This window comes from Microbulbifer sp. MKSA007 (assembly GCA_032615215.1).
Lineage (GTDB): Bacteria > Pseudomonadota > Gammaproteobacteria > Pseudomonadales > Cellvibrionaceae > Microbulbifer.
In genome coordinates, this window is sequence record CP128433.1 from 2,499,973 (window position 1) to 2,615,315 (window position 115,343).

Genomic DNA, 115,343 nt, shown 5'->3' on the forward strand with positions numbered 1-115,343 from the left:
GATTGGTGTCCCTTGCCGATGTTTTGCGCAGTGTGCCTTCCGTGTCTGTTACCAATACAGGGGGTATGGGCAAGACAACCTCCTTAAGGGTACGTGGAGAGTCCGGTTTCAGAACCTTGGTCCAGATAGACGGTATCGACATTTCTGACCCAACCGGTACCCAGGCAGGGGCTCATATTGAACATATTATGAGCAGCAACTTGCAGCGCGTGGAATTATTACGCGGTCCACAAGGTATGCTCTACGGAGCCGATGCCGGTGGTGTACTGGATATCTCGACTCGTCGCGAGGGAGAAGGGCAGCGCTTTGAGGTGTCAGCTGAGGGCGGTAGCTTCGATACTGAACGCTACAATGCCAGCGCTAGCGGAGCCAATGAAGCACTGGATTATTTTGTTTCTGCAGCGGCGGCAGAAACCGATGGTTTTAATACCAGTAGTTATGACACGGAATTGAGAGATGACGACGGTTACGATAATGAAACCTTGCATGGCCGTGTAGGTTGGAATATTTCTGAGCAGTGGCGACTTGAGGCTGTGGCGCGGGATACCGATGCTTCAGGTGAGTATGATCGCTGCGGCTGGCCCTCTCAGGATGATTGTAACTTTGATTTCAGCCAGGAAAGTGTTCGTGTCAGCTTAGCTCATAAAGGCGAAGATGGTCAGCAGGAGTTGGCTTATACACGTTCTGATTTGCAGCGTACCTATATCAGTGAAGGCGTGCCCTTTTATGAAGCGGAAGGTGATATCGAAAAGTTGAACTTCACCGGTTCCTACGGGTTTAGTCGCGAACATGGAATGGTCTACGGGGTAGAGCACCGTGAAGATACTTCGGGAGACCTGGATCGGGATCAGTGGGCAGTTTATTCCGAATATCAGGGAAGCTATGCCGATCAGGCTTATATCACCCTTGGCCTTCGCCATGACAATAACTCTGATTTTGGCAGCTACAACAGCTTCCGCGCCAGCTCAGCCTATTTATTTGAGGATGTTGCCAACGGTACGGTAAAAATAAAAAGTAGTTACGGCACTGGCTTCCGTGCCCCGAGCTTATATGAAGTTGACTACAACGCTACCGCATTCGACTGGTTAACTTTTACTCCATTAGAGTTGCCGTCTCTTAAGCCGGAAGAGAGCCGAGGCCTGGATCTTGGTGTTGAATACTTTGGTGAAAACTCTCTCTACCTGGAGTTCGTACTGTTTAAACAGGTCATTGAGAATGAAATCGGATTCGATATGGTCGACTACACAGGTTACCTGCAAAGCAGTGGAGAAAGCGTGTCCCAAGGCGCTGAGTTTGTTGTCGAAGCGCAATTGACTGACAGTCTATTGCTCTCTGCCAATTACACCTACACCGATGCTGAAGAAGCCGATGATTCTCCCCGAGCCCGCAGTCCCAAGCACTTGGCGAATCTCGGCTTCACTTATAAGCCTACTAGTGACTTGAGCCTTGTTATGAACCTGCGTTCCAGTGCGGATGTGGTAGATAGCGATGGCTCTTCGCTGGATGATTATCAAGTGCTGGATGCCAGTGTCCGTTATCAGCTGAACAACGCCACGACGGTATTTGTTCGCGGTGAAAACCTTACCGACGAAGATTATGTGGAAGTCACTGGCTATAACACTGCGGGCCTCGCCGGTTATGCTGGTGTGGAATTCAGCTTCTAAAGCACTTTCTTTTATAGGTTCTTGAACTGAGGTGGCCATGTCGGAAGACGAGCAGAAACGAAATTCCAAGCACAAGCAGGCAATGCAAAAACACAAGGAGAAGGTTGATGCCAACATTGCAGCAGCCGATATCCAGCGTGGAGTTGCTGTCCTGCTCACCGGAAATGGCAAAGGGAAGTCGAGCTCAGCTTTCGGCATGGTGATACGCGCACTGGGTTACGGGCAGAAAGTGGGTGTGGTGCAATTTATTAAAGGCGCACAGCAATCTGGGGAAGAGCTTTTCCTTAAAAACCATTGCCCGGAAGTTACTCTCTATCAAATGGGCACCGGCTTTACCTGGAATACTCAGGATCGCACCAGCGATATTGCTGCTGCAGAGAGAACCTGGGCAGAGGCAGAAAAAATGCTCACCGATACCACCTATGACTTAGTGGTGTTGGACGAACTCACTTATATGCTCGCTTACAAATACCTGGATGAGTCCAAAGTATTGGAGACTCTAGCCCAGCGGCCACAGGAACAGAGTTTGGTGGTGACTGGTCGAGGTGGTGGTAGTGCGCTACAGGAGCTAGTGGATACGGTATCTGAAGTGAAAGATGTTAAGCATGCTTTTAAAGCGGGCATCAAAGCCCGCAAAGGCGTAGATTACTAGGTTGTTTTCACTATGTCCGTGTTGATGGTTCAGGGCACGACTTCCGATGCCGGCAAGAGTACTTTGGTGGCCGGGCTCGCTCGTTATTTTTCCCAGCGCGGAGTCAGTGTCGCACCTTTTAAACCGCAAAATATGGCACTCAATAGTGCTGTTACGGTGGATGGTGGTGAGATAGGGCGGGCACAAGCGTTGCAGGCCCAGGCCTGTGGGATCGACCCCCACAGCGATATGAACCCGGTGTTACTTAAGCCCGCTTCAGATACCGGGGCTCAGGTTATTATCCAGGGTAAAGTGCTGGGGAATATGCAGGCGCTGGATTACCACCACTACAAAGCTACCGCGCAAAATGCAGTGCTGGACTCCTTCGCACGGCTCGATGATCAATATGAGTTGGTGTTAGTTGAAGGGGCTGGCAGCCCGGCAGAAATTAACCTGCGGGAAAACGATATTGCCAATATGGGCTTTGCCGAGGCCGTTGATTGCCCGGTTGTACTGATTGCCGATATCGATCGCGGAGGCGTGTTCGCCCACTTGGTAGGCACCCTCGAATTGCTGTCTTCCTCAGAGCGAGAGCGTGTCGTTGGTTTTGTGATCAACCGCTTTCGTGGCGATCTGCAATTACTTCAGCCGGGGCTCGACTGGTTAGAGGAGTATACGGGCAAGCCAGTTCTCGGAGTCTTACCTTATCTCCATGACCTCTACCTTGACGCGGAGGATGCCATTAGCACCCAACAGAGCGGTGCTGATGCTCGATTGAAAGTGGTAGTGCCGTTATTGCCGCGCATAAGCAATCATACAGATTTTGATGCGCTGAGGTTGCATCCGGATATCGATCTGCAATTTGTCAGTGTCCGTGAACCAGTCCCACAGTGCGACTGGATTATTCTTCCCGGCAGTAAAAATGTGCGGGCAGACTTGGCTTACTTAAAAGAAAACGATTGGCCTGCACAGTTGGATCGGCATCTGCGCTATGGCGGCAAACTAGTGGGTATTTGCGGTGGTTTGCAAATGCTGGGGAGCGAGGTACAGGACCCGGATGGGGTAGAGGATACCCCGGGCAACGAACCGGGCTTGGGTTATCTGGATTTCACAACTCGATTGCAACCAGTCAAAGCACTGAAAAATATTACCGGCTTTTTAGCTTTGGAAAATGAAGTAAAAGAAGCTACTCCTGTTCAGGGCTACGAAATCCACTGTGGTATAACAGAAGGTGTAGCTCTGCAAACTCCAGCGGTATATATCTGTGATAAAGACGGAAATTCCAGGCCTGATGGTGCAATAAGTGCTGATGGACAGATATTCGCGACCTACGTGCATGGGCTGTTCGATTCACCCGAAGCGCTGAGCGCACTTTTTGCCTGGGGTGGGTTGAAAGACTCTACGCCGCTGGATGTGGGTGAACAGCGGCAGCAACAATTGGACAGGCTGGCTGAGACTATTGCCGAGAATATCCAGGGAAACTGGCTCGAGCAATTTGAGGGAGCTAGGGAGACGGCAGTGCTGCAAGAGGATACCCAGTGACTGTTGCCCGTATCAAAGCATTAAATATTGCCTGGTGGTTACTGCCTGCAGCACTTGCCCTGAGTTTTTCTGCTGCCGTTGCTATAGGTGCAGTGTATCTCTCACCCTCACAACTAATTGCCGCGATCAGTGGTCAGGGCGATGGTGGACTCGCTGGGGATATTGTTCAGGTAATACGATTGCCAAGGGCGCTGTTGGCCGCTGGAGTGGGTGCTGTGCTCGCCATCTGCGGGGCAATGTTGCAAGGCTTATTTCGAAACCCTCTAGCTGACCCATCCCTGATTGGTGTTACCGCAGGGGCTTCTCTCGGTGCTTGTTTGGCCATCCTGCTAGGAGCGGAGGTTGCCGCTGCGTTTGGGAGTTTGCCCGTTGTATCCATAGCTGCTTTTTTCAGCGGCCTTTTAGCGGTGACACTGGTCTACAAAGTGGCGAAAAGTATTAATGGCACTTCCGTGGCCACCATGTTGCTAATGGGGATTGCCGTTACCGCTTTTTCCGCAAGCCTGATCGGGCTAATGGAGTACTTTGCTGATAATGACACACTGCGCCGTATGAGCCTGTGGCTAATGGGGGGGCTGGATGCAGCGAGCTATCCTCGCGCTTTTCTGGTTTTGGCCGTGCTGGGCGTTTTGCTTGCCAGTATGTCCCGCTTCGGCACCTCACTAAATGTTCTTTTATTGGGAGAATCCCAGGCACGGCACCTCGGTATTGATGTGGAGCGGGTAAAAACCCGTTTGATAGTGCTTGTTGCGGCTGGAGTGGGCACTTCGGTTGCTGTAGCCGGCAGTATAGCTTTTGTGGGGCTGGTAGTGCCCCATATAGTGCGTTTGTGGGTAGGACCTGATCACCGGCAACTGTTGCCGCTTTCTGCCCTGGCTGGAGCCAGTTTATTACTAGTTTCCGATACCCTGGCACGAACCATTATTGCCCCGGTGGAGATCCCGGTAGGGCTGATTACCGCACTGATTGGGGTGCCTTTTTTTGTTTCCTTGTTGCGTAAAAGCAGGGGGGCAATTTAATGGCTCTGCTACAGGTGGAGGGAGTTGCGGTTAGTGTCGATAATCGGCCGCTGTTGCAAGATATCAACCTGGAGGTAGATGTCGGCGAGCTAGTTTGTGTGATTGGCCCCAATGGCGCGGGTAAGTCGACTCTGCTGCGTGCCCTGTGCGGCGAAGTCAGGATGGATTCCGGGCAGGTCCACTTTAAAGGCAGTCCTTTTGCAAAGTTGTCCGCCCGCAATCGAGCCAGGCAAGTTGCCGTCCTGCCGCAAAATAACCCACTGACATTTGCCTTTACCGGGCTGGAACTGGTCGCCCTCAGTCGAACTCCGCATTCCACTGGCACTGACCGGGACCGAGAAATCTGCCTGGAAGCCATGGCAGCGCTGGATGTCAGTCATTTGTCTGGGCGCCTGTACCCAACATTATCCGGCGGCGAGCAGCAGCGCTTGCAACTGGCTCGGGTGATGGCCCAGGTCTGGCGGGCAGAGGATGGGGGAAAGCGGCTCCTCTTATTAGATGAGCCCGCTGCCAGCCTGGATATTGCACACCAATATGGAATGATGAGAGCGGTAAGAGACTTCGCGCGAAGTGGCGTAGCTGTGGTAATGACGGTCCATGATCTGGCCCATGCCAGCGGCTATAGCGACAGAATCCTCGCCTTAAAGCAGGGGCGCAGTATGGCCTACGGAAATCCAGAGGATGTATTGACTGCGGAGAATATGCAGCAGCTTTACGGCTACAGTGTCACGGTGATGCCACACCCGGTAACCGGTAAATCCCTGGTGATTGCCGATGTCTAGTTCCATTGGTGTGCATCTGGTACTAGGAGGCGCACGCAGTGGAAAAAGCCGGCTCGCGCAACAGCGAGCGGAGCAGTGGCTAAGCAGCAGTAGCGATGGTGGACTTACCTACCTGGCAACGGCTACCGCGGGCGATCAAGAAATGTCTACCCGTATTGCTCGACATCGGGAAGACCGGGATCATCGCTGGCAGACCTTGGAAGAACCTATTGCACTGGCAGAGGCTCTGGTTACAGCTCCTGAGTCCCACTGTGTACTGGTGGACTGCCTCACTTTGTGGTTGAGCAACTGTCTTCATCAGGGCGTTTTGGAACGTGAGCAAGGGGCGCTTCTGCAATGTATCGATCAGAGGCGTACTCTCGCTAACGGTAATACCCCACCTTGGATTTTTGTCAGTAATGAAGTCGGTTCGGGTATTGTGCCCCTTGGGCAGTTATCGCGGGAATTTGTGGATGCGGCAGGTTGGCTTCATCAGGCATTAGCCGAGCGAGCTGATAGCGTCACCTTGGCAATTGCTGGTTTGCCGCTCACTGTAAAGTAAAATTACCTGAAACTGATAATGATGACAGATGAACTCAGTTGGCTCGATAAGCCTGCACCAATCCCTGACCAGAGTGCTCGCAATGCTGCGATTGCCCGCCAGAAGCAATTGATTAAGCCGCAAGGCGCACTCGGTCGGCTCGAGAGTATTGCCGTAGATTTCGCCGGATTCCAGGGAGGGAGCAACCCCTACTGAATAATTTGTCGGTGCGGGTATTCGGTGCTGATCACGGTATTGCAGCCCAGGGAACTTCCCGATTTCCTCAGGCAGTCACTTCTGTAATGCTGAAACTATTCTGCGAGGGTGGGGCGGCTATCAATGTATTGAGCCGCGAACAGAATGCTGACTTTGCCGCAATTAATCTGGGTTGTGTGGCCCCCGCTGAACACCCGGACCTGATTGATGAAGTTATAGCTCCCTCTACTGCGGACTTCTCCCAAGGTAACCCAGCTATGACCCAAGCGCAGCTGGCTCTTGCTCTTGATGCCGGTCGCCGTCAGTCTACCGATGCAGATTGTTTTATTGGTGGTGATATGGGTATTGGCAATACCACTTCCGCCGCTGCCATGTTTGCTGCCCTTTTTGAGCTAGAGGTTGGCAACATTACAGGGCGAGGAACAGGTATCGACGATGCAGTGCTCGCCCGCAAGGTGGAACTGATCGAATTTGCCTTGGAGCAGCATCGGGCAGCGCTGGGCTCGCCACTTGTTATTTTGCAAACTTTTGGTGGCTTTGAGATTGCAGCCTTAACAGGAGCGTTTGTCGCCAGTGCCCAGCGAGGTGTCCCTGTATTAGTTGATGGTTTTATGGCGACTGCTGCGGCAGCTATTGCCGGTGCTATTAATCCGTCAGTGAAACCCTGGTTGCTCTACGCCCATCTCTCTGACGAGTCTGGTCACAAACTAGCCTTCGAGTGCCTGGGGGTGAAGCCATTGCTGAGCTTCAATATGCGCCTTGGCGAAGGCACAGGTGCAGTGTTGGCCATCAGTATTATCAAGCAAGCGCTGAACCTGCATAACAAAATGTTCACGTTCAGTGAGGCAGGAGTGCCAGTTGCGGATTGATCTTTTACGACACGGTGCCTGCGAAGGTGGAAATATTTTTCGCGGCCAGATCGATGTGCCCCTAACCAGTGAGGGTAGGGAGCAGATGTTGCGAGGGCTTGCCGAACTCGATGGCTCCTGGGACCGGATTGTTACTTCACCCTTACAACGTTGCCAACGCTTTGCTGCCCAGCTTGCCCGAGAGAAAAAACTGCCGATAACTGAAGTTCCTGATATCCGGGAAATTGGTTTCGGGGACTGGGAGGGGCAGTCAGTCGATAAGATCTGGACTGAGCAACGAGCACTGTGTGAAGCCTGGGGGCGTGACCCGGAAAAGCACGCACCGCCGGGAGGTGAGCCCTTTCCCGTATTTCGATCCAGAGTTCTTCAAGCTATTGATAATCTAGCCCAGCAATACTCGGGAGAGTCCCTGCTGCTCATTACTCACGGTGGCGTTATCAAGTTGTTGCTCGCATATGCGAATAACTGGCTTCCAGTGAAAATGATTTCACTGCAAGTTAATTACGGGTTTGCCGCATCGCTGAGATACGACTCGGACAATAAGACCTTTACCGTTTCCTACCCAGAGCAGTCAGCTTATGTTTATTGCCCGTAAGTTGTACAACCTATCCCAAGCATTTCTGTATGCGCTGGTGTTTCTTACCCGGCTGCCGGTGGCGGGATTGCTGCGGGAGGTGGACAAGGAAACGGTGAAGCGGTCGATATATTTTTACCCCTGGTTGGAGTGGTGATTGGTGTACTGTTATCCGGGGCCGCCTACCTTTTGGCTCCTTTAGGTACTCAGTTGCAAGCCGCAATACTATTGGGTTTCTGGGTGGTCCTGACAGGTGCACTACACCTCGACGGCCTTGCTGACTGTACTGATGCCTACTTTGCTGGACATAAGTGTGCCGATCCTGAAGAACAACGTCAGCATATTTTGAGGGTAATGCACGATCCCCGCTGCGGCTCTATTGCGGTAGCGGCTGTTGTTGTTTTCCTACTGATAAAGTTCGCTGCAATTGCAGCCCTGCTAGAGCTAATAAACCCGGTAACAAAAGATGCTTGGGTCTATCTGCCGTTGGTGCTCTCACCTATGCTAGCCAGGGCTGCGGCCCTGGCTTTAATGGGAATTTCACAATACGCACGTGGTGAAGGCCATGTACCGCCCTCTGGCTCCGAACACCGATGGGACCTATTGCCGGTAGTTGCAATCGTAGTTGCTATTGGATGTTTAGCGGCGCCAATACCCATTGCCATAGGCATCGTCTGTAGTTTGATTGCCCTGGTTTTATTCTGGCGTCGCCTGTGGGATAAGGCTATTGGTGGTTATACCGGCGATTGTTTGGGCGGTTTGGTCGAGATAAGTGAGTTGTCGATATTGATTTTATGGGTGGCAGTGGTTGCCAATGTGAGTTACGGAGCTGTTTAGAAGCTCCTTAGTTATAGTCGAGTTAAAGAGATGTCTCGAAGCAGTATTGTCCGTGTTGTTTTAACCTTGAACCTGTTATTGGTGAGTAATACTTGGGCGGATGATTCCGTGCGGGTAAAAGATGCCCGTGGCCAATGGGTTGAACTGCCTGCACCAGCAGAGCGTATTGTTGCGCTAGCGCCAAATATCGTGGAGAACTTTTACAGTGCCGGGGCAGGGGATAAGCTAATTGCTGCGGTAAGCTACAGTGACTACCCCGAGCAAGCCAAGCAATTACCGGAGATAGGTAACTATAAAGCGGTAAACTATGAAAGTTTACTATTGCTAAATCCTGACTTGATTGTTGCCTGGGGATCGGGAAATGGCGATCAGATGATTAATAAACTGGAGGATCTCGGTTTTACAGTTTTCGTATCTGAATCTCACACTCTTGAAGATATCGCTGTGAATGTAAAGCGCTTCGGTAAACTTGCAGGTACAAGTGACTATGCAGATAAATCTGCCGGAGAGTGGCTTGAGCGACTGAATCAAATACAGCTTAGCCATAAGGACCTGGATTTAGTCAGTGTTTTTTATCAGGTTTGGAATGAGCCACTGCAAACACTTAATGGCGACCACCTGATTAGCGATGTTATTCAAACTTGTGGCGGCCGTAATATATTTGCCGATGCATTGGTATTAGCACCGAAGATTAGTATTGAGTCTGTACTCGATAGAGACCCGAGAGTAATTATCGCCAGCGGCATGGGAGAAGAGCGGCCAGATTGGTTGGATGCCTGGGAAGCATACCCAAGAATTAATGCAGTTAAAGAGGGAAACCTGTTTCATGTACCACCGGATATCATCCAGCGACATACTTTTCGGGTGCTGGATGGTATGGAGATGGTTTGTGATGATTTGAATCGGGTGAGAAGAAGCGGTTAGTTTTTCTGCTTATCAGCAGGAAGACTCAGTCGCAGCGTATTATTTTGTAGATCAACTATCGAAATTGAATTTGCTGGCTAGATATTTTTATGGGAATATTTTTTGTTATTCTCTTTGTCGGAGGGCTGCTTGCAGTCCCATATTTGGTGATTAAACTAACCATGCTTGAACAAGATGAAAGTAGTCAGTGGTCAACCTTCTGGAGGCTGGCTTCCGCAGACTATTATACAATGCAAAGTGTTGCAGCTATCCCAGTCACTGGCTTGTCATGTTATATATCGTTTTATCGAGGGGTGTCGACAGGAAGCTTTGAATTTATAGTAATTGCTTTTGGTTTGGCGGTTCTCATATTGTTTTTAATTGAAGATCTTCTAAGGCAAGATTATCTTCAATTTCATATCAAAAATTTAAAGCTGTTATCGATAAGTGTCATTTCTTTAACGTTGATTGCTCTAGAGTTGTCAATGGCAGCCACTACATTTATTGGAGCCATCGCTATACTTTGGGTGTCAGTTAGATGTGTAAAGCAACAAGTACTCAGCAATAGAGATAAAACAGAATCTGGAACTTTAGACGGTGACAGGTAGTCGGCAATGTAATTGATATAGTCTGATAAATATCAATTTTCTTAGTGTTCAAATTTTGGTGGGTCCGGGTGTGTTTAATGTCGTAAAGTCCAACGATTCCTCTTGTGTATAACAGGCTCTGTTCTGACTCAGATAGGTAGATTAATTGCGCTCCTTTAGGAAAAGATCTCGGAGGCTAGCTAGGGGTCTTTTTTCTTTAGGTTATAATTCGTGATCTGATGTGGCCACCCTTCTCTAATCTGGTAAATACTATATCTATCAAGAATATATTCATCTACAGGATATCATATATGTCTAGTACTGATGCTTCAGTTGTTTAAACCGACCCTTCTCAATTCAAAAGGCCAAAATCTAAAAAAATATGTCCAAAACCTAAAGGCTGGGGTTCGAACTGCGTGTAGGCTTAAGTTTTAGAGCAAACTGGAAATCCTTTGGATGCTTTAGGTGATACGATCCACGGACTTTGGTATTTTGGTAGCCTTTCCTTTGCGTATGAATTTGGGGTAGGGCATTTTTCAAGCCAAGCTTCCTAAGAATTTGGCTTTATTAATTGGATTCAAAAGACTAATTCAGTTTGTGTTCACAGATACAGACCTATAAATAAGTCAGGGCGATGGGCAAGATCTCTACCTTGGCGTGTTTGATAATAGTAATTGGACTAGTGCTTATTTTTAGAGGCACAAAATATAGATTTAGTAGTTTTACATTCATCGTAATAAATTTCTATAAATAGCATTTATTTAGCTAATCGAAATTTATATGTAGGCTGCCCCGAAACAGGAAGTTAATACATGGACCTTATATTTAACAATGCTGCATTGCGTCAAAACCTTATAGGCTGCCCGGCTTCTCATGCAGACGCATTTAAAACCACCGCAGCATCTCACCGTTGCGTTATCATCGTTCGCGCAACAGGGCCAACATGTACCCAATTACTTGAGCAGGGATATGACACAAAGGGCTTTAGGATTCATGGGAAGTCATGTGATTGGGGGCCGATGGCAGGCTTTGTATTACGAGACCCCCGGTTAAATAAACACGGGATGAGAAAAGCGGCCTATAACCGTGATCAACATCGAGAAGCCTTTACTGATCTACAGTCTGGTGCAGGTTGGACTGCATCAACAACACCTCTTCGATTACATCAGGAACGGGTTGATTGGCTTATTCAATCAGGAAAGATCAATGTTACAAGAAAAACTCAAGATCGTTACGAAGGTGTAGCCAGCCACCTCAGTGGCATTACTTTTCATTACTCTCTTATCAGGGTTAACACATGCTTGGGAGACATGTGGGGTGTCTATGTCGATAAGGAAAAAAGTAGGCAGTCAGGCTTTATTCAGGAGCGTGGCAACATTGTTGTTCAGTATGACACTAAGTACAAGGATATGTATGAGCCGCTACTGGCAATGACCAACCCCGTGGAGCATCGTCATTTTCGTAATGAGCACCCCCTTAATGCAATTACTGGAGATTATGATCTGTTTGCTATCTGGCCATTTAAGCGGGGCGCAAAGAAGTTTGATCGATATGGAGATGATCGCCGTATTCTCGGCACTGCTCAAGCTTGGTCGCAGCGTCAGCATATCGAAACCCAATTAGAGAGAAATTTCACTACCCAAAGGCAAGGCACCAAGCTGGGTAATATAACTAATCGGATTTATGAAGTAAGCCAGACACTCAATTCCACTATCGGTGGTATCCGCAGCCCGAGAGCTGGAGCTGGGCAGTGGGGGCCATTCCCGAGAAGAAATGTGCTATGGCACAGTGATGAAGCCGCACGCCCATATGTGAATGACATAGATTTACCCCTTATTGCATTTACTCCTGCTCGCAGTGAAGTGGTCATTCAAACTTTGCAGGCTTTCAGAGAGCTTATAGCAATGTGCAGAATAAATGGTGTCAATGTCACTCTGGCAGAGGGCTGGGCAATGAACCCTACCAATAATAAGCCAGACCGATTGGGGCAAGGCTACGGAAGGTTTGTACCCCGCGACTGGCACTTTGGTCAGTGGATTGTCCCACCTTGGTACAATGCTTAACTATCGGGCTGTATGAAAGAAATATTAGTGGTCTCTTAGAAGGTGACCCTTATCTTCGCTTACTGTAGTTACGCTCCAGTATTTCCTGGCGAGCTTTCTCTTCAAAGGAAAGCTCTGCGGTGGGTCTTATCAATAGTCGCTGCAGCCCGATAGGGTCACCGCTGATTTCGCAGTAACCGTAGCTGCCATCTTTTATTTTCTCCAGAGCCCGCTGGATCTTTCTCAACAGCAGGTTCTTTCGACCGGTAAAGCGCAGATGTTGCTGGTTCTCTTGCTCTGCGGTCGCCCGGTCCAGGTCATCAGCTAAGGCAAGTTTCGTGGTAGCAATAGCCTGTTGCCCGTGTGCAAGCTCGGCTAGCAGGTCATTTCTCAATTCCATCAGAAGCTGTTTGAAGAAGAGTAATTGCTTTTCGTTCATATAGTCTGATGCAGGCATCCCCAGCAGTTCTTGTTCACCGATTTTTGGCATTCCATGAATCCCCTGTTGCATAGCTCGTGTTGACTTGAAATATTAAATTTATGATATAACATATCATTAAGTTGATTGAAGTGTATGTGGTTGTCTTGGGTTCTCGTAGATTAAAAGGATTGTTGTGAGAGATACTTTAGGAATTTTGGCTTCTGGGCTTTGCTTGCTGCACTGTCTTTTGACTCCTTTGTTACCGCTATTGGGAGGTTTGGGGATATTGGGTGCTTTACAAGAGGACCAGTTTCTCCACTTGCTGTTGCTTGTACCTGTGGTAATTCTGGCCTTGGCCAGCTTCCCAGCCTCTTGCCGGCGCCATCAGCGCTACGCGGTAATGATTGTTGGTTTCTCCGGGGCATTGCTGTTGGTTGGTGCGCTATATATCGAGGGAGTATGGGAGCTAGTTGCCAGTGTTCTTGGTGCAGGCTTATTGATTGTTGCCCACTGGGTAAACCTGCGCTTGATTTATCGGGATGCTTTAGTCGAGTAGGTGAGGGTCATGAAACTTGCAGGAGCATTGTTTGTTGCGTTGTTTTGGGCCGGCCCAGTCGCTGGGGAAATGGGAAGTCATGTTCACGGTAAGGCGATGATGTACCTGGTGGCCGAAGCAGACAAAATCATCGTCGAGCTGGAGTCACCCACAGTCGATCTAGTGGGATTTGAGCATGCGCCACGTAGCGATGTTCAAAAGCAGCGGTTAGAGCAGGTTGCTCACGAGCTATCCAAGCCAGATCATTTTCTTGAGTTTGTCGGTGCCCAGTGCAAACCCTTAAGTGTGGAAGTTAAAGCGCCATATAGCGCAGAAGTTACCAGTGACAACTCGGTGCGCAGTGGTTTCCGTGCTAGTTACCAATTCAAGTGTGATAATCTGGCAGAGTTCAACAGTGTCATTGTTACCCTGTTTGAGAGGTTTCCCGGTATTCATGGGATTGCAGTGCAATGGATCAGCTCCGGTCGTCAGGGGGCTGAACTGCTCACTGGTAAAGACAACAAATTGCAAATGAAATAGGCTATGAAAGCATCCCAAATCAAACAGACCCTGAGTGTGGCGGAACAAACCTGTCGCAGTTCAGGTGCCCGCCTGACTGAAAAGCGTAAGAACGTTCTTACCGTGTTGTTGCGGTCAAAAACTCCGCTCTCTGCCTATGAAATAGCGGAGCATTACAATGGTGACTTTGGCGACTCAATTCCCGCCATGTCAGTCTATAGAATGCTGGACTTTCTGGCAGCAGAGAACCTGGTTCACAAACTCAATTCAGAAAACAAGTACCTGGCCTGTGCTCATATTGCCTGTGACCACAGCCACCAGACCCCACAGTTTTTAATCTGCAATCGCTGCAGCAAAGTGCGGGAAATTGGCATTAGGCCCGAAGTCATTGATGCATTGCGCGATACAGTTGAAAGTGCTGGATATCATCTCCAGACATCCCAATTGGAGCTGGATTGTGTTTGTGATGAGTGCAGCCGGGATGCAGCTTAGTGGCAGCTAGTCAGTTAATACGCGGGGTACATGCCAACGTTATCACTGGTTTTTTGGGCGTCGGCAAGACAACGGCTATCCGGCATCTCCTGGAAAGTAAGCCCGCTAATGAGCGCTGGGCTGTTCTGGTCAATGAGTTTGGAGAAGTGGGCGTTGATGGCGCACTTTTTGAACCAGAACAGGAAGGCGATATTTATATTCGGGAGGTACCTGGCGGCTGTATGTGCTGTGCTGCTGGTTTGCCGATGCAGGTTGCTTTAAACCAGTTACTGGCTAAGGCCAGGCCCCATCGATTAATAATTGAGCCGACGGGCCTGGGGCACCCTAGAGAGGTGCTGGCGGCTTTGTCTGATGCAGTGCGCGGCGGTGTGTTGGACCTTCGCGGTACGCTAACTTTGGTCGATGCTCGCTGTATTGAAGATAACCGCTACTTACGTAGTGAGACTTTTCGGCAGCAATTAGAAGTTGCTGATCTGGTAGTGGCTAATAAGTCTGATCTCTACGGCCCCGAAGACTTGCAAAACCTTCAGCGATTTCTCTCGTTCTTAGGTGAGGGCGCTGAAAAACCGCTGCAAGTGGTGGAGCAGGGGCGTATCGAATTGGATTGGCTCCAACTGCCCTGCAGTTTTCAGGTCTCGTCAGGGAGTGACCACCACCACCCAGTAACTCAGGCGGCGGATGAGATTGAGCTATTGCCGGAGTGTGGCTATCTCCGCTCAGAGAATAGCGGAGAGGGATACTACAGCTGTGGCTGGCGTTTTAGCCCTGAATTTATATTTGATTATGATGCGGTCTTTTCACTATTCAGTGGCACTGACGCTGAGAGAATCAAGGGGGTATTTATTACCGAGCAAGGTGTATTTGGATTTAATAAGGCTGGCAAAGTGCTTACAGTTTTAGAGCTGGATGACACATTGGAAAGCCGGGTAGAGGCGATTAACCAAGCGCGTCTGGACTGGGATGCAATGGAGAGCTCCTGGATCGCTGCCCTGGCGGATAACCAGGGTACCGAAACAAAAGTGTTTTACGAATCCAAATAGCTATATGGCCAGGTATTCAAATCTGGCCTGGCTTATTAGAAATTTTTGCATAAATTCGGTCCGACCGTATTCCGTAAAGTTTTAATCTGACGTAAATCTCTGAAGTAAACCAATGAATATAAAATTACTCGGCCGCTTAACTGTGGCATGGCTTGCTATGTCCGGAACCTCGGGCAGCTTTGCCGCAGATCCCCTAAATGTAACCGGTGATAAGTTCCGCCAGCTGGAGGAACTGCTGCCGACACCGAATAGTTACCGAACAGCGTCGGGAGCCCCTGGTCATGCCTATTGGCAGCAGCAGGCGGACTACGATATCAAGGTTTCATTGGATGATGATAAGCAACTGATCACTGCTTCAGAGACCATCACTTACACCAATAATTCGCCGGACACCCTGCGTTACTTGTGGGTGCAACTGGATCAAAATCGCTTCAAGCCAAATTCCTCTGGTAATTTGGCGACGCCGGTTGATATGGAAGCTATTGAACCGGACACCATTCCATTTAAGAGTTTTCGTCGTGCAGTAGTATCCGGTGAATTCCCAGGCGGATACCAGATTACTAAAGTGGCTGACACTCGGGGTAGGGAGCTTCGCCATACTATTGTCGATACCGGCATGCGAATTGACTTGCCCCAGCCTCTGGCCTCAGGTTCCAGCGTGAGTTTCCAGATTGACTGGGCTTACAAGGTTATTGAGCAGAAAGCACTGGGTGGGCGTTCCGGTTATGAATATTTTGAGCGCGACGATAACTACTTATACGAGATAGCCCAATGGTTCCCTCGTATGGCTGCATATAACGATGTTAGCGGGTGGCAAAACAAGCAGTTCCTGGGACGCGGCGAATTTGCGCTGGAGTTTGGGGATTATCGCGTTGCTATTGAAGTGCCAGCAGATCATATCGTTGCTGCAACCGGTGTTCTTCAAAATCCCAAGGATGTATTGACCTCCAAGCAGCGTGAGCGCTTGCGAAAGGCTCGAGTAGCCAGTAAGCCTGTGATGATTGTCACTAAGAATGAAGCGCTGGAGAACGAAAAAAGTCGTTCAAATAAGCGTAAAACCTGGGTATTTGAAGCTGAGAATGTACGTGACTTTTCTTGGGCTTCGTCACGTAAATTCCTGTGGGACGCACAGGGTTACAAGAAGGGTGGAACCGATACGATGGCTATGTCCTTCTACCCGGAAGAGGGCACTCCACTGTGGGACAAGTACTCAACAGAGTCCATTATTCATACAATAGATATCTATAACCGCTACAGTTTTGACTATCCCTATCCGGTCTCTATTTCCGTCAATGGCCCTGTGGGGGGAATGGAATACCCCATGATCACCTTCAATGGTCCGCGCCCTGAAATTGATGAGGAGGACCGCAGCAAGCGTACTTACTCTCGCCGCACCAAGTATGGGCTTATCTCTGTGATCATTCATGAGGTGGGGCACAATTATTACCCTATGATCATCAACTCTGATGAGCGTCAGTGGACCTGGATGGATGAGGGCCTGAATACCTTCGTACAGTTCTTGGCTGAACAGGAATGGGAAGAGAAGTATCCATCCCGCCGTGGCGATGCACGAAAAATTGTCGAGTATATGAAGAGTGAAAACCAGGTTCCGATTATGACGAACTCGGAATCTGTGCTTCAGCTTGGTAACAATGCCTACGGTAAGCCTGCAGCTGCACTGAATATCCTGCGTGAATCCATTATGGGGCGTGAGTTGTTCGATTTTGCTTTCCGGGAATATGCCCAGCGTTGGAAGTTCAAACGCCCTATGCCTGCGGACTTTTTCCGCACTATGGAAGATGCATCAGGTATGGACCTGGATTGGTTCTGGCGCGGATGGTTCTACACCACTGATAATGTCGATATCAGCCTTGATGCCGTACATCATTACACCGTTGGTACACAAAATCCTGGAGTGGAAGGGCCTTGGAAGCGCGCCCAGCATAAACGGGAACCCGAGACTATCACTGTTATTGAAAATCGCGCGAAAAAGTTGACTCGAATCGTCGATGCTAAGCCGGAGTTGGAAGACTTCTATAATACTCACGATGAGTTTGACGTTTCTAATGCGGATCGCAATAGCTACCAAAGTAAACTAGAAAATCTAGAGGACTGGGAAAAAGACATGCTCAAGGTTGAGAGTAATGTCTACGTGCTGGACTTTAGCAATATTGGTGGCTTGGTGATGCCACTGTTCCTGCGGCTGGAATATGAAGATGGGAGTGTTGAGGATTTGCGTATCCCCGCTGAAATCTGGACTCGCAATGCCAAGAAGACCTCCAAAATGCTGGTGAGGGATAAGAGCAAGGTGCTTAAGTCTGTAGTGCTCGATCCCCATTGGGAAACAGCGGATGTCAATGTGGAGAACAACTTCTATCCACGTCGAATTATCAAGTCACGCCTGGAACTATTTAAGGATGAAAAGCAGCGTAACTTGATGAAAGATTGGGATGAGGAGCTTAAAGAGGAAGATTAGGTCTTGGAAAAAGTGCAGCACGCAGGCGGTCGGCCTGGAGGCTGCACTTTTGTCCTTTTTACTAAAAATATCCATCTGAAACATTCATTGTGTAGTGGTAGTATTTGATGAAAGTTTTACTTTCCTTTTTAGTGATAGTCACAACCTCGGTATTTTCATTCCAGGCAAATGCACATCGCTATCATTTTGGTTTGACCAACCTCTCCGTAAACGGGCGTACTCAAACGCTGGAGGTTTCCCATCGTTTTTTTGTTGCTGACATTGAAAAGGCCTTATCAATAAGTGCCAGTAAAGAGTTGAATGAAGCACAAAGACAGATGGAGAGCTATGTCAATTCAAGATTTCAGATTAGCCAGGAAAATGGTGAGGTGGTGAAGCTTAATTGGGTAGGTATGGAAGCCGACGTTCATGACATTTGGATATATCAGGAAGTGCCTATGGTAGATATTTCCAGTAAAAAATTGAACGTTAAACAATCAATGCTGATGGAGATAGAGCGGGACCAAGTGAACACATTGAATGTCAATAATGGCAGGGGAACTCAAAGCTACACCTTAAAGCCCGGTGAGAGTAAGGTAGGGTTCACTTTATGAGCTGGAAACTTGTCAGATAGTATCTAATTCTGTAGTTGATCGTTCAGGGTTGACCTGACAGAAGACCTTTTGAAAACCGGTAACTGTCAGATCAAATCTGAACTGATGCAGTCAAGAGCAGAATAGCTCAATAGGCTATACGTCACTCTTGAGAAAAGTTAAATTACTTGCCCCGTTACCGGCATATATATCATGGTTGTATGGGAATTGCCGTTATGATTACTATCTTTACCAAAAAAATGAGCCATATCTAGTAGCTCCCAACCGCCTGTATTTCCATCAGTAAAAACACAGTCACTTTTATTGCCTGCTCCATGACCATTTGAGGTATGAATCATTACATGTCTCATAACTCCTAAATTTGATAGAAAACCAACGAAGCAGCCCTCCGGCAAGGTCATCAAATCGTGCAGAGTATTAACTGATCGGGCTCTGGGGGTGGCTCCAAAAATTCTATTGTAGTTATTGTTACCAGTAACATTATAGTTTTTGTTGTCCATGGTTACACTAGGGCAGTTTACACCCTTGGCGCTCCAGGCACAGTAGAGCGCAGCGTCCCAGCATTGCAAACTGCTTAGTTTTGTATAAAGGGAAAGCTCTGGTCCTGTCAGAGTGCCGTTCATGAAAGCGGGTTTAGCATTCCCCATCGCTTCAGCTAACAGACGTGTTCTTCTACCCGGTGTTTGCCCCTCAGGGATTAAGGTCATTAGTGGCATTTTTGTTCCTTATTTTTATGCTTAGAAGTTGTTTTCTAAATGTTAATGCACTAAATGAATCGCATTGAAGCCATGATAAATGAATGGCGGACCTAACTGTTAGAAAAAAGTGCTATTTGTAATGCTGTGTTTTTGTCGGCTAATGGCAATCTCTAGATGCGACTCTTTATTTTATATTTTTTGATTAAATGGCCGCGCTTTGTGGGCAGCAAGTCGTAAAACCCTACTTGGTATCAGGGGTTTCATTTTCGTAATTTCCGTTTCAGATCTTTAGTTTGAGTAACTGTGATCTCTGGTATCAATTTCTGGATGTTATTAACGGCTTCTTGTTACTTGTAAAGGCAATTGAGTTGAGGTCGCTATGGTTGTTTTAGGTTGGAGTAATAGCTAGATGTAAATCTTTCTTAAATTATCCGCATCGATGGGTAGGGTGTTTGGGTTTCCTTATAAAACTATTAATCTGGAGTCACATAATGCCAGTCGAGGCTATTGTGTCCATTGGTTTTGGTGGTTTTTAGTTGTCTCCGGGGTCATATTTCTTCACGTACTTGTTTAAACCAGCTGAGTACTTTCTGGTGGTGTTCTTGCCCGTATAAGAGAATAAAATTACGGGTGTGGTAGTTCTTGTTGTCCTGCAGTGCATTGATGCGCTCATCAACAAATTCTGGTGTTAGTTCGATGCCGCACTCTACCGTAATGCAATATAGCCAAGCATTGAAATTCTCTGGCACTACTGGCTGGGTCATAATAACTCCTAATTATTTTCTTGGTGCCTACGGGCCCTAAGGGAAGTTCTTGTGAAAACGCAGGGATTTTTCTAAGTTCTTATTGAGGGCAATTTATAAAATGGAAAAACCACCGGCAATGATTACTGCTGGTGGTTTCATTGATTGACTAAAGCCTTTCCCTCACTAAAACATGCCTCGCAATCCAACATTAAAGTTCCGCCCCGGCAGTGGAGCAAGTTCCTTTAGGAAGGATGAATGCACGTAAGCTAACTCGTCAGTTAGATTGTTAGCCTTCAGATAAACGGTGAGGTCGTGTTGGCTTCCTTGAAAAGTGTATGCAAGCTCAGTATTCAAAAGTGTGTAAGCAGCGGTGCTGGTTTCCAGTTCTGATACTTTGTTTTGCTCAAACGCGTGCGTAATCTCAATTCCTGCATCCCATCCATTGGAGCTATAACTTAACATACCGCCCAATCGTGCAGGTGGAGTGCGAGGCAGGTTACCTCCGTCATCTAACTTTCCACGAACAGTGTCTCCCCACAGTGTTAATGTGAGTGGCTTGGATATTTGCCAGGCAAATTCAGCTTCTAGCCCGTAGAGTGTCGAATCAGCTTGATCGAAGACATAAACGGGTAATTCGCCATGATTGTGACTCTCTTCTTCCTCATCGTGACCATGCTCTTCAATATCTTCGCTGGTGTAGCCCGTATTTCGCTCGTAGTAGAAATTATCAACCTGGTTGTAGAATAGATTCAGCACCCAGCCGATATTTCCGGAATGCCGGCGAAAACTGAGGTCAATGTTGTTGGAAACCTCTTCCTCAACATTGTTCTCGTAGTAAAAATAGGGCTCTTCTGTGTCATCCAGTCTAAATAGTGCGCCGACTTCGAAGGTGCTGGTGCCAATATGGGGACCATAAGAAAAAAGTTCAGCGGCACTGGGTGCTCGTTGGGCGTGGGTAAAAGAGATGCCGGCATTGTAATTAGCGGCAATGTCCCAGACCAAGCCGGCAGAAAAGCTAAAGGGTGTGAAAGCTAACTTATCGAGATTTCCCCCTCCCAGTCATCATCGGTGGCTTCGATAGTGACTCTTTCGATTCGGGCTCCTAACTGCCATAGGAACTCTCCCGTGTGCTTTTCCTGTATTAGCCCAATCGCTGAGCTTTCCGTTGTGCTCGGCGGAGTGAACGCCTCTTCGCCTATTGCTTCAAAATCGGTGGTTTTGCTTTCCAGGGTTATTGCACCACGCCAGCCGGCCATATCTTGCAGCAGCAGGTTGACCCGTGCTTGCAGTGTTTGATTACTGAATGTCGTACCGATAGCGTTGTTTTCGATCTCAGAATGTTCGTAGTCTGTGTAGCCAATTCTGGCATCCAGGCCGCTCAACCATGGGTTATCCAGTGACATTTCGCTAGCCAATTGCCAGCGGTCCTGTTTCAAGTCAGAGACTACTTCTAACTCTTCTTCATGCTCGTCATGATGCTCTGACTCATCTTCCTCGTGTTCCTCATGTTCTTCAGCGTGCGAATGGCTGTGCCCGGGAATACCGTTAATTCGCTCCAGGCGTCCATAGGCAAGGCCGATTGAACCATTATCTAAAAACCAGTTGCCACCGATGTTGAACCCTTTGCTTTTTGAGTCACTGTTCTCTAATACCCCACTGGATTCTTCGCCATAGTCGCTTGAGGTGGGAATTTCATAGTCGTCACCTTTGCGCCAGAAGCTGTCCACGTGATACGCCAGCTGATCATTGCCGCCGGTATGAGCCAGCGAGGCTTCGCGCTCATCTGCCACGGTATTGCTTCCCAGCGAATAAGCAGTCCTGTTTTCACTAGAGGTAGGGATCCGCTCATCTACCACATTGACTACGCCACCGATGGCTCCTGAACCATAAAATAAAGTGGCAGGCCCCCGCAGGATTTCTATCTGCTCTGCAGTAATGGTCTCAGTGGCGACGACATGGTCTGGGCCAACTCGGGAGGCATCGGCGCTATCGAGCCCATTTTGGGTAATCAGAACGCGGGGGCCGTTGAGTCCACGGATAATGGGGCTACTGGCTACTGGTCCAAAGTAGCTGGAATGAACCCCTACTTCATTCTTGAGGGTTTCTCCCAAAGTGGAGGCTTGTTTTCGACGCAGCTCTTCGCCGGCTACCACTGTTACTGGTTGTGCTGATTCAATGGTGGAAGCATGTAATGGTGTGGCTGTTACGTCAATTTGTTCGATAACAGTGTGTTGCAAGGTAACCTTCAGGGGCTCATCCTGACCAGCTTGTAAAATTACTGTCTTATGGCTGTGCCCCGGGGCATTGATATGGATCTCGCGGAGCTGTGAAGTATTCACCTCAAGTGAAAATCGGCCCTGCGCATCTGTTTGTGCCTGCTGTCTACTTCCCGCGACTTCAATACTAGCGCCATAGATGGGCTCTCCAGAAGAATCTAATACCTGGCCGGAAATCCCATGGGCCAGGTTAGATAGGGTCATCAGTGCGAAAAGGTTCGCAGTAAGTTTCATGAGTTATTCCTTATAAGATTTTTACGTCCAAGTGCACGCTAGTTACTCGTTGGCGGACCCGAAATCGAAAGTGAGCAGTAGTCGCAGTTGGCCGGGATCGACACTGGGTGAGCGATGGATTAGGCCGAATCCTTCATTGCCTTCCCAGAGTTCACCTTTGAGTAGGGCAACCGAGCCGCATGCCAGGTGATTGATGGAAGTTGAAGGAAATTCCTGGTTGGCCTTCAAGTCGAGTGTATGAGGGTCAATAGAGTCTGGTGTCAGCCACTCTGTCCCGGTGCCCAAATAGGTTGTAATCAATCGGCAAGGCACTCGGTCTACGTGAAATTTGGGGCACATTGCACCGCTTAAGGTTGTTAAGCGAATGCCGACTCCGCTTAACTCAAACAGGTAACTGAACATATCTGCCAGTAGCTGGATATCAGCACATAGGTGCGGGTAGGGCTTAAGCTCCGGTAATACTTCAGCGAGACGGTCAATCTTGGTGGTGGGAAGCAGAATCCGGCGGTTGGGATGCACAGCGCTATTTAGAAGAGATTGGCAATTATAGGCTATGTCTTTGGGCAGTTCTCTTTGCCAGATAGCCATATTGATATCAGTTTGGAAAATATCTGCCAAAATTTCTCCGGTATCTGCAGACACGGACCGGCGGGTATTTGGCTCCTTTACCTCAGATACTCCTTTTCCAAGTGGAACCAGCTCCGCATTATTTACCTGTGTAATCAGTGGCTCACGGCTTCTTTCGTTAGAGTAAATCAGGCTCAAGATATGCTCCTCTTAAGTAAATTCGGCTAGCGAAAATGTTTTCCGCATTGTTTATTTGCTTTGCTCTTAATGAGCGAGAGCAGGGTGTTAGTGAGGTTCCTGGCTGAAAGCGTTCAATCTTCAGTTGTGGAGATGATATAACGTATCATATTTGGGTTGGTGAGATTAGGCAACCTCCAGGTATTGAAGAGGAAGAGGGGTTTTGGAGTCAAAATGATCGAGCTGATGTCGGTCGTTGGGATGAGACGGTGGATGTTGTAACAGGAATAGGCTTTCTGAGGTGTGCGGGTATGTGCTTACGGGTAGTGAGTTACTTCGCGATATCTCACAGAGGGTCATACTGTTTATCGCAAATATCTTTCTTGTTGTCGGCGCAACTTACATTTTACTCAGATCTGGTGGATCTAAAATGATATAGTGTATCAATCGTATCTTTGTGGTTTATCCAAATTGGGTGGAAGAGCCAGGAAAATAATGGCGATGATTGGCCGGCTTCAAGTAAGGTCTCAGATTCGTGTTGGTCTACAGCCGAAGAGGGTATGTTACTCTGTCAGCTTGCTGTGTTTGTAGGTGAATTTTCGGTGTTTATGCCGCAAAAAACAGGGTTAGTGTTGGGAAACATCCAAAGCTCACCTGTTATTATTTAAATATTGCTGAGTAAATATGAAAATAAATAATTCTATTGTTTACGGGGTTGCAACTGCTGCACTACTCGCTGGAGCCAGTTACTCCAGCCTTGCTGCAGAGAAAGAAAGTGTTTCGACCGAGGGGATGTGGCAGCCTCACCAGTTGCCTGAATTGTCCAAGGAGCTTCGCAGTCATGGCCTCGAGCTGGACCCAGCCAGCATGACCAAGCTTACTGAATTCCCTATGAATGCGGTGATTAGCCTGGGGGGTGTTCCGCTTCCTTTGTCTCTCCCACGGGATTGGTGATTACCAACCACCACTGCGCCTACGGTTCAATTTCATACAATTCAACTGAATCCAAGGATTTACTGGCGGAAGGTTTCCTGGCCGGGGATTTAGCGGAAGAGTTGCCTGCTGCACCTGGCTCCCGTGTCTATGTCACCGTTGCAATGAACGAAGTGACGGATAAGGTTAATGAGCGCCTGACTGATGAGATGGATGGTGCTGCACGTTTTGCCGCAATCGAAGAAGCAGAGAAAGCGCTGGTTTCCGAGTGTGAGAAAGAGCCGGGGCATCGCTGTGAGGTTTATAGCTACTACGGCGGTTTGAATTACTACCTGGTCAAGCAACTGGAAATCCGCGATGTGCGTTTGGTCCATGCGCCGGCATCTTCGATCGGAAAGTTCGGTGGCGATATCGATAACTGGATGTGGCCTCGCCATACCGGCGATTACGCCTTCTACCGTGCCTATGTGGGTAAAGATGGTAAACCGGCCGATTACTCTAAAGATAATGTCCCTTACGAGCCCAAGCACTACCTGCCCGTAGCGGCAAAAGGCCCTAAGGAAGGCGATTTTGTGATGGTTGCCGGTTACCCTGGCCGCACTAATCGCTATCGCACCGCCCAGGAAGTGGAAAGTAACTTCAATTGGTATTACCCAAACATGCAGCGGGTATTGGGTGAGTGGTCAGAAACGATTGGTACGGCTACCGCCGACAATAAAGATGCAGAGTTAAAGTATGCCAGTCTCGTGGCAGGCTTGAATAATTACTCTAAAAACTTTACCGGCATGATGGAGGGATACCAGCGTAGCGATCTATTGCAGCGTAAAGAAAAGCTGGAAAAAGATTTGCAGGCCTGGGTGGATTCAGACAAAGCCCGCCAGAAAAAATACCAGTCTACTATTGATGACCTTGAGGCACTGGTTGTAGAAAAAGAATCAACCCGTGAACAGGATCTCGCCATCGATTATATGGATCGTTCAGCTATGCTGGGTGCCGCGAGCAAACTGTATCGTTTGGCTAAAGAGAACGAAAAACCTGATGCTAAGCGCAAGCCGGGTTATCAGGAAAGGGATCTGACCCGATTCACAGAGGGCATGCGTCGTATTGAACGCAGCTATCATCCATCAGTCGACAAACAGATCTGGCTCTACTTCCTGGACCGTTACCAGGCACTCCCGAAGGAGCAGCGTATAGCCAGCTTTGATCGTTTCTTGAACATCGGCAAAGGCAATACAGACTTAGAGGCAACACTCGACAAAATGTATAAGGAAACAGAGCTTTCCGATGTCGAGGTACGTGAAGCATGGATAGGTAAAAAGCCTGAAGACTTTATAGAGAGCAAAGACCCGTTTATCCAGCTGGCAGTGGCCATGTACGAAGACATGCTTACGCGTGAAGAGCATGAGGAGTCCATGAAAGGTCGCTTTGCTCAGTTGCGCCCACAGTATATGGAAATGCTGATTGATTATTACCACTCACTGGGTAAGCCGGTTTATCCTGATGCAAATAGCTCCCTCCGCGTGACCTATGGTTTGGTCAAAGGCTATGAGCCACCACCAGGTACGATTAAGAAGGCCGCTGACGGCAATGACGGTAAGCAAGGTTTTGTACCCTTTACAACTTTGCGTGGCATTAAGGCCAAGTACACAGGTGAGGCTCCCTTTGATGCCCCTAAGGCTTTGATGGAAGCTATCGATAAGAAGAGCTATGGCCGTTACTATGAAAAGCAGCTGGATTCGGTGCCGGTTAATTTCTTAAGTACCGTAGATATTACGGGCGGTAACTCAGGATCTCCGACAATGAATGGTCGCGGCGAGCTGGTGGGAGTCGTATTTGACGGAACCTACGATAGTATCAATGCTGATTGGGACTTCACCGATAGCACCCGGGCGATTCATGTCGACATCGCTTACATTCTCTGGGTAATGGAGAATATCGACGGTGCCGGATACCTGGTTCGGGAGATGGGCCAATAGCCGGCAATCGATGAAGTAGTGTCCTCGGGTGAGCAGCGCTCGCCTGGGACATTATTCTGTGTAAGGTTGAATGTTATCCACTTCCATACTGTAAGCCGCAGTTCCGAACTCGCTTTCTATTTTCAATGTTCTCAGTTTCCCTTCTATAGAGAAAGGTTCATACAGAGCGTCAACTTGAACTCCCTCAGGAAAACTGCCATGGATAACCTGATTTGGGGGTGGGGGCGGCAGGTGGATACAGGCTCCGAAGTAGGGAACAAAAAGGAAATTGGAAATTGTTAATTCGTCATTGAATTCAATTGGAACTATAAACCCAGCAATACGTATCTGTTGGTTGTCGAACTCTGGTTTTATTCGGGTGGAAGTCAAAGCGGCTTGGTAGCGGCTTTCATTTTCGCTCGTAGTGGCAATAGCTGATGAGTTAGGCATTGAGTCGGCAGTGGAGCCTTCAACAATATCATCTATGTATTCTGGTGGGTTGAGTAACGCATCCAGATCATCTTTTGGGATTAACTCTTCCCAGCTGACTTCACGATAATTGATACTTACCTGTTTGACTTGAGTATCTTCAGCGACTGGCGCTGAAACTTGATTGGTTTCAACTGGGCTATCACAGCCAGCTACGAGTAGTACGATTGCCAGGGTGCAGGCTGATGAGAAGAGATATCTGTTCATGGCTGGGGTTTATTTATCGTATTAAATGATTTGATATATCATTATATATCTGTTTGCAAAAATCCATGCTGCAAATGAGGTGCAAGATGAATGCTTTCACTACGAAATTGAAACTAGCGGTTGAAGTGGAGCAGCTGCGCTTCGCCTATCGTACAGGTCCTTCGGTTTTAGAGGTCCCTTATTGGTCAGTACCTGTCGGTGAGCAGGTATTTTTACGTGGCCGCTCCGGTAGTGGTAAATCAACACTGCTGAACCTCCTGGCCGGTATTCTGTCGACAAAAGTTGGAAGCCTTAAGGTTCTGGGTCAACCACTGGGTACACTGAGTGAGCGCAAGCGGGATCGCTTCAGGGCGAGACATATTGGCGTTGTATTTCAGCGCTTTAACCTAATTCCCTATTTGAGTGTGGAGGACAATATTCGTGTCGCTACCCACTTTTCTGGTTTCCGTGGCGATTTTCGCGGCAGGGTTAATGAGCTGCTAACGGGACTCTGTTTAGGAGAGGAAATTTTACCCAAGAAAGTGGCCAGCTTGAGTGTCGGACAGCAACAGAGGGTGGCAATCGTGCGGGCATTGATCAATGAACCGCAGTTATTGCTGGTTGATGAGCCTACATCTGCTTTGGACCCTGAAGCGAGAGATGCTTTTGTCCAGTTGTTGATGACTGCATGTCAGCAAAAGAAATGCACTCTGATCTTTGTCAGCCACGATAGCTCTTTGGAACGACACTTCCCTCTGGTTATGGATATGCGCGAAATAAATATTGCCTGGAAACTTAGGCCCGAGTGGGACACTGCACCGGAGGCTTTAGCCGATGTTTTTTAAACTTGCTTGGCAAAGCCTGATGCAGCGTAAGGGTAGTGTGTCACTGGCCGTATTGTCTGTAGCAATCAGTTTGATTCTAATGTTGGGGATCGAGCAGTTGCGAAGCCATACTAAAAACAGCTTTAGTCGAACTGTGTCAGGGGTAGACCTTATTGTTGGGGCACCTACGGGACAATTGAATCTCTTGTTATACAGCGTATTCCATATTGGGAATGCCAGCAATCATATTTCATGGGATAGCTACCAGGAACTTACTCACTTACCCCAGGTACGTTGGGCGATACCCCTATCCCTGGGGGATTCGCACCAAGGTTACAGGGTGGTGGGAACCTCAACGGGATTTCTCGATCACTATCGGTATGGGAATAAGAGGCCATTGGAGCTATCAACCGGCCAGAATTTTATCGATACTTTTAGTGTCATATTGGGGGCGGAGGTCGCTCGGGAACTCAACTACCAACTTGATGACACTCTCACATTGGCGCACGGTTTGGTTGGAACGCGCTTCACAGAGCATGGTGAAAACCCCTTTATCGTTAGTGGCATACTCAAGCCTACTGGTACACCAGTAGATCGAGCACTCTATGTAAGCTTGGCGGGACTGGAAGCCGTTCATGGTGCTGATGCGGAGCACGATGATCTGGTGCCTAATAACATTACTGCCTTCTTACTCGGGCTTAATTCCCCTATAGCTACATTTCAGGTACAGAGAAAAATAAACGAATATTCGAAGGAGCCGCTGCTGGCAATATTGCCGGGCATTGCACTATCGGAGCTTTGGCAGATATCCGGTGGTATAGAAAAGGTACTATTTTTTGTCTCAGCTATGGTGGTTTTGGCTGCATTACTTGGCTTATGTATCTTACTACTTTCCACGATGCGCGAGCGCAGACTGGAGATAGCACTACTGAGAACTGTAGGTTCTGGCCCTTTGTTTTTATTCCTATTGATCCAGACTGAGGCATTTTTGGTTTTACTTTTAGGTGCGACAATTGCTGTTTCTGGATTGATAATGGGAGGCTGGCTGGTTGAGCCAATTCTGACAGATAAATTTGGAATCTATTTGGACGGCGTTGTTATAGGCGAACATACGATTGTGCTTTTAGCTTTAGTACTGGTAAGCACATTAATTGTGGCTGCTATTCCCGCTATAAGTGCATGCCGCCAGTCTTTGGGGGATAGTGATCTTCTGCATTGACTAGAAGATGAGGCGGAGCCAAATTCAGAGTAAGACTTTCTCTAGATTTTGATGTCAGAGGTAACCGAATATCTTTTATTTTATGAGCGATATTAGCTTTGTAATTTCTATATATATTTGCTTTGTTGCCTTTCCACACCATTCGTGATCCTATTTCCAGGCTGCGAGCTTTTCCTGTCACTGGGACTATTTATATCCCGTGGCTTGTAGCAGCCTACAAACACTATCTAATAATTTTTCATGACAAGGAAATAGTTTTGAATAGGATAATACTAACAATCTTAATGTTGCTGGGTAGCCTCAATATATTTGCTTCAACCCCAGATATTGAGCAGGCCAGAGATTCCTTAGAGATTGTGAAAGAATTAACCCCCTGGCCTTGGGAAGAGCCGGTAACTCCAATTATTGAAGAGTATCTGGCAGCTGATTTTGATCAATATTCGGGAATGGCAAAATCCCACTACATGGTTGAAGAATTACTGATGCACAAGTGGGGGCAGTCAATCACAGAATTTATTGTATTAGCTGAGCTTCTATACACGTTTCAGCCAGAAGATTACCAGAAGCAATATAGGCCGGAATTTGATGCCGCTATTGCCGACCTGAATCTATTCAGGTTGGCGATTAATGAGTTACTGCTTCCCCATGTGCCCGGTTATAAACTGAAACAGCAAATTTTGACTAAGCGCTTTGATGGCGAGGGTATGGTAATTGCTGTTTTTGATTTGTTTGATCCGACACGCTTACAAGAGCAGCGCGAACAGTATCCCAATATTGAAGCGGAAGTTGCCTTTGGTGATCCCATCACTTTCCTTCATGGTAACACCGTAATTGATATCATTTTGGATATTGCTCCGAAGGCGACTATTGTACCCGTTAGTGCCGAGAGCAAAACTTATAATGATGCAATGGCCTATATGCGGTATCGAGATGACATTAGTGTGATCAATATGAGCCGTGCATTTCATATCACCAATGACCAACTCGACCCAGAGTTTGCAGAGCATCTTTCCGCTATTTTACAAAGTAAGATTTTTACCAAGTCACTGGGGAATACAGGTACAGATCTTGAGCATAACAACACCGATGTCAGAGAGCGCTTGGAGCTACCACCACTCGGCAGCTTCTTTACCTATGACCTGGATTTAATCAGGGCATTCCTTGCTCAGAATGAAGGGCAGGCCGGTGCTGAGAATTTGTTTTTTGCAATCAACCTCCAGCCATTCTCAAATGAGATCTCACTTACGGCGACGGTTCCGGGTTACAACCCCTTGGCTATTAAGCAGAGCTTTGCTATTGCCGGCGATGCAGTATATTCAGCTTCCAGTCAAAACTTTGAGTCTGGTAGCTCTTTTGCCGCTCCTCAACTAGCGGCTGTCAGCCTATTGCTCCTTGAAATGGCAGACTACTACGGCCTTAGCAGGGTAGAAGCTGCTCAACTAGTGAGCAAGTCATTGAAAGATAATGCTCGCCGCAGTTGGCTAGGTGATCACAACACCGGGCTTGGGTTCGTTGACGCCCACCGGGCTATGAGCGCTATTCTGAGAGCGAATAGCAAATAAGCTTGATTTAGTCATCGAGTTGAATGAGAGTGCGCTGGCAGGTTGAATATTTGCAGCCTGCCAGTTACCTGTATAGATGGTACTGTGGGTAAAGGAAGTGAATAGGAATAGGAGTGAATATTGAACATACTTTCCGCTCATATGGGGTCCTCATTCAATGAATTATCTCCACTGTTGCAATTTGCACACACTGGGATGAAGAGGTATGAGGGTTCTGTTGTCGTCAAACGAGGTGGGGTTATTGCGAATACTATTTGTTCAATATTTAGATTCCCGAAGGCGAGTTCAAGTTCGCAGTTAGTTGTTGATTGTGGACACTTTTCCGATCGGATGGATTGGGTGAGAGATTTCGATGGGTTCAAGATGAGCTCATCATTTTATTCAGAAAAAAATTATCTGGTGGAAAGGCTCGGCCCTTTGGAAATGCAGTTTACCGCTCATAATGTCAACGGAGCACTTGAATATCAGTTTTCGAAAACGAAGCTATTAGGTATAGCTTTGCCAAAATTTCTTTGGCCCAAAGTCAAGGCTTATGAAACAGAGAGTGAAGGGCAGTATCAGTTCAGTGTCAGTGTGCACATGTTTTTAGTGGGGTTCATTTTATCATATGCTGGCGATCTGAAAATTACGGAGCCCGCTTGATTTAAAATGCCATTAGGGAAGAGCGATCTCAGTAACAAGCTCTTCCCCAACAACAATACATGATTTACTTACCTGGTATTAGAGGCTTCCGCTAGTCCCTTCAGGAGTTTCTGACTATCTGTATAAGCGCCAAAGACACCTCCCTGCATAGTAATCATCTTGAGAGCCGACTCATGGTTGCCGATGTCGGTAGCCCCAGTGCAGTCTGATAGAAGCAGGCACTCGAATCCTCGATCATTTGCTTCCCTCATGGTGGTGTGTACGCATACGTCGGTTGTAACGCCCACGAGAATCAAGTTATCGATCCCTTTAAGCTTGAGTATTAGCCCGAAGTCTGTAGAAAAGAAGGTACCTTTGCCTGGCTTATCAATAATGACCTCACCAGCTTTGGGCGCTAGTTCAGGGATCACGTCCCAACCAGGTTCCCCTCTGACTAAAATACGTCCACATGGTCCCGGGTCGCCGATACCCGCAGCAATTTGTCGTGAGCGCCAGCGTTTGTTTGGAGGGAGGTCAGAAAGGTCGGGGCGATGCCCCTCCCGGGTGTACATAATGTGATAGTTTTCTGCCCGCATCGCATTCAATACTTGCTGGATGGGTTCGATGGGCTTGCGCATTGCCTCCAGATCATATCCCATCTTGTCGACATAGCCGCCGGGGCTGCAAAAGTCCACCTGCATGTCAATAACCACGAGAGTGGTGTTTTCTGGCCTGAGATCCCCATTATATGGCCACTTGTATGGGTTGGCCTCGACAGGGCCATTTTTGTCCGATGAATCTGAAGTGCTCATTGTCAAGGCCTCTACTTATTGATAGAGAAAGTGATTGCCAATGGATAATAGCGTTGATTGAGAGCTTGATTGATTGGTAAGACTTTATTGGGCGCACAATTCTTGCTTAGGTGAGGTATGACCGAATCCGCATAAGTAATGAATGCTCATCTGGTAGTGGGTTTAGGCGTATCTCTCCTATATCTTTTGTTCATGAAAGGCCAAAACATTGCGACATATATTTTGTGTATTCGTTTCTCTTCAACTATTTGATCAAATTTAAAAGGCCGCCTTTATTCGTATATCTAGCATATGAAATTTCGAGTGCGATTTTATTTTGCGCTAAATATCTACAAACAAGATCACGGTTGGATAGTTGAAGCTTACTTCTATATTTCGGTTCAAAGAGTTCGTTCCACTGATATGTGGAAGTGAAACGTCACACTTTTTTTATTGAAAAATTATCTATATTATCCTGCGTGTCATTTTGAGTGAATTTTAGTGGGGCTTATTTGGTACTCCCTTCTGGTTTAGAAATATAGGGATTAAAGAATATCCGCTTATGTATTCATCTTTGAAGTTAAGAACCGTTTTTGGATGTAAGTAGTTAAAGGAAAGTTTGTGGAAAATCTTAAGAAGGGAATTTTCGCTGGTGTTGCATTACTGATTATTCCTATCGCCATGGGGACTGTTTTCACGGTTGACGAGGGGCACGTAGGAATTGTAAAGCGATTTGGTAAGGCAATCTCACAGGTTGATCCTGGAATTCATACGAAAGTCCCATTTATGGACAATGTGGTCGAAATCGAAGTAAGAACCCGGAAAAATGTTGAGACGATGAATGCCGCCACTGCAGAACAAATGCCGTTAAAAGCAGTGACTGCGGTGAACTGGACGGTAACTCGCAGTGCAGCCATTGATTTGTATAAGCAATATGGCGGTTTGGAACAATTTGAACAGCGGATTCTCGATCCCAGGCTGAGAAGCGCCAGTAAAGCTGGTTTGGCTGAATTCAAGGCAGAGCAGATTATCCAGAACCGGAATGCAGCAATTCGACGTATTGAGGAACTCTTGGAGGAGGAAACCAAGGGGTTGCCTATGGAATTGGGAGATGTACAGATTGAGAGCATCAGCTTGCCTCCCAAGTACATCCAATCTATTGAAACCAAGCAGACAGAGTTGAACCTGGCGGCTGCCGAAAAGCACAAATTGGAACGTCAAAAGCTGGAAGCGCAACGTGAGGTGAATACTGCTAATGCGCGCCGTGATGCCACCAAAGCTAAAGCAGATGGTGAAGCCCATAAGATTCGTGTAGAGGCCGAGGCGGAAGCTTTTGCGATTCTGGAGAAAGGGGAAGCGGAAGCCGCAGCGATTAAAGCAAAAGCTGATGCGATTGCCAGAAACCATACCTTGGTTGAATATATCCGCGCGCAGCAATGGAATGGCCAGATGCCTTCAACTATTATGGGTGGCGATCAGCCAATTCTGTGGGATATGGGGAATAACTCAGACCGCAGAAATTAAGATAGCTCAAAGCTAGAGCTTTGCTTGCTTTTTACACAAAAGGTTTGGCGTTTATCAATAGGAAACGCCAAGCCTAGTTTGTTCAGTTGGCAGTATTTCCTAAATTCTAAATGATGGTACAGTTATTACTTAATAAGGACTGTTTGTTAGTCTCTTAGTTACTTGACTTGCCAAGTAACTCCTCCCAATATCCGAAAGGTACTTTTCGGTGTGCTAATTACCCAGTTTATCCGGATTAAATTTATTGATGTTCCTCGGGTATCACGCACTCTAAATCAAGGAGATTCCGGTTGAAACACTTTATATGGTTTATCACTGCTGCAATATTGGTTTTTGGTGTCAGCAACTCGGTGATTGCAGAAGATGGGGGCTCATGTAGCAAGTTATGTACTTTTGTGCTCAAGAATAGTCGGACCTCAGAATATACGGTAATTAATAGGGAGAGGGCAGCCAGGCAGTTCACACCATTCTCTACTTTTAAGGTTCCAAATACCCTTATTGCACTTGACTTGGGTTTAGTTGAGAACCTGTTACAAGAGCTAACCTATAATCATGACAAATACCCGGCTAAAGGGTGGTGGCCTACAATCTGGTCAGAAAGACCTTTGACAATTCGCGAAGCATTTCAAAATTCAGCGGTTCCGATCTATCAGCAATTAGCAACGGAGATTGGCGCTAAGAGAATGAATCAGTATTTGGCAGGTTTTAATTATGGTAATCGGGATGCTTCGTCTGGTATTGATACCTTCTGGCTCAATGAGAGTATCAAAATATCCGCGTTGGAGCAGGTAGACTTCCTGGAACGTTTATTTACTGGTCAATTACCTGTATCGCAGTCAGCTATAGATAAAATTAAAGAAGTGATGCTGGTAGAGGAGACTGATACCTATAAGTTATATGCAAAAACAGGAGGAGGGCCAATAGCTAAAAATAAGGCTTTAGGCTGGTATATTGGAATTGTAGAGTCCAATAACAATATTCATTATTTTGCGATTAACATAGATGGCAGCAGTTTTCGGGAAGTACAAAAGAAAAGAATTGAAATTGCCAGAAAGAAACTATCTGAGTTGGGGGTTATTTAGGCTCTTTATAGCAAAGCTGTGGTACGTCTGTTTTGCAATGGTTAGGGCTTTTTGATTGATTGTTGTGAGTCAATCGGCATAATGGCGATCAAATTCACTTTCATATGGGGCTTCCTATGGGAACTCAAGCTGTAAAAGTTATATTTGCTTTATTCATCAGCACCTTTTGCTCATTATGCCTGGCTGCCGATAAAGCAGACAATTTGGATAAGCTTCTGCTTGTATCGGGTTTCACCAAGCAGGTTGAGGGGTTTCCTGAGCTAGTAAAATCTGGATTTGCGGAAGGCGTACAGCAAGGTGCACCAATTCCTCAGGATAAACTGCAAAAGATTCTTGAAAGTGCAGATAATACAATTTTACCGTCCATCATTATGGAAGAAGTGCGCTCGTCACTGAGTACTTCTCTGACCGATAAAGATGTTGAGGTCTTATTGGCTTGGTATGAGTCAGATATCGGTAAGAAAATTACTAAGGCTGAAGAGGAAGGAAGCTCTGAAGAGGCATTCCAGAATTTGATGGCTAATGCACAGCAGTTGATGGCTGACACAAAGCGCGTTGAAATGGCAACTCGTATTGATCAGCTTGTTGGTGCTACCGATATAGCGATGGAGATGCAGGTCTCTACGGGTATTGCTGTCTATTCCGCAGTGATGGCAGTGATGGCTCCCGGCCAAGAGATCAATCTAGATGCTTATAAGGCACAAATGGAGGCAATGAAGCCCCAGATGCGTCAAAATGTTGAGCAATTTGTAACTCTCTCTTTCGTGCAAACTTATCAAGGATTCGACGATGCAAGCCTAGCGAAATATGAGGAGTTCTTGAGCCAACCAGAAGCTAAAAAATTCAACTCCTCTTCAATGGCAGGGCTAAATAAAGCTCTAACACAAGTAATCGGCCGTTGGTCCGGTGATATGGCCTCTATACTTAAGAGTGAAGCGAACTGATTATGGGGTAGGGAGCTCCTGAATATCTTTGTGCTTTCTAATTAGATATTTAGGGGTTCCTCGGCCTACAGCCTGCTTCCATATTAGCCGTAAAGGAAGCAGGCTGGTATGATCAGCATGTTTTAACTATTTCTCTCTATACTCTAAGGTGAGTTTCATAAGCTCGTCAGTTATTTGATAAAATAGCTTGTCAATTCAGATCATTATATTCTCTTGTACTTCGACAGTCCTGTTAGCCGGGATACGATAATATTCAATAGCACTGCTTGAATTCCTTACCATTGCAGCAAAGATCCGCTCTCGCCAATTTGCCATTTTGCTATAGCCACCTTTAACAGGAAATATATTGTATCGGCAGGTAAAGAAAGAAGACTTACTTGGATCTATATCCAAAAGGTGCATTTTGTTGAGTTTATTTATGGCCCCTTCGACATCTGGGCGTTCCATATATCCATAACGTAAGATTAGCCTGAAGCATCCCTCTCTGATCTTACTAATGATTGCTCGGTTCTTTGGGAGTACTTTTGGTGTATTGGCCGACGTAACGGTTAGGAAAAGGTTCTTTTCATGAAGGACACTATTATGTTTCAAATTGTATATTAGGGCATGAGGTACAAAGAGTTGATTGGTTCCCACAAATATCGCTGTTCCAGGTACTCGTAATGGGGGGTTATCAAAAAGTGAGTTTAAATAGGGTTCCAATTTATAATTCTTACCCTGCAAGTAACAATTTATTGCTTTTTTTCCATCTCTCCAAGTAATCATCAGCATCGCAATAAATGCGGCTAAACTTATAGAGAACCACCCCCGTGGCCAATCTTTGCCAGGTTTGAAGTAACAAAGGCAAAATCAATAAAAGCAAAGAATGAGCCGACAGCTAGGCAAATTAGCAGATTGTATTTGAGGTAGTGGCGATACACGATTGCTGCAATGCAGGAGGTAATCAACATTGCGCCACTCACTGACACACCATAAGCACTAGCCAGGTGGACTGAGCTTCCAAAGAGAATTGCCACTAGTATTACCGCTGTCATTAATAGGTAATTGACCCCGGGCATATAAACTTGCCCCACGAGTGCTGATGACGTGTGCCGGATGGCAAAACGGGGCATCAAGCCAAGTTGGATTCCTTGTTTTGTCAGGGAGAAGGTCCCCGAGATACAGGCCTGGGAAGCGATGCAGGTTGCTACAGTTGCAAGAATAATCATTGGGTAGAGCGACCAGTCCGGGTACATCCGGTAAAAGGGGTTGTCTACCGCAGAGGTGTCACTAATAAGTAGAGCGCCCTGTCCCATATAGTTCAACACGAGGGCGGGGAACACCAAACCTATCCAGGCAATTCTTATAGGCATGCGTCCAAAATGCCCCATGTCGGTATATAGGGCCTCTCCTCCGGTAAACACCAGTAATACTGCACCTAATATCCAGAATGAAGCCATGCCATGGTTAGTGAGGAAGCTAACAGCATGCAAGGGATTAATGGAGTGGAGAATTACAGGATTCTGGAGCACCCAGTAAAGGCCCGCGAGCAGCAAAACTAAGAACCAGATGGCGGTAATCGGGCCGAACAGTTTCCCCACGGTTTCGGTGCCGAAGCGCTGTACAAAAAACAATCCAAAGAGTATGCCGATAGAAATTGGCAGGATAAACGGTTTTAGAGTTTTGTTGACTATCTCCAGTCCTTCGACTGCGGAGAGAACGGAGATGGCTGGTGTGATAACGGCATCACCAAAAAATAGTGCCGCGCCACAGATCCCGCCGCCTATAATGAACTTTCTTAATAATTCTCGCCCTTTTGTCGCTTCTAGGGCCAGCGTCATCAGCGCCATGATCCCGCCTTCCCCTCGGTTGTCCAGGCGCATTACCAATATGACGTACTTAATAGTGACAATGAGGGTAAGTGCCCAGAAGACAGCAGACACCCCACCAATAATGGTCTCTGTGTTATGGGGAATTCCAAACCGGGGGTGGAAAATCAGTTTAAAGGCGTAGAGTGGGCTGGTACCGATATCACCAAATACAACCCCGAGAGCGGCAAGTGAGAGAACCCAGTGTTTTCTTGCGCCTTCTGAGCGAGATTCCATTTGCAACTCTTATCATCCAGTGTCATACAAAGGCAGTGATTTAATACTTATCAGGGAGTTTGCTGTCATCACTTGGATGGTGGGTATCAGCGCGCAAGAAATTAATTTTCCCTGAGACTGATCTTAGCAATACATTGCTAAGGCACCATGTGAGCTACTGTGCAGGGTGCAAACTTATGAGCCGATAAAGTGAGATGTAAGAGAGGTATCCGCGTAATTGAGCAATCGTGTCAGGCAGTTATAAAAACAGCTCTTTTGGCGGGGATCTTATTGTTAGTAAGGCGGGACTACAGGAGCCTCCCCAATGAAAGCATCGGACCTTTTTATTCGTGCCCTAGAGAAAGAGGGCGTTGAGTATATTTTCGCGATTCCTGGTGAGGAAAACCTGGATATGCTGGAATCTTTGCGGGGCTCAAAGATAAAACTAATTGTCACGCGCCATGAACAGGGTGCCGGTTTTATGGCTGCTACCTATGGTCGGCTTACGGGCAAACCAGGTGTCTGCATGTCTACTTTGGGGCCGGGGGCCACGAACCTTGTGACAGCTGCAGCCTATGCCCAGCTCGGTGGAATGCCGATGGTGATGGTCACAGGTCAAAAACCTATCAAAAGTTCTAAGCAAGGCCAGTTCCAGATTATTGATATTGTTGACATGATGCGTCCACTCACCAAGTTCACCAAGACCATTGTGGGTGGCGACTATGTGCCAGCTCATGTCCGTGAAGCCTTTCGGCAATCGGAAGAGGAGCGGCCGGGGGCAACCCACTTGGAATTTCCTGAAGATATTGCCCGTGAACACTCCACCATGCCGGTCTTGGAGCCCAGCTATAACCGCAGGCCAATTGCCGAAGAGAAGGCAGTGCGCAAAGCTGCAGAAGCGATTGAGGCATCCCGTAAACCTCTGCTGTTGGTGGGAGCAGGCGCAAACCGTAAATTAACCGCCAAAATGTTGCGCAAGTTTGTCGACAAATTGGGTATTCCGGTGGTCACAACTCAGATGGGCAAGGGAGTAATTGATGAATCGGGCCCGCACTTTATTGGCAACACCGCGCTATCGGATGGGGATTTTGTTCACCGGGCCATTGAGCAGGCCGACCTGATTATCAATGTGGGTCATGATGTTGTAGAAAAACCGCCTTTCTTTATGCGTCCCGGTGGCCCGGAAGTTGTACATATCAACTTCAATTCAGCGCAGGTGGACCCGGTCTACTTTCCGCAGATAGAGGTGGTTGGCGATATTGCCAACAGCTTGTGGCAGCTGGACCAGCACTTGGAACCCCAGGATCACTGGAGCTTTACCGATGCGCACCGTATCCGTGCCGCGCTTCAAAAGCACATCCAGGAGGGCTCAAATACCACCACTTTCCCAATTCGTCCGCAACGACTGGTAAAGGATCTCCGCGAAGTAATGCCGGAGAAGGGCATTATTGCGCTTGATAATGGCATGTTCAAAATATGGTTCGCGCGGAATTATCCTGCTTTAGCCCCGAATACCGTGCTGCTCGACAACGCACTGGCAACGATGGGGGCGGGCTTGCCTTCGGCAATGGCTGCCAAGTTGGTATGCCCAGACCGCCGTGTGGTTGCAATTTGTGGGGATGGGGGCTTTATGATGAATTCCCAGGAGATTGAAACGGCGGTTCGTTTAAAAATTGACCTCATCGTACTTATTTTACGCGATGATGCCTACGGTATGATCAAGTGGAAGCAGGCCATGATGGAGTTTGATAACTTTGGTCTGGATTTTGGTAACCCTGATTTTGTCGACTATGCAAAATCCTATGGTGCTCATGGCCACAGAATAACGGCCACGGATGAGTTTAAGCCGATGATAGAAAAATGCTGTAGGGCGGGTGGGGTCCATCTCGTGGATGTGCCAGTGGATTACAGTCACAACGACCGTATCCTGAACCATGAAATTAGGGAGTTATCGAGTAAGTTGTAGGCGCTAGCCGGCTCGGGTAAGGTGGTTGTAACAGGGCGGGCGGCTTTCTTTTAAACAAGCTCCTCGGGCCCGAGTACTTTAAAGTAGGGGCCAATATCCAGCCTTATGGAGGACATGGCAATCTTGATCATTTCTCTGCGATCTTCAAGTATGTCCTCCTTAGCTATTCCATGTAGAACCATATAATCTTCATATTTCCCGGTAATAAAGTCCTCTTTCCGTATACCTTCGTAAGCTCTACATAAAACTCCATGAAGGTTCTCTATGAATTGGCGGCGGCTCTGCATTGTTTGTCGGGGTCCATGTTCGACTTCGAGTTCATGAGCATGTTCATAGTTGATATTCACCAAGCAAAAATTTGTTTTGTTCTCTTTCCATGCTCTTGCCGCCTGGTTGAGTTCTACGATCAGGGTGAAGGGCAGGTCGGCAAACATGGGATTGTGGTCAGTGAAATCGAGAAATGCGTATCCTGCCCTAAGGTAACTGCTGGCTCTTTCAGTGAGGTCGTAACTATGAATATCACCGGTACGGATTGACTCGCTGTCGGTATCCATCTGGCAGTTGAGACACAAAAACCCTATTTCCACTTCTGAGCTGGCATGGCCGCAAGCATTGCAAATAAGTAGTGTGCCGGGTTTGTCGTAGTCACTGCCGAAGTGTAAAAGCTCCTTTCGACATTTGGGGCAAATCAGGTCTTCACCTTCCCTGAAGTCAGCTTCGCGTCCCAGGTAGGCGCAGCTGAAATGGTGCAGATAGAAGTCTTCGGTAAGGTTAGAGGATCTGCATACCGCACACTCTTCACGGACATTAAACTGGGAACCTCCACAGCCGTTACAGATATGGCGTCGATCGAAAAACTTGCCCTGTAGAAATCCTGATTCGATCAGTTTTTCACATTCCGTCACAACCGTCGGGCTGTCGAGGATAATATTAAAATCAACAGTAGCTTTGGAGTTGGGGCTATAGTGCGGCGAGAGACTTACGCCAGATACAAATAATCGCGCTAGTATTTTGTCGCTATCTTTCTGAGTGGTGTGGAAATCCAGGTGGACTTGCGCGCGCCGATAGTGAAAGTCGTCAATAACCTGGCTCACAACGGGCATATCCTGCGCACTAAGCTTTGAGCAATCCAGATCTGCCTTCTCGCCGACTGTTCCAGTGAGATCAATAACCGGGAGTAGATACAAGCCACCACGCATATGCCATATATGCGTCAGGTCATCTATTGATGCTGGCTCCTCAATTAAAATAGCGTCTTTGGATTCACCGGTATGCGATGTCACCTTAGAGTCGCCGGGCCAGCGAAAAAAGCTATATTCGTCACTTAAAAAGGAGATGCTGATTCCTCCACACCTATATAACAGCTGGCGTTTGAAAGATTAACTGAGTGTTTTAGCTTATTTCATGCCAGTTATACGTAACTGTGTAGCCTGTAGTGTATATGGCGTCCCTTTAACTGAATAGATTGTTGAGTATTTAAGAAAAGATAGGTGAAAAATTGGCAATAGGCAGGGATAGGTGCCCTACGTCCCTGGCAGGAATTAGGAATAATTGTATGACATAAAAGATAGTCGTCATCTGGGGGAGTTAATTAATAAATTTATCAATAATGACATCAATCCAGTCAATCTTTAGGGTTATGGTAACTTTCTCGTTCACCGGAAATTTTGATGGGTCAAGTAAGACTATTTTCGCTAACTGATTACGCGATGTGGGCTTGAATGTATTTTGGAACTCCTGGGGTAGTGCGGCTGAGAGGGGGATCATTTCTACAAGTACCCCTTTGTCTTTAAAGCGTCCACCAGTAACCAACACCTCCATTCCAGGCTTGATCACGAATTGATATTGATTGGGAAGATAAGCGAGGACATAGGCCTCCCCGGTGTAGATAGCCATTAGTGGCTCTCCGGCATCATAAACATTGCCTACATGGGGAACCGATGCGCCCACCAGCCCAGAGGTAGGGCTTTGAATAATACCGTTGTTGTAATGTTCTTCCAGTTTTCTTAATGCTTGTTCTGAGCGGTAGAGCGCCTCGTCTACAGACCTGCGCTTTCCTTCTAATGTGGCGCTTTCTACTTGAAGTTTTACAAGGGTTTCACTTGCTTCAAAACTATCTTTCAGTACATCTTGATAGCCGACCTCGCTGACAACGCCTTTATCCGCAAGCTTATTAATTCTATCTACGATTCTTCCAATTTGCTCCTTTCGTTCTTGTGCTGGTAGTAATAATTTTTTGGCTGTTTCGGCTATTAAAGTAAATTCTGCGGAGATTTGCATCAAGTTGGCTTGTCGGTTGGATAGGTCCGCTATACGCTCCAACAACTCCATAGATTCGATCTTTAGTAGTAGTTCGCCCTCCTTTACCATTTGTCCTTCATCAACAGAAACCTCTACCACTTTTACTAGATATCCCATTTCAATGACGCTTTGATCGCGTAGTACCAACCCATCGCTTCGCAGTAAAAACCAGTCACCCCATATATAGCGAATAACGCCAATACCAAATAGGATTAACATAACCAGATATATTCTACGGCTCGCTGAACCCCGTGTTTTGCGTTGCTCGCTTTCGAAGCTATCGGGGCGTAATCGTTTTCGCAGAGCCTTCATTCAAGCTACTCGCGAACACGATGGACTTTTAATGGTGCGAAAGAATCCTTGTAAGACGTTCTAAAAACCCACTCCTGCACATAAGCGTAGAGTCGCACTACTCGCATAAAATTCACATAAAATATGCTGTAAGCTGGAATATAAGGCCAAAGGGGAAGTGATTTAACTTTTGGAGTCGCATAAGAGGCTAAAGCAAAGGTAATAGTATCGAGTGCAATCAGTACGACTTGGGCACCGGCCAAGATAAACCAGGAGTTATCACCGTAGCGCACGAATAGCCAGACTAAATAGACTGGTAAAGCTATTGCGGCAATAACATTGAAAACCAGGAATTCATACTGGTGGAAGAATTCTTTTAGTTGCATTCCTTGGCGGAACGGATTAATAAAATGCAGGTACTTGCGGTAGCGAAGACGAATAGCATCTCGCTCCCACCTAAAGCGCTGGCGCATCAGAACGGTAATACTGGTGGGAACATCGGTATAACAAATCGCTTCAGGGGCAAATTCAACTCTCCAGCCATAATCTCGCAAGCGAAAGGTGATATCTAAGTCTTCTCCTCCGCCGGCATCGAAGCCGCCAATTTGATTCATTGCGGATACCCTAAAAGCACTGAAGGCTCCGGAGGCGCAACACATCTGGTCGAGCATCGCTAAGGAGTGCCGCCCTAAACAGATACTGATTACATATTCGATAGCTTGAAATGAGCTGAGTATATTGGCTGTTGAGTTTCGGACGATCACATTGCCCGAAACCACTCCAACCTTGGGATCGGCAAAGCCTTGCATTACATATTTCATGGCGTGGCGATCGAAGGTGCAGTCGCAATCAATTGAGGCGATAAAGTCGCCTGTTGAAAATCTCTGTCCTAAATTAAGGGCTGAGGCCTTGCCTCCACGCAGTTCTGTTGCATGAGCGCCATCCAAGCGGCCCTTGTTTTGCAGGTAGTGAATATCGTCTCGGGTTTTATCTGTGGAGCCATCGCTGATTGCAATTACTTCATAGGGGATATAGCTTTGTTCCTGTAAGCGCTCGCCGCACTTTTCAATAGAGTTTTCTTCGTTGTGACCGGCGATGACTGCAGTGAGTCTGCCCAGGGATTCAATGTCCTCCTCGTACTCTGGTTTTGTGGCGAAAAAGAATACCGAGGTAAAAAACGACATTAAATATCTAGGGAATTCCAATACCACCACGATCCAAAACATCGTAAAGAGGGTGGCGTAGCTCTGAGTGGCAAAGAAAGTAATTCCATCATCGATCATTTCCCACATTTAGGTCTGCTCCTGAATAAGCGAATACAGACCCCGGCTATTGCTGTTACCTATCTGTGATGTGGTAGTGATCTTATTAGGAGAACAGCGAGTGTCTCGCGGTACCTCGCTTGGGTGGACTAGGGGGCGAGCATGGAAGGTTGGTCTTACGCTTGGCTTCCATTCACTGGTAAGGGATATCAGCTCACTGCTTATAAAGGCTAAGCCCAATTTTGATACCCCCTGACTTTGGCCCTTTATGCTATAGAGCCTGTAAAAGAGACCTTGGCTCAACCAGAGGGGCAGCCATAAGTCTCCCTAGAAGGAAATGCTATCTCTGAGACTGTCAGTATAGTCCACGGTGGTTTGAGGTGTCGGGCAATGCTGAACCCCAGAGCCAGCAGGGGCTCTGGGTTGATTTATTCGCTGCTATTAGGAAGGGGGAATTCGGAGGTGGCGGTTCAGCCTTTATCGAACCTCAAGGTCCAGGTTGTATTGAGCAACCACACGACCTATGTAGCCCAGTTTTAGAAACGTCGCACTAATCACCATAAAGATATGTCCGGCGACCTGCGTGGGAATTGAAAACAGGTGAGACAGGGGATAGCAAATAACAATCGTAAGAATAAGCAGGGGAACTGACAGAAGCAGCGTAAAGTTACCGGCTTTTAGTAGTAGCTTGAAACGCTCACGCAGTAAGGGGTTTTCCGTATTCAGCATATCGGCCTCAGGTTCAAACGGCGTCAATCTATCTTTAGCAACTGCTATGCCAAATATAAATACCAATAAAAACAATGAGTTATGGTTTATTTTTGGTGTTTGTGTGTCAAATTGACCTTTATGGTTGCTGTGTCATAATGACTCTTAAAGGTCTTTTGGACTGACTTGGCTATGGTAGATACCAACGCAACCTTACTGCTCGAAGTGGCTCTGGACCTGGCTAATAGCCTTAACAACAGCGATCGTTTTGAGCGTCTGCTCTCTACTATCCGCAAAGCGATCAAGTGCGATGCTGTTGCCTTGCTTGGGCTCAATGGCGATACACTCACCCCCCTCGCAGTCCAAGGGCTTGCCCGACGGACCCTAGGGCGGCGATTCCTGATTGATGAGCATCCACGGCTAGCGCAAATCTGCGCCTCGGAACACCCGGTCCGCTTCCCCTCTGACTGTCAGCTACCAGATCCCTTCGATGGTTTGCTGTTGGATAGGGAGGGAGATCTTCCCGTGCACTCTTGTATGGGCTTGCCTCTCTATTCAGATAACCACCTGATTGGTCTGGTGACAGTGGATAGCATGACAGCAGATGCCTATGCCCGAATCAGTGATCGAACCCTTGAACTGATAGCCGCGCTGTCTGCGGCCACTTTACGCACAGCTTTAGAGCTAAAGGCCCTGTCACACTCCGCTGAGCATGCTGAGCAATTGGTGAAAGACCTAACCCAGCAGGCACTGGAGCGGGATGGAGGTGAATTAATTGGTGAGAGCGCGGAAATGCAGTCCCTGCGCAGTGAGATAGAGCTGGTGGCTGGGTCGGATTACAACGTGCTGATTCTCGGTGAAACAGGGGTGGGGAAAGAGCTGGTGGCCCGTACCGTCCACAGGTTGTCGACTCGCAAGGAGAAGTCCTTAGTCTATTTGAACTGCGCTTCCCTGACTGAAACCCTGGCGGAAGCTGAACTTTTTGGCCATTCAAAAGGGGCCTTCACCGGCGCAGATCGCGAGAGGCCCGGCAAATTTTTACTGGCGAACGGCGGCACTATTTTCCTGGATGAGGTTGGCGAGTTACCGCTTGTGGTGCAGAGCAAATTGTTGCGTGTATTGCAAAGTGGTGAGATTCAACCGGTAGGTAAGGATACGGTACAGCATGTAGATGTTCGTATTGTAGCGGCGACTAATAGGGATTTACGCAAAGGGATTGAAAACGGTACTTTCCGAGCTGATCTCTACCACCGCCTCTCTGTATATCCCCTTGAAGTCCCACCGCTATGTCGGAGGGGTAATGATGTCCTGCTGTTGGCAGACTACTTCTTGGAGCGCTCCCGCAGGAAGCTGGGTTTTCGTCAGTTGCGTCTCAGTACAGAGGCCACCAATAAGCTACAGCGATACGCTTGGCCGGGTAATGTTCGCGAGTTGGAACATATTATCAGCCGCGCAGCCCTTAGGGCCCGCAAAGGTAGCTCTCCAGAAGCTATTGTTGCCATTACTGCAGCACAAATTGAAATTCCCGATGATCTGGTTATTCAGAAGGCTCCGCAGAAACCGGTAGAGTCGCTGTCTGAGGCTATTGATTTAAGGGTGGAAACGGAAAACTATCAGCGCGAACTTATTGGGCGTGCCCTGGCTGAGACCGATGGGAACTGGAGTAAAGCGGCCAAATTACTATCCGTAGACCGAGGGAACTTGGTGCGTCTCGCTAAAAGGTTGGGTGTTTACATCAAGAAAGAGGTTGTTCGAGGTAAGTAATCTATTTGAAGCAAGGAGTTGCAATGTTGATTAGCGATAAAGGATTACGATTTTCGCTGGTTGTAGGGGTAATTTCCCTGGCTATCGGCTTACTGGCATTTGCGTATAACTGGAAAATAATTGGTGGGGGTTGGCCATATTTCGGTACATTTTTATTTCCAGGCAACCTTGTACTGTCATTCTTCTCTGAAGAAATAGATTTCTGGCCAAAGTTTGCACTTCAGATGAGTGGCCAGTTTCTGGTTCCCTTTTTGCTGGCACGTAGCCTTATTAGTTTTAGACGCTGGTGGAAGTGATAAGGGGTATTACGATTTGCATGTGATATTACTCCAAGTATTTGATAGAAGGCTAGAGCTGTAAATAGTTATACTTGCGATCTTGTATAAAAATAATTAAATCGCTAGCCACAATAAATATGCAAAAAATGTTTCTTGGCTATCAGGTTGATTCTCGGCAATATTATAAATGACTTTGGTTCTAATGTTATTGAACTCTTCTGGAGTTGCTTCATATTTAAAGTGTTTTGCTGTCTGGATAGCAGATTCTTCAAAGAAACCCGAGGGCTTACTTTTAATAACTCGGGGGTCTATCGGATCGCCGTTTTTATTAATGTCATACTCAACAATTACGTAGCCTTCCATCTGCTTTTCCAGCGCTTCTTGCGGGTATATTGGCAGTGATTTGTAAACAGGAACAGGCCCGCCTTTCTCTCTTGCCATTTCCCTGTCTTCAATGCTGGATTTATAAAAGTCAATGTACTGGGGGCATTCGTCGTAAGAGCTGCAATTTTTGCTTGTTGGAGAGTCAGTGCAACTGCAAAGAAGAAAAATAATAGATATCAGGGCTAATTTGTTCAAAACTTTTAATCTTCTTTGCACTTATTGAAATGGCAAGTGTAACACCCTATAGATTTTCTCTGTAGCTGTTAAATAGCAAGTAATCTATCCGGTATCTAGCGGAGTTAACGGAAAGACTGTATTGCTGAATTAGTACCGTTAACTAGAAAAGCCGTATATCAAACCGGCTCATTTCCTCATCACTCTCAACCCATTAAAAACCACGAGCAGGCTGGTCCCCATATCGGCAAAAACAGCCATCCACATGGTTGCCTCTCCGGCAAAAGCAAGCACCAGAAAGACCGCTTTAATGCCCAGCGCCAAGATAATGTTCTGCCAAAGAATATGGGCCGTTGAACGAGATAGTTGGATAAAGGTGGCGATCTTGCCCAGATTGTCGTCCATCAGGGCCACGTCAGCGGTTTCTATCGCTGTGTCGGTTCCCGTTGCTCCCATCGCAAACCCAATATCAGCACGTGCCAAGGCGGGGGCATCGTTAATGCCATCGCCAACCATGCCAACCTGGCCTTTTCCAGATAGAGCCTCCACCTCTCTGAGCTTGTCTTCCGGCAGTAGGTTGCCTTCAGCCCGATCGATGCCGACTTGTTTGGCAATCGCATCTGCAGTGTGCTGGTTGTCCCCGGAAAGCATCAGTGTTTTCACGCCCAGCTTGTGAAGGCTCTCAATGGCGTGTTGGCTCGATTCCTTCACGGTATCGGCGACAGCAAATATCGCCAGAACGGAGTTCTCCCGGGTCAGCATCACAACAGTTTTCCCTTCTTCCTCAAGGGTTCCCAATTGGCGCTCCAGCTCGGCGGAGCAAATGCCCAATTCTTCAATAAGCCGGTGGTTACCCAGGTAGCACTGATCTCCCTGAATTCTGCCCCTGACGCCGCGCCCGGCCAGGGCTTCAAAAGTATCCACTTCTTGTAGGCGTTCGTGGGGAATCTGAGCAAACTCAAGTACGGCCCTGGATACCGGATGATCGGAACGTTCGGCTAGGCTCGCCGCCAGGGTTTGTACCTCTTCCGCGGGCATTGGCGCTAACACTTTAAAATCCGTGACGGTTGGCAGGCCATGGGTGATGGTTCCAGTTTTATCCAATGCCAACCAGCGAATGTGGCGCCCCTGCTCAAGGTAGGCCCCGCCTTTAACAAGGATTCCGTGGCGGGTGGCCGATGCCAAGCCGCTTACGATGGTGACAGGAGTTGCAATCACCAGTGCGCAGGGGCAGGCGATTACCAGTAACACGAGTGCGCGATAGATCCATTCCATCCAGCTGACGGCAAAAAGCAGCGGCGGTATTACCGCAGTAGCCAGTGCCACTGCAAATACTAGGGGCGTATACCAGTGGGCGAATTGGTCGACAAAGCGCTGGGTTGGCGCGCGACTACCTTGTGCGGCTTCCACCGCATGAATAATTCGGGCGAGCAGGTTATCGTTGGCAGCAGCCGTAGATTGGTATTCGAGTGCCCCGGATTCGTTGATACTGCCGGCGAAAAGTTCATCTCCAGGGCCTTTGTCTACCGGAAGGCTCTCCCCGGTAATTGGGGCCTGGTTTACAGCTGAATTGCCGCGTATTACCTCCCCATCTAGAGCGATACGTTCGCCGGGGCGCACCCGGATGGTTGTGCCAACCGGAACAGTCTTGGCTGACATGGAAACCCACTCGCCATCTGGCCCCTGTACAGTGGCGGTTTCCGGGGCCAGGTCCATTAACTCCCGAATCGCATTGCGGGCACGATCCAGGGATTTGGCTTCAATTAATTCTGCCAGGGTGAATAACACCATCACCATTGCTGCCTCGGGCCAGTGACCGATAAGCAGGGCGCCGGTGACCGCGATGGACATCAGCGCGTTCATATTCAGGTTGCGATTGCTGAGCGCGATCCAGCCCTTTTTGTAGGTCGTGAGTCCGCCGCCAGCGATAGCGGCCAGGGCCAGTATCATTACCAGCCAATTGTTCCCCCCTGTAACCAGAATACGACCTCGGAGGCAATCGCCGCCAAACCGGCAGCGCCCAATAACCACCAGTTTGCATGGGTGGTAGGTGGCGCGGAATCGATGTCATCTTCCGTGGCCAGGCGTGCGTCCAGGTCAAGAGGGGTTAGGGTGTTGAGGATCTTGCTCTCCATACCTGGCGCGTGGCGCACCTGTAGGATTCGCTGCACCAGATTAAAGTCCAGCTGGTAAATGCCCTGCATGCCGGAGAGCTTGGCGCGTATCAACCCCTCTTCAGTGGGGCAGTCCATCTTGCTGATGGAGAACAGGGACAGGTCACCTTTGTCGCTATTGTTATTGGTGTTTTGAATTGGCGTCATGGTTGTGGCTTGGGTTGCCCCGCTGCAGCCACAGCTGGAATCGCGCTTGACCATTATTCACTCTCGGATAGATCAGTCAGTGAGCCAGTATTACAATCCCTCTAGTAACTATAGAGTCAAGAGGGAGTGGCATGGCTTACAAGATTGGTGAAGCTGCCAGGAGAGTAGGCTGCAAAGTGGAAACGGTTCGTTACTACGAGCAGGCAGGGCTACTGCCAGAGCCCGCTCGCTCAGAGGGTAATTTCCGGCTTTACTCAGAGTCTCACCTGGAACAACTGCGTTTTATTCGCCACTGTCGTTCTCTGGATATCCCCCTCGAGGATATTCGCAACCTGTTGAGATTAAAAGAGGCTCCATCGCAAAGCTGCACTGATATTGATAGCGTGGTTGATGATCAAATTCAACGAGTCGAAAAACAACTGGAATCGCTCAAGCAGTTACGAAAAAGCTTGGTAGATTTACGCAATCGATGTGAGGGTGGCCAGGCAATTAATGCCTGTGACATTATGCGGGAGCTGACAGATTGTAGCTGTCATGGCCATCCGGCAAATAATAATGAGTGTTAGTCGTAAATTTTGGGCCTTGTTTTGAGTAAGTGGCGTATAGCTTTTATCGTATTATTTTGTATTGGTTTGTTGTTGGCCGTATGGGCATTTATCATTGAGCCAGCAAGTTTCCGAATTAATGAAGATGATATTGTCGTAGATGCCTGGCCAAAGGAATGTAACGGGCTAAGGGTCGCGATACTTGCTGACCTGCATGTAGGTTCCCCTTACAAGGGGCGGAAGAGCTTACAAAACCTGGTTGAGGCTGTTAATAAAAGCCAACCCGACCTTATTCTCCTACCCGGTGACTTTGTTATTCAGGGGGTTGTTGGAGGTAAATTCGTTCCGCCGGAGGATGCAGCGGGAATTCTTAAAGAACTCAAGGCCCCGATGGGGGTGTTTGCCGTATTGGGAAATCATGATTGGTGGCTTGATGCAGCGCGGGTTGAGCAATCCCTTGAAAGCCAGGGAATTTCAGTGCTTGAGGATAAGTCAGTAAGTCTGGTTAGTAGCGAATGTAAATTACGACTAGTGGGAATCAGTGATTTTTGGGAGGGGCCTCACGATGTTAAAAAAGCAATGCAGGGGATAGATGAAGGTGAGACGGTATTGGCCTTCACTCATAATCCGGATATTTTCCCCGAACTGCCTGCGGAGCTGTCATTAACTATCGCCGGGCATACTCACGGGGGCCAGGTCTACTTGCCGTTTATTGGGCGGCCCATAGTACCTTCAAGTTACGGGCAGCGTTTTGCTATTGGGCATATTGTTGAAGGTGATAAACACCTCTATGTAAGCCCTGGGGTAGGGACCAGTATTTTGCCAGTACGTTTCCTGGTGCCACCAGAAGTAACTGTATTATCCATATTTGGTCCTTGAGGTTTGATCTCTCAATGATGGATTTGGGTAGGTGGTTTGGTAGGAATGGAGCGGGGACCTTCACATATAATTCCAGCCCAGATAAGAAATAACGGGTTGATACGATGATAACAGTCAAACGAAAAGTACTGTTCGGGGATTGTGATCCCGAGGGAATCGTATACACCCCAAGATTCTCATCGTTTGCACTTGAGGCAACCCATGATGCAATGGCTGTTCTGCTTGAAGGGCCTGCTATCGCCAGAATGAAACAACTGGGTTTTCTTACACCTGTAAGAGCTTTTAACCTGGAGTTTCTATCCCCTGTAACCTGGGATCAAGAATTAAGTATCCATGTTTCTGTTGCGGATATTGGTAATCACTCTTTTACGTTTCAAACGAAAGGCTTTTTGGATAATGGGATACTAGCGTTCACCGCTAATATTACCTATGTCACTCTGTCATCCCCTGAAAAGGAGAAGACCCCATTGCCTGGCTATCTTAGAGAAGCCCTGCTGCGCGTCAGTTAGCTGCTAATTCATCGGCAAGTTATTAGAGTAGGGTGCTTCCTAATTATCTTTTTGAAAGACCGTTGTCGGAATTCCCTTAGCACCAGCGTAAAAAATGATGAGTGTCGCAGGCTTGTCGCCTTCATTGCGCCCAAAATGCCACATATCGGTGACTTCAACGTAGGCTTTCCCCTCATCCAAAGTTAGGCTTTTATCCTGGTCAACGAGGGTAACTTTTAAAGTGCCTTCGGCAACATAGACGCTATTAGGTACGGGGTGTTTGTGCACTGGTAGCCGTGCGCCTGGCTCGATTGTCACACGCACCACAGAGAGCTCTGGCTGCCCCTCTGGATATTGGGGTAGGGTATCTCCGGCCCAATCCTTGGTCGATTCTACCAGTGTGTCAAATTTTACCCCCTGCATATTTTCCTGTAGATAACCCACCAAGGGGAGCAGTAGCAATAATACTAGGGCAGCCATAGGCTTCCAGGTGTTCATGGGCTGATTCCTTATCGCTCTAAGTAAGCAGCCGTCGCCATACCGCCGGCAGTGCAGACACCAATAATTGCCCGATGGGCGTCGCGCCGGCCCAGTTCTAACAGGGTTGAACCCAGATAGCGGATGCCCGACATACCGTAGGGGTGGCCGAGCGCAATAGCACCGCCATTAACATTGGTAATGTCCCAAGGGGTTTTGAGTTCAGCCTGGTTGTATAGGGTGGTTACGGCAAAAGCCTCATGTAGCTCCCAAAGGTCAATCATATCCTGGGTGAGTTGGTGGCGCTTCATAAGGCGACTGACCGCTGGCGCTACCGCAATACTCATCTCTTTTGGCGCTACCGCTCCCAGCTGCATACCGCGAAACAGCCCCAGAATAGGCAGGTTTCTCTGCGCTGCCAGTTCAGCATCCATCATGACGACCGCTGCGGCCCCATCGGATAACTGGGACGCATTACCGGGAGTTATCGTCCCTCCTGTGTTCACCGGTTCCAGCGCAGACAGGGCTTCCATGGTTGTGCCGGGGCGGGGGCCTTCATCTTCTGACAAGGTGACTTTCAGGCGATTGGTTTCGCCACTCTCCTTATCTTTCACTGCCATTACCGTATCAAACGGCGTGATTTCCTCGGCAAACTTTCCGGCCTTTTGAGCTTCGGCAACACGCTTTTGTGATTCAACCACATAGCGATCCTGATCTTCGCGACTGATGTTGTATTGATCGGCGACATAGTCGGCCGTTTGGATCATGGTCCACCAAACTGCCGGCACTTTCTTTTGTAAGGGCTCATAGACAAAATGGTTCAGGTTCAAGTTGAACTGCACCAGGCTGATACTCTCGACGCCACCGGCCACCCCAATTTGCATTTCGCCTGCGGCAATACGGTTGGCCACAATAGAAGCCGCATTGAGGCCAGAGCCGCAGTAGCGATTTATAGTAAAACCCGGCACTTGAGACCCAAAGCCGGCAAATAGTGCCGCGTTGCGCGCGACATTGTGCCCAGTAGCCCCCTCGGGTAAGCCGCACCCCAACACAACGTCTTCCACTTCCTGTGGCGTTAAACCCGCCTTATAAACCACCTCCCTCAGGACATGGGCAGCCATAGAAATACCGTGAGTTTCATTCAGCGCACCCCGCCTGGCTTTGGCGATGGCAGTTCGGCAATAGGCAACAACGGCGACATCTCTCATGGGTGTAGCTCACACGATCGGGGAGGGGATGTGTTTACATTAGATCAGATAGAGGGGCTTGCAGGAGGGAGGTGAGTTTGGAGCTGCTTTCAAGCGTAACCGCTCCAAAGGGAGGGGTTGTTTTGGGCTAGATTCTCCTCAATTTTGGCAGCTAACACGTTGAGGGAGCCTGTAGTACCCATGATAATCTGCCATTCACAAAATAATGGTATGGCATCACAGTATTCTTCATGCGGAAACTTCCCTCGACTAACTTGCTGGTAACCTTTGATGCGGCTGCTCGGCACTTAAGCTTCAAGGACGCTGCACAAGAGCTTCATGTAACACCTTCCGCTGTTGGGCACCAGATACGAACGCTGGAGGCGGAGTTGCAAACCAAGCTATTTATTCGTTTCAATCGAACTATTGAACTTACGGGTGTTGGTAGGGAATACCATCTGAAAATTGCCAAGGCACTGGAAGTGATTCGACGGGCAACTTTGGATTTACTTGCGCGGGATCAAAATAAAACACTTACCATCCACAGTATTCCATTTCTGACCAATACAGTACTCGCCCCAAATATCAAATCCTTTAAAGCGCTATACCCCACAGTGTGTATTAGTATCGAGTCTCAAATCGCCCGCGCTAGCATAGACCCTGGCGAGCTGCAGGTTGCTATACGTTATGACAAGGAGTCGAATGATGATTTGTGTTACCGGGAGATCTCAAGGGTGCGAATTTCACCGGTTTGCGCGCCGGGTTACTTGAAGAACGATCGAGCAAATCAGATCCAATTGTCTACAGATAAGCTGGGTTGGCAAAGATGGTCGGCAGATTGGGGCTTATCAGTTGAATTCAATGAGACGCTGACTTGTGATGGCTTACAACCCGTACTCGAGATGGCCGAGCAAGGGTTGGGAGTCGCAATGGGATACTTTCCCGCACTAACGCCTAAAGTCAGATCTGGAGAGCTTGAACTACTCTACCCTGAAAAATTCAGTGAGCTGGCTCCTTTGTATCTTGCCTTTAGCAAGTCATCGGAGGGTAACGAAATTATTGAAGGATTTGTTCGCTGGTTTATAGAAGTTGTCCATTCCCTAGAAGGTTAATCACCTAGCTTTATTTTCCCAGACAAGATTTTCTTGCCTGAGCCTAAGGAAAAACCCATTTGTCGCAGTGTTGTCACTTCCCTAGGATTATCTGATTGAGTATCTAAAGTAATCAGGTGGCCAGAGTATGATATCGGCAGTTATAGATGGCTTTGTGCCGAGTTTGCTTAAAAGTCAAACCCTTAAAGGGTACGCAGCTCACTCAAGAGATGGTATTCAGTTTATGGATTTGGGCTCTTGTGTGATTCGCTATCGAAAAATAGGGCGAGGCAGCCGTGTAATTGTATTTGAAGCAGATCCGCCAGTTGTTATTGAGCATTATGACTATCTTGCAGGCCAAGTTCCGAGTGATTTCACCGTTGTAATATTTGAACCACCTGGCTTTGGTTTTTCCATTCCTTCAACGAGTCTTGATTATAACTTTGCATCTTTGGTTAGTCTTACCGAGGTGTTTTTACAAAACCTTGCCCTTGGATGTGTGACGCTTGTTGCTCCATGCGTACTCGGCTTTGGAGCAATTGCACTTGCGTACAAGCGTCCAGATTTGCTTGACCACATAGTGCTATCTCAAGTACCGAGCTGGGGAGAAATGTTGAGATGGAAGGAGGGAAGAGATCCACGAGGATTGCTGAGTAAGCCAATTTTAAGTCAGTTGTTGCTAAAAGCTCTGAAACGTAAGCGAACACTTGCCTGGTTTGAAGCTGCGCTAGGGAGGAGTGAGCTGATCACACCGTTTAATGAATTGGCCCAACAAGCCTACCAACATGGAGCAACTTTTAATCTGGCGTCAGCTTTTCAACGATTATTAGTCGGCGAATCTCCTTTGCAGGGTACTCTTTTCTCCAAACCCTTAACAGTGAGAGCCTTATTTCTTTGGGGGGAGCGGGACCTTTCTCATAAATGTACTTGTAAGCATTCAAGTTTGAATATGATCCCGGAGGCCTCTCTACTATGCATAGCAGAAGCTGGACATTTCCCTGAGCTGGAGGCTCCGGATGTGGTGCTGGGTCCTCTCATAAATTTTGTATTAGACCAAGACATGGAGGTCTCAAGTAATGGCTGAAGAATGTCGGATAGTAACTCAGGATGGCCTATCTCTCGGGGCAACGCTATTTTCACCAAAAGGTCCGCCTAAAGCGGGGGTAATCATAAATTCGGCTACTGCGGTCAAGCAGGGCTATTATGCTGAATTTGCAAAATTCCTGGCTAAGAATGGCTACTTGGTAGTGACCTATGACTATCGAGGTATAGGTAAGTCTGCGGTTGCCAATCAACGAGACTCCCGACTGTCTATGAGCGCGTGGGGAGAGTACGATTTGGCCACTGTTATCGATTGGTCTACTGGCCAATACAAATCGCTAACCTGGCATTGTGTGGGGCATAGTGTAGGGGGCCAAATTATTGGCTTCGCAGATAACAATACCCAACTTGCTAGTGTCTACTGTGTATCCTCCCAAAGCGGGTATTGGGGCCACTGGGGATTGCGTCAGAGGCCCAAAATATTGTTTGCTTGGTTCGCTATGATACCGCTCTTATCAAATATTTTGGGGCAGGTTCCAGGCCTTTTCCTCGGAGGTGAAAGTTTACCCGCAGGTGTTGCCCGGCAGTGGGCCTACTGGGGGCGCCATAAAGATTATATTGTTGACCAGAGAGGTAGCCCCGTACGAGATGGCTTCTCCCGTCTAGAGTGCAATATGAAGTTTCTATACATAGATGATGATATAGATTTTGCTCCACTGCAGGCTGTGAAGGCTCTTAAGGCGTTCTATTGTAATGCAAATACCGAAATAAAGATTGTGAATGCTAAAGCCGTGGATACAAAGCCAATAGGTCATTTTGGTTTCTTCAAGACGCGCTACGAAGATAGTTTGTGGAGGGATGCTTTAGGTTGGTTGAATACTGCGGCTTGAGCATCTAAGGGGACCATTTCTATTTTGATTTAGAAGTCGTCCCACTCGTCATGCTATTTACTCTTCTATATCAGGTCCTGCTGGTTAGTCTTGGGTGTTCTTCTTAGAGTGGGTTTTGATGACTGAATAACCTAAATTTGCGAAGAAAAATACAGTGCGTGCGGGATAATATAGGCTTAGATGCTGGCTGAAAGCTTATAATCACCTATTCACAGCGCATTTTGAGCCCACTGTATTCTCCTGTCCTTTACAGTTACGAAAGAGTTACCGTTAATGGTCGTCAAGAATCTAAAGAAAGTTATTGCCTTGCTTTTGACTGCGCTCCATTGTGGTCAGCCCTCAAGCGGTATGACTTACCGTGATAGGTCATTTATAGTTGAGAGCAGTAAAGTAAATGAAACATCAGAATACTTAATGGAAGTAGGTCTTTCCAATAGTGTATTGCCTAGACCAACTGACTGGTGGTCAGGTGAAAATACATGTAATTACCATGGGGTTAATGCGGGCAGATGTGCACCAGAAGGAATCTCCCAGTGGATTCTTACTATGAACGATACGAATAGGGCTAATGAAAGTAGCTCTAGTGTTGCGGTACATGGTAATTCAAAAATAAAAAACTACAGGCTTTTTGAACTTCATTCAAAATACAAGGGTGAAGATGTAAGGTGTCTTAAAAAATTTAAATATATGTGTCCTGCATATGTTATTTATTACACAGATGCCCAGCGAGAGGGGACGAAACTATCGGTGATGGACGGGAAGATTTATGACTCTACTGGTGAGCTTTTTGATACTAGGCGTGCACAACAGGCAGAAGACTATAATGGTAGAGCTGCTATCTATGTTATGGATAAAAATGGGAATATATATTCAAGTTACTTTTATCCAAAGCCAGTCTTTGCTCATTCGACGTTTCTGGCAGGAGGCAGTGTTGCAGCTGCGGGTGAGATTGTTGCGGAGGGTGGAAAGATAGTTTTTGTTAACACCTGTTCTGGCCATTATCGGCCCACTCCAGTTGCCATTGATCAACTTCGAGCTCAGTTATTGCTATTAGGTTATAGGGGGCCGAGCTTTACTACTTCCACTGATTGTAAATGGCAAAGACAGTTATCTATTGATTAAGCTAATCCAAAAACAATTTTTAAATTGCACTTGAATTAGGTCAAACATTAAATCAAAGAATGTAATCATTCTAGGTTTGAGAGAAGTTTCTTCGGTCATTATCTGCGAGTGAGCTAGCTAGTGACTACTCCAGCCTGCCTGACTGCATACAACAGTCATAGCATTACCCATCAAGCATTAATTTTCATTAGGTGGCAAGACGTTTTGTAAGTTGTGTCTTAACAAAAATCTTATCCCTGTAGAGGGGTTGCAGGAATTTATCGATGATTTCAATAGGTTTGTCTTTGGCAGGGTATTTACAAACTCTCAATGCTCCTCTGGACTTACATATTTATTTGTTAAATTCCAGCAGTTCAGTTAAAACTCAAAAAGTTCAATCTGGTAGTATTGGCAGGTCGGTTGGTGAGGTTTTGTTCACTGCAAGGCCAATTATTTTTATTAACTAATAGAATCGATTATAGTCCTAAGGTATATTCCGCCCACTCAAAATTATGTGGATGGAAGGGTAGAAGGGATGAGCATTTTACGGGCAGTAACCATTCTTTGGCTCATGATGGTTTCAGTATATGCACATTCAGCTTCGACAGTTAGGATTTCATCCAGCACATCGACTGGAAGCTTTACGCTTAGCTGGGATGCTCATCCCAATGCGGATTTTTTATACAAGATTGTTGAAAGTTACAATGGCTCTGATACTACATATACAGTAAACACGAGTACTCGCTCCAAAAGTTTCACTAAAAATGAAAATGGCACTTATACATATCAAGTATATGCCAGGGGCGAATACTATAACCCTCTTTTAGGTGAGCATTTTCCGAAAGATTACTCTGCTGGAAATCCCGTTTCTGTAGTTGTTACCATACCAAAGCCGGGGACTCCCGGATCAATTAGCGTCCCTTCCTCAACTGACACAGATGGTTCATATAGCGTTAGCTGGACTTCGTCGAGTGGAATTGTTGACTATTATCAGTACCGACAGTCAAAAAATAGCAGTTGGGGCAGTTGGGTTGGAATGGGCTCAAGTAGATCCAAATCCTTTAGTGGTATGGATGATGGGACTTATAAATATCAGGCTAGAGGTTGTAACGAGTCCGGGTGTGGCAGCAGCAAAACCAGTAGTTCTTTTTCTGTACTAAAAAAGCCCGGTACCCCCAGCTCTATAAGTGTTCCCAGTGGGTATAACACTTCAGGGTCTTACAATGTTACATGGGGAACAAGCTCGGGAACTGTTGAATATTACCAATATCGACAACAGAAAGGGGAGTTGGGGAAGCTGGTCTAGTAATGGCACCAGTCGCACCAAATCTTTTTCTGGGCAGGCCGAAGAACAATACAAATATCAGGTGAGAGCCTGTAATGCCACAGGCTGTAGTAACACCAGAACCAGTGGATCTTTTTCTGTACTCTATCTGCCCAGCGCAGTTAGCGGGCTCTCTCCCTCCACGACACAAGTGACTTCCAGTGTGACCCTAAGCTGGAACCCACCTGCTAGTGGATCTTTTGATGAATATAAAATTGAACAAAAATTTAACAGTGGCTCATGGTCTGAGGCAGAGAGGGTAGGTTCTGGAACCACGCAAGAAACACTGGACACTGATTTCTCGGGTAGTCTTTCCTATCGAGTATCAGCCTGTAACGCTGCAGGTTGCGGCAGTGTTTCAAATACAATCACAGTAGAAGCAAAGTATATTATGGTTAACCCTTCGTCATCGGAGGGAAATTATACTGTCAGCTGGGCAGTCCACCCGAATGTTAAGTTTAGCTACAAAGTTATTGAAACATTCAATAATGTAGAAACTGAATATTCGGAGGATACAATTGTTCTCTCAAAAACCTTTAGTAAAACTAGAAATGGTACTTACGACTATCAAGTATATGCCATAGGTGAAACCTATGATTCGTCACTTGCTGAATTTGTCAGAAAGGAATATTCACTGGGCTACCCGGTATCAGTAACGGTTACCGTTCCTTTACCTGGGGCTCCAAGCTCGATTACGGTGCCGTCTTCAACTGATACTGATGGTGCATTCAGTATTAGCTGGGGATCAGCCAGCGGCATCGTGAACCACTATCAATATCGCCAATCACATAATGGCACCTGGGGTAACTGGGTTGATGTAGGTACAGGTAGATCTAACTCATTCACGGGAATTGGAGACGGTACATATATATACCAGGTTCGGGCTTGTAATGACTCTGGGTGTAGTGGCAGTAAAACCAGTAGTTCCTTTAATGTGCTGAAAATACCGGGAGTGACTGACTCGATTAGTGTGCCAAGTTCATACAACACCAGTGGCTCTTACACTATTGAGTGGGAAGCGGCTTCTGGTACTGTTGCTCATTATGAATATCGGCAGCAAAAAGATGGCAGTTGGGGAAGCTGGATAAACAACGGTACAAGTCGTTCAAAGGAATTTAGCGGGCAAGATGAGGCGCAATACCAGTATCAGGTAAAAGCCTGTAATGACACGGGTTGTGGTAGCGTTAAAACAAGTGCAGCATTTTCTGTGCTTCATTTGCCCAGTGCAGTTAGCGGGCTTTCTTCTTCTGCGCCACAAGTCACGTCCAGTGTGACATTGAACTGGAATCCACCTTCCAGTGGTTCTTTCGATGAGTATAAAATTGAAGAAAAGTATGGCAGTGACTCTTGGTCTGAACGAGAAAGAGTAGACTTTGGGATTACTCAAGATGTACTGAGTATTGTTAAGTCAGGAAGCTATTCTTACCGCGTGTCAGCTTGTAATGCCGCAGGATGTGGCGGTGTTTCAAATATTGTCACTGTAACTTCTACAGACATAATGGTGGAGCCATCACCATCAGAAGGAAATTACACGCTTCGCTGGTTGCCTGTGAATGAAGATCATGGGCATAACTTTATAATAACTGAGACATATAGCGGTGTTTCCAACGAAACTTCGGCAAGTAAGGTTTCAAGAAGTAAAGACTACGTAAAAATCAAAAATGGCACTTATCACTATCAGATAAAACAACTTGTTGATGTCAGTGGTGACGGCTCTGAATTTGATTATTTTGATGTTGGTTCAATAGATGTTGAGGTGACATTACCGCTACCAACGACGATGGAACTCAACGTTAGCGCCACAAAAAAATGGCAAAATGAATCAGTTACTGCGTCATACACTTCTTTAACGAATGTACATGTTGATTCCTATGAGCTTCAGTATAAGAGCACAGGCGGCTGGACCTCTATCAACAATGGGGACTCCGTAACCTTATCCAACTCAGGGACATACACCTTCCAGGTTCGTGCTCGCAATGACTCCGGCCCCGGCCCTTGGAGTCAGGTTGATGTTGAGGTCTATGAAAAACCTGAGGCTCCAGAGCTGTTTGTAAATCATATCGGTAAAGATGGCGAAGTTGAGCTGTGGTGGGGTGAGGCTGCCGGTGATTCTGACTACTTCAAGCTTATCAGCTCCACTGATACTAACTTTGCAGACCCAGGCCCCCTAAGTGGAAATAGCCATACCTTGTCTGGTGCCTCTAATGGATACCAGAAGTACCAGTTGGCCGCCTGCCTTTCTGATATGAATGATTATTGCTCGGCGTTTTCCGATGAAGTGATGGCTTATATCTTTGACTTCGATGCCTCTGAAGAAAACCTGGCCGCACTGGCAGCTGCTACCCAAGATAGCACCTTCAGTATCCCATCTGATGAGAGTGTTGCCATTTGGGAGGGCAATATCTCTGTTAATGGTGGTGCGGTAAATTACAGTTTCCCTGTCGCATTGCCCCCAGGCAGAAATGGTATGGCGCCTGGACTTAGCGCGAGCTATAGCAGCCAGTCCGGGCATGGCAATCTCGGCTTTGGTTGGTCAATAGGTACTGGTGGTGCGGTGAGCCGTTGCCAGAAAACCTTTGCAGTTGACGGTAAGTCAACACCTGTTCAGTTTGATTCCAGCGATAAGCTCTGTCTTAACGGCCAGCGCTTGATTTTGGTATCGGGTTCGTATGGGCAATCTGGGGCTGTTTATGCCACTGAAATCTATGATGGCAGTAAGATTACTCAAAAGGGGGAGCAATAAGTTCAAGTTCCTCATACTTTGAAGTAGAGACGAAAAACAACCAAATTCTGACGTTTGGTGGAGGCAATAATGCGGTATTTGTTCCCAGTGGCATTTCGGTTCCTATGGCTTGGAAGCAGGCTTGGCAAGAAGATGCTTTTGGTAACAACATTGCCTGGAAGTACCAAACGATCAGCGGTGAGCACCGTTTGGATGCAATTTATTACACTGGCTACCAAGGAACTTATGGTAGTAGGGAAGTAGATTTTATCTATGAAACTGCCAACCGTTACCGCAACCAGTTTGTTCGCGGAGGAGAGGTTGTAAGCGCAAGCCGCCTTGAGAAATTAAGAATTTACATTGATGGAGTGGCTGGCCACGAATATCGCTTTGATTATGCTAATGATAGTGCGATTGATCGCCTTGTTAGCCTGAGTTACTGTCCAACCAGCTCAAATTGTACGGTGAATGATATTGAGTGGGGGCAGGAAGAGTCCCTGTTAGGCTCGGATATTCCCGCCGTTGATATTGAGCCGAACTTTGTTGAGCACGAAGATGGCCTGGCTACCCAGGCCGTGGGTGGACGGGATTTTGATGGCGATGGCCTGTTTGATATCTGGGCACGGGATCAGGGAATCTACCTCTCCTCTGAGCAACAGTGGGTAGACTACCCGGAAATTAATGATCTTAAGAGTTTGTCCAACCAGTTTGATGAATCCCGTATCGATATCAATCTGGATGGCCGTGATGATTTACTGTTTACCACCAGTGATAAAAAGCTGAAGTACGCAACCTGGGATTCCAACAGCTCCAGCTTTAAGGTTATTGATACGGGCATTCAGTCCCAGTGTGAATACGCAGTAGCGATTCCCGCTAACCCTGCGGCACGGGCAATGGCCAATTTCTGTGAAAGTGCAGCGTCTGACATCGATGGCGACGGTGCCATCGATATTCTAATGCCGGATGAGAAGCTCAGTAGTTTCAAATATACCTACAACCTTTATCGCAACGTATCTGGCAGTTTGGTTAAGCAAGCTCAATTTGAAGCGGGAGCCCACGGTGCCATTAGTATGCGGGACCTGGACGGCGACGGTGTTAAGGACGTTCTTGTTAATGCCTCTCTGTTAAAGTCAGATAATAAAATTTACTGGTATAAAGTTACTGACAGTGGTGGAAACTGGTCTGTCAGCGCAGAGCGTACGACCACTGTATCTGGCCTAGTTGGAGACCGTTACTCTGATGGCCGCACCACCATTAAATGGGCAGATGTAAATGGAGACGGCCTCCAGGACCTTCTGGCCTTAAGCTCGCCCAATAAACTTGAGTACGAATGGTATTACTCCCTCAATAAAGGGGATGGGACTTTTACCAGCTTCGCCAGTACCGGCTTGGAAGAGTTTGCCTCCATACGTACGATGGCTGGTAACACCTCCAACGGCGCCTACGCCTGGAACCACCTGGCGTTCGCGGTGGATATTAACCACGATGGCATTGAAGACTTAATGGCACCCAGCCGAATTGCCTCCAAATCCGTTTGTGACAATGGTTCCTACGAAAATAATCCCTGCAACATTGATACGGAGCTTGAAGCGGCGCCCGTACAGTACGATGTCCACGAGTGGTCTGCCTATATCGCCACCTATGACGAGAATGGCCTCAGCTATACCGAGCAGAATCTTGGTATTCAGTCTCACCAGGAAAATCTATTCCAGGCAGATGTGAATGGCGATGGGGTAACGGATTACGGTGCCTATCTCGGTGCCAGCGGCAAGACTTATACTTACCGCGGCCCAACTCCCGGCGTGTATCTGTATCTTGGTAATCGCAGCCAGCATGACCTGGTGACCGGGATCAAATTGGCCGGTGAGCGTATCGAACGGCACCGCATCAACTACGCCACCCTGGTATCGCAACACGATAACGGCGAGCGCATCTATACCCCCAATGCCGAGACCCAATCGCACCCCTATACCAACTTTATTAACGGCATGCGGATCGTTAAAAGTGTGGCATCCGACAATGGTATTGGTGGTTTTAATGAAGAGCGCTACACCTATAAAGGCGCCGTCGCACACCTGGAGGGCAGGGGCTTTGCCGGCTTCCGAGAAATTGCCCGCGAAGAAATGATCACCGGCAACCGGGATATCAGTACCTTCTATCAGGCATTCCCCTATACCGGCATACTGGAAAGCCGCCAGCAGTACAGTGGCGATGATATCCTGTTCTTCGATTACCAGGTCGACAGTAAAAAATATAGCTTTGGCCAGCCCAGTGGCACCTATCTGCCACGCACTACTGGCGACACCACCAAAGAATATGAAATCGTGGATAATGGCCTTGCCGCTACTGTCACCAACGCCAGTGACTACGACAGCCTGGGCAACCAAATTGAGGCGGTCCTTGTAGAAGTGGACCCCTACGGCCGCTCAAGCCAAACCACCACCGCCGAATTTTCTACTTCAGCCAGCTGTCGCAACACCCCGGTTTATACCCGGGTGGTTAGCCAGCGCAATAATTACGATGTGGGGATTGGTAGCCTTAACACAACAGATCAGGATGTTCGCAGTGATTTCAGCAGCTTCGAAAACTGTGCGCCCAAACGCACCGAAATTACCGCCAGTGGCAGTACCCTTACCAAAGCGGTAGTACTGAGCTTTGATCAATACGGCAATGTATTAAGCTCCACCAAGCAGGGTGGCAGTGACGCAAACCGGGTTGCTACCAACGTTTACGACTCCGAAGGTTATTTTGTTGAATCGACGTACAACAACGAATGGGGTAGTGGCACAAGGAGCTATCAAACCACCAACCCCTGGTTTGGTACTGTAGTTTCGACCACCGACCCCCTGAATCGCCAAGCGGACACCACGCTGAACGACTTTGGTCAACCGCTCACGGTCACCTCCGATGCGGCCCCCATCACCCAAAGCCGCCGCGCCTGGTGTGATGCCTCCTGTCCACAGAATGCCCTGCAAAAATCCGTCACCTGGAGTCTGGGCAGCCCACCGGTAACCGAATACCTGGACAGCCTCGGCCGCACCCTTCGCACTGAAACCCTGGGCTTCGATGGACGCACTGTGGTTGCCAATAAAGAGTACGATCAGCGCGGCAATTTGGTTCGTACGGAAGAACCGCACTACGATGGCGCCACTACCACCTATGAAACCTGGTCTGAGTTCGACGATATGAACCGGGCCGGCAAGCATCACCGCTACAATAACCCGCTTAGCTTTACCACTACCTACACCTATAGCCGCACAGGGGTAGCCGTAGATGTCGTCAATGGTGATGGGGCCAGTCTCTCCATGTTTAAGGCTTTTGCCGCGAATAAAAAGCTGGTCTACACCCAAGATGCTAAAGGCGGCAAGACCTACTACCGCTACGACGGTGCCGGCCGACTGGTGTCTTTAGTCGACGCAGCAGCCAATGATATTCGCTACGAATACAACGGCTTCGGTGAAGTTACCGCCGTGGACGACCCCAATAGTGGCCGCAGCAGTTTCGAATACAACGCCTTCGGCGAGCGTATTGCCAGCACCGATGCCAATAACCGCATCACTGACACCTTTTATGACAAGCTCGGCCGGGTTACCGGCACGGTCAACAACGGCGATACCATTGCCAGGTTGTACGACCAGAATGGCCATTACGGGCTCTTAACCACCGAAGCTCGCAACGAAGACTATATCCGCCTGTTTGAATACCAGTCGGGCACTTATCACCCAACGACCACCTACACGGTGATCGACGAAGCCAAAGCCTTCCTGGAAGAAACCGCCTGGGATAGTAACTATCACCGGCCCACCGTCACCCGCGCTGCCGATGGGGAAATCTTCCGCAGCCGCTATAACAGCCGTGGCCACGCCTACCAGCACCAACACTATCAAGCAGATCAAAGCTGGGCTTCCACTTGGACCCTCACCGACGCCACGGCCAGCGGTGCCCCGGTGATCCAGCAGTTTATGGGCGGGATTGAGCAAAAGGTCAGCCGCTATGCCGGCAGCGATATCATCGATGGTATCTGTGCCGGCGGTGTCAATTGCCTGCAATCGGACCAGATCCAATCCATCGACTACCGCCACAACGCCTGGGGCAGTGTCACCGGTGAAGCCCACCAGCACAACGGCCTGGATTACGCCTACAGCTACGACACGCTACACCGCCTGGAAAGCCAGACTGTCACCTCCAGTGACTACCCCCAGTACGACCGCAGCGTAAGCTACACCTACGACGCCGTCGGTAATCTCACTTCAAAAAGCGACTACGCCACCAGCGTGAGCTACGGCAATAGTGCCAGAAGTGCCGGCGGCAATGCCGGTCCCCACGCCGTGCGTCAAGTCACCACCACCGATGGCCAAAGCCACAGCCTGGTCTACGATAACGCCGGCAACCTGATTACCGGTATCGACGGCCTCAGTGTGGGATATGACAGCTACAACCAAGCCAACCGTATTGAACGCAATGGTATCGTCACCGAGTACTTCTACGGCACCGGTATCGATGCCTATAAAAAAGTGGAGACAGAGGGTAGCGACGTTACCACCACCCTCTATATCGGCAATTACGAAGAGATCACTACCGACAGCTCTACTAAAGAGCGCACCACCCACGGTGGCTACCTGGTAATTACCCGTGAAAACGACACCATAGAGCAGAGCATCCTGTTAAAAGACCGCCTCGGCAGTATCACCACTATTGTCGATGCGAACCTGCAACCCGGGGATAGTGATTTTGTCAGGCAGTTCCGCAGCTACGATCCCTTCGGCCAAAGCCGGGACTTCCAGGGGCAGGACAACCTGGATAGCTTTAACACAACCGATCAGGGCTTTACTGGCCACCGCCACCTGAACGACCAAAAGCTGATTCATATGCGCGGCAGGGTGTATGATTACCAGCTCGGCCGCTTCCTCTCTCCAGATCCGGTTATTTTGGACCCACAGGACAGCCAGAGCCTGAATGCCTACAGCTATGTGATGAATAATCCATTGGCTGCGACTGATCCTACGGGTTATGTGGAAAATAAAGGTGATACGGGGCAAAAGCACAATGGGCGCTCTAAGAGTGAGGATAACCCTACAACTGAGAGTGGGCAGAAGGCTGTAAAGACTAAGACAGTATATAAAAAGCTGAATAATAGTAGGATTAAGATACCTGTAGGGAAGGTTCCCGTTGGAGTTGATGGTAATGGGGGCAGCATATCGGTTTCCTCTATAGCCGTAGGGCAAGAGGCTATTACTAGTGCAGGTGAGGGAAGCCGCAGTGGAGGAGCAAGTGAGGAGAGTCAGGCTGATGGGCAGAGTGGTGATTCCATGCCCATTACTGGGTCTTCCAATGTCGCTTGCGATTCGTGCCACCCGACTTCAAATTTTGAGTTTGACGGTTCTGGGGTTGATGCAGGTGCATCGTTAATTGCAGATTTATTTCCGGGAGTTGGCTCAGCAAAAAGCTTGGGGCAAGTTTTTACCGGCACTGATTTGATAACAGGAGAACCTGTCAATCGATGGCTTGAAGGGGGAGGTATTTTATTAGGGATGATTCCCTTTGGTAAGACGCTAACCAAAGGGGATGAAATGGTTGATTTATATCGTGCAGTATCTGCTGATGAATTAGCTCAGATTAGAAGAACAGGGAGTTTTGAAGCCGGTCCTAATTCGCTTGGTGGAAAGTTTTTTGCCGAGAATTTAAATGATGCCGCAAGGTGGGGAGAGGTTATGGATGGAGCCGGGAACTACCATTTGTTGAGAGTTCAACTACCAGCAAATGATGCAGGTAGCTTAATGAGATGGAATAGTCTTGATGGCATTGGTCCTGCGCGATATGGCGAGCTGGACCAGCTCAAGAATGCAATAATTTCGGTAATTGAATGATGACAAAGCAAGTAAGGGTTTCAGTAAATTGGTTGGGTAAAAAGGCCGAAAATTTACCTGCTGCACTAAGGTATTCTACTGTATCTAAATTTATTGAAGATAAAGATACTTGGTTAGAACATGCTTGGAGCATGTTGCTTGAATTCGATAAGGCTCCTGTTAAACAGGGGAATCCTTCTTTAGGAACTGCTAGTTTTTTAGTGGAAGATGCTCCGCATGAGCGCCTCCAACAAGGCACTATTTTTGAATTATATGAAGGTCCAACTAGAGTTGCTGAAGTAAAAATATTGGAAGAAGGTGATCTTTAGGAATATGAACAGGTGATCTACATTAAAGAAAGCTAAATTTGTTTTTCTATGGAAATTTAGAGGTAGGCGCAGGAGGCTCTCTTTAGGTTTGCACCAAGAAAAAACCACCAAAGCCCCAGCAGAGTAATCTGCCGGGGCTTTTATTATCCGGTACGAGTCCAGCGCCGGGCCTCGTACTTCACAGCCCGGCCAAGCGCTGGGCTTTTGTTTTTACTGCCTTCCCGTCGGCTTTAAATCATCCGCAAAGGCGCGCCGGGCATTGTGCTTGAGAATCAAGCTTTCCAATAATGCCTTGGCGATTTTCCGTTCCTCTTCATCAAACGGTGCGTAAATTCTGGACACCCAAAGATTAGAGAGAGGTGTGAGCTGTGTTGTTAGTGCCAGCTCTAGCGACTATTTCTTTCTGGTTTAGTGTTAAGGTGCAGTGAAAGACTGGGAAAATGTACTTGGGGTTGAAAAATCGTGGTTTGGATGCAAGCCATGAGGAAAAGTATCGATAGACTGGGTGGTAACTAGCAGGATGCTGCAGAAAGGAGGCGCCGACAGTCGCCTATACCGTGCACCCAGCGTTTATTGAGCTGTATACAGGCTTGTTGTACTGTCTCCACTGATCCCACCAATCCTTTAAAGCGACTTTCAAAGTTTTTGTTGAGGTGTTGCCAGTGTATTGGTGAGATGCCTAGTCGTTTGAGGATGGGTGGCGTGCTTTCAGCAATATAACCTCGTTTTCTGGGGTCTAGATGTTGACCACTCCCGTCCACTAGTTCTAAATAGTGATCCAGCCGAAAGGGCAGCCCTTTCGGCATGTTCAGTTTCTCACTTCCTGCTCCTTTTTATACGCACATAAATCTCTTCACGGTGAACGGAAAGTGATTTGGGAGCATTGATCCCAATCTTTACTTGATTGCCTTTAACCTCCAACACTGTAACTGAGATATTGGTTCCAATTCTCAAGTTCTCGCCAGTCTTACGCTTTAAAATCAACATGGTCATTTCCTACAGAAACTAAAATCATATGCGGATCTTCCGCATGGGGGATGCTTGGTAAGTAATACGAGGCAGAAGTGAAGGGCGGTGCACGAGAACGGTAGGCGTAGAAGAAGAAAAGGCGGACGCAACGCTGCCAGAGCTTGAAGAACCTCTTCAAGCCTCTGAATGTACTCCACTTTATTGAAGACGAGCGGGTTTCTAGCGTATTATCCACTGAGCCACTTTGATACTTGCTTATCAATTTGGTTAGCTGGCCCCGGGTGTTGGTCCACCTTGGGTCAGCGCCTTTTACTTACTCTTACGTCACGCTACCGTTCTCCTTTGAGAGATGGGTTTTAAAACTCTTGGGTTTCTTGATCTTTTGGTTGCGAGCCTATTCAGGCATGCTCAATTACGGCCAAAATATCGATAAATATCTATCAATTTTACGCAGCTTTGACACTAAAACAAACTGAATAAAATCCAATAAGATCATTTTCGTGCCTATATTTTTACGGCCTTTCATCCATAAAAATCTCAATTTCCTATTAAAAATTGCAGCTTAAATTGGAACCTTCTCTGATTTAAAAAACAGCGTTAAAAAAATAAAAATTATTAATGTCTCAATAGCGGCCGCAGCAGTTTTGAATACAACGCCTTCGGCGAGCGTATTGTCAGCACCGATGCCAATAACCGCATCACCGACACCTTCTACGATAAACTCGGCCGGGTTACCGGCACGGTCAACAACGGCGATACCATTGCCAGGTTGTACGACCAGAATGGCCACTACGGGCTCTTAACCACCGAAGCCCGCAACGAAGAATACATTCGCCTGTTTGAATACCAGTCGGGCACTTATCATCCGACGGCTACTTACACGGTGATTGACGAAGCCAAGGCCTTCCTGGAAAAAACCGCTTGGGATACCACTTACCACCGGCCCACCGTCACCCGTGCCGCCGATGGGGAAATCTTCCGCAGCCGCTATAACAGCCGTGGCCACGCCTACCAGCACCAGCACTACCAAGCGGATCAAAGCTGGGTCACCACCTGGACGCTCACCGATACCACCGTCAGCGGTGCTCCGGTTATCCAACAGTTTATGGGCGGTATTGAGCAAAAGATCAGCCGCTATGCCGGCAGCGATATTATCGACGGCATCTGTGCCGGCGGTGTCAATTGCCTGCAATCGGACCAGATCCAATCCATCGACTACCGCCACAACGCCTGGGGCAGCGTTACCGGTGAAGCCCACCAGCACAACGGCTTGGATTACGCCTACAGCTACGACACGCTGCACCGCCTGGAAAGCCAGACTGTCACCTCCAGTGACTACCCCCAGTACGACCGCAGCGTAAGTTACGCCTACGACGCCGTCGGTAATCTCACTTCAAAAAGCGACTACGCCACCAGCGTGAGCTACGGCAACAGCGCTAGAAGTGCCGGCGGCAATGCCGGTAACCTGATTACCGGTATTGATGGCCTCAGTGTGGGATACGATAACTACAACCAAGCCAATCGTATCGAACGCAATGGTATCGTCACCGAGTATTTCTACGGCACCGGTATCGATGCCTATAAAAAAGTGGAGACAGAAGGAAGCAACGTTACCACCACCCTCTACATCGGCAATTACGAAGAGATCACTACCAGCAGCTCTACCAAAGAGCGCACCACCCACGGTGGCTACCTGGTAATTACCCGTGAAAACTCAACCACCGAGCAGAGCATCCTACTGCAAGACCGCCTCGGTAGTATCACCACCATTGTCGATGCCAACCTGCAACCCGGTGATAGTGATTTTGTACGGCAGTTCCGCAGCTGCGATCCCTTCGGCCAAAGTCGGGACTTCCAGGGCCAGGACAATCTGGATAGCTCTAACACCACCGATCAGGGTTTCACTGGCCACCGCCACCTGAACGACCAAAAGCTGATTCATATGCGCGGCAGGGTGTATGATTACCAGCTCGGCCGCTTCCTCTCTCCAGATCCGGTTATTTTGGACCCGCAGGACAGCCAAAGCCTGAATGCCTAAAGCTATGTGATGAATAACCCATTGGCGGCGACTGATCCTACGGGCTATGCCCCAGAGGGCGGTGACACCGGGCAGAAGCACAATGGGCGCTCTAAGAGCGAGGATAATCCTACAACTGAGAGTGGGCAGAGAGCATTAAAAAGTCAGAAAAAGAGAAGAGGTCCCCCGAGCCACAGTACTGCGGCGAGTAGGATTGATCGCAGTAAAGGGCAGAAAGCTGATGTATCAGGTAGTGGGGGTAGCATATCGGCTTCCTCTATAACCGTAGGGCAAGAGGCTATTACTGATGCCGGTGAGGGGAGTCGTTCTGGTGGGGCAAGTGAGGAGAGTCAGGCTGATGGGCAGAGTAGAGGGGGGATGTAACTACTGCTAATCAGTCTCAACCTGAGGGAGGTGCTTCTGCTGCGAGTTCAAATGATGGTGCACAAGAGAAGTGGAAACAGCGCTACGAGTTACTTAGATTTAAGGTTTTTAAAGGTGTCCAGGAAGGATCCGATACGCCTATTCAGTTAAGTCAGCTAGATATAATTACTATCGCAGAGTATATGAGTATTAAGGCTGATGGAGTTAACCCTATAAATATTTCTGAATTTTCAGAAAATTTCATTAGCAAGGCAGACACATTTTTATATGGATATGCTAATCAGGAATTTTATGTTGATAATATTGGGGTCTTCAAAGGGGGTTAAATAAACTATATTGGTGTTGGTGTATTTGTTGGGCGTTATGGATTTTCTGAAGCTACTCTAAATACACTCGTAGGCGCTTGGAATGTAAATGATGTTCTTGCTGGTAAAGGAAGCTACAATTTATATTAGGCACAAACCGGGGGGCTTTGGTCAAGATTTGGTCGAGACTATTACAATATTAAGTGATGATGTAAATGATTAATAAGCTTTGTAGTGGTCTAATCCTTCCGGACACTTCGCTAAGATGGTAAAACTACCAAGCGAGGTGAAGTATGACAACAAAAGGTACACGTCGGCATTTCAAGCCGGAATTTAAGAAAGACGCCGTAGCGCTAGTCTCTGAGCAAGGGTATTCAATTTCTAAAGCAGCAGAGGTTGTAGGAACAACAGCCAATAACCTGCGACGCTGGATAAAGGAACTGAAGCAGGAAGAAGACGGTGTGAGGTTGGATGTAGGTGAGCGCGCAGAATTAGAGCGATTACGACGTGAAAATAAGCAGTTGCGGATGGAGAAAGAAATCCTAAAAAAGGCCAGCGCCTTCTTTGCGAAAGAAATGAAATAAAGTACAGCTTTATTGAAAAACAGCAAGGCAGCTTTCCTGTTAGGGTGCTCTGCCGGGTAATGCAAGTAAGTAAAACTGGTTATTACGATTGGTGTTGCCGTGGTAATAGCTCAATAGATGCTCAAACATGGCAACTATGCCATCGTTTGAAGGCCCTATTTGCAGAATCTAGACAGAGCCTGGGAAGTCGTCGGTTAATGAAGCTGTTACGTAAAGAAGGCTTTGAAGTCGGGCGCTATCGAGTCCGCAAGCTCATGAAAAAGCTAGGCTTGGCAGTAAAGCGTAAGAAGCGATTTACACTGACGACAGACAGTAAACATCACCTGCCGGTCGCAGAGAACCTTCTGAATAGGGAGTTCTCACCGAGTGCTAAAAATCAAGTTTGGACGACTGATATTACATATATTTGGACTTCGCAGGGCTGGTTGTACTTGGCGGTAGTGATTGATCTCTATTCGCGCCGGATTATTGGTTGGCATCTAGATCGGAAGATGGAAACGGCCCTGGTAACTCGTGCGTTGATGATGGCTGTCAATTTGCGTTCGCCCCCAAAAGGTCTCCTGCATCACTCTGATCGTGGCAGTCAGTATGCCAGCCATACCTACCAAACGTTATTGAGTCAGCATGGGATGGTGTGTTCAATGAGCCGTAAGGGAAATTGTTGGGACAACGCACCGACTGAACGTTTCTTCAGCAGCCTGAAGCGGGAGTGGGTAACGGGAAACCTATATCCGACAAGGGAGGATGCGGTAGCAGATGTAAGAGCCTATATTGCTTATTACAACTCACGAAGAATACATACAACACTGGGAGACCTAGCCCCTATCGAATTTGAGAAATGTGCTTAAAGAAGTGTCCGGTTGGAGTTGACCACAACACTTTTTAACTTTACTGTTATTTTTTTCTTGGGCTATTCCTAATTGCATCATATTTTGTGATTCAGTTTAATTCGGCTACTAGAGCCCCTTGTTCTAATTTGCAGTCTTTATCTAAAGACGAAGTGTTATTGGAGCAGTTATGGAGTGGTGTGGAAAATGTACTTAGTAATTTCTCAAATTATCGAGTAGATCACTCAAGAGTTGGATTGATGTACGCTGAGAATGCGTACAATAACTTTGATATTGATTGGGAATTATTTGATATCCCCGTTAATATTGCTTCACTAGAATTTCATGGAAGAAATATCGATTATGGTCATTTTGAAGTCTCACAGGTTGAGAGCATAAAAGTTGGTTATGGTTATAGACACTATTTGGAATTCAAGCTAGCTCCCCACTCGGTTGGTGCAGATCAAGAAAAAGTAAATGATAAATTAAGATATACGGAAGTTCTTATTGAGTGTAGGGAGTAATTGCACAAAACATGCGACAGCAAAGGGCAAATGAAATTGCTGCTGAGGTAACGAAACAGGGGTACTTCCTTAATAAAGGAGAAACGGGTCTACTATATGAGTTAAATTCGGACCTTGAGTTAAAGGTAAAGTTGGATGCACGGTACTTAACTGTTGATATGAAGAGTTGGTTAAATCAAGGAAATTGGCTCAGAAATCTAAACACGTTAACTGGACCTACTTCTTGTTTACATTGCGGTACAGGATATAAAACAGATTTTTACGGAGATGTAAATGTGAGGATTTTCAAATGATGTTATCTAGAAGAGTCTATTTGATTGGCTTACCTCTATTACTAGCTCTGTTAGTATTTGGGTATTGGGTTGTGGGTGACCCACTATCTCCATTTATTTATACTAAAACAGATGATTTTTATAGCCATATATCAAAAGAAGACTCTCCAGATCAGCAACTAAAAATGGTAGTTCCTTATGGAGTGTTTTTTGTCAAAAAGGAAGGGAGTTGGGTGCATGTAGCACGAATGGATGTTTCGGTTATTGAGTGCGATGCTTTCAATGGAAAACGGGACGAAGGCACGATATACAAAAAGCATTTGGAATATTGGTTTTTAGATTTAGATACAGAGAAAGTAATTGGTCCGTTGGATGAAGCTAGAAGGCAGCAATTTATAAAATCAAATGAATTGCAAGAATATGCAACCAAAATTCCTGAGTCATACTTAAAATATGTAAATGACTATGAGTCGGCGTGTGGCGACTAACCCTTAGTGTATAAGCTATTATTCTGGACACCCAAAGACTGGAGAGAAGTGCGAGCCGTGTTTTTAGTGCCAGCTCTAGCGACTATTTCTTTCTGATTTAGTGTTAAGGTGCAGTGGAAGACTGAGAAAATATACTTGGGTTGGAAATCGTGGTTTGGATACAAGCCGGGAAGAGAAGTATCGATAGATTGGGTGGTAACTAGCAGGGTGCTGAAGAAAGGAAGCGCCGACAGTCGCCTATACCGTGCACCCAGCGTTTATTGAGCTGTATACAGGCTTGCTGTACTGTCTCTACTGATCCCACCAATCCTTTAAAGCGACTTTCAAAGTTTCTGTTGAGGTATAGCCAGTGTATTGGTGAGATGCCTAGTTGTTTGAGGATGGGTGGCGTACTTTCAGCAATATAACCTCGTTTTCTGGGGTCTAGATGTCGACCACTCCAGTCCACTAGCTCTAAATAGTGATCCAGCCGAAAGGGCAGCCCTTTAGGCCTATTCAGGCGCTCATTGCCAACAAACGGTATTAAGTCTTTGGGCTACTCACCTGAGATTGCTGCACGAATGCGTTGTTGGATCGAGGTGTGATTAGAATCTTCTGGCGTTTTTGCCATATTGGCATGGATAGGGTTGAGGTCGACATAGGTCATACAGGCGGCGAGGGCTCTTTCATCTAATAAAGCCTGGGACTTGAAACGACCTTCCCAAAAGCGGCCTGTACAATTATCTTCAGTATTGGCCTGACGGGCTATAGACTCGTTTAAACAGCGCAAAAACCAGCTAAGATCCATCAAGCGATCTCGCCATAGAGCGATGATTCCCTTTAGTTATCAGTGATCGCGGGTACCCCTTTAAGACTATGCAGCTCCAATTTGTAAGTCTTGAATAGTTTTTGCCTATGAAAGATCACATCGGAGTCAGGCCAACTCAACGCTTTCTCTTGGTCGATAAAAATTACGATATGGTAGCGGTTACTCATTACTGCATAGACCACGATATCAAGAGCGAAGATTGAAACTAGATCATCCATCCTGGATTCAATCCGCTTGCGGTCATGTTCACAGTCATTGCAAGATTATGAATACACGGCAAGCTCAATTATAGCTATCTATAGATTGGTACTATTTGTGTGTAAAATTAAAAAATATCAAGAAAATTATCTTGACCTCTTTCCACTCTATATGGTTAATTTAACTCCATAATATGACAAATAAATAGTATCTTATTGTTTTTAATATTGAGCCGATTTTTATATGGGCTAAAAGAGAAGAGTATTTCGATGATCAAAAAAATAGGTGTGATTACTTTATTGCTATTTTTAGCTTCATGTGGATCTCTCCCTTTTAATATTCCAAGCAATTACGTGCTTAATCCACAGTCCGGAAAGGGAGTGGCTGTTTTTTCAGTTACTGAAAATTGTCCTTCCAATATGAGTATAAAATATAGAAAATTAGGAGGAAGATCAGAGGAAGCTATTGCTATTAATCAGGAGAGTGCTCTTCGCCCTGCACCTTTGCAGTGGGAGTTTCCTTGTGGCAGGGTAATAATGCGAGAGCTTTCTGCAGGCGATTATGAATTCTCCTCGTTTATTTTAGTTGATCCCATCCCTGGAGTTACTTATATAAAACCAAGGAGGCTACCTGAGAAAAAGTTTACTATTGAGTCAGGGCGGATTACATATGCTGGTCATTTGAAGTTTACTTTCAGTGATAGCTTTGCAACGTTCTCATTAGAAATTGAGAATCAATGGGAGAGAGATTCTGAATACCTCCACTTACATGCTCCAAAAGTTGATAGTAGTCTAACTATTTTTCAGGTTGATCTTGAGGGTGAGGTTTTTTCTGGGAAAGCCACAGGTGTAAACATTATTTACTAAATAAATGACAGTGAATTTAGTGTTCTGCATGTGTTGGAGTAATTGATTCGGAATCCTCACATGTTAAGGGTGACTTTTGTGGGTGTCTTAACTTATTAAACTGATCACCGGTATCGATGGTCTCAGTGTGGGCTGCGACAGCAACAACCAATTCAGTCGCATCTAACGCAACGGCATAGTGGTCAGTGCTTCTATGGCACCCATATTGATGCTTATAAGGAGATTGAGACAGAAGGGAGTAACATTACCACCAGGAGTTTCGCTAAAGAGCGCACTGCTTAAGGTGGCTATCTGGTAATACTCATGAAAACGAAACCACCGAGCACAGCACCCTGATTGCGATAAAGTCAATGTTTTGCTGGTATACTCAGTCGTGCGAGTACGGGGGAACTCTCTCAGAAATGGCGCCGTACTTTCTGGGGTTTCAATGTCGACCACTCCAGACTATTAGCTCTAAATAGTGATCCAGTCGAAAGGGAAGCCACTTAGGTATATTCAGTCGCTCATCTCCTACAAGTGGTAATAGCTCTTTAGGCTGTTCGTCTGTAATTGCTGCATGAAAACGTCATTGAGTCTAGGTGTGATCAGAACTTTCTGGGGTTGTTGCCATTTTGGCTCAGATAGAATTGAGATCGATATAGGCCATGCAGGCGATGAGGGCTCTCTCATCAAGTAAAGTTTGGAACTTAAAGCGTCTTTCCTAGAAGCAACTTACCTATTGCACCGGTATCTATGAGCTTTGTGCAGATCTAGTGGTTATGTAGAATCGATTATTATAAATGTTGCGTGGGTGTAGCGCGTCCTCGTTCTATACTATTGGCAGTAATCTCCCGACTGGGAAGAGCCTGCAATGAATAAAGTAAAACCTTTTCGGAAGCTTGGGGCTCAGGAAGCACTCTTTGTAGAGTTGACCGAAAAGTCTAACGGTGCAGTTCAACTAGCCGTCTTCTTCAGGACCTGTAGGTCTCTGGGTGTTGAAGAATTACTAAAGGGAATGGAATTTCTCCATAATCTGCACCCAATGCTCCGTTCTCGTGTAGAAAAAAATCATCATGCTTATTGGTTCTGTGATGTAGCTTTTAAAGCTATTCCTTTTGAAATAAAGCATGATGCATTGCCTTTAAATTATCAGGAAGAGTTTAAGCGATTAGGAAGTAAAGTTCTTGAGCTGGATAAATATGCTTATCGTTTCACGGTTTATGTGAATGAGCATGAAGAAGTAAAGTGGATTGCTTTTATGGTAAGCCATGCTGCCATGGATGGACGCTCCTTATTACTCCTAGTTAGAGATTTGGATCGGTACTTGAGAGGCGGGGCTGAAGATGAATCCTCTGCTTCGATAATGAAAAAATCGGTGGTGGATTATGTTAGTTCCATAAAACACCTTAATAAAAGACAGTTGGCAGTTGGTGACGGAAATGATATTTCTCCAAAGTGGCCTGTAGAGCAGGCAGTAAATGCTTCCCTTCGAAAGGGATGTTCTATGTATCGGGTCCTACCCAAAAAATTATTTTCTCTTTTGTATTTACTTTCAAAACATGAGAATGTGCAGGTCACCTCTATCTATAATGCCATTGCGATTATAGCCGCCCAGTCATTACCAGGTTTCCGCTCAACAGCAGAGTTAATGTTGCCTATAAATGCACAATGTTTGTGTAAACACCAGATAGAACGGGATGTTATTGGGGAATGTACAATTGCGTTAACTATATCCTTATCATCAAATGAAACTAGTCTTGACTTATTGAGCCTCGCACGTTTAATTCAAAGAAAATTCTATTTACAGGTGAGGCGAGGGAATTTTTTAAACCTCCAATTGTGCCCGATTACAGCCTTGTTGATATTAAACATTTGGCTAAAGATTCTAGTGCTGCTAAAGGTTACTTTCCCTCTGGGATTTGCGTATCCAATGTAGGAGATATAGGTGAGTATACGGGCCCTTTGGAGTTCTTTGACTTTGGTGTAGTTATGACGGTACAAACACATGGAGAACACCCGATCATGCTAGTGACTTGTACAATAGATGGAGAAGGGGTGTTCGTTTTTGGATATTGCGAACCGCTAGTTAGCAAAGAAAGTGCTCTAAAGTATGTAGAAAAATATATGAAGACACTAAGAGACTTTTCCGAGAGCAATGATTTACATATAAGTTATTGATCTGCAAAGGATAATGTGAGATTACAAGATCTACCCACAATATCTATATTGAGATCAGAATAGGTCAACACTTGTGTTTTACTGCTTCAACTATCCTCTTCATTAGTCTGGAAGCATCAGTTTTCAAAATAATTCAGGAGGCCTGAATGTTGAATGAAGATGTTAGCAGTGGTGGTAGTGGACCGGGTGTTGCGGTAGTAAGCGATATCTATATAGGGGGCATGTGCTTGCACAGTATTTGATCCTGCTGGTCCTAATGTGTCAATATTTGTAACGCTTTCGCTACGAATTGTGCGACTTTTTTTAATCTAGTTGGATTGTATCTGTACCAAGGAATACTGATGGTGGTAGTAGGTTGCTTTGGAGGGCTTCCATATACTCTGTTAATAGTGCGATATAATTACTTTAGAAAAAAGATTGAGTTATGGGCAAAATCAAATAACGTAGAAATTTTAAGTATAGAAAATAACAACCTAATCAAGAGTAAGTTGATTTGGAAGGTGTCCGATATTCAAGATGTATTTTATTTGCAGGGGCGCGATGAAGAATATTGGGTGGCATGTGGGTCATGGTTTTGGGGGCGTTCAATCGTGAGTTGAAAGTACATAGAGAGTCTAACGGGAGTTTAAGGTTAGTTGCTTCCTGATGAATACAATATTTGACTAAAGGGAGTGGTTGATCCTAAATGATAAATCCAGGACACCAAAAGACTAGAGATGAGAGCTAGTTATATTATTGTAACCGGTACCGAGGGATGTTTCCCTTCAAGTCAGGGCAAAGGTATGGTAAAAAATTAAAAAAACCTAGTTGTGCGATGGAACCCATTAGGTTCGATAAACGCGGCAAGGAGAAGTAACTAGAGGTTGGGGTGATAGTTAACAGTCGCTGAGGAAGTGGATTGATATTTATGAACCTTAATAGGCTCTTATTGTTTTGTTATTGGTTGGTCATATTCTTAATGGTTGTGTTGATTGATTTAACAAATGTTATTGCACATGTGTATTCACTGTTTTTTGATTCAGAGAATGAAAAGTCAATCAACTCAATTCAGATGGGGTGCAAGGTCGGATTTGTAGTTGTTGCTTATCATTTGTTTGTATTTGTTAGGCGGAGAATATTGAGCGGCGTTGACAGTAAGTGAAAGTTCATGAAGGTCCTGAAAGATATCATCAATAAGTAGGTGGAAAGAGATCCCATTACCTATGGCGCCGAGATCTATAAGGTTTGTGAGAGTCTCGTGGTTATCTAGAATCGATTGTTATAAATGTTACAAGGGTATAGCGCTTTCTCGTTCTATACTATTGACAGTGATCTCCCGACTGGGAAGAGCCTGCAATGAAAAATACAAAACCTTTTCGTGAGCTTGGAGCTCAGGAAGCACTCTCTGTAGAGTTGACTGAAAAGTCAAATGGCGCAGTTCAACTAGCTGTCTTCTTCAGGGTATGTAATTCTCTCGGTATCGAAGAATTACTAAAGGGAATGGAATACCTCCATAACCTGCACCCAATGCTCCGCTCTCGTATAGAAAAAAATGATCATGCCTATTGGTTCTGTGATGTGGGGTTTGAAACTATTCCTTTTGAAATAAAGCATGATGCAATGCCTTTAAATTATCAGGAAGAGTTCAGGCGCTTAGGAAGTAAAGTTCTTGAGCTGGATAAATATGTGTATCGTTTCACGGTTTATATGAATGAGCAGGAAGAAGTAAAGTGGATTGCTTTTATGGTAAGCCATGCTGCCATGGATGGACGCTCCTTATTAATCTTGGTTAGAGATTTGGATCGGTTCTTGAGAGGGGGTTCAGGAAGTAAACCCTCTGCTTCGATCATGCAAAAATCGGTGGTGGAGTATGTTAGTTCCATGAAACACCTTAAAAAAAGACAATCGGCAGTTGGTGGCGGAAATGACGTTTCTCCAAAGTGGCCAGTAGAGCAGGCAGCAAACGCCTCCCTTAGAATGGGATGTTCTATGTACCGTGTCCTCCCTAAAAAATTATGTTCCTATTTACATTTAATTTCAAAGCGTGAGAATGTTCAGGTTACCTCTATTTATAATGCCATTGCTGTTATTGCTGCCCAGTCATTACCAAGTTTTCGCTCAACAACAGAGTTAACGTTACCTATAAATGCACAATATTTGTGTAAACGCCAGATAGATCGAGATGTTATAGGGGAATGTACAGCTGTATTAACCATATCCTTATCATCAGATGAAAATAGTCTCGACTTATTAAACCTCGCACGTTTAATTCAAAGAAAAGTTTATTTGCAATTGCGAAATGGGCATTTTTTTAAACCTCCACTTGTGCCTGATTACAGCCTTGATGAGATCAAAGATTTGGCTAAAAATTCTAGTGCTGAGAAAGACTATTTCCCCTCTGGGATTTGTGTATCCAATGTAGGGGATATCAGTGAGTATACAGGCCCCTTAATGTTCTTTGACTTTGGTGTGGCTATGACTGTTCAAACACATGGAGAACACCCCATAATGCTAGTGACTTGTACAATAGATGGAGAAGGGGTGTTTGTTTTCGGGCATTGTGAACCGCTAGTTAGCAAAGAAAGTGCTTTAAAGTATGTAGAAAAATATATGAAGACACTAAGAGAGTTTTCCGAGAGCAGTGATCTTTATGCAAGTTAGCGATCGGTAGGGCATAACTCGATTTTAGTAAACAGGGTGTGGGTACAATCGTCATATTCAAGCGGGCGGCTATAGATTCTTACGCTCCACCACCAATTTGAAGTAACTTAGGGCTGCCAACCACCCTTGTGCGGTGAAGTCCAAAGGGTTTGATATAAACCGCAAGGAGAAGTAACTAGATATTATGTGGGGTTACGTCTGGCAGAAAGGAAGTGCCGACAATCGCTTATGCTGTATATCTGTTGAGGCAGAACTGGGGACAGGATTAATACTCTTGATCTTAAAGTGGTCAAAGCTCAGATTTCATATTATGAAGTTCATATTTTTTGTTACAGGGAAACTGACGCCGGCAGGCAAGTAATTACTGCGTCAAACTCTTTGGCTTGCCCAATAGGAAATGAATCAATCGGGGGCTAATGTTACATAGAGTCCTGCTCTGTAATGACCCGCCCGATACATAAATGAAGGCATCATTATTACCCCTCAGGCAGGTTTGACCTCTAATTGCCAAAGGTAGTGACAGTTTGCCATCTACTTATCAAAATCATTCCCTGGGTGTTGGGTTAGCTCTTCTCGGCGGAGTGCTGATGGGGTGTCTTGGTATTGCCGGTAAGCTGGGTTCTGGTGCAGGCCTTAGCCCATTTCTGCTATTGGCTGCACAGGTCATATTGCTTGCTCCATTGTCGGGTATGTTTCTTCTGATGCGACAGGGGGTGGCGGGGATAAGGCCGGTGAATCCCCAGATCCTTGTCCTTCGCTCCATATCAGGTTTTGTCTATTTTGCTGCCTTCTATTGGGCGGTCAAGGGCATACCCATCGCAGATGCGCTGGTGCTGGAAAGCACGAATCCATTCTTTGCCATGTTGATGGCCCGAGTATTCCTCGGTCACCGGGTTAGTATCGCCACTATCTTTCTTGCGATATTGGCATTCTTGGGCGTATGCCTCATTTTGATCCAGCACAGTGTTCAGGGCATTTTCAATCCCTACTCACTCCTTGCGTTGCTAGCGGGAGTAGCGCGTGCAGCGGGTAGTATCACAACCGGTGTCGCAGGCCGGACCGAGCCACCTGAGCGCATCATGTTCTATTTCGCTGTTGGGATGTTGGTCTTTAGCTTATCTATTGTATTCTGGGAGGATGCGAAGGTAGAGACATCGTCGCTATGGATTCTCGCGATTCCAGCGCTGCTGTTTGTTCCACAGAATCTTGCTTACACGATCGCTAATCGTGTTGCACCTGCTTACCTCGTTGGGGCACTGTTTTACAGTGCGATCCTCGTCGGTGTGTTAGCTGATCGTTTTATGTTTGACACAGAATTCGGTATCCGTGGTGTGATAGGCATGGGTATTACGGTTGCCGCTGGTCTTGGGTTGGCTTGGTTGCGGGCGAAAGAGCTCAAAGAGTAACTTGGTGCTCAGTACTCCAGCGTCAATCAAGTGCCTAAATACTCAAAAATCTATGGAAAAATTTGGTGGGTTAGGGAGCGGTTGTTTACTGGGCCACTTTTCTCAATGACAGAGGCCTCTCCAGAGCTTCAATTTGTTACCTTTTTTGCCTGGTAAATCGCTAAGTCAGCTATTAGACGATAGGAGTTTTCGGAGTAGCCGCCACTGGTTACGGTGACCATAGGCGCATCCAGCGATTGAATCTGGTCAACTAGCCATTGGTCCCTTTTTCTGGCCCCATCGATACTGACCTGGAGCCCCCCAGCTTGTCCTGGGCAATAATATCTGTGCCTGCATTGTAGATAACCAGTTTAGGCAGTGGGCTCTGCTTAATGAAGTCCGAAAATTCTGACTCCAACCGACTGAGGTAACCTTCAGTATCTGTTCCTTGCTTTAGGGGTACTAAAAATGGCCAGCGAGATTCCTGCTCATCGGGGTGCAAGCCGGGGTAGGCTTGCATATTGTACATATCAAAGATATGTATATTGGGGTCCTCCATGGCCCAGTCAGCAAACCCATTCCCTCTATGGGCATCAAGGTCAATTACCCAGATATTGTCATCTGGTGAGAGCAGGTGCTGTTCGCGGGCACGATTAATAGCAATGGCTACATCGGCGAAAGCACAGAACCCCTCACCGTGACCAGCGAATGCATGGTGATAACCTCCACCGAGATTCAAAGCAGAGGTTTTCTTGCTCAAGGCTTCCCGTACCGCCAAGCAAGTGCCTTCTGCTGCAAAGCGCATTGGTTTCATGAAATATTTATTTAAAACGCCTGCGGGCAGCAAGCGCAGTAGCGGCATCTCTATAACGCGAGCCAGTGTTTTCGATTGATGTAAGCTATCTAAATAGGGCTGCGTATGTACAGATAATAGCCAGTCTTGACTAAGAGGCTCTGAAACAACTCTTAACTCAATGTTCGCTTCTGACTCGGCATTAATCAGTGCCAATGCTTTCTCATATTTACAGCCATCAAAAGGATGCAAGCTGGAAAGCAGCGGCAAGCTGATGTTGTAATTTGGCGAGTAGAATAGCGGTAGGCTCATGAGGTTATCTGGCTTCGAATTTGTAGCGCATAAGCTAACACATCATTGGGTGTCCACATATCAATATGATTACCAAAAAAGCGTAACTGGAAGAGAATACGATGAATAGGACTTGCTGCCCAGTCACTGATTTTGATTCCTCCTTTTCCAGGTGATGCGAACCCTGAGCCAGTCTCAAGTAACCAGGCAACGACCGTCGAGCAATTCTGATCCTTCATATTGTAATGCTTCTGCTCGCCCTTGAAGTTTTCCCAGGCTTCAATCATTTTTGTTTCATTCAGCCCATCGATAAGAATGTTCTGATCCGCATCACCACCCTCGAGGCGTCTATCAACTCGATAACCACTTGGAAAGGAAGGGCTGTGAGATCGGCCGATTTTAAAGTCCTTTTTCCCTGCTGCTGAAGAAGGCCAGTAGCTGATATAGGTGTTATCAATGGTGATGGAAGCATGTCCGACATTCCCGGTCTTTTGCTTCCAGACATGAACAGTAATAGCCATCGCGATCTCCTTATTGCGTAGTGGCTTCTAAATTCAAAACTCAATGAAGAAAGGGCAGTTAGTTCAGTGACTAATTTTATTTAGGCGGGAGGTTAGCATACTTGTATCTGGGTTCGTAGTTTCAAGCAATTACACTGAGCTGTTGCCGTATTATTCTACCGATCCAGTAGTCATTGTGTGAAGAAACAGTAGTTTTGAGTTTTTTATTCGACAAGGTTTTGCTATTGGTCGATAAATAGGTGAATAGCACTTCTTTATCTTTGTAGCTTCTTGAGGTCTATTAGTTGTGTGATAAAAATAGAGAGCAAAATCCTCTATTTTTATCACAGCTAGTTTTACTTTCTATGAATGAATCAATTGGCGCTATTTGAGTGGTAAATCATCGCTTGCCAAACGTTTTGCTTGCCGCCGCCGTAACTATCAATTGTAGGGTTCTTGATATATGACCAAGCGACTTTGCCGTTGCCCAGGAAGACAGGCTCGTCAAGTCCGCCCCAACCAAAATTCGTCAGCTTTACAGGGCCTTCCAATACATTTAGGTCTGCATCAATTTCCATAACATAGTAGGCTTTCGGAACAAGCATCCGCATTGCCCCATTTTTAGCGGAACTGCGGTTATAAGAAAGGTTGTCGGAAATACACTGAAATTGAGCATAGCCAAATAGGTAACGCCCATTTTTCAAGTCGATAAGTTGTGGATCACTGATTTGACAGTCGGGCTCTTCTACAAGCCATTTAAAGCCTTCCCCCTCGATACTTCCTTCACCATCCGCTTTAGCAATACCAATGCGAGTCAGGGATGAGGATTCCAGAGCATCCCCACTGCGTAGCCCTTGTCTTGAAATGGTTGGGTTATCGCTGTTTGACATGTAGGAAAAGAAGCAGTTCGTATCATCGGATGAGCATTGCTGGTCAAAAGGCCCTTCAGTGCTGGTATCAATGCCGTATTCGCTTTGCAGGAAGCGATTCATTTCCTCGTCATCAATGTACTTGGGGGAGACGATGAGAGATAAGTTAGTATCTTCATCCACAGGGACTACAGTATGTCCACCTCCGTTAGAGAAAAATGCATTGTCGGAGGGGATCAGGTAATTGTAGTAACCTTCAAATCTACTGGTAGAAGAAATATCCTCCATTTTGATGGCAATAGTATTTAATCCGCGCGATTGATTATATTGACCACCATCGCTAGTGCAAATTGCTCCATACTTTTCGGTACCAGGATTATAAAATGCCCGGATATTCAAGACATGACCGTAGCCGCAAAGCCAATACCAGCCTCTGTTATTACTGCCACTCATATTTAAGGACCAGTTATCGCGATCAATAACAGTCATTCCAGCAGAATAGTGGGAGCCACCATAGCTGCTATCAAAAACCCGAGCAGTTACTGAGAAAGCGTAGCTGGTGCGGCCTTGGCTATCATTCTCGACATAGATAAGCTCTTGGGCTCCGGCGTGGCCACCTCCGTGCATCTTGTTTACAACGTAGGCCGCAGGCTTCTCGCTAAGGGCTAAGTTATCCCACTCCATTAGCCAGATTTGATCATTATATTTATAGCCATTCTCGCGAATATACTCGACCATAGCGTTATAGTCGGCTTCAGAGAGTTGATCGACAATATAAGCCATCTCTTCTTGCATTTCGTTACCTTTAATTGTCTTAAAGGTCGGGGAATTGCCGAAGTCGGTCTCGGGGAAATTTTCTTTTAGCCCAGGTAGGAAGTCCTCGAACTTTAGTGTGGGATGGTCCGTAAAATAGCCAATGTATTGACTGTGATTGGTAGATATCATCAGGCCGATATCCCTTTCAATACGTCCGTCAATAGCACTGATATTATTTTCCATCTTCATCCAGTCGCTACCGTATTGCTCAACCAGATCCCCTTGAACATCATAGCGCTCGTTTGCCTGGTATTCAGTGTTGCACAAGACCGCAACCCGTGAGCAATCAGCGCTAGCTGCGATACCATGGGCTTCGTAGCATTGTTTTAGAACTGTGGTATTGCCGGTTTGGTCGAAGCTTAGAGTTTCAGGATTATATTGCAGCTCATAAACAGTGCCATAAGTGGTTTCATCTTCTCCACTACCTTCGCTAAGGGTTTTGGAAACAAACATCCTGGGTCTATCAGTGTCGGTTGCGCAAGCTGTGGTGTAACTTCGCATGGGCACAGAATGTAGATTGTCATCCTGATTACTATCTGTTCTGGCTATATAGTGTGGGAGCCCATGGACTTCTTCGGCATTGGTTTGGCCATTCGGCAATGTGATATCCCGGGAAGTAATCTGCGCAAACCCCAGATCAGCCGTTTCTATATCGCCAACAGTCACAGTGCCAGGTTCGTTGTCTGGAAGGGTCCCCGATCCGCTATCCCCAGAGCCGCTACCACTACCTGAACCGCCACCATCCCCAGAGCCTTGGCCCCCGCCATTGTCGTCAGATGATTGGGCTGGGTCCGAATCTGAAGAAGAGCCTCCACCTCCTCCACATGAAGCCAGTATGACTGTAAATGCCAGTGCCAAAGTTTTCTTGCTGAATAGCTTGCTCATAATTTTGCCCGTAAATGTGCGATTGGAATCGATTGTTATCTGTGAAATTGTCGACAAAATCTCATTTTTTGAGTTATTAGAATTGGGAGCGCCATTCTAGTTTTCTTGATCTAGCTTTCTGTGGATTACTTAATAATTTCTCTAAAGGGGCATTATTTTGATAGGAAATCTGGTGAAGTCTCTCTGTTTGAGCATTTGAAGAAGCTTTACATGGAATCACTAGAATTTTTGTCGAAGGCCAAGTAGGGTGGTTGCCATCTTAATTGGTATTGTTGATCCTATAGTTTTTACCAATGATTCTGGCTAGCGCTTTGATAAGGTTTTCAAGAGTGAAAGGGTAGGGGGTTAATTTGTTGCTGGAATAAATTCCATTAAAGTTGATGTGGCTGGAGATAAATGTATTAAACGGTTTGAACTAAGTTGCAGCGTGCGCAGGGGAGGAAGCATCGGCAATAGCCCGCGCTAAGATGTCAGCATTTATTGAACCAAATATAAGTTTTCTGTACTGCTCCCACTATCTCACAAAGTCTGCGCAAAGCCTCAAAAAATTCCGGTTCAGAAATGGTCAGTGCCTGATTGATATAGTGGGCTGTGCCGAGATAGGCGCTGTGCTCTCGGCAACACGGTATTCTTGTCTGAGGTCTAAAAATCTCCAGCCCGTATGTATAAAATCTGAATAGTGGTTTGGTTGAGGCGGCGACTGATAAATAGCTTTAAGGTTTCTGTTTCTTCTTGATACGTATATAGATCTCTTCACGATGAATGGGTAGAGACTTGGGTGCATCTATACCTATCTTCACTTGACTGCCTTTTACTTCAATAACTGTTATTACAACATTTGTTCCAATTCTCAGGTTTTCACCAGTCCGGCGCTTTAAAATCAACATGCTCATTTCCTTCGGAAGCTAAATTATGTGCGGATTCCACACGAGGGGAAGCTGGAAAGTGGTGTGTGGAGGAGGGTTAGGAGGCGCACGAGAACGGTAGGCATAAAAGAAGAAAATACGGATGTAACGCTCCCAGAGCCTAATGAAACACCCTAAGCTCCTGAGTCTAGTCAACTTTATTGAAGACGAGCGGGTTTCTAGCGTATTATCCATACAGCCAGTGCGTCCTGAGTATTTTTTTTTTTTATTTTTTATAAATAAAAAATAAATACGTGCTATCCAGGAGATGGAGGTCGGCCCTCCGTTATCGCTTTGCAGGAAGTGATAACAAACCGCCTCAAGGTGATCGGAGTAAAGAGCTTTGGTTAGAAGCGCTTGAGGAAAAGGCGTAAGAGATACGTCAGGTATGTTGTGTAGAGACGAATGCAAATGAACCACTGATGAGGTGTCGAAAGCGTATTACCAAGATGATGTCAAAACCCGTGCACTGGCTAAGTGCGGGGATAAGCTTGGAGGTTACCTGTTTACCGACCGAGTGGCATCCGGCATAGAGGTGGCGTGAACACACAACAGGCTTTTGGGTGGAACAGGAGAACCTGTCGTCCAGGTGTTAAGGAAGAGCGTCAAGTAGAGGCCCTACAAGACGTTGAGTACCAAGACTGGTCACAGGGGCGGAACAACCCGTAGTAGTGGAGAAGCGGCTGTAATGGACGTGGAGCGAAGGGGTTGTCGTATTCGGCGACTAACCGTGTAATCAACCCAGATGGGGAGGAATTAACGATTAGCGCAAAGCCATTCAATATTCCCAAGCGAGCGGTTTGGGAAGCGTGGAAGCAGATTAAGGCTAATGGCGGCGGAGCGGGGATTGATGAGATAACGATAGAGCAATACGAATCGAGTCTTGTCAAAAACCTGTACAAGCTATGGAATCGGATGTCATCTGGCAGCTATTTTCCATCAGCCGTCAAACGAGTGGATATTCCGAAACTCGATGGCAGCCTGCGACCACTGGGTATCCCCACAATCGAAGATCGCATTGCACAAATGGTGGCTAAGCAACTGCTGGAGCCAGAATTGGAGAAGGTATTTCACCCTGACTCCTACGGTTATCGGCCAGGCAAATCTGCTATAGACGCAGTGCGTCGAGCTCGACAACGATGCTGGGATAGAATCTGGGTAGTTGATTTAGATATCAAAGGTTTCTTTGACAATATTAATCACGAACTCCTGCTGAAGGCATTAGATAAACATAATAATCATCGGTGGGTCAGACTCTATGTACAGCGCTGGTTAACGGCTCCAGTACAACATCGGGACGGACAGCTTGAAGAGCGAACACAAGGTACTCCACAAGGGGGCGTAATTAGCCCGCTACTAGCAAACTTGTTTTTGCACTACGCGCTGGACGCCTGGATGGTGAGAACGCACAGAGATATTCCTTTTGAGCGTTACGCGGATGATGCTGTTTACCATTGTCGTAATCCTCGAGAGGCGGATCGCTTACTGGCGGCTCTAAAAGCACGCCTGACTACCTGCGGGCTTGAGGCTCATCCAGAGAAAACGCGCAAGGTTTACTGCAAGAACAGTAATCGTAAAGACTCCCACCCAGTGACCCACTTTGACTTTCTGGGGTTTCGATTTGGTCCCAGAAAAGCAAGGAATCGCCAAGGGCAGATCTTCACCGCATTTAGTCCTTCAATGAGCCCTAAGGCCTTCAAGAGGATTAAGGATAAGGTCAGGCAATGGCGAGTAATAAACTGGGTGGATCGATCACTATCTGAAATGGCAAAAGTACTTAATCCCGCAATACAGGGTTGGCTGAACTACTATGGTCACTTTGGGCGGAGATATGGTGTTTATCGACTTCAGAAGTATCTTGACCAAACGCTGATGCGTTGGGCCAGGAAGAAGTTTAAGCATCTAAAGCGAAGCTGTTTCAAGAGCTGGGTCTTTATTGGAAAGGTTCGTCAACAAATGCGCGGCTTGTTTGCACACTGGAGAATGGGAAGATTGCAAATGTGCTGAATACGAAGAGCCGTATGAATTGAGAGGTTCACGTACGGTTCTGTGAGAGGTCGAAGGGGAAGTTCCTTTGGTCTACTCGACCTTTGATAGGTCTGATATCAACTTGGTTAGCTGGCCCCTGGTGTTGGCGCACCTTGGGTCAGCGCTTTTACTTTTCTCTTATGTCACTTTACCGTTCTCCTTTTGGGGGGAAGCTTTGATAAAAAATCTTGGAACGATTGATTCTGTTGGACTATTAGCCCTGTAGAAAACCCCTGAATTGCGAACCAAGTACTGATAAATATCTATCGATTTTACGCGGCTTTGACACTAAAACAAACTTAATAAAATCCAATAAGATTATTTTCGTGCCTATATTTTAATGGGCTTTCATTTTTTAAATTTCAATTTCCTGCTGGCAATTTGAACTTGGATCGAAGTATTTTCTAATTTGAAAATAGAGATTACTAATGGCTAAAAATTATCTTTGCCACTTTGAACGCATAATTTTTGGTTGGCATGTATTGGGGGAAAATACAAATCATTGTATTACTAATATCCTATAAGGATGTTTCAGTCGCGTAATCTGAAGGGCTGGCAAGAGTAATTCGACCGGGAGCCTTTAAGACCAGAATGTTTATTGCGAGCATCTGATAATAGATGCTTGGGAGGAATAGACTGTTTACTTCCAATCCGCTAAAAACAATCCAGAGGGTAGGTCTAGCCTAGTCCAGCTAAGAGATTGAAGTTTTGCCAGATAAAACGAACCCCGATAATACAAAGCAGTAAGGCAAAACACAGCTTTAAGCGCTTAGCAGATATTCGGTGAGCAACGCTGGCACCAAGCCTGGCAAAGAGCACGCTGGTAAGTACAATTCCCACAAAAGCCGGCCAGTAAATATAACCACTACTCCACTTTGGTAGTAACTGATTGTCCCACCCTTGCACGGCAAAGCTGATTGAACCAGAAATCGCGATTGGCAGACCAAAGGCAGCAGAGGTTCCGACAGCGAGCTGCATTTTTGTACCGAAGTGCGATAAGTAGGGAACCACCAAGGCCCCTCCACCAATACCAAAGATCGCTGCGAGCCAGCCGATTACTCCTCCGGAACAGATCAGGGGTGCTGCCCCGGGTAAGTGACTGCCATTTTCTTGTGAGGTTGCCGAGGCCAATCCACTTAAGCCCATACGCACGGACATAAATATGGCAAACACGCCAATCAATAGCTGCAACCAAGCACCAGGTAACAAGTCTGCTGTCACGCCGCCCAGCCAAGACCCCACAAGTATCCCTGGAGTCATAATCCAGAATAGGCGCCAGTCAACGGCACCTTTTGCGTTATGTGCCCAGACCGAGCTGACTGAAGTCACGATAATGGTCGCTAACGAGGTCCCCACCGCCATATGGGTCAGCACCTGGGGGGAGATACCCGTGGCAGAAAAAATCAACACCAAAGCAGGCACGATAATCAAGCCCCCACCAATCCCCAAGAGGCCTGCCGCTGTACCCGCGATGGCGCCGAGTAACAAGTAAACAAATAGCATTTCCATAGTGCAATAGTCTAGTCACTTTTGAAGCTAACCAAACACACTGAATCGAGCTGTTTGATACATTAAATTGCTTTTTATGATTTTTGGGATCCAGTTAACTGACGCATTCAAAAATGTATTCGAACGTCCATTAAAAAATGGAGGAAGGTGCATCGGTAGGATTCGCACCTGTCAAGTTTGAGCTCTAGACGGGGCTTATATTGGACTGTATAGGTGCGGTATTAAGCTGGCACTTGAGCTAGATCAGCAAGCTATTTACTTATTTTCAGGCCTCATTACCACTGATCGGTGTTTAGCCTAAAAGGCATCGAAATCACTGGTTTTTTTTGGCATTTGATGAAATTCACCTTACTTGTTTATTTGTGTGGTTAGACCTGAGAAAGCAAGGGAATCATAACTATCAGTATTTTACCAGGATCACAAAATATACTTGCCTGTCCGGACTTAAAGGAAATTGAAGTTTCCTTATCTGCATAATTCAAAATACGTTTCAGGCTAGAGCAAAGACGACTTATTGCACCAAATAATGGTTGCTTTAAGCATTGCAAAATTTACCTTTCATATTCTTTGCATGATTCACAAATAGAATCAGCAATGTAATATGTAATATTGTGGTAAGGACAAACTATGCCAAATGATGCTGGAGCCTCCAATTTTGGAGGTCAGAAAACTTGGAGTTTCAACCAGGGCAATTACAATAGTATGCTTAAAAAGCACCCAAATTCTAAGGGCGGAATTTGTGAAGCTCTAGCGGTAAGTTGGATTAGTAAGGGGCTTCAATCTGGTCTTCAGGATGCATTGTCTACAGGAGGAGACGTTGACAAAACGAAAGTGGCAGTAGTTGCTCAACGTTTTGCCTCCATGTATCGATTCAAATTTAAAGATGGAACTGAGGGAGATCCACTAAAGGGTTTCCAAATGATAAAAGAATCCCAAAAGTATTTGGAGTCTCAAGGCTTCAAGCATATAACTCATGTAGGGAAGGCCTCAAAACAAAAAGACAAGGTTGGAAATCCCCCTTTAAAAGAACAATTTTCCATTGTGTTTGACGGCATTGAAGCAGAACAATGCTTTACCCAGCAGACACAAACAATTTATAGCATGTTAAGGTTTTCTGGGGCTAAGTGGGCACATGCAACAGCATTCAGGATTGAGCCCACTGCAGATAAAACCACATATTATTTTGACCCTAATGCGGGTGAGTTCAAATTCTTAAAATTTGCACAGTTTCGAAAGTGGTATGAAAATTACCATAGCAGCAACAGATTATACCGGACATCCGCAACGATAGGGTTTCAGTTGTTGGCTCACAATGATCGCTAACTTGCACAAATGGTCTTTCCGTTAAAGCCTATTGATACAGAAAATAGTATTAAAAATAATAACCACCAATAGCTCAAGAAATATATATTTATACCTTGATAATCAGCGCCATCCCCATAAATGAAACCTAAAAGATAGTGAAGAGCACACATCTATTTAGCGGGCACTGAAGCGACTGGGGCGCGCTGAATATCAAGGTATGAGGCCATTGATGATCAGTAACCTCAATTTATGTTGCTACTACAATGAAAGTGATGAAAAGCATGAACGCTTGGCAATCAGTATTTGAGCAACAAGGTGTAGCTATCTCACGATTTTTATTGGCGCCACCTAGCCTTTATGGAGTTGGCATCAATATGGGGCTTCAGCCTGGCTTAGGGTAAGGCTAAAAACTTGTAACAGTAAAGCCTCACCATCTAAGGTTGAATATTGATCGCTCCCTTCATTATCTCTAAGTGAGGATAAGGCAATCTTAAAGAGTTGTAGGCCCACTTTCGCAGCTTGGTATACCAATTTTCTAGATGGTGAAAATTATCATCGGATAAGGCTTCGTTAGCTTTAAATTTAATAAATTAACTTGATTAAATATGCGTCTTGCGATAACTCTTTCAGGAATCTATGGGCGTGTAGTTTGCTTTAATTATTACTTAGATACGGATCCCAGGACAAACACATTTGTGTTAAGAGTTGTCGGCTGATAGTCACTGCTTGTATTAAATTTTTCTACGTCTTCTTTATGCTAAGTTACTAAAAGGAAACTCTTGAAGTAATTGGGGCCATAAGATGAGTTGACCAAATTTAAATGATATGTGATCGATTTAAGTGGCAAACCCTCCCTTTTAAGGTGATATCGTGGCTGATAAATCCAACTTTCTGTCCAGACTATTCACGCCGATTGAAGCGCCAGAGAGCTTTGTCCAGCAGCACTTAAAAGGTTATGGCAGTGTATCTACTCTGCTTATAAATGTTGTCACTAGAAGTGACCAGCGCGAAATTACTGATTGTCTAGACAAGCTCTATGACTTAGTTGCATTGACTACCGCGCCTCACCCAAAACGCTTTTACTTAGAAAAGATAGAGGCGCTGAGGAAAGAGCTGACAGGTGCCGTTGGAAGGAAGGTCCTATATAAGAGGTTGGAGGTCGAAAAGATCCCCTTCTACATCCACTTTGATAGCACGTCTGTATGCTTTATAGCAAATCATGATTTTTTTTCCGGTTACACTGGCCTGCTCTTTTCTAAATATGCCAATTGCTTGTTGAAGAAAGATCAGGAGAAGTCAGATGCATATTACTCTTCAATAATACATATATACAAGGGTAATGGGCAATACTCGAATTTTCACCGAGTTATAGGGCTGGCCCAAGCTATATTTATAGGTTTAAGTCTGAGAATGTTTAATAGGAAGGAGAACAAGCCAAATCCATTTCTCTTGGAGGGAAAGGGTTGTATAAAAGGAGATCTCGATGACATCGTGTTGGTGTCAGCTAAAGTTGAATCTAGCGAGATATCTTTCGAAAATGTTTTGAAATCTTTTATAGATAATTTTGTCAGTACTTTCGAAAGACAGCGAGCAAATATATTGATTACCCAAGAGTTCATTCACAATATTCCGGATCAGGGTGAAAGACTGGCTGGGGTAGGAAATACGGCGTCTGGTTTCTATTTTTCTCTAAATGAACTCTCTAGGTATCAAATATACCTATTAAAAAGGTACCATATTGCATATTATGCAATGGTGCTCCTCAACCTGTTAAAAGTTGAGAAGCAAGTTACATCAAGTATTAACGAAGACTTTACATTTAGTTATTTGCCTGCTCGAGAGGTCGACTGTATTGCGACCTATTCAATCACAAGAGATGCACTGGTTTTTGTTATTAGTAAAGCTTCTGATGGTTATCATATTGAGGTTGCTGTTAATGAGGCTATTTTCTCTCTTGATAAGGTTGTTCTGTTTCTGAAATCTTTCTCTAGTGAGATTGAACTATCAGATATCTGATAGACGCTTGAAAAACTTATACTAATATTTAGGTGCGTTTAAGTTGGTCACTCATGTCAATTGCTAGCTTGCAGTAGTTGTTAGCCCAAATCGTTTGAATTCGCGATTACTAAACTCATAATAACCGGAAATCCTCTTGCAGATATATTGATAGTTTGGGTTGCTCAAATCTTTAATTTTGTTCTTCTTGCCATTGATTGTCTCTGTTAACTTTATGTTGTCCTGGTGGTAGACAATGGCTTCTTCCATAAAAATTGGCTGTACTTTGAGCTCATTGATAACTCGATAAGCCAGGTCTATGTCATCGTAACCCCAGGTTCCATCGTATTTTTCATCGAAAAAACCAACCTTGATGACATCCTGCCTTTTAAACACCATATTGCAGCCATAAAAGTGCCCCCAGGGGTGTTCTGTATTGGGTAATTGCTCTATTTTCCCTAGGCGCCTATCTTTACTGAGTCCATAATTTGATGGGCTATTAAATCTAGGGCATGCGTCAAGGTACTTGCCGTCGCCGTCCATTTCTGCTGGGACAATATCTTTAGAGTGAATAAACTCCCTTATCCCGGTCATGCAGATACTAGGCCCATAATCATTGATTATTTTTTGAATCTCTGCCAGATAGTTCGGGGCGGGGATACAGTCACTATCTGTAAATATACACCACCCGTGTCTAGCAATTTTTACACCTAAGTTTCGCGCCGAGTTTAGTGCGAATGGGTCTGGTAATTGAGGTCTGAATAGTAAAGTTAAAGTAAGGTGGTTCTTAAACTGGTTGTAACATGACAGGATGTTGGGATCTTTTGAGTTGTTATCGACAATAATGATTTCAAAATTTTCCTTTGGATAGGTTTGTAAAGTGTAGCCTTGTAATAGGTTATACAGAAGGTCAGAATCATTGTAGCATGGCATAATAATACTGAATCGATCGGACATGCACCTAAACTTCCTGTTGTCTATAGCTCAAAATCATTTTAAGTGAATCAGGTGGAATATAAGGTAAGCGATAAATCGAATCCCCTTAACTTGGCGACTGGATTGATCGGCTATCAAACCTGATCCTTGCATTTTAGAGTACTTAGAAGTTTTAGCACTTTTGATAGTGAATATGAGGATTATTGGCAGGGTATATCTTTGTGCAGCTCACTTGGACATTTGCAGGTGAAATAGTGGAAAGCTAGGGAGCCTCTGAATAACTCCGTGATGCCTCTGGCATGCAGAGCGGTTCACAATCAAGGCGCGGCTTCGCAGGAATGTCTAGGCCTTTCAAGAAGTCGCAACGCGGAGTGTGAATCGCTCTGCAAGCCCCGAAGGGCGGGCCTTGAAGGCCGCATCTGCTGCGTTGCAGCTCTTGCAAAGGGCTACGGCCATTCGCGGCGAGCTGCGCCTAACATCTGCAGCCTTCAAGACCCGCAGAGGTATTGCGTAGTTATTCAGAGGCTCCCTAGAGCAATAGTCTGCCATGTTATTTGACTTCTTGGTAAAGCTACCTCCTTTCAATTCATAAACTGGAACATCGAATCTCATTATATAGGGCGATATAATTAAGGCTTTTAACTTGCTCTAGTCTTTAGGGGGGTAAATGTCGAGAAGTGAATATTCAGGTCAATTTATTGCTCTTGGAAGGAGGAAATACCTGTTAGGGATCAGCTTGTTAATTACATCTCATGCGATAGACCGGAAGTATTGGGTGGAATTTTAACTTACCCAATAGTTTGTGTTGAATTACACGGGGGAACCTTTGAGTAAATGATTGAGGCTCAGCAAATCCCCACTAACGATGGGATAGTGCTTGGTGGAAGGCTATTCTCGCCGAGTGAGGTGCCCAAAGCCGGCATCATTATTAATTCTGCTATGGCGGTTAAGCAGAGCTACTATCGGGATTTTGCTTGTTTCTTAGCCCGGAATGGCTATTTGGTTCTTACTTATGATTACCGAGGTATCGGAAAGTCCGCTATCGAGAGTCAAAGGGACAAACGGCTGACCTTAAGAGCCTGGGGGAGAGAGATTTGGCGGCAGTGATTGACTGGTGTAGCAAACGAGCTAAAAGCTTGGAGTGGCACTGCATTTGCCATAGTGTCGGTGGTCAAATTGTAGGTCTTGCATCAAATAACACCCGATTTGCGAGTGTGTATTGTGTTTCTTCTCAGAGCGGTTATTGGGGGCACTGGGATGCAAGGTATCAGCCAAAGCTGTTGTTTGGATGGTACTGCGCATTTCCTTTGCTATCGAATGTTTTGGGGTGGGTGCCTGGAGTACTTTGGGGGGAGAGAACCTACCTGCAGGAATAGCTCGTGAATGGGCTTACTGGGCTCGACATAAGGATTACGTTGTCGATCAGCATGGTCGGCCGATTCGTGAGGGATTCGAGCGCTTGCAGTGTGATATGAAGTTCCTGCTAATAGATGACGATAAGGACTTTGCACCAGAGAAGGCTGTCTACGCATTGCGAGATTTTTACTGTAATGCGAATACAGATATTGAGGTGATTCAAACCAGCTCTATTGGAAAGACATCAATAGGCCACTTTGGGTTTTTCCGAAAGGAGTTCAAGGAGAGTCTTTGGCGGAACGTATTAGGTTGGCTGGACTAGTCCCTCCTGGCGTTGATACGCCCTCGTATCAGAAATGATGCCTTTTTAAGCAACTCGAGTCTGTGGTCGTTAGCATGGAAAGACAAGTACTGTGTAGAGGCTTACAAGAACCAGAAGGGCCCATCTGTCTGCCTGATGGCCGCATTTATGTCACTGAAATGGCATCTGGACGGCACTGTATAAGCCGTATTGACTTGCAGGGTCAATATCAACAAATAGGCTATCCTGCTCGGCGACCTAATGGCATGGCAATCGATGGGTATGACAATTTATGGATTGCAGATGGAGGGGGTAAGCAGCTTGTTCGCATGGGGCTAAATGGGGATCTTATTGAATCTTATGACGGACCAGAAGATCAGCCCTACTTATGGCCCAATGATCTGGTTTTTGGTGAAAATGGCTTACTTTACATAACCGACTCCGGGATTGACCCGGATATTTTTGTTCAGGGGCAGGTGATTCGAGCTGATTGCCGATCTTGTCGCTACGATGGACAGGTATTAGAGATAGATCCTCGCAATGGAGATGTTTTGCGACAGCTTGATTCCGGATTACGTTTTCCCAACGGTATTGCCATTGATGATCGGGGCCAGCTGTATGTAGGGGAGACTATTAGCGGCAATATCTACCGCTACGATCTCGCTTCGTTAACGCACCCCAAGCGGGAGCTTTTCGGCAATGTGGTTGTTGGGGCGCCAGAGGGGTTTGTAGGGCCAGATGGGATGGCTTTCGGTAGCGACGGGCGATTATATTGTGCAGTTTTTGGTCAAGGTGACGTGACCGTTCTTGATGGTGAGGGAAGTGTGGCCGAACGTATACCCACCTGTGGTAAGCGTCCCACGAATATAGCCTTTTGCGAAGACTCGAGAGGTGGGGCGGTAGTAACGATTCTGGATGCAGGGTGCTTAGAGTGGGTAGGAATACCGTGCCGTGGTAGGCAGCTATATCGCCCAAAGATATAGACTGAGTGGATTGTCTACCTAATGATATTGTTTAGGGCCAAATAAAAGCAGCTTCAACGTCAGTTTTTAGATTTCTGTTGTATATAGTTGCGCCATCCATGAAATTGGGAAATGTCTTCTTGTTGCTGAGTCAAATAGTTTTCTCCTAATATCCCTAAAACTTGCCCGCCATTTTCTAAGACTACTTTACCCAAAGTTAGTCCCGTTGCCTCTAAATTAAGCACTTCAATTAAGTTGGTCTTGGGTAAGGACCAAATTTCAACGTTGAACCATGTTCCACCTGTGCGCACTCTCTGCATCGAAGGATATTCGCCTTTGATTGCCCACATCCGGTAAATGGCTTCTGTTTTAGCCTCCCTGACAAATGTTGCATTGTTTTGTATTAAGTTTTTATCTAACGCCAGGCCACGCATCAATGGTCCATTTACTGCGACTTCTGTATGTGTACTCATTTCGATTGTCTAAATCAAATATTTGATATTAGTGCTACTGACCGGTTTTATTACTACTCATACTCTCCGCATAAGCTCGCCAGCCATGCCACTTGGATATATCTTTCTGGTTTTGGACAATATAGTTTTCACCCAGTATGCCTAATACTTGTGTTCCATCCGCTAAAGCAACTTTACCTAAAACTAACCCTTTGGCCTCCTCCTCTAATAGATTGACCAAGTTGGCTTGCGGAATCGACCAGATCTCCAGTGTAATCCATGTGCCGCCGTTGAGAACTCTTTCCATTGCGGGGTATTTGTCTCCAATTGACCACATGCGATAGATCGACGCCGTTTTAGCCTCTCGTACAAAAGTGGCATGGTTTTTAAGCATATGTTTTTCGAGGGCGAATCCACGCATTAGCGTGCCATTAACTGCGACGTCAATAGATTCAGCATTCGCTAGTGACACCAATACCATTAAACTAGCAGCAATATATCTGAGTATCCTGAGCATTTATTTATCTCGAGTTGGCGCCTTATGAATTTAGCTTAGATATGGAGGCAAGAAGACACTAAATTATGCTTGTGCCTCCCTTATTATTTTAGAATGCTACCAGAGATATATTTTGTCGTTTATCAATAAAAACCAGTGGAAACATATTATGAACCTGACAGATTTGTTATTACCTACATATATACAACTATTGGAAGCCCTTTCTAGTTGGTTGGAAAAGGCAAAAACAGAATTTCCAGAAGATGAGTCTGAAGCCCTCCTTAAAGCGAGGCTTGCCCCAGATATGTTTCCTTTATCATCCCAAGTGCGGTTTAGTTGTTTACAGGCGCAAGAGGCAATATTTCGATTGAAGCGGTGTGCGCTTCCAGATTTTCTGGAGCAGTTGGCTCGTGAAGGGCAGAGAGCTGATGAAAACCCCGGGTCCATTTCCGAAGCTCAAGAGCGAATTCGAGAGGCACTGGCATTTTTAAGAAGCGTTACGCCAGAAGCAGTGATGGTAGCAGTGGATGAGCCTGTGACGATTAAGCTCCCGAATGGGATGACTTTCGATATGACTAATGAGCAATATGCCAGGGACTGGGCGCTACCTCAATTTTATTTCCATATCAACACGGCCTATGCAATCTTGAGAGCCCAAGGTGTTTCCTTAGGTAAAGCCGACTATGTACAGCACGCTTTTGCTTATCTCAGGCCAGAGATGATTTCAGATTGCTAATGGTTAACAACGCTAAGTTTTTCAAGTTCATAGCTGATGGGGAGGGGGACTTTGCTTTTCTCCATCTGACTTTTGTGTATTAACTCCATAAGTGTTAATTTCGAGAGAAAAAGAGATTACTAGATAAAAAGTCAAACTTCTTTGTTGGTACGTTCTTCTATAGAATCCGCTCCCTTTCCGATTCTTCATGCGTACGATAACAGGAAGTTTATATATGACCATCTCCCGCCGAACCTTTGTCCAGGCTATGGGTGTTGCACTTTTGACTCCCTTTACGGTCCGTTCTCTCGCGGACACTGATAGTGAAACCTATGCACGTTTTGTACTGGGCGGCACCACATTTGCTGATCAAATTGATAACGACGGAATTGTTTTTGATTTATCAGTAGCCTCGGGAGATCCCAGTCAAACTGGAGTGGTCCTTTGGACGCACATTAACCCTGACTCCTATATCGCGGGTCAGTCGCTGTATGTAGATGTCGCGCTGGATGAGGAGTTTACCCAGCCAATTCTAAGTGCTGAGATTAATGCTAGCGATATCACGGCAGACCGTGATTACACCGTTAACATTGACCTGGAAGGCTATTTATCTTCTGACCAACGTTACTATTACCGCTTCAAATACGGGACTGTCAGTAGCCGCGTTGGTCGTTGTCACACACTGCCTACCGGTAGCCTAGAGAATCTAAAGATGGCTGTGGTTACCTGTCAGGATTACACTACCGGTTATTACAACGCCTACAACCATATCGCGGACGAAGATGTACATTGCGTACTGCATTTGGGTGACTTTATCTATGAATACGCCCAGTACGAGGGCTTTGAAAGCTCAATAGTGCATTCGCTCTCTCTGCCTTCTGGCGGCTCTGTTGCGATGGATCTTGAGGACTATCGTCATATTTACAGAGAGTATCGCAAGGACAAGAACCTGCAGCGAGCGATGGAAATGCACTCATTTATCATCACCTGGGATGATCATGAAACTGCAGACAATGCTTACTGGGATTACGAGCGGGATACTCTGGGTGTGCCATCTCATCCCTACCAGACTGGCGATAACAACCCTGACCAGCTGCGCCAGTTGCGTCGCGATGCTCAGCAGGCCTGGATCGAATATGTTCCAGCGCGGGTAAAAGTCGATGAATCCGCAAGCCACGCTTTTGACTACTTGCAGATTTATCGTTCTTTCCAGTTCGGTGACTTGGTTGATCTGTATATGACAGATAGCCGCACCTATAGAACCAAGGAGCCGTGCAAGGATGGTACAGCTTGGGAAAACTACTGGTGCACAGATTATGAAGAAGATACCCAAACCATGCTGGGTAAGACTCAGCGGGATTGGCTGATTGATGGAGTTGTTAACTCCAGTGCCCGCTGGAAAGTGTGGGGGAACCAGACTTTGCTGGCACAATTGGCTGGTACTATTTTGGGGCGCTCTCTTGTGTATGCCAATTATGATGCCTGGGATGGTTACCAGTGGGAGCGGGAAAAGATCCTGTCATCTGTTAAGGACAGCAATGTCGATAACTTTGTAGTGCTGACAGGGGACCTCCATTCCAGTATCGCTTCATACCTGAAGGTTGATTTCAGCAAAATTAGCAACTGGGACTACGACAACCTGGTCGGCGTTGAGCTGATGACTCCTTCCATATCTTCTCCCAATATGAACGATACGATTGAGAAAGGTATTGATGTTGGCAGTGTGTTTACATCATTGCTAAATGGTGGGGTTCAGGTCAATAACCCACATATCAAAGATTTTGTTAGTAATATCTATGGATATGCAGTGATTGAATTCAATGTCAACGAACTGAACTGGACCGTATACAACATCGATAAGAAGAGTGATAACCCGGATACCGAAAAAGCGGTATATAAGAAGTTTAATTATGAGCCTGTTGGCATGTGGTTAACCGAAAAGTAGCTGGTTCCCAGTTAATATGAAGTTGTGGGGCGCTTGCCCCCAACTTCACAAGATTCCTCTATTTCTATCCCTTCTGCATCATATTTAGCTTGAACAAGTAAGAAAGTCCTTCCCCGGTAGCAAAACTAATAAGCCATTGAACACGCATTTGATATATGCCTGCGGGTCATCTATACCCGACGATGGGCACAATGCTGTATCTAGCGTTGGGGCACTCTTGATAGATCAAGACATCAAGTAAAAGGATATTACCTTGCTGCAAGAATCTTACCCTTACTACCTGGCCAATGAAGCAGTGCATGCCAACACCGATCTGGAAGTTACTGACAAGTATTCAGGGAAAGTAGCTACCCGGGTTGCAATGGCTGATGCCAAGGTTATTGACAGTGCCATCGACTGGGCGCTTTTGGCAGAAAAACCGATGGCTAATTTGCCGTCTTACAACCGCCAGGAAGTTTTACAGCATTGTGTTGTACGTTTTCGTGAAAGGTTTGAAGAGCTGGCCGAAGCGTTGTGTATTGAAGCTGGTAAGCCGATTCATGATTCGCGGGGCGAGGTGCTGCGTCTAATCGATACATTTCATGTGGCCGCTGAAGAGGCAGTACGTATCAATGGTGAGATTATCAATCTTGAGATATCCAAGCGCTCACGGGGCTATCGCGGATATATCAGGCGAGTGCCAGTAGGCGCATGCTCATTTATATCGCCGTTCAATTTCCCTTTGAACCTTGCCGCTCACAAGGTGGCACCTGCCATCGCTGCCGGATGTCCCTTTGTACTAAAACCCGCTAGCCGCACGCCCATAGGGGCATTGATCATCGCTGAAGTTCTGGCCGAAACACAGTTGCCGAAAGGTGCTTTTTCTGTATTACCCTGCCATAGAGAGGGAGCAGAGCTGTTTACAGTGGATGATCGATTTAAGCTGCTGAGCTTTACCGGCTCACCGGCGGTCGGCTGGGACCTAAAGGCCAGGGCGGGACGAAAGAAAGTGGTTTTGGAGTTGGGAGGTAATGCAGCCTGCGTTATCGATCGGGATACAGATCTTGATGATGCTGTAGAGAGGTTAATTTTTGGTGCTTTCTATCAGTCGGGTCAAAGCTGTATCGGCGTCCAGAGGATCTATGGACATTGCAGTCTATATGAAGACCTGAAGCGACGTCTGGTTGAGCGTACCAAAAAGCTTAAGAAAGGCGATCCTCGATCAGAAGATACATTTATTGGCCCAATGATTTCTGAGGGAGAGGCTACCCGCTTGCATTCCTGGGTGGAAGAGGGGGTTCAAGCCGGGGGAACCCTGCTTTGTGGAGGTACACGAGATGGCGCCATGCTTGATCCAACGCTATTGGAAAACGTGCCCCATGACTGCTCCATTGTGCAGCAGGAGGCATTTGGTCCAGTTGCAATTCTGGAGCCTTTCGATAGCTTTGATGATGTTTTAGACAAGGTGAATGACAGTGCCTTTGGTCTGCAGGCTGGCATATTCACTCGTGACCTTTACAAATCCCAGCAAGCCTGGGATACCTTGGAGGTGGGTGGTGTGGTTATTGGTGATGTACCCAGCTGGCGGGTAGATAATATGCCCTATGGTGGTGTTAAGGATTCGGGTCTTGGTCGGGAGGGAGTACGCTGGGCTATTGCGGATATGACCGAGGAGCGGTTGATGGTGGTGCGTGAGTTAAATAGCTAGAAAATTAATAGATCACCAGGCCCACAACTCTCTTTGCAGCTGTGGCCTTGGACTAACGATTGACCTTACTTATTAGTTTGGGTATGTCTGGCTGAGATGCTGGGCATGAAACCGAAGATGTTCCTCAATAAAGCTGGCGATAAAGTAATAGCTGTGGTCATAACCTGAATGACGGCGAAGTTGGAGCGGGTAGTTACTTGCTTTGGCAACCGCTTCGAGCATCTCGGGTTTCAGCTGTTCAACAAGAAAGCTATCGGCTTCCCCTTGATCCACCAACATCGGCACAGACTTCTCGGCATTTTTGAGCAGTTCGCTGCTATCGTAGTCTCGCCAACTATCCCGATCTTTGCCCAAATAAGCTTCAAAGGCTTTTTGTCCCCACGGACACTGAGAAGGATTGCTAATGGGGCTGAAGGCTGATGCGGAAACATAACTTGCCGGATTGCGTAGGGCGATTATCAGTGCACCATGGCCCCCCATTGAATGTCCTGCAATGGCGCGCTGTGTTGTCACAGGGAAGGTGGTCTCGATAAGTGCCGGCAGTTCTTCCACCATATAATCATACATGTGGTAGTGGCGACTCCAGGGCGCTTGGGTGGCGTTGATATAAAATCCAGCACCTTGCCCCAGATCATAGGCTTCATCATCGGCAACAGATTCTCCACGGGGACTGGTGTCGGGAGCAACGATGGCTATCCCTAGTTCGGAGGCAATCCGCTGGGCTCCTGCCTTTTGCATAAAATTCTCATCGGTACAGGTCAGACCTGACAGCCAGTAGAGCACCGGAACCTTGTGCATTTGTGAAGCTTGCGGTGGCAAATAAATAGCAAAACGCATTTTGCAGTTAAGTGACTGTGAGTCGTGAAGGTATTGCTTGTGCCAGCCGCCAAAACTCCGGTTGGCACCGATATTTTCAATAGACATGATGGGTAGTCCTAATTGGACCACCGCCAAGAGATGGCCCAATTGATCATTGCTGGTTATTGATCGAAGTGAATGACGGTGCGGATACTTTCGCCTTTATGTAACAGATCGAAAGATTTATTGATGTCATCCAGGCTCATGGTGTGGGTGATAAAGCCGTTGAGCTGGAATTCGCCATTCAGGTAGCGTTCTACGTAGTCTGGTAATTCGGAGCGTCCTTTAACGCCGCCGAATGCGGACCCGCGCCAGACTCGGCCTGTTACCAGCTGGAACGGACGGGTGGAGATCTCCTGGCCGGCACCAGCTACACCGATAATGACCGATTCACCCCAGCCCTTGTGGCAGCACTCCAGAGCGGAGCGCATCACATTGACGTTGCCGATGCATTCAAAGGAATAATCCACACCGCCCTCGGTGAGTTCGACGATGACTTCCTGAATCGGCTTATCGTAATCGTTTGGGTTGATGCAGTCCGTCGCCCCCAGTTTGTGGGCTAACTCAAACTTGCTTTCATTGATATCGATGGCAATGATTCGTGAAGCTTTCGCCATGGTGGCGCCGATAATCGCCGAAAGGCCGATGCCCCCAAGGCCAAAGATCGCAACGGTATCGCCTTCTTGAACCTTGGCGGTGTTCATCACCGCGCCCATGCCAGTAGTGACACCACAACCCAGCAGGCAGACTTCCTCTAACGGCGCAGCCGGATTTACTTTTGCCAGCGAAATCTCTGGCAATACGGTGTACTCCGAGAATGTTGAGCAGCCCATATAGTGGTAGATGGGCTTGCCATCTTTATAGAAGCGCGTGGTGCCGTCAGGCATCAGGCCTTGGCCCTGAGTTTCACGGATCTTTTGGCAGAGGTTCGTCTTGCCGGACTTGCAGAATTTACACTCGCCACATTCTGGGGTGTACAGGGGGATCACATGATCACCCTCTTTGACACTGGTAACCCCTTCACCGACATGCACGACAATGCCGCCACCTTCATGGCCCAAAATACAGGGGAATTTGCCTTCCGGGTCGTCGCCAGACAAGGTGAAAGCATCGGTGTGACACACTCCCGATGCAATGACCTTGATCAATACTTCACCAGCCTTTGGCAGCATGACATCCACTTCTTCGACCGATAACGGTTGGCCAGGCCCCCAAGCGATGGCGGCCTTCGACTTGATAAATTGCTCAGACATAAGATTACTCGCTGTTAAATCATGTCATTCAGGGCCTGGAGTTGGTTGGCCCCGCTGTGACGACTGGGGAGCCATTATATTGATTGCAGAATTGATTATAATTGGGTGTTTTTGAAACTTACTTTTACATATTTGCAATAATGAAAGACTGGGAAGGTATTACAGAGTTCGTTTATGTTGCTGAAAGCGAGAGCTTTACCCTCGCAGCGCAGCGGCTGGCTATTTCTACTGCTAAAGTCAGCCGCCAGGTCAGTGCTTTGGAGAGCCGTTTGAATGTCAAACTGCTATATCGAACCACGCGCAAGGTGTCACTGACACAAGAAGGTACGCTGTTTTACCAGCATTGCCGAGGGGTGCTCGATGGGCTGGAGGCGGCGGAACGAGCAGTAACTCAATTACAGAGCCACCCACAGGGCAAAATCAAACTGACGGCACCGGTCACTTATGCTGAAAAGAAGGTTGCACCACTGATCAATGATTTTGTGATTCAAAACCCCAAGATTGAGGTCAATGCCTATTTCACCAATCGCCAGGTTGACCTTATAGATGAGGGTTACGATATCGCCATACGCCTGGGTAAGTTGCAGGACTCAACCTTGATGGCAAGAAAGTTGGCGGACCGGCGAATACATCTGTGCGCCTCACCGGATTATCTTGAAGAGCACGGGACCCCACACTCCTTGTCAGAATTGAATAGGCACAACTGCCTGCTGGGTACACTGGATTACTGGCGATTCAGTACCAGGGAAGGAGAAAAAAACCTTAGGGTCAAAGGTAGCCTTCGTTACAACAATGGCGGGGCGCTTTTAGATGCAGCGCTTAAAGGCCTGGGGGTTGTGCAGTTGCCCGATTACTACGTCGAGCAATATATTGCTGAAGGAAAGTTAATTACCCTCTTAAGTGATCTCGAAGATAGGGATGAAGGGGTATTTGCAGTTTACCCCGGCAATCGATATATCGCGCCGAAAGTCAGGCTACTAATCGATTATCTTGCCGAGGATCTCACTTGAGAAAAGGGAGGAGGCAGATTAAGGGTTTTGTGTAGTAAAGGGTTCACAGTGATTTATTGCTAGCAGAGGTAGTTTTTTCAAATTGTTGGCTTACCCACTTGCTGCAGAATTCCGCAATCCGAATCCATTTTGGCTCCAGCATTAAATAGTGACCATAACCTTCCGCCCGGTAGAAGGTGGTATTTTTACCTTGCCGCTTAGCAATTAACTGTGATGTGGAAGGCGGAATTGCCAGGTCATCGGTTCCCGAAACCATTAAAGTGGGGCAATTGATTTTTTGATAGTTAATCCTGGTTGTTTTATTACTGTCGAAAACCCAGAAGAACAATTCAAATAGTACTTGCCCAGATTCAGGACCCAATCGATCGAAGACCTTGTGCTGGTCGCCTGGATTAAGTTTATTCAACCCGAATTTCGCCATTGTCGCGAAATCCGGTAACAGGACATCATTCCAAAATTCACCCGCAGCCATAAACAACTTGCCCAGCGTACGCTCATCTTCTGTGGTGGGCAGTATTCCCCAGTTTACGCTTCCGTTAAGCAATACGATTGCCCTTGCCAAATCCATAGTTGCCAATTTTTGTGCAATAACACCGCCCAGGGAGTGGCCGACTAGAACAGGCTTTTCATCTAAAGATTGTACAAATGCCCTAATGTCATCAACGTAGTCGGTGATACTCAGTCCTTTAAGGTGCTGCTGATTTTGTTCCGGCTTTAGATCTTGATGGTAGCGGTAGCTTGGGCTGTGACAATAGAATCCTTCCTCCTCAAAATACTGGTGGAAGTTCTCCATTGTCCAGGGGCCGGCATTGGTTCCGTGGATAAAGACGATAGGGGTATCCAACGCTGACTCCTGGTTTCTCAAGGCTTCCTTAGACTTTAGATGCGAGAATATCCGCAGTCATAATTTGTGGTTCTGATGCGAGCAGTTCATCCGCTTTGCCAAGCAATGCTGCAGCGATCTTGCCGTTAAGATGTGCAGTCAAGCCGTCTTCATCGCTAAACGTGTCGAAAATAGCAAATCGCGTAGTGTTGATTTGTACGGCATACCAGCTCAGGGTTCCTTGCTCTTCCACAGCGAGCGGTTGGGCTGAGGTAAGCAGCGCCTTTACCTCATCAGCCTTATCCGCTTTGGCGTCGATCAGTGCCACGATGGCCAGCTTAGCTTCAGTCATTGTTTTCTCTCACGTTGTTTGGTGATGAGTATCCTAGGGGAAGCTCAGGCTTGACTATCAGTGTCCAAAAAGACAATGATCAGACAAAATTCGCCACTTTGAGGATTTATGGCCCAGATAGTCATCTTATCTATGCCGGGAGTTTTGCCGTCGGCTCTGGCCGGCGTTCAAGATATGTTTGCCCTGGGTGGCCTCCGCTTATCTGAAAGCCAGCACTCCCTGAACCCTGCCTATCAACAGTCCTGGTCCCCCGAAATCCTGGTCGCCAGTTCTGATGGCGCCGACATTATAGACGGGCAGGGCAGGTACTTTGCTGTAAGTCATGGGGTATCACAAATATCCAGTTGCGAAGCCGTGATAGTCCCCGGATTTATGCCCAACCAGTTTGGTGTGCCTCCTGAAAAGTTACTGGACCAGCCGACTTGCGAATGGTTGCGAACCCAATATAGGCGCGGGGCAATTATCGCGGGTTCTTGTAGTGGCGTTTTGGCGCTGGGTGAAGCGGGTCTGTTAAATGGACGACAATGCACAACCACCTGGTGGTTACACAATGAGTTGAAATCCCGCTTTAGCAATGCCTGCCCGCTATGGGCCAGTGGGTTATTAGTAGATCAAAATATTGTGACAGCGGGTGGTCCTTTATCTTGGGTGGATGTGACTCTACAAGTGATCAAGATGCTAGCTGGCGATGAAGTCGCTACCAAAGTGGCTGATCTTGCCGTTGTGGATTCCCACCCGCGTTCGCAAACTTTGCATGTACCAAAAGGCTACCAGGTATCAAAAGAGCAGTTTCTGGTAGATGCAGAGAATGTGGTTCGGCAATATTTCGGTCAACAGTTAAGCAGCCAGTTATTGGCAAAAGAACTGTCGATATCTGAGCGAACATTACACCGGCGTCTAAAACAATTAACAGGCCAAGCGCCTAAGCAATTCATTGATAGCGTCCGTATGGAATACGCACGCAGCCTTTTACTAAATCCAGCCAATAAAGTTTCTAGTGTTGCGCAAGAGTTAGGCTATTCCGATGATGCAGTATTCCGACGTGTGTTCAAGTTGCATGTGGGGATGAGTCCCAGTCAATTTAGGCAGAAATACCAGAAAAGCTGATTTTCTTGGTGATAGAAGTCAGCGCCCCAGGTTCCTGGAAAAAGCCAAGCTAATTTGGCGGTAGATAGACATTCACCGTCTGTGCAATCTCCTGCGATAGTTCTTTCCCAAATAAGCAGGTGACGAGTTCAAAAGCGAACTCGATAGCGGTCCCGGGTGATTGGCTGGTCACCAAATTCCGGTCGACAACCACTCTCTGATCACTAGTTTCCTTTACATACTGACTAAGTTCACCGCGAAAAGTCTTGTAGCAAGTGGCCTTGAAATTGGTAATTAACCCTTGCCGACCAAGAACGATTACGGGAGCAGTGCAAATTGCCCCTAGCCAGCGGCCCGACTCAACTTGCTCTCGGATGAGCTTTATTAGGGGGGCCGAGTTATGCATTTGCTCGGCACCTTCCTTGCCGCCTGGCAGAGCTATTAGATCCCACGTAGAGTCCAAACAATCCTCTATGGAGCAGGGGGCTTCAATAACAAGGTTACGCAGGGTAGTTATACGCCTACTTGGCATAATCGATGCTAAGGCAAGCTCTGCATCCGTTCGGCTCAAAATATCGTAGATGGCAATGGTTTCGATATCCTCGTTACCATCGGCGACGGGAATCAGTATTTTAGGCACGGTCGCAGCTCCAAAACGATGGGGTTTACCTATTTATAGGCTTTTTGGGCTAATCCTACATCTTTGAGTTGGTAGAACCCCTAACGGGCTAAGATCATTCACCTGAAAGGCCTACCTTAGGGGGCATCCCGCTCGAAATTTACGTCCTTCCAACTTTATTAAGTACTCGTGATGCTACATTTCACTTGATCGCCACCGGTTATGGCAATCAGGATATCTCCAGGACAGGCCTTTTACTCGTTGACGCGATCGATTTGTGTGGTAGCCATCGGCGCCAGGAAAGGAGGTTCGCTCAATATGCTTGCTACTAGCGGAGTATTTGGATTAGATAGTGGGTCTTGGGGGCAGATTTATACGAAGCAGGTTGTGGGCTTACTCTCGGTAAAAGAGAGGAGGCCCATAGGGTTGAAGCGAATTTGATTGACTGGTTATGAACTTTATCATTCATGTATTTTGCGTCGATCCTGCTGATACTTTAAATGCTCTTTCAGAGACTGGTCAGGTTCTTTTTTAAAGCTTTTGAGCCTGTTGATTTTTTCGTTGACTTTAACTTCTGACTCTATTTCCTGAGAGAACGTTGCGTCTATCTCGTGATGTGTTAGCCGTGCGAGATTGGAAGCAGCTCTACGAAATAATTGCGAGCTTTGTTTTTTCCTCTTACGGATATTTTTACGGCTGCTCTTGTCATTCTCACGATAGGAGTTTCTTCTATCTTTTTCATAGCTAAGATTTTTCTTTTCTTGTGGATTCTTAACTTTACTCATTTTTACTTATAACGATGTATTAACGGGCGCACATATTTCAGTGTATTGCTGATAAGCGATAGTGAATGAATTAAACACTTGGTTACGTCCTTTTTATATGAGGCATATTACTAATATTGCTATTAGCCAAAAACAAATGCCTAGAATACAAACGGCCATAGCGCCTAGGTATACTTGGCCTGATCTCTCGATAAGTGTAAAGCCTGTCTGGTGCTTTCTTTTCTTGCCGGTTCCCTTTGTTGTGGTCAACTCCAACCGGACACTTCTTTAAGCACATTTCTCAAATTCGATAGGGGCTAGGTCTCCCAGTGTTGTATGTATTCTGCGTGAGTTGTAATAAGCAATATAGGCTCTTACATCTGCTACCGCATCCTCCCTTGTCGGATAAAGGTTTCCCGTTACCCACTCCCGCTTCAGGCTGCTGAAGAAACGTTCAGTCGGTGCGTTGTCCCAACAATTTCCCTTACGGCTCATTGAACACACCATCCCATGCTGACTCAATAACGTTTGGTAGGTATGGCTGGCATACTGACTGCCACGATCAGAGTGATGCAGGAGACCTTTTGGGGGCGAACGCAAATTGACAGCCATCATCAACGCACGAGTTACCAGGGCCGTTTCCATCTTGCGATCTAGATGCCAACCAATAATCCGGCGCGAATAGAGATCAATCACTACCGCCAAGTACAACCAGCCCTGCGAAGTCCAAATATATGTAATATCAGTCGTCCAAACTTGATTTTTAGCGCTCGGTGAGAACTCCCTATTCAGAAGGTTCTCTGCGACCGGCAGGTGATGTTTACTGTCTGTCGTCAGTGTAAATCGCTTCTTACGCTTTACTGCCAAGCCTAGCTTTTTCATGAGCTTGCGGACTCGATAGCGCCCGACTTCAAAGCCTTCTTTACGTAACAGCTTCATTAACCGACGACTTCCCAGGCTCTGTCTAGATTCTGCAAATAGGGCCTTCAAACGATGGCATAGTTGCCATGTTTGAGCATCTATTGAGCTATTACCACGGCAACACCAATCGTAATAACCAGTTTTACTTACTTGCATTACCCGGCAGAGCACCCTAACAGGAAAGCTGCCTTGCTGTTTTTCAATAAAGCTGTACTTTATTTCATTTCTTTCGCAAAGAAGGCGCTGGCCTTTTTTAGGATTTCTTTCTCCATCCGCAACTGCTTATTTTCACGTCGTAATCGCTCTAATTCTGCGCGCTCACCTACATCCAACCTCACACCGTCTTCTTCCTGCTTCAGTTCCTTTATCCAGCGTCGCAGGTTATTGGCTGTTGTTCCTACAACCTCTGCTGCTTTAGAAATTGAATACCCTTGCTCAGAGACTAGCGCTACGGCGTCTTTCTTAAATTCCGGCTTGAAATGCCGACGTGTACCTTTTGTTGTCATACTTCACCTCGCTTGGTAGTTTTACCATCTTAGCGAAGTGTCCGGAAGGATTAGACCACTACACTTATCCTTTATAATTTTATCAGCTCTCCACTTGCCAAATGACACTATAGGTGTCAACAAGTAACCAGTACTATACGATATTCCCCAGTATATAACTTCGACAAACAGCAAAATAAATATGATTCCAATAAAGTCTTCCATAGATACTTCCGTTGTAGGCTACACATAGTTCTTCAATAATGGGCAGCTGCACGTAGTGTAGAGGTCTAGTCCTATAAGGGCGATATTGATTAATTTGTTAAACATTTTGCTCCAATGTTTGACCGCATGCTACACACAATTTGGCTTTTGGTGTGCGGAACAATTTGCCACACTTATTACACTTTGGGCCATAGTTACTACGCCTTAAGTAAGGTATAACGTCATAATCCATGTTCTGATACCCCGTTAATTCTTCGCACTTCACCACTGTTTCCGCGCTGCAGTTGGCTCTAGCTGTTGGAATATCACAATCGTGTTTACCACGATAAGCCTTAATTTTCTTAATGGTATCCGTAAGTAGTGGACCGAGCTGTGACCACTCCTCTTCGTTTAGCATTGGTAGCTCTTTGTCTACCCTCCAGCAATACTCTATATTCATGACTAGTTGTTTTTAACGCTCAGCTGAGGGGTGAAGTGCGCAACACTTAATCCTACACTAGTGCGAATCTCAGTGTTATTACTTTTCCCTACTCATAATTCCGTTGTTTTAGTTAATGCCTATAGCATCAGCCAAACCAAGGGCTTGGCTGCCCAGTTTAGCCGTAGGCGGAGAGGGCCAGGTTAAATATGTTAGTTGTGATTATTTATTATGTATTCCAGGTGTCTTGAATCAGTGCCACAGCAGCCGCCCAATATATTGAACCCGTTATTCTGATTTAAGTGAAGCATAAGATTTCCCCATTCGGATATACTGTCGGAGTGTGTTGTTTTTCTGTTTTCTAGTTCATTGTGCGTTAGCGATGAAGCATTCGCCTGTATGCCGATTAGTCTGTCAGGTAATTGACTTGAAACGTCTAGAAAAGAAGGATGAGAACAATTAATAAAGTATCCAGAAGGTTTAGGTGAAACCTGATAATCAATATGTGAAATTGCTTCTTGAATGGTATGGCCATCTAAAAGGCGACCATCTGAGCCAATGACAAAGCTAATAAAATATGGCTTAGAGTGCTTTGACATTAGAGATGCAATGCCAAGAGCCTCTGGTACAGCTGGTAGGGTTACTCCCATAAGGTAGTCAGCTTTAGAGGCTCCGAGCTTATCAATTTGCCAACGATGATAAGAAAGAGATTCTTTGTAAGTTAAGCTTTGTTGTGGTTTGTAGCAGTCATTTTTACAGCCGACTAGGCCCCCTACATATACATTTCCTTCTTTTGGCAAGATATTAGAAAGAAAATTAACTGCGTCTTCATTGATAGACGCAGGCGCCTTGGCTAGAGAAACTCTCTCTGAGCTGGCCCTCCATGTGGGAGTTGCAAGCAAAAGAGGGAGTTTTGCATCAATTGCAAGGTTGATGTATTCACTGTAGATTCGTTTAAGGCTTTCAGCACCAGTTTTGCTATAGATTAATTTAGCATGATCGACATGACAGCAAAGGCTTATATCTTTGTTACGCCTGAGTCTTTCGAGTATGGCCGCTTCAGTAAGAATCAACTTTTCTGAAAGAATTCCTTGCATGATGCTCTCCGGTGTAAGCTGTCGGGCGCTGAAGTTGAATACCCAGTTATAAGTTTAAACTTTATACTGCCGCCATTAAAGTTGCCATGCTAGAAAGGCTAGGATTAAAACCCAGCTACTGACTGATCCTACCCATCAACAACGAACACACCACTAAGCGACTAGTTGTTCCTCAAACGCCTCAGGGCTGAGATAGCCATTGGCGCTGTGTAAGCGATTTCGATTGTAGTCTATCTCTATATACTCAAATACGGTTTCTCGCATGAGGCACCTTGTAGGAAAGCGGTTACCATGGATTGCTTCTACCTTAAGTGAGTGGAAGAACGTTTCTGCACAAGCATTATCATAGCAATTACCTTTGGCGCTCATGCTGCACCGCAGATCATACGCTGTAATTAAAGATTGATAATCTTTAGAACAATACTGGCTTCCCCTGTCAGTATGCACGATAACATTCGTAGGTTTCTTACGTCGCCATAAAGCCATTTGAAGGGCGTCACAGACCAATGTAGCCGTCATCGTTTCTGACATCGCCCAACCAATAATCAGCCGACTATATAGGTCTATCACTACAGCCAGATATAACCAACCTTCTTCCGTTCGTAGGTAGGTAATATCCCCAGCCCATTTCTGATTCGGCGCTTCAGCATTAAAGTTCTGCTCAAGCAAATTTGGAGCTACTGGCAGACCATGTTTTGAGTAGGTTGTGGCTTTATACCTCCTGCCTGCTTTAGCCCGTAGGCCCTGTCGACGCATGCTGGCAGCAATTGTTTTCTGATTATATTTACTCCCCTCACTGGCCAACTCCTTCGTCAGACGAGGGGCGCCGCTACGTTCTTTGCTGGCTATAAAGCGCTGCTGTACCAAGCTATCGAGCTGCATTCGGTACTGCTGGTGCTTGGATTGGTCAGCCGATCTTGAAACCCAGTTATAAAAGCCACTGCGAGATACGCCCAATACCTTGGCCATCGCTTTGATGCTGAATTCATGCCTGTGCTTTTGCATGAAGGCGTACCTCATTTCAGGCTCTTTGCAAAGTACGCTGCGGCCTTTTTTAAGATCGCCAGCTCCTCTGCCTGCTCAGCCAGCTGCCGCTTAAGTCGAGCATTTTCTGTGGCCAGCTCTCTCTCCGCATCCCCTCGGCTCTGATGTAACTTAGACTTACTTCGCCATCCGTAAATCTGGGAAGGATGCAATCCAAGCTGTTTAGCGGCAACGCTTACCCCGACCTTGAGCGCCAGTGCTAGGGCATCCTTCCTATACTCCTCTGAGTATTGTTTACGAGTGGTTTTGGTTGGTTTATTTGATCTTGTCATAGAGCACCTCTGCTGCGTAGTTTATCGCTTAAGAGAGTGTCCATCGTTGATGGGTAGGATCAGACAAAGTAAACTCCAACGGGCCATAAAGTGTACTTTAGTACTTTTTGGGGCGAGAGAGCTGCACAACCAATTCCCACTGCAAAACCAGTGAGTGTAAGCGCAGAAAATATAATTAGCTGGATGTCGTTAGTGGTGAAGGGCTCAGCCCTAGACATAGAAGCCATTATTAAAAGTAATGGGCTCAAACATATCCAGCAAGCCCCATATTTATAGTTTTTAGCTTCCATACATATGACTTATTAAGCTTTGATAAGTTGTACTGTCAGGCGCCCACTTGATTAACTTGTTAATTTAAAACGAGGGCACTCAAATGAAACCATGATGCCAATTTCAGATAGCCCAAGGCTATCAAAAATGTATTGATCTTGACTATTGGATACGGCGGAGATTAAGAATGAGCCATTGGAAGAACTGGCGCAGGGTGGGAGTGAGAGTCTGATTGCAGTACCGTATGGTGGGTAGTGTTGGGCCGGTAGCTAGAACCTACCGGCTGCCCGATAATTTATGTGTTCGCTAGCGAATAAACCAATACAACCCTTTAAAGCTTGGTGCAGCTAGAATATCAGTATGCCTCACTGACTGTGGATCTTCCTGCAAACCTTTCCTTAACTTGCGTAGTTTGACAATGCCTCTTATCGCCTGAGAGAAAATCAGCACTGCCAACGCTAGAATTAAGGTATCGAATCCCACTCCAAGAAGTAACGTAGATGTGAGAGTAATCAGTGCAAGGGGCCCCATTAAAAATGAGGTGATCCAACAGCTGAGCAAGTTTGAATCAATCTCACCATAGAGGTCTATTGGCTTTTTTCGAGTTCTTCTCATTTTTTTCCTACAGACAGATAAAGCCTTTGTAGCGGGCAGCTTTGCTGCGATGCAGCGCTTAAAGCTGTCCAGCCCGAAGGGCGATCGCTGACAAACTTGTTATGTGTTTGCACTGCGAGCCCCAACTATTGCAAACCAAAAAAATGCTACACCTGATAATACAACTGCAAGCGCTGTGTGGTTTGGCTCTATGCTACGGACATAAAGCAAAGGCGACGCACCCATTACCATTGACATAAATAGGTATGCAAGTTGTGGCGACCTCTTGGTGCCGTTCATTTTCTTCCGCCAAACATTCAACAGTAGAAATGAAAATGATCATGAACACTTCAAATATTCCCATATCTCTCTATGTCACATAACATTTATATAGTAACCATATTGACCACTATGATCCTGATTACAATTTCAGAATCAATTTCTTCGCTATAACGAAAATATTGTTATAAAGTCATTGGGTTAAATTTAGTTGTCACGGCCGTGCAAACTGCAAAAAGGATCACTTTGACTACTACCCCATTTCTTATATCACTCTGTAACTCTTTGATTCATAGTTGATTATTATATTATTCGTCAGCTTTTGAAATAACAGTCAGGATAACCATGAACCAGAAGCGAGCGCAAAAGGGCAATCCCCCGGCGTCGCCAGGGGATATTCACTCGACTTAGCCTCGAATACGCCGCACCCGAAATTTACGTCCTTTCAACTTGCCGTTTTCTAATTTCTTCAGTGCTTGTGATGCTACATTGCGTTTAATCGCAACATAGGCGGTCATGTCCAGTACGTTAATCTTGCCAACATCTTTACCGTTAATCGGACGATCGCCGCCGGTTAGGGCACCCAGGATATCGCCGGGGCGGACCTTTTGCTTCTTGCCGCCATCGATTTGTAGGGTAGCCATCGGTGCCTGGAAAGGGGGTTCACTTAATATGCTGGCAGGTGGCGGAGTATCTGGATCGGATAGTGGGTCCTGGGTTAGTTCCATACGAACCAGTTTGTGGCCTTCCTTCTCGGCAAAAAAGGAGTAAGCGCAACCGCGTTCACCGGCACGGCCGGTCCGTCCGATGCGGTGGGTGTGCACTTCCGGGTCTTTGGCGATATGAAAGTTGATAACCGCATCCAGCTTGTCGATATCAAGACCGCGTGCCGCTACATCGGTGGCCACCAGAATTGAAGCGCTGCCATTGGCAAATCGAACCAGGGTTTCATTGCGCTGGCGCTGCTCCATATCACCATGCAGGGCGAGGACATTGAAGCCAGCCTGTTTCAGGTCATCGGCCACCTCATCGGTTTCGCGTTTGGTGTTGCAGAAAACCAGGGTATTGACTGGTTTGTCATTGAGCAGAACACGCCGTGTCATCTCCAGGCGATCCTCGAAACTCTCAGTTCTGTAAAAGCGTTGTTCGATCACCTCGTCACTATGCGCAGAGTCAATTTTAACCATCACCGGTTTTTGCATCACTCGGGCGCTGAGCTTTTCAATTTCATCGGGATAGGTAGCGCTGAATAGTAACGACTGCCGCCCAGTTGGCATCTGC

Annotated in this window: 98 protein-coding genes and 4 pseudogenes (2 of these 102 only partly in view); 63 read left to right on the forward strand and 39 right to left on the reverse strand. The window is 46.5% G+C overall.

The window, feature by feature from the left end; translation table 11 throughout:
• The 13 genes and pseudogenes from QT397_14015 to QT397_14075 form a co-directional block, all read left to right on the forward strand.
• Positions 1–1,664: the 3' portion of a TonB-dependent receptor gene (locus QT397_14015; protein ID WNZ58406.1), read on the forward strand. Its footprint begins 193 nt before the window's first position; 1,664 of the gene's 1,857 nt are visible here — the last part of the coding sequence; its start codon lies beyond the left edge, outside the window; the stop codon is at positions 1,662–1,664.
• Between the two features lie 37 nt (positions 1,665–1,701).
• The gene (cobO, locus tag QT397_14020) at positions 1,702–2,316 is read left to right on the forward strand and encodes a cob(I)yrinic acid a,c-diamide adenosyltransferase (protein ID WNZ58407.1); all 615 of its coding nucleotides are present in this window, start codon (positions 1,702–1,704) and stop codon (positions 2,314–2,316) included.
• Positions 2,317–2,328: 12 nt separating this feature from the next.
• Complete coding sequence (locus tag QT397_14025) at positions 2,329–3,837, forward strand: cobyric acid synthase (GenBank protein ID WNZ58408.1); 1,509 nt, start codon at positions 2,329–2,331, stop codon at positions 3,835–3,837.
• Positions 3,834–4,856: an iron ABC transporter permease gene (locus QT397_14030; protein ID WNZ58409.1), complete on the forward strand. Its 1,023-nt coding sequence runs from the start codon at positions 3,834–3,836 to the stop codon at positions 4,854–4,856. Before QT397_14025 ends, QT397_14030 begins: the two co-directional genes overlap by 4 nt.
• A complete protein-coding gene (locus tag QT397_14035; protein ID WNZ58410.1) occupies positions 4,856–5,638 on the forward strand; it encodes a heme ABC transporter ATP-binding protein in 783 nt (260 codons plus the stop codon). Before QT397_14030 ends, QT397_14035 begins: the two co-directional genes overlap by 1 nt.
• Positions 5,631–6,179 (forward strand): bifunctional adenosylcobinamide kinase/adenosylcobinamide-phosphate guanylyltransferase, encoded by a 549-nt coding sequence (gene cobU / locus QT397_14040; protein WNZ58411.1) that lies wholly within the window; start codon positions 5,631–5,633, stop codon positions 6,177–6,179. Before QT397_14035 ends, cobU begins: the two co-directional genes overlap by 8 nt.
• Before the next feature lie 21 nt (positions 6,180–6,200).
• Positions 6,201–7,243, forward strand: a pseudogene (gene cobT, locus QT397_14045) (nicotinate-nucleotide--dimethylbenzimidazole phosphoribosyltransferase).
• Positions 7,233–7,838, forward strand: coding sequence for an alpha-ribazole phosphatase family protein (gene cobC / locus QT397_14050; GenBank protein WNZ58412.1), 606 nt, complete (start codon positions 7,233–7,235; stop codon positions 7,836–7,838). Before cobT ends, cobC begins: the two are co-directional and overlap by 11 nt.
• The gene (locus QT397_14055) at positions 7,822–7,974 is read left to right on the forward strand and encodes a hypothetical protein (protein ID WNZ58413.1); all 153 of its coding nucleotides are present in this window, start codon (positions 7,822–7,824) and stop codon (positions 7,972–7,974) included. Before cobC ends, QT397_14055 begins: the two co-directional genes overlap by 17 nt.
• Entirely contained in the window at positions 7,971–8,654 is a 684-nt protein-coding gene (locus QT397_14060) for an adenosylcobinamide-GDP ribazoletransferase (protein WNZ58414.1), read from the forward strand. The genes QT397_14055 and QT397_14060 overlap by 4 nt, the downstream gene beginning before the upstream one ends.
• Positions 8,655–8,684: 30 nt before the next feature.
• A complete protein-coding gene (locus QT397_14065) occupies positions 8,685–9,578 on the forward strand; it encodes a cobalamin-binding protein (GenBank protein WNZ58415.1) in 894 nt (297 codons plus the stop codon).
• A gap of 89 nt (positions 9,579–9,667) precedes the next feature.
• The gene (locus QT397_14070) at positions 9,668–10,165 is read left to right on the forward strand and encodes a hypothetical protein (GenBank protein ID WNZ58416.1); all 498 of its coding nucleotides are present in this window, start codon (positions 9,668–9,670) and stop codon (positions 10,163–10,165) included.
• 791 nt (positions 10,166–10,956) lie between these two features.
• A complete protein-coding gene (locus QT397_14075; protein WNZ58417.1) occupies positions 10,957–12,207 on the forward strand; it encodes an anthrax toxin-like adenylyl cyclase domain-containing protein in 1,251 nt (416 codons plus the stop codon).
• Between the two features lie 49 nt (positions 12,208–12,256).
• Here QT397_14075 and QT397_14080 read toward each other — a convergent pair whose 3' ends face one another.
• Positions 12,257–12,676, reverse strand: coding sequence for a TraR/DksA C4-type zinc finger protein (locus QT397_14080; GenBank protein ID WNZ58418.1), 420 nt, complete (start codon positions 12,674–12,676; stop codon positions 12,257–12,259).
• A gap of 124 nt (positions 12,677–12,800) precedes the next feature.
• On the opposite strand from QT397_14080, the gene QT397_14085 reads away from it, so the two are divergent.
• The 6 genes from QT397_14085 (at position 12,801) to QT397_14110 (ending at position 18,262) form a co-directional block, all read left to right on the forward strand.
• On the forward strand, positions 12,801–13,163 hold the full coding sequence (locus QT397_14085) for a MerC family mercury resistance protein (protein ID WNZ58419.1): 363 nt from the start codon (positions 12,801–12,803) through the stop codon (positions 13,161–13,163).
• A 9-nt stretch (positions 13,164–13,172) separates the two neighbouring features.
• Entirely contained in the window at positions 13,173–13,682 is a 510-nt protein-coding gene (locus QT397_14090) for a DUF2796 domain-containing protein (protein ID WNZ58420.1), read from the forward strand.
• Between the two features lie 3 nt (positions 13,683–13,685).
• A complete protein-coding gene (locus QT397_14095; GenBank protein ID WNZ58421.1) occupies positions 13,686–14,153 on the forward strand; it encodes a transcriptional repressor in 468 nt (155 codons plus the stop codon).
• A complete protein-coding gene (locus QT397_14100; GenBank protein WNZ58422.1) occupies positions 14,153–15,193 on the forward strand; it encodes a GTP-binding protein in 1,041 nt (346 codons plus the stop codon). The genes QT397_14095 and QT397_14100 overlap by 1 nt, the downstream gene beginning before the upstream one ends.
• 112 nt (positions 15,194–15,305) lie before the next feature.
• Positions 15,306–17,669 (forward strand): M1 family metallopeptidase, encoded by a 2,364-nt coding sequence (locus tag QT397_14105; protein WNZ58423.1) that lies wholly within the window; start codon positions 15,306–15,308, stop codon positions 17,667–17,669.
• Between the two features lie 107 nt (positions 17,670–17,776).
• Positions 17,777–18,262, forward strand: a complete 486-nt coding sequence (locus QT397_14110; protein ID WNZ58424.1) for a hypothetical protein — start codon at positions 17,777–17,779, stop codon at positions 18,260–18,262.
• Between the two features lie 158 nt (positions 18,263–18,420).
• On the opposite strand, the gene QT397_14115 is transcribed toward QT397_14110, so the two are convergent.
• From QT397_14115 to QT397_14130, 4 genes and pseudogenes are all read right to left on the reverse strand, one after another.
• A complete protein-coding gene (locus QT397_14115; protein WNZ58425.1) occupies positions 18,421–18,978 on the reverse strand; it encodes a hypothetical protein in 558 nt (185 codons plus the stop codon).
• A 530-nt stretch (positions 18,979–19,508) separates the two neighbouring features.
• Positions 19,509–19,724 carry a hypothetical protein gene (locus QT397_14120; protein ID WNZ58426.1) on the reverse strand — a complete coding sequence of 72 codons (216 nt, stop codon included), beginning with the start codon at positions 19,722–19,724 and terminating at the stop codon, positions 19,509–19,511.
• A 165-nt stretch (positions 19,725–19,889) separates the two neighbouring features.
• Positions 19,890–22,216 (reverse strand): annotated as a pseudogene (locus tag QT397_14125) (TonB-dependent receptor).
• Between the two features lie 42 nt (positions 22,217–22,258).
• Positions 22,259–22,981 carry a DUF1826 domain-containing protein gene (locus tag QT397_14130; GenBank protein WNZ58427.1) on the reverse strand — a complete coding sequence of 241 codons (723 nt, stop codon included), beginning with the start codon at positions 22,979–22,981 and terminating at the stop codon, positions 22,259–22,261.
• 771 nt (positions 22,982–23,752) lie between these two features.
• Between QT397_14130 and QT397_14135 the strand changes: the two are divergent.
• Positions 23,753–25,869 (forward strand): annotated as a pseudogene (locus tag QT397_14135) (S46 family peptidase).
• 51 nt (positions 25,870–25,920) lie between these two features.
• Here the strand turns inward: QT397_14135 and QT397_14140 are convergent.
• Entirely contained in the window at positions 25,921–26,544 is a 624-nt protein-coding gene (locus QT397_14140; protein WNZ58428.1) for a DUF3299 domain-containing protein, read from the reverse strand.
• Between the two features lie 86 nt (positions 26,545–26,630).
• Between QT397_14140 and QT397_14145 the strand changes: the two genes are divergently transcribed.
• The 4 genes from QT397_14145 to QT397_14160 all read left to right on the forward strand — a co-directional run bounded on the left by QT397_14145 (position 26,631) and on the right by QT397_14160 (position 30,770).
• Positions 26,631–27,368 carry an ABC transporter ATP-binding protein gene (locus QT397_14145; GenBank protein ID WNZ58429.1) on the forward strand — a complete coding sequence of 246 codons (738 nt, stop codon included), beginning with the start codon at positions 26,631–26,633 and terminating at the stop codon, positions 27,366–27,368.
• The gene (locus QT397_14150) at positions 27,358–28,566 is read left to right on the forward strand and encodes an FtsX-like permease family protein (GenBank protein ID WNZ58430.1); all 1,209 of its coding nucleotides are present in this window, start codon (positions 27,358–27,360) and stop codon (positions 28,564–28,566) included. Before QT397_14145 ends, QT397_14150 begins: the two co-directional genes overlap by 11 nt.
• 257 nt (positions 28,567–28,823) lie before the next feature.
• Positions 28,824–30,128, forward strand: a complete 1,305-nt coding sequence (locus QT397_14155; protein ID WNZ58431.1) for a hypothetical protein — start codon at positions 28,824–28,826, stop codon at positions 30,126–30,128.
• Positions 30,129–30,248: 120 nt separating this feature from the next.
• On the forward strand, positions 30,249–30,770 hold the full coding sequence (locus QT397_14160; protein WNZ58432.1) for a DUF4166 domain-containing protein: 522 nt from the start codon (positions 30,249–30,251) through the stop codon (positions 30,768–30,770).
• A 68-nt stretch (positions 30,771–30,838) separates the two neighbouring features.
• Here QT397_14160 and QT397_14165 read toward each other — a convergent pair whose 3' ends face one another.
• Entirely contained in the window at positions 30,839–31,561 is a 723-nt protein-coding gene (locus QT397_14165; protein WNZ58433.1) for an isochorismatase family cysteine hydrolase, read from the reverse strand.
• Between the two features lie 600 nt (positions 31,562–32,161).
• Between QT397_14165 and QT397_14170 the strand changes: the two genes are divergently transcribed.
• The 3 genes from QT397_14170 (at position 32,162) to QT397_14180 (ending at position 35,090) form a co-directional block, all read left to right on the forward strand.
• Positions 32,162–33,064 carry a prohibitin family protein gene (locus QT397_14170; protein WNZ58434.1) on the forward strand — a complete coding sequence of 301 codons (903 nt, stop codon included), beginning with the start codon at positions 32,162–32,164 and terminating at the stop codon, positions 33,062–33,064.
• 290 nt (positions 33,065–33,354) lie between these two features.
• On the forward strand, positions 33,355–34,146 hold the full coding sequence (locus QT397_14175; protein WNZ58435.1) for a penicillin-binding transpeptidase domain-containing protein: 792 nt from the start codon (positions 33,355–33,357) through the stop codon (positions 34,144–34,146).
• Between the two features lie 116 nt (positions 34,147–34,262).
• On the forward strand, positions 34,263–35,090 hold the full coding sequence (locus tag QT397_14180) for a DUF2059 domain-containing protein (protein ID WNZ58436.1): 828 nt from the start codon (positions 34,263–34,265) through the stop codon (positions 35,088–35,090).
• Positions 35,091–35,285: 195 nt separating this feature from the next.
• Here QT397_14180 and QT397_14185 read toward each other — a convergent pair whose 3' ends face one another.
• Positions 35,286–35,855 carry a KUP/HAK/KT family potassium transporter gene (locus QT397_14185; protein ID WNZ58544.1) on the reverse strand — a complete coding sequence of 190 codons (570 nt, stop codon included), beginning with the start codon at positions 35,853–35,855 and terminating at the stop codon, positions 35,286–35,288.
• Between the two features lie 26 nt (positions 35,856–35,881).
• Positions 35,882–37,174, reverse strand: coding sequence for a KUP/HAK/KT family potassium transporter (locus QT397_14190; protein WNZ58437.1), 1,293 nt, complete (start codon positions 37,172–37,174; stop codon positions 35,882–35,884).
• Positions 37,175–37,478: 304 nt separating this feature from the next.
• On the opposite strand from QT397_14190, the gene QT397_14195 reads away from it, so the two are divergent.
• Complete coding sequence (locus QT397_14195; protein WNZ58438.1) at positions 37,479–39,119, forward strand: acetolactate synthase large subunit; 1,641 nt, start codon at positions 37,479–37,481, stop codon at positions 39,117–39,119.
• A gap of 50 nt (positions 39,120–39,169) precedes the next feature.
• On the opposite strand, the gene QT397_14200 is transcribed toward QT397_14195, so the two are convergent.
• The 4 genes from QT397_14200 to QT397_14215 all read right to left on the reverse strand — a co-directional run bounded on the left by QT397_14200 (position 39,170) and on the right by QT397_14215 (position 43,702).
• Positions 39,170–40,402: a hypothetical protein gene (locus QT397_14200; GenBank protein ID WNZ58439.1), complete on the reverse strand. Its 1,233-nt coding sequence runs from the start codon at positions 40,400–40,402 to the stop codon at positions 39,170–39,172.
• A gap of 304 nt (positions 40,403–40,706) precedes the next feature.
• The gene (locus tag QT397_14205; GenBank protein WNZ58440.1) at positions 40,707–41,732 is read right to left on the reverse strand and encodes a biotin/lipoyl-binding protein; all 1,026 of its coding nucleotides are present in this window, start codon (positions 41,730–41,732) and stop codon (positions 40,707–40,709) included.
• Positions 41,733–41,737: 5 nt separating this feature from the next.
• On the reverse strand, positions 41,738–43,003 hold the full coding sequence (locus QT397_14210) for a glycosyltransferase (GenBank protein WNZ58441.1): 1,266 nt from the start codon (positions 43,001–43,003) through the stop codon (positions 41,738–41,740).
• Between the two features lie 447 nt (positions 43,004–43,450).
• Positions 43,451–43,702 (reverse strand): hypothetical protein, encoded by a 252-nt coding sequence (locus QT397_14215; GenBank protein WNZ58442.1) that lies wholly within the window; start codon positions 43,700–43,702, stop codon positions 43,451–43,453.
• A gap of 171 nt (positions 43,703–43,873) precedes the next feature.
• On the opposite strand from QT397_14215, the gene norR reads away from it, so the two are divergent.
• Both norR and QT397_14225 read left to right on the forward strand, forming a co-directional pair.
• Positions 43,874–45,445, forward strand: coding sequence for a nitric oxide reductase transcriptional regulator NorR (norR, locus tag QT397_14220; GenBank protein ID WNZ58443.1), 1,572 nt, complete (start codon positions 43,874–43,876; stop codon positions 45,443–45,445).
• 23 nt (positions 45,446–45,468) lie between these two features.
• Positions 45,469–45,741 (forward strand): hypothetical protein, encoded by a 273-nt coding sequence (locus QT397_14225; protein WNZ58444.1) that lies wholly within the window; start codon positions 45,469–45,471, stop codon positions 45,739–45,741.
• A gap of 96 nt (positions 45,742–45,837) precedes the next feature.
• Here QT397_14225 and QT397_14230 read toward each other — a convergent pair whose 3' ends face one another.
• Positions 45,838–46,164 (reverse strand): energy transducer TonB, encoded by a 327-nt coding sequence (locus QT397_14230; GenBank protein WNZ58445.1) that lies wholly within the window; start codon positions 46,162–46,164, stop codon positions 45,838–45,840.
• Positions 46,165–46,470: 306 nt separating this feature from the next.
• Positions 46,471–48,602 (reverse strand): annotated as a pseudogene (locus tag QT397_14235) (heavy metal translocating P-type ATPase).
• A 131-nt stretch (positions 48,603–48,733) separates the two neighbouring features.
• Between QT397_14235 and cadR the strand changes: the two are divergent.
• From cadR to QT397_14250, 3 genes are all read left to right on the forward strand, one after another.
• A complete protein-coding gene (gene cadR / locus QT397_14240; GenBank protein WNZ58446.1) occupies positions 48,734–49,168 on the forward strand; it encodes a Cd(II)/Pb(II)-responsive transcriptional regulator in 435 nt (144 codons plus the stop codon).
• A gap of 21 nt (positions 49,169–49,189) precedes the next feature.
• Positions 49,190–50,026: a metallophosphoesterase gene (locus QT397_14245; protein WNZ58447.1), complete on the forward strand. Its 837-nt coding sequence runs from the start codon at positions 49,190–49,192 to the stop codon at positions 50,024–50,026.
• A 104-nt stretch (positions 50,027–50,130) separates the two neighbouring features.
• Entirely contained in the window at positions 50,131–50,535 is a 405-nt protein-coding gene (locus QT397_14250; protein WNZ58448.1) for a thioesterase family protein, read from the forward strand.
• 39 nt (positions 50,536–50,574) lie between these two features.
• Here QT397_14250 and QT397_14255 read toward each other — a convergent pair whose 3' ends face one another.
• Entirely contained in the window at positions 50,575–51,012 is a 438-nt protein-coding gene (locus QT397_14255; GenBank protein WNZ58449.1) for a cupin domain-containing protein, read from the reverse strand.
• Positions 51,013–51,023: 11 nt separating this feature from the next.
• A complete protein-coding gene (locus tag QT397_14260) occupies positions 51,024–52,199 on the reverse strand; it encodes a thiolase family protein (protein WNZ58450.1) in 1,176 nt (391 codons plus the stop codon).
• 230 nt (positions 52,200–52,429) lie between these two features.
• Between QT397_14260 and QT397_14265 the strand changes: the two genes are divergently transcribed.
• The 8 genes from QT397_14265 to QT397_14300 all read left to right on the forward strand — a co-directional run bounded on the left by QT397_14265 (position 52,430) and on the right by QT397_14300 (position 66,522).
• Entirely contained in the window at positions 52,430–53,290 is an 861-nt protein-coding gene (locus QT397_14265; GenBank protein ID WNZ58451.1) for a LysR substrate-binding domain-containing protein, read from the forward strand.
• 127 nt (positions 53,291–53,417) lie between these two features.
• Positions 53,418–54,353: an alpha/beta hydrolase gene (locus QT397_14270; GenBank protein WNZ58452.1), complete on the forward strand. Its 936-nt coding sequence runs from the start codon at positions 53,418–53,420 to the stop codon at positions 54,351–54,353.
• Positions 54,346–55,200 carry an alpha/beta hydrolase gene (locus QT397_14275; GenBank protein WNZ58453.1) on the forward strand — a complete coding sequence of 285 codons (855 nt, stop codon included), beginning with the start codon at positions 54,346–54,348 and terminating at the stop codon, positions 55,198–55,200. Before QT397_14270 ends, QT397_14275 begins: the two co-directional genes overlap by 8 nt.
• A 273-nt stretch (positions 55,201–55,473) precedes the next feature.
• A complete protein-coding gene (locus QT397_14280; protein ID WNZ58454.1) occupies positions 55,474–56,322 on the forward strand; it encodes a hypothetical protein in 849 nt (282 codons plus the stop codon).
• Between the two features lie 950 nt (positions 56,323–57,272).
• The gene (locus QT397_14285; protein WNZ58455.1) at positions 57,273–57,461 is read left to right on the forward strand and encodes a hypothetical protein; all 189 of its coding nucleotides are present in this window, start codon (positions 57,273–57,275) and stop codon (positions 57,459–57,461) included.
• A gap of 63 nt (positions 57,462–57,524) precedes the next feature.
• Positions 57,525–60,368, forward strand: a complete 2,844-nt coding sequence (locus QT397_14290) for a SpvB/TcaC N-terminal domain-containing protein (GenBank protein ID WNZ58456.1) — start codon at positions 57,525–57,527, stop codon at positions 60,366–60,368.
• Positions 60,369–60,472: 104 nt separating this feature from the next.
• Positions 60,473–66,214: an FG-GAP-like repeat-containing protein gene (locus tag QT397_14295; protein ID WNZ58457.1), complete on the forward strand. Its 5,742-nt coding sequence runs from the start codon at positions 60,473–60,475 to the stop codon at positions 66,212–66,214.
• Positions 66,211–66,522, forward strand: a complete 312-nt coding sequence (locus QT397_14300) for a hypothetical protein (protein WNZ58458.1) — start codon at positions 66,211–66,213, stop codon at positions 66,520–66,522. Before QT397_14295 ends, QT397_14300 begins: the two co-directional genes overlap by 4 nt.
• 816 nt (positions 66,523–67,338) lie before the next feature.
• Here the strand turns inward: QT397_14300 and csrA (QT397_14305) are convergent.
• Both csrA (QT397_14305) and QT397_14310 read right to left on the reverse strand, forming a co-directional pair.
• Positions 67,339–67,509, reverse strand: a complete 171-nt coding sequence (gene csrA / locus QT397_14305; GenBank protein WNZ58459.1) for a carbon storage regulator CsrA — start codon at positions 67,507–67,509, stop codon at positions 67,339–67,341.
• 544 nt (positions 67,510–68,053) lie between these two features.
• Positions 68,054–68,281: a hypothetical protein gene (locus QT397_14310; protein ID WNZ58460.1), complete on the reverse strand. Its 228-nt coding sequence runs from the start codon at positions 68,279–68,281 to the stop codon at positions 68,054–68,056.
• Between QT397_14310 and QT397_14315 the strand changes: the two genes are divergently transcribed.
• The 6 genes from QT397_14315 to QT397_14340 all read left to right on the forward strand — a co-directional run bounded on the left by QT397_14315 (position 68,261) and on the right by QT397_14340 (position 72,892).
• A complete protein-coding gene (locus tag QT397_14315; protein WNZ58461.1) occupies positions 68,261–69,529 on the forward strand; it encodes an RHS repeat-associated core domain-containing protein in 1,269 nt (422 codons plus the stop codon). The two genes, QT397_14310 and QT397_14315, sit on opposite strands and share 21 nt — an antisense overlap.
• Before the next feature lie 9 nt (positions 69,530–69,538).
• Positions 69,539–69,892, forward strand: a complete 354-nt coding sequence (locus QT397_14320; protein ID WNZ58462.1) for a hypothetical protein — start codon at positions 69,539–69,541, stop codon at positions 69,890–69,892.
• 182 nt (positions 69,893–70,074) lie between these two features.
• Positions 70,075–70,218, forward strand: coding sequence for a hypothetical protein (locus tag QT397_14325; GenBank protein ID WNZ58463.1), 144 nt, complete (start codon positions 70,075–70,077; stop codon positions 70,216–70,218).
• Between the two features lie 272 nt (positions 70,219–70,490).
• A protein-coding gene (locus QT397_14330; protein WNZ58464.1) for an IS3 family transposase occupies positions 70,491–71,629 on the forward strand; the annotation gives its coding sequence in 2 pieces (ribosomal slippage) (positions 70,491–70,740 and positions 70,740–71,629; 1,140 coding nt in all).
• Between the two features lie 179 nt (positions 71,630–71,808).
• Positions 71,809–72,132 carry a hypothetical protein gene (locus QT397_14335; protein ID WNZ58465.1) on the forward strand — a complete coding sequence of 108 codons (324 nt, stop codon included), beginning with the start codon at positions 71,809–71,811 and terminating at the stop codon, positions 72,130–72,132.
• 289 nt (positions 72,133–72,421) lie between these two features.
• Positions 72,422–72,892, forward strand: a complete 471-nt coding sequence (locus tag QT397_14340) for a hypothetical protein (GenBank protein WNZ58466.1) — start codon at positions 72,422–72,424, stop codon at positions 72,890–72,892.
• A gap of 535 nt (positions 72,893–73,427) precedes the next feature.
• Here the strand turns inward: QT397_14340 and QT397_14345 are convergent.
• Positions 73,428–73,682 carry a hypothetical protein gene (locus QT397_14345; protein ID WNZ58467.1) on the reverse strand — a complete coding sequence of 85 codons (255 nt, stop codon included), beginning with the start codon at positions 73,680–73,682 and terminating at the stop codon, positions 73,428–73,430.
• Between the two features lie 29 nt (positions 73,683–73,711).
• Positions 73,712–73,918 carry a hypothetical protein gene (locus QT397_14350; GenBank protein ID WNZ58468.1) on the reverse strand — a complete coding sequence of 69 codons (207 nt, stop codon included), beginning with the start codon at positions 73,916–73,918 and terminating at the stop codon, positions 73,712–73,714.
• 249 nt (positions 73,919–74,167) lie between these two features.
• Here QT397_14350 and QT397_14355 point away from each other — a divergent pair, with 249 nt between their 5' ends.
• The 4 genes from QT397_14355 to QT397_14370 all read left to right on the forward strand — a co-directional run bounded on the left by QT397_14355 (position 74,168) and on the right by QT397_14370 (position 80,967).
• A complete protein-coding gene (locus QT397_14355; protein ID WNZ58469.1) occupies positions 74,168–74,764 on the forward strand; it encodes a hypothetical protein in 597 nt (198 codons plus the stop codon).
• An 850-nt stretch (positions 74,765–75,614) separates the two neighbouring features.
• Positions 75,615–76,679 carry a hypothetical protein gene (locus tag QT397_14360; GenBank protein ID WNZ58470.1) on the forward strand — a complete coding sequence of 355 codons (1,065 nt, stop codon included), beginning with the start codon at positions 75,615–75,617 and terminating at the stop codon, positions 76,677–76,679.
• A gap of 1,577 nt (positions 76,680–78,256) precedes the next feature.
• Positions 78,257–79,561 carry a hypothetical protein gene (locus QT397_14365; GenBank protein WNZ58471.1) on the forward strand — a complete coding sequence of 435 codons (1,305 nt, stop codon included), beginning with the start codon at positions 78,257–78,259 and terminating at the stop codon, positions 79,559–79,561.
• A 524-nt stretch (positions 79,562–80,085) separates the two neighbouring features.
• Positions 80,086–80,967 carry a DMT family transporter gene (locus QT397_14370; protein ID WNZ58472.1) on the forward strand — a complete coding sequence of 294 codons (882 nt, stop codon included), beginning with the start codon at positions 80,086–80,088 and terminating at the stop codon, positions 80,965–80,967.
• Between the two features lie 250 nt (positions 80,968–81,217).
• Here the strand turns inward: QT397_14370 and QT397_14375 are convergent, their stop codons facing one another.
• From QT397_14375 to csrA (QT397_14390), 4 genes are all read right to left on the reverse strand, one after another.
• Positions 81,218–82,051, reverse strand: coding sequence for a histone deacetylase (locus QT397_14375; protein WNZ58473.1), 834 nt, complete (start codon positions 82,049–82,051; stop codon positions 81,218–81,220).
• Positions 82,048–82,551 (reverse strand): hypothetical protein, encoded by a 504-nt coding sequence (locus QT397_14380; GenBank protein ID WNZ58474.1) that lies wholly within the window; start codon positions 82,549–82,551, stop codon positions 82,048–82,050. The genes QT397_14375 and QT397_14380 overlap by 4 nt, the downstream gene beginning before the upstream one ends.
• A 353-nt stretch (positions 82,552–82,904) precedes the next feature.
• Positions 82,905–85,100: a hypothetical protein gene (locus tag QT397_14385; GenBank protein ID WNZ58475.1), complete on the reverse strand. Its 2,196-nt coding sequence runs from the start codon at positions 85,098–85,100 to the stop codon at positions 82,905–82,907.
• A gap of 713 nt (positions 85,101–85,813) precedes the next feature.
• A complete protein-coding gene (gene csrA / locus QT397_14390) occupies positions 85,814–85,987 on the reverse strand; it encodes a carbon storage regulator CsrA (protein ID WNZ58476.1) in 174 nt (57 codons plus the stop codon).
• Between the two features lie 726 nt (positions 85,988–86,713).
• Between csrA (QT397_14390) and ltrA the strand changes: the two genes are divergently transcribed.
• On the forward strand, positions 86,714–88,012 hold the full coding sequence (ltrA, locus tag QT397_14395; protein WNZ58477.1) for a group II intron reverse transcriptase/maturase: 1,299 nt from the start codon (positions 86,714–86,716) through the stop codon (positions 88,010–88,012).
• Positions 88,013–88,711: 699 nt separating this feature from the next.
• Here ltrA and QT397_14400 read toward each other — a convergent pair.
• Complete coding sequence (locus tag QT397_14400) at positions 88,712–89,542, reverse strand: sulfite exporter TauE/SafE family protein (GenBank protein WNZ58478.1); 831 nt, start codon at positions 89,540–89,542, stop codon at positions 88,712–88,714.
• 627 nt (positions 89,543–90,169) lie between these two features.
• On the opposite strand from QT397_14400, the gene QT397_14405 reads away from it, so the two are divergent.
• Complete coding sequence (locus tag QT397_14405) at positions 90,170–90,865, forward strand: YopT-type cysteine protease domain-containing protein (protein ID WNZ58479.1); 696 nt, start codon at positions 90,170–90,172, stop codon at positions 90,863–90,865.
• Between the two features lie 852 nt (positions 90,866–91,717).
• The gene (locus QT397_14410; protein ID WNZ58480.1) at positions 91,718–92,863 is read left to right on the forward strand and encodes a hypothetical protein; all 1,146 of its coding nucleotides are present in this window, start codon (positions 91,718–91,720) and stop codon (positions 92,861–92,863) included.
• A 63-nt stretch (positions 92,864–92,926) separates the two neighbouring features.
• Here the strand turns inward: QT397_14410 and QT397_14415 are convergent, their stop codons facing one another.
• On the reverse strand, positions 92,927–93,799 hold the full coding sequence (locus QT397_14415) for a glycosyltransferase (protein WNZ58481.1): 873 nt from the start codon (positions 93,797–93,799) through the stop codon (positions 92,927–92,929).
• Between the two features lie 352 nt (positions 93,800–94,151).
• Here QT397_14415 and QT397_14420 point away from each other — a divergent pair, with 352 nt between their 5' ends.
• The 4 genes from QT397_14420 (at position 94,152) to QT397_14435 (ending at position 96,418) form a co-directional block, all read left to right on the forward strand.
• Positions 94,152–94,292, forward strand: a complete 141-nt coding sequence (locus QT397_14420; protein ID WNZ58482.1) for a hypothetical protein — start codon at positions 94,152–94,154, stop codon at positions 94,290–94,292.
• A gap of 320 nt (positions 94,293–94,612) precedes the next feature.
• The gene (locus tag QT397_14425) at positions 94,613–94,885 is read left to right on the forward strand and encodes a hypothetical protein (protein ID WNZ58483.1); all 273 of its coding nucleotides are present in this window, start codon (positions 94,613–94,615) and stop codon (positions 94,883–94,885) included.
• Between the two features lie 181 nt (positions 94,886–95,066).
• Entirely contained in the window at positions 95,067–95,456 is a 390-nt protein-coding gene (locus tag QT397_14430) for a hypothetical protein (protein WNZ58484.1), read from the forward strand.
• Between the two features lie 74 nt (positions 95,457–95,530).
• Complete coding sequence (locus QT397_14435) at positions 95,531–96,418, forward strand: SMP-30/gluconolactonase/LRE family protein (protein WNZ58485.1); 888 nt, start codon at positions 95,531–95,533, stop codon at positions 96,416–96,418.
• A 59-nt stretch (positions 96,419–96,477) separates the two neighbouring features.
• Here the strand turns inward: QT397_14435 and QT397_14440 are convergent, their stop codons facing one another.
• Both QT397_14440 and QT397_14445 read right to left on the reverse strand, forming a co-directional pair.
• Positions 96,478–96,870: a hypothetical protein gene (locus tag QT397_14440; protein ID WNZ58486.1), complete on the reverse strand. Its 393-nt coding sequence runs from the start codon at positions 96,868–96,870 to the stop codon at positions 96,478–96,480.
• A 34-nt stretch (positions 96,871–96,904) separates the two neighbouring features.
• Positions 96,905–97,366, reverse strand: a complete 462-nt coding sequence (locus QT397_14445) for a hypothetical protein (GenBank protein ID WNZ58487.1) — start codon at positions 97,364–97,366, stop codon at positions 96,905–96,907.
• A gap of 112 nt (positions 97,367–97,478) precedes the next feature.
• Here QT397_14445 and QT397_14450 point away from each other — a divergent pair, with 112 nt between their 5' ends.
• From QT397_14450 to QT397_14460, 3 genes are all read left to right on the forward strand, one after another.
• On the forward strand, positions 97,479–98,081 hold the full coding sequence (locus tag QT397_14450) for a DUF1993 domain-containing protein (GenBank protein WNZ58488.1): 603 nt from the start codon (positions 97,479–97,481) through the stop codon (positions 98,079–98,081).
• A 214-nt stretch (positions 98,082–98,295) separates the two neighbouring features.
• The gene (locus QT397_14455) at positions 98,296–100,005 is read left to right on the forward strand and encodes an alkaline phosphatase D family protein (GenBank protein ID WNZ58489.1); all 1,710 of its coding nucleotides are present in this window, start codon (positions 98,296–98,298) and stop codon (positions 100,003–100,005) included.
• Positions 100,006–100,258: 253 nt separating this feature from the next.
• The gene (locus QT397_14460; protein ID WNZ58490.1) at positions 100,259–101,692 is read left to right on the forward strand and encodes an aldehyde dehydrogenase family protein; all 1,434 of its coding nucleotides are present in this window, start codon (positions 100,259–100,261) and stop codon (positions 101,690–101,692) included.
• Positions 101,693–101,764: 72 nt separating this feature from the next.
• Here the strand turns inward: QT397_14460 and fghA are convergent, their stop codons facing one another.
• Positions 101,765–102,616 carry an S-formylglutathione hydrolase gene (gene fghA / locus QT397_14465; GenBank protein WNZ54095.1) on the reverse strand — a complete coding sequence of 284 codons (852 nt, stop codon included), beginning with the start codon at positions 102,614–102,616 and terminating at the stop codon, positions 101,765–101,767.
• 56 nt (positions 102,617–102,672) lie between these two features.
• A complete protein-coding gene (locus QT397_14470) occupies positions 102,673–103,803 on the reverse strand; it encodes an S-(hydroxymethyl)glutathione dehydrogenase/class III alcohol dehydrogenase (protein WNZ54096.1) in 1,131 nt (376 codons plus the stop codon).
• A gap of 140 nt (positions 103,804–103,943) precedes the next feature.
• Between QT397_14470 and QT397_14475 the strand changes: the two genes are divergently transcribed.
• The gene (locus QT397_14475; GenBank protein ID WNZ54097.1) at positions 103,944–104,813 is read left to right on the forward strand and encodes a LysR family transcriptional regulator; all 870 of its coding nucleotides are present in this window, start codon (positions 103,944–103,946) and stop codon (positions 104,811–104,813) included.
• Positions 104,814–104,856: 43 nt separating this feature from the next.
• Here the strand turns inward: QT397_14475 and QT397_14480 are convergent, their stop codons facing one another.
• Positions 104,857–105,657, reverse strand: a complete 801-nt coding sequence (locus QT397_14480) for an alpha/beta hydrolase (GenBank protein WNZ54098.1) — start codon at positions 105,655–105,657, stop codon at positions 104,857–104,859.
• A gap of 28 nt (positions 105,658–105,685) precedes the next feature.
• The gene (locus QT397_14485; GenBank protein ID WNZ54099.1) at positions 105,686–105,988 is read right to left on the reverse strand and encodes an antibiotic biosynthesis monooxygenase; all 303 of its coding nucleotides are present in this window, start codon (positions 105,986–105,988) and stop codon (positions 105,686–105,688) included.
• 108 nt (positions 105,989–106,096) lie between these two features.
• On the opposite strand from QT397_14485, the gene QT397_14490 reads away from it, so the two are divergent.
• On the forward strand, positions 106,097–107,095 hold the full coding sequence (locus QT397_14490; protein ID WNZ54100.1) for a helix-turn-helix domain-containing protein: 999 nt from the start codon (positions 106,097–106,099) through the stop codon (positions 107,093–107,095).
• A gap of 49 nt (positions 107,096–107,144) precedes the next feature.
• Here the strand turns inward: QT397_14490 and QT397_14495 are convergent, their stop codons facing one another.
• The 6 genes from QT397_14495 to dbpA form a co-directional block, all read right to left on the reverse strand.
• Positions 107,145–107,714, reverse strand: coding sequence for a DJ-1/PfpI family protein (locus QT397_14495; protein WNZ54101.1), 570 nt, complete (start codon positions 107,712–107,714; stop codon positions 107,145–107,147).
• A 440-nt stretch (positions 107,715–108,154) separates the two neighbouring features.
• A complete protein-coding gene (locus tag QT397_14500; protein WNZ54102.1) occupies positions 108,155–108,478 on the reverse strand; it encodes a hypothetical protein in 324 nt (107 codons plus the stop codon).
• A gap of 267 nt (positions 108,479–108,745) precedes the next feature.
• Positions 108,746–109,884, reverse strand: a protein-coding gene (locus QT397_14505; protein WNZ54103.1) for an IS3 family transposase whose coding sequence is annotated in 2 segments (ribosomal slippage) — positions 108,746–109,635 and positions 109,635–109,884 — 1,140 coding nt in all. Because the reading frame shifts where the segments join, the coding sequence is not laid out codon by codon here.
• A gap of 834 nt (positions 109,885–110,718) precedes the next feature.
• Positions 110,719–111,603, reverse strand: coding sequence for a homocysteine S-methyltransferase family protein (locus QT397_14510; GenBank protein ID WNZ54104.1), 885 nt, complete (start codon positions 111,601–111,603; stop codon positions 110,719–110,721).
• A 153-nt stretch (positions 111,604–111,756) separates the two neighbouring features.
• A protein-coding gene (locus tag QT397_14515; GenBank protein ID WNZ54105.1) for an IS3 family transposase occupies positions 111,757–112,919 on the reverse strand; the annotation gives its coding sequence in 2 pieces (ribosomal slippage) (positions 111,757–112,661 and positions 112,661–112,919; 1,164 coding nt in all).
• 1,550 nt (positions 112,920–114,469) lie between these two features.
• Positions 114,470–115,343: the 3' portion of an ATP-dependent RNA helicase DbpA gene (gene dbpA / locus QT397_14520; protein ID WNZ54106.1), read on the reverse strand. The gene runs 515 nt beyond the window's last position; 874 of the gene's 1,389 nt are visible here — the last part of the coding sequence; its start codon lies off the right edge, out of view; its stop codon occupies positions 114,470–114,472.

What these genes read in the sequence shown, in the direction of transcription:
- cobO (WNZ58407.1), top strand. Translation starts at nt 1,702, where the DNA reads ATGTCGGAAGACGAGCAGAAACGAAATTCCAAGCACAAGCAGGCAATG.
- QT397_14025 (WNZ58408.1), top strand. Translation starts at nt 2,329, where the DNA reads ATGTCCGTGTTGATGGTTCAGGGCACGACTTCCGATGCCGGCAAGAGT.
- QT397_14035 (WNZ58410.1), top strand. Translation starts at nt 4,856, where the DNA reads ATGGCTCTGCTACAGGTGGAGGGAGTTGCGGTTAGTGTCGATAATCGG.
- cobU (WNZ58411.1), top strand. Translation starts at nt 5,631, where the DNA reads ATGTCTAGTTCCATTGGTGTGCATCTGGTACTAGGAGGCGCACGCAGT.
- QT397_14055 (WNZ58413.1), top strand. Translation starts at nt 7,822, where the DNA reads ATGTTTATTGCCCGTAAGTTGTACAACCTATCCCAAGCATTTCTGTAT.
- QT397_14065 (WNZ58415.1), top strand. Translation starts at nt 8,685, where the DNA reads ATGTCTCGAAGCAGTATTGTCCGTGTTGTTTTAACCTTGAACCTGTTA.
- QT397_14070 (WNZ58416.1), top strand. Translation starts at nt 9,668, where the DNA reads ATGGGAATATTTTTTGTTATTCTCTTTGTCGGAGGGCTGCTTGCAGTC.
- QT397_14075 (WNZ58417.1), top strand. Translation starts at nt 10,957, where the DNA reads ATGGACCTTATATTTAACAATGCTGCATTGCGTCAAAACCTTATAGGC.
- QT397_14080 (WNZ58418.1), bottom strand. Translation starts at nt 12,676, where the DNA reads ATGCCAAAAATCGGTGAACAAGAACTGCTGGGGATGCCTGCATCAGAC.
- QT397_14090 (WNZ58420.1), top strand. Translation starts at nt 13,173, where the DNA reads ATGAAACTTGCAGGAGCATTGTTTGTTGCGTTGTTTTGGGCCGGCCCA.
- QT397_14095 (WNZ58421.1), top strand. Translation starts at nt 13,686, where the DNA reads ATGAAAGCATCCCAAATCAAACAGACCCTGAGTGTGGCGGAACAAACC.
- QT397_14105 (WNZ58423.1), top strand. Translation starts at nt 15,306, where the DNA reads ATGAATATAAAATTACTCGGCCGCTTAACTGTGGCATGGCTTGCTATG.
- QT397_14110 (WNZ58424.1), top strand. Translation starts at nt 17,777, where the DNA reads ATGAAAGTTTTACTTTCCTTTTTAGTGATAGTCACAACCTCGGTATTT.
- QT397_14115 (WNZ58425.1), bottom strand. Translation starts at nt 18,978, where the DNA reads ATGCCACTAATGACCTTAATCCCTGAGGGGCAAACACCGGGTAGAAGA.
- QT397_14120 (WNZ58426.1), bottom strand. Translation starts at nt 19,724, where the DNA reads ATGACCCAGCCAGTAGTGCCAGAGAATTTCAATGCTTGGCTATATTGC.
- QT397_14140 (WNZ58428.1), bottom strand. Translation starts at nt 26,544, where the DNA reads ATGAACAGATATCTCTTCTCATCAGCCTGCACCCTGGCAATCGTACTA.
- QT397_14145 (WNZ58429.1), top strand. Translation starts at nt 26,631, where the DNA reads ATGAATGCTTTCACTACGAAATTGAAACTAGCGGTTGAAGTGGAGCAG.
- QT397_14150 (WNZ58430.1), top strand. Translation starts at nt 27,358, where the DNA reads ATGTTTTTTAAACTTGCTTGGCAAAGCCTGATGCAGCGTAAGGGTAGT.
- QT397_14165 (WNZ58433.1), bottom strand. Translation starts at nt 31,561, where the DNA reads ATGAGCACTTCAGATTCATCGGACAAAAATGGCCCTGTCGAGGCCAAC.
- QT397_14180 (WNZ58436.1), top strand. Translation starts at nt 34,263, where the DNA reads ATGGGAACTCAAGCTGTAAAAGTTATATTTGCTTTATTCATCAGCACC.
- QT397_14185 (WNZ58544.1), bottom strand. Translation starts at nt 35,855, where the DNA reads ATGATTACTTGGAGAGATGGAAAAAAAGCAATAAATTGTTACTTGCAG.
- QT397_14190 (WNZ58437.1), bottom strand. Translation starts at nt 37,174, where the DNA reads ATGGAATCTCGCTCAGAAGGCGCAAGAAAACACTGGGTTCTCTCACTT.
- QT397_14195 (WNZ58438.1), top strand. Translation starts at nt 37,479, where the DNA reads ATGAAAGCATCGGACCTTTTTATTCGTGCCCTAGAGAAAGAGGGCGTT.
- QT397_14205 (WNZ58440.1), bottom strand. Translation starts at nt 41,732, where the DNA reads ATGAAGGCTCTGCGAAAACGATTACGCCCCGATAGCTTCGAAAGCGAG.
- QT397_14210 (WNZ58441.1), bottom strand. Translation starts at nt 43,003, where the DNA reads ATGTGGGAAATGATCGATGATGGAATTACTTTCTTTGCCACTCAGAGC.
- QT397_14215 (WNZ58442.1), bottom strand. Translation starts at nt 43,702, where the DNA reads ATGCTGAATACGGAAAACCCCTTACTGCGTGAGCGTTTCAAGCTACTA.
- norR (WNZ58443.1), top strand. Translation starts at nt 43,874, where the DNA reads ATGGTAGATACCAACGCAACCTTACTGCTCGAAGTGGCTCTGGACCTG.
- QT397_14225 (WNZ58444.1), top strand. Translation starts at nt 45,469, where the DNA reads ATGTTGATTAGCGATAAAGGATTACGATTTTCGCTGGTTGTAGGGGTA.
- QT397_14230 (WNZ58445.1), bottom strand. Translation starts at nt 46,164, where the DNA reads ATGGCAAGAGAGAAAGGCGGGCCTGTTCCTGTTTACAAATCACTGCCA.
- cadR (WNZ58446.1), top strand. Translation starts at nt 48,734, where the DNA reads ATGGCTTACAAGATTGGTGAAGCTGCCAGGAGAGTAGGCTGCAAAGTG.
- QT397_14250 (WNZ58448.1), top strand. Translation starts at nt 50,131, where the DNA reads ATGATAACAGTCAAACGAAAAGTACTGTTCGGGGATTGTGATCCCGAG.
- QT397_14255 (WNZ58449.1), bottom strand. Translation starts at nt 51,012, where the DNA reads ATGAACACCTGGAAGCCTATGGCTGCCCTAGTATTATTGCTACTGCTC.
- QT397_14260 (WNZ58450.1), bottom strand. Translation starts at nt 52,199, where the DNA reads ATGAGAGATGTCGCCGTTGTTGCCTATTGCCGAACTGCCATCGCCAAA.
- QT397_14265 (WNZ58451.1), top strand. Translation starts at nt 52,430, where the DNA reads ATGCGGAAACTTCCCTCGACTAACTTGCTGGTAACCTTTGATGCGGCT.
- QT397_14270 (WNZ58452.1), top strand. Translation starts at nt 53,418, where the DNA reads ATGATATCGGCAGTTATAGATGGCTTTGTGCCGAGTTTGCTTAAAAGT.
- QT397_14275 (WNZ58453.1), top strand. Translation starts at nt 54,346, where the DNA reads ATGGCTGAAGAATGTCGGATAGTAACTCAGGATGGCCTATCTCTCGGG.
- QT397_14280 (WNZ58454.1), top strand. Translation starts at nt 55,474, where the DNA reads ATGGTCGTCAAGAATCTAAAGAAAGTTATTGCCTTGCTTTTGACTGCG.
- QT397_14290 (WNZ58456.1), top strand. Translation starts at nt 57,525, where the DNA reads ATGTTACATGGGGAACAAGCTCGGGAACTGTTGAATATTACCAATATC.
- QT397_14295 (WNZ58457.1), top strand. Translation starts at nt 60,473, where the DNA reads ATGGCTTGGAAGCAGGCTTGGCAAGAAGATGCTTTTGGTAACAACATT.
- QT397_14300 (WNZ58458.1), top strand. Translation starts at nt 66,211, where the DNA reads ATGATGACAAAGCAAGTAAGGGTTTCAGTAAATTGGTTGGGTAAAAAG.
- csrA (WNZ58459.1), bottom strand. Translation starts at nt 67,509, where the DNA reads ATGTTGATTTTAAAGCGTAAGACTGGCGAGAACTTGAGAATTGGAACC.
- QT397_14320 (WNZ58462.1), top strand. Translation starts at nt 69,539, where the DNA reads ATGAATAACCCATTGGCGGCGACTGATCCTACGGGCTATGCCCCAGAG.
- QT397_14325 (WNZ58463.1), top strand. Translation starts at nt 70,075, where the DNA reads ATGAGTATTAAGGCTGATGGAGTTAACCCTATAAATATTTCTGAATTT.
- QT397_14340 (WNZ58466.1), top strand. Translation starts at nt 72,422, where the DNA reads ATGATGTTATCTAGAAGAGTCTATTTGATTGGCTTACCTCTATTACTA.
- QT397_14350 (WNZ58468.1), bottom strand. Translation starts at nt 73,918, where the DNA reads ATGGATGATCTAGTTTCAATCTTCGCTCTTGATATCGTGGTCTATGCA.
- QT397_14355 (WNZ58469.1), top strand. Translation starts at nt 74,168, where the DNA reads ATGATCAAAAAAATAGGTGTGATTACTTTATTGCTATTTTTAGCTTCA.
- QT397_14360 (WNZ58470.1), top strand. Translation starts at nt 75,615, where the DNA reads ATGAATAAAGTAAAACCTTTTCGGAAGCTTGGGGCTCAGGAAGCACTC.
- QT397_14365 (WNZ58471.1), top strand. Translation starts at nt 78,257, where the DNA reads ATGAAAAATACAAAACCTTTTCGTGAGCTTGGAGCTCAGGAAGCACTC.
- QT397_14375 (WNZ58473.1), bottom strand. Translation starts at nt 82,051, where the DNA reads ATGAGCCTACCGCTATTCTACTCGCCAAATTACAACATCAGCTTGCCG.
- QT397_14380 (WNZ58474.1), bottom strand. Translation starts at nt 82,551, where the DNA reads ATGGCTATTACTGTTCATGTCTGGAAGCAAAAGACCGGGAATGTCGGA.
- QT397_14385 (WNZ58475.1), bottom strand. Translation starts at nt 85,100, where the DNA reads ATGAGCAAGCTATTCAGCAAGAAAACTTTGGCACTGGCATTTACAGTC.
- csrA (WNZ58476.1), bottom strand. Translation starts at nt 85,987, where the DNA reads ATGTTGATTTTAAAGCGCCGGACTGGTGAAAACCTGAGAATTGGAACA.
- QT397_14400 (WNZ58478.1), bottom strand. Translation starts at nt 89,542, where the DNA reads ATGGAAATGCTATTTGTTTACTTGTTACTCGGCGCCATCGCGGGTACA.
- QT397_14405 (WNZ58479.1), top strand. Translation starts at nt 90,170, where the DNA reads ATGCCAAATGATGCTGGAGCCTCCAATTTTGGAGGTCAGAAAACTTGG.
- QT397_14415 (WNZ58481.1), bottom strand. Translation starts at nt 93,799, where the DNA reads ATGTCCGATCGATTCAGTATTATTATGCCATGCTACAATGATTCTGAC.
- QT397_14425 (WNZ58483.1), top strand. Translation starts at nt 94,613, where the DNA reads ATGATTGAGGCTCAGCAAATCCCCACTAACGATGGGATAGTGCTTGGT.
- QT397_14430 (WNZ58484.1), top strand. Translation starts at nt 95,067, where the DNA reads ATGGTACTGCGCATTTCCTTTGCTATCGAATGTTTTGGGGTGGGTGCC.
- QT397_14435 (WNZ58485.1), top strand. Translation starts at nt 95,531, where the DNA reads ATGGAAAGACAAGTACTGTGTAGAGGCTTACAAGAACCAGAAGGGCCC.
- QT397_14440 (WNZ58486.1), bottom strand. Translation starts at nt 96,870, where the DNA reads ATGAGTACACATACAGAAGTCGCAGTAAATGGACCATTGATGCGTGGC.
- QT397_14445 (WNZ58487.1), bottom strand. Translation starts at nt 97,366, where the DNA reads ATGCTCAGGATACTCAGATATATTGCTGCTAGTTTAATGGTATTGGTG.
- QT397_14455 (WNZ58489.1), top strand. Translation starts at nt 98,296, where the DNA reads ATGACCATCTCCCGCCGAACCTTTGTCCAGGCTATGGGTGTTGCACTT.
- fghA (WNZ54095.1), bottom strand. Translation starts at nt 102,616, where the DNA reads ATGTCTATTGAAAATATCGGTGCCAACCGGAGTTTTGGCGGCTGGCAC.
- QT397_14470 (WNZ54096.1), bottom strand. Translation starts at nt 103,803, where the DNA reads ATGTCTGAGCAATTTATCAAGTCGAAGGCCGCCATCGCTTGGGGGCCT.
- QT397_14475 (WNZ54097.1), top strand. Translation starts at nt 103,944, where the DNA reads ATGAAAGACTGGGAAGGTATTACAGAGTTCGTTTATGTTGCTGAAAGC.
- QT397_14485 (WNZ54099.1), bottom strand. Translation starts at nt 105,988, where the DNA reads ATGACTGAAGCTAAGCTGGCCATCGTGGCACTGATCGACGCCAAAGCG.
- QT397_14490 (WNZ54100.1), top strand. Translation starts at nt 106,097, where the DNA reads ATGGCCCAGATAGTCATCTTATCTATGCCGGGAGTTTTGCCGTCGGCT.
- QT397_14500 (WNZ54102.1), bottom strand. Translation starts at nt 108,478, where the DNA reads ATGAGTAAAGTTAAGAATCCACAAGAAAAGAAAAATCTTAGCTATGAA.
- QT397_14510 (WNZ54104.1), bottom strand. Translation starts at nt 111,603, where the DNA reads ATGCAAGGAATTCTTTCAGAAAAGTTGATTCTTACTGAAGCGGCCATA.